99 protein-coding genes and 1 pseudogene (2 of these 100 cut by a window edge) are annotated in these 115,067 nt (G+C 65.3%); 58 read left to right on the top strand and 42 right to left on the bottom strand.

Features of this window, described 5'->3' with window-relative positions:
- The 3 genes from QX048_RS18880 to ugpB form a co-directional block, all read right to left on the bottom strand.
- Positions 1-1,269: the 5' portion of an ABC transporter substrate-binding protein gene (locus QX048_RS18880; protein WP_315827942.1), read on the bottom strand. The gene continues 354 nt to the left of window position 1, outside the view; the window shows 1,269 of its 1,623 coding nt (coding positions 1-1,269); the start codon lies at positions 1,267-1,269; its stop codon lies beyond the left edge, outside the window.
- Positions 1,270-1,492: 223 nt separating this feature from the next.
- The gene (locus QX048_RS18875) at positions 1,493-2,443 is read right to left on the bottom strand and encodes a phosphotransferase family protein (protein WP_315827941.1); all 951 of its coding nucleotides are present in this window, start codon (positions 2,441-2,443) and stop codon (positions 1,493-1,495) included.
- 2 nt (positions 2,444-2,445) lie between these two features.
- Positions 2,446-3,771: a sn-glycerol-3-phosphate ABC transporter substrate-binding protein UgpB gene (ugpB, locus tag QX048_RS18870; protein WP_315751181.1), complete on the bottom strand. Its 1,326-nt coding sequence runs from the start codon at positions 3,769-3,771 to the stop codon at positions 2,446-2,448.
- A 520-nt stretch (positions 3,772-4,291) separates the two neighbouring features.
- On the opposite strand from ugpB, the gene QX048_RS18865 reads away from it, so the two are divergent.
- From QX048_RS18865 to QX048_RS18820, 10 genes are all read left to right on the top strand, one after another.
- Positions 4,292-6,277, top strand: a complete 1,986-nt coding sequence (locus tag QX048_RS18865) for an ATP-binding protein (RefSeq protein ID WP_409977917.1) — start codon at positions 4,292-4,294, stop codon at positions 6,275-6,277.
- Complete coding sequence (locus QX048_RS18860; RefSeq protein WP_315751180.1) at positions 6,247-7,992, top strand: DUF3369 domain-containing protein; 1,746 nt, start codon at positions 6,247-6,249, stop codon at positions 7,990-7,992. Before QX048_RS18865 ends, QX048_RS18860 begins: the two co-directional genes overlap by 31 nt.
- A complete protein-coding gene (locus QX048_RS18855; protein WP_315717100.1) occupies positions 7,989-8,732 on the top strand; it encodes a response regulator in 744 nt (247 codons plus the stop codon). Before QX048_RS18860 ends, QX048_RS18855 begins: the two co-directional genes overlap by 4 nt.
- Before the next feature lie 231 nt (positions 8,733-8,963).
- Positions 8,964-9,575 carry a sigma-70 family RNA polymerase sigma factor gene (locus tag QX048_RS18850; protein ID WP_315751179.1) on the top strand — a complete coding sequence of 204 codons (612 nt, stop codon included), beginning with the start codon at positions 8,964-8,966 and terminating at the stop codon, positions 9,573-9,575.
- A 368-nt stretch (positions 9,576-9,943) separates the two neighbouring features.
- Positions 9,944-11,350 carry a cytochrome ubiquinol oxidase subunit I gene (locus tag QX048_RS18845; protein WP_315827940.1) on the top strand — a complete coding sequence of 469 codons (1,407 nt, stop codon included), beginning with the start codon at positions 9,944-9,946 and terminating at the stop codon, positions 11,348-11,350.
- On the top strand, positions 11,347-12,357 hold the full coding sequence (gene cydB, locus QX048_RS18840) for a cytochrome d ubiquinol oxidase subunit II (protein ID WP_315751177.1): 1,011 nt from the start codon (positions 11,347-11,349) through the stop codon (positions 12,355-12,357). Before QX048_RS18845 ends, cydB begins: the two co-directional genes overlap by 4 nt.
- The gene (locus tag QX048_RS18835; protein ID WP_315827939.1) at positions 12,357-12,482 is read left to right on the top strand and encodes a DUF2474 family protein; all 126 of its coding nucleotides are present in this window, start codon (positions 12,357-12,359) and stop codon (positions 12,480-12,482) included. The genes cydB and QX048_RS18835 overlap by 1 nt, the downstream gene beginning before the upstream one ends.
- Positions 12,483-12,593: 111 nt before the next feature.
- The gene (locus QX048_RS18830; RefSeq protein ID WP_315717095.1) at positions 12,594-13,187 is read left to right on the top strand and encodes a L,D-transpeptidase; all 594 of its coding nucleotides are present in this window, start codon (positions 12,594-12,596) and stop codon (positions 13,185-13,187) included.
- A 66-nt stretch (positions 13,188-13,253) separates the two neighbouring features.
- Positions 13,254-14,291 carry an amino acid ABC transporter substrate-binding protein gene (locus QX048_RS18825; protein WP_315827938.1) on the top strand — a complete coding sequence of 346 codons (1,038 nt, stop codon included), beginning with the start codon at positions 13,254-13,256 and terminating at the stop codon, positions 14,289-14,291.
- Positions 14,292-15,355: 1,064 nt separating this feature from the next.
- Positions 15,356-15,811 (top strand): fasciclin domain-containing protein, encoded by a 456-nt coding sequence (locus QX048_RS18820; RefSeq protein WP_315828017.1) that lies wholly within the window; start codon positions 15,356-15,358, stop codon positions 15,809-15,811.
- 217 nt (positions 15,812-16,028) lie between these two features.
- Here QX048_RS18820 and QX048_RS18815 read toward each other — a convergent pair whose 3' ends face one another.
- Both QX048_RS18815 and QX048_RS18810 read right to left on the bottom strand, forming a co-directional pair.
- A complete protein-coding gene (locus tag QX048_RS18815) occupies positions 16,029-17,168 on the bottom strand; it encodes an acyl-CoA dehydrogenase family protein (protein ID WP_315827937.1) in 1,140 nt (379 codons plus the stop codon).
- A 152-nt stretch (positions 17,169-17,320) separates the two neighbouring features.
- On the bottom strand, positions 17,321-18,505 hold the full coding sequence (locus QX048_RS18810; protein WP_315717091.1) for an acyl-CoA dehydrogenase family protein: 1,185 nt from the start codon (positions 18,503-18,505) through the stop codon (positions 17,321-17,323).
- A 153-nt stretch (positions 18,506-18,658) separates the two neighbouring features.
- Between QX048_RS18810 and QX048_RS18805 the strand changes: the two genes are divergently transcribed.
- Positions 18,659-19,204: a carboxymuconolactone decarboxylase family protein gene (locus tag QX048_RS18805; RefSeq protein WP_315827936.1), complete on the top strand. Its 546-nt coding sequence runs from the start codon at positions 18,659-18,661 to the stop codon at positions 19,202-19,204.
- 303 nt (positions 19,205-19,507) lie between these two features.
- Here the strand turns inward: QX048_RS18805 and QX048_RS18800 are convergent, their stop codons facing one another.
- On the bottom strand, positions 19,508-20,725 hold the full coding sequence (locus tag QX048_RS18800) for an MFS transporter (protein WP_315751172.1): 1,218 nt from the start codon (positions 20,723-20,725) through the stop codon (positions 19,508-19,510).
- 210 nt (positions 20,726-20,935) lie between these two features.
- On the opposite strand from QX048_RS18800, the gene QX048_RS18795 reads away from it, so the two are divergent.
- Positions 20,936-23,002 (top strand): prolyl oligopeptidase family serine peptidase, encoded by a 2,067-nt coding sequence (locus tag QX048_RS18795; RefSeq protein ID WP_316191830.1) that lies wholly within the window; start codon positions 20,936-20,938, stop codon positions 23,000-23,002.
- Between the two features lie 120 nt (positions 23,003-23,122).
- On the opposite strand, the gene QX048_RS18790 is transcribed toward QX048_RS18795, so the two are convergent.
- Positions 23,123-23,800 carry a DUF938 domain-containing protein gene (locus QX048_RS18790; protein ID WP_315827934.1) on the bottom strand — a complete coding sequence of 226 codons (678 nt, stop codon included), beginning with the start codon at positions 23,798-23,800 and terminating at the stop codon, positions 23,123-23,125.
- Between the two features lie 189 nt (positions 23,801-23,989).
- Between QX048_RS18790 and soxX the strand changes: the two genes are divergently transcribed.
- From soxX to QX048_RS18745, 9 genes are all read left to right on the top strand, one after another.
- Positions 23,990-24,283 carry a sulfur oxidation c-type cytochrome SoxX gene (soxX, locus tag QX048_RS18785; protein WP_315717170.1) on the top strand — a complete coding sequence of 98 codons (294 nt, stop codon included), beginning with the start codon at positions 23,990-23,992 and terminating at the stop codon, positions 24,281-24,283.
- Between the two features lie 18 nt (positions 24,284-24,301).
- A complete protein-coding gene (gene soxY, locus QX048_RS18780) occupies positions 24,302-24,796 on the top strand; it encodes a thiosulfate oxidation carrier protein SoxY (RefSeq protein WP_315717085.1) in 495 nt (164 codons plus the stop codon).
- Between the two features lie 15 nt (positions 24,797-24,811).
- Positions 24,812-25,123 carry a thiosulfate oxidation carrier complex protein SoxZ gene (gene soxZ, locus QX048_RS18775; protein ID WP_315827933.1) on the top strand — a complete coding sequence of 104 codons (312 nt, stop codon included), beginning with the start codon at positions 24,812-24,814 and terminating at the stop codon, positions 25,121-25,123.
- Positions 25,120-25,968 carry a sulfur oxidation c-type cytochrome SoxA gene (gene soxA, locus QX048_RS18770; protein ID WP_315827932.1) on the top strand — a complete coding sequence of 283 codons (849 nt, stop codon included), beginning with the start codon at positions 25,120-25,122 and terminating at the stop codon, positions 25,966-25,968. Before soxZ ends, soxA begins: the two co-directional genes overlap by 4 nt.
- 23 nt (positions 25,969-25,991) lie before the next feature.
- On the top strand, positions 25,992-26,294 hold the full coding sequence (locus tag QX048_RS18765; protein ID WP_409977916.1) for a hypothetical protein: 303 nt from the start codon (positions 25,992-25,994) through the stop codon (positions 26,292-26,294).
- A 137-nt stretch (positions 26,295-26,431) separates the two neighbouring features.
- Positions 26,432-28,180 (top strand): thiosulfohydrolase SoxB, encoded by a 1,749-nt coding sequence (soxB, locus tag QX048_RS18760; protein WP_315827931.1) that lies wholly within the window; start codon positions 26,432-26,434, stop codon positions 28,178-28,180.
- Positions 28,181-28,285: 105 nt separating this feature from the next.
- Positions 28,286-29,323: an MBL fold metallo-hydrolase gene (locus QX048_RS18755; protein ID WP_315827930.1), complete on the top strand. Its 1,038-nt coding sequence runs from the start codon at positions 28,286-28,288 to the stop codon at positions 29,321-29,323.
- A gap of 416 nt (positions 29,324-29,739) precedes the next feature.
- Positions 29,740-30,957, top strand: a complete 1,218-nt coding sequence (locus tag QX048_RS18750) for an MFS transporter (RefSeq protein ID WP_315827929.1) — start codon at positions 29,740-29,742, stop codon at positions 30,955-30,957.
- A gap of 176 nt (positions 30,958-31,133) precedes the next feature.
- The gene (locus QX048_RS18745; protein WP_315827928.1) at positions 31,134-32,849 is read left to right on the top strand and encodes an N-acyl-D-amino-acid deacylase family protein; all 1,716 of its coding nucleotides are present in this window, start codon (positions 31,134-31,136) and stop codon (positions 32,847-32,849) included.
- Positions 32,850-32,853: 4 nt separating this feature from the next.
- Here QX048_RS18745 and QX048_RS18740 read toward each other — a convergent pair whose 3' ends face one another.
- Both QX048_RS18740 and QX048_RS18735 read right to left on the bottom strand, forming a co-directional pair.
- Positions 32,854-33,729 carry a tetratricopeptide repeat protein gene (locus QX048_RS18740; protein ID WP_315827927.1) on the bottom strand — a complete coding sequence of 292 codons (876 nt, stop codon included), beginning with the start codon at positions 33,727-33,729 and terminating at the stop codon, positions 32,854-32,856.
- Positions 33,730-33,789: 60 nt separating this feature from the next.
- On the bottom strand, positions 33,790-35,094 hold the full coding sequence (locus tag QX048_RS18735; RefSeq protein WP_315717076.1) for an MFS transporter: 1,305 nt from the start codon (positions 35,092-35,094) through the stop codon (positions 33,790-33,792).
- Between the two features lie 256 nt (positions 35,095-35,350).
- Here QX048_RS18735 and QX048_RS18730 point away from each other — a divergent pair, with 256 nt between their 5' ends.
- Genes QX048_RS18730 through QX048_RS18715 form a run of 4 tightly spaced genes read left to right on the top strand, consistent with a single transcriptional unit; the run spans position 35,351 to position 39,961 of the window.
- Complete coding sequence (locus tag QX048_RS18730) at positions 35,351-36,010, top strand: ABC transporter ATP-binding protein (protein WP_315717075.1); 660 nt, start codon at positions 35,351-35,353, stop codon at positions 36,008-36,010.
- The gene (locus QX048_RS18725; RefSeq protein ID WP_315827926.1) at positions 36,007-38,469 is read left to right on the top strand and encodes an ABC transporter permease; all 2,463 of its coding nucleotides are present in this window, start codon (positions 36,007-36,009) and stop codon (positions 38,467-38,469) included. Before QX048_RS18730 ends, QX048_RS18725 begins: the two co-directional genes overlap by 4 nt.
- Positions 38,459-39,541: a lipocalin-like domain-containing protein gene (locus QX048_RS18720; protein ID WP_315827925.1), complete on the top strand. Its 1,083-nt coding sequence runs from the start codon at positions 38,459-38,461 to the stop codon at positions 39,539-39,541. Before QX048_RS18725 ends, QX048_RS18720 begins: the two co-directional genes overlap by 11 nt.
- 27 nt (positions 39,542-39,568) lie before the next feature.
- Positions 39,569-39,961, top strand: coding sequence for an MAPEG family protein (locus QX048_RS18715; protein ID WP_315827924.1), 393 nt, complete (start codon positions 39,569-39,571; stop codon positions 39,959-39,961).
- 59 nt (positions 39,962-40,020) lie between these two features.
- Here the strand turns inward: QX048_RS18715 and QX048_RS18710 are convergent, their stop codons facing one another.
- Positions 40,021-41,208 carry an ABC transporter substrate-binding protein gene (locus tag QX048_RS18710; RefSeq protein ID WP_315717071.1) on the bottom strand — a complete coding sequence of 396 codons (1,188 nt, stop codon included), beginning with the start codon at positions 41,206-41,208 and terminating at the stop codon, positions 40,021-40,023.
- A 323-nt stretch (positions 41,209-41,531) separates the two neighbouring features.
- On the opposite strand from QX048_RS18710, the gene QX048_RS18705 reads away from it, so the two are divergent.
- The 5 genes from QX048_RS18705 to QX048_RS18685 all read left to right on the top strand — a co-directional run bounded on the left by QX048_RS18705 (position 41,532) and on the right by QX048_RS18685 (position 46,313).
- Positions 41,532-43,094 carry an AMP-binding protein gene (locus QX048_RS18705; RefSeq protein ID WP_315827923.1) on the top strand — a complete coding sequence of 521 codons (1,563 nt, stop codon included), beginning with the start codon at positions 41,532-41,534 and terminating at the stop codon, positions 43,092-43,094.
- Between the two features lie 91 nt (positions 43,095-43,185).
- Positions 43,186-43,935, top strand: coding sequence for a CBS domain-containing protein (locus QX048_RS18700; protein ID WP_315751155.1), 750 nt, complete (start codon positions 43,186-43,188; stop codon positions 43,933-43,935).
- Between the two features lie 12 nt (positions 43,936-43,947).
- Positions 43,948-44,253, top strand: coding sequence for a cytochrome c (locus QX048_RS18695; protein WP_315827922.1), 306 nt, complete (start codon positions 43,948-43,950; stop codon positions 44,251-44,253).
- 328 nt (positions 44,254-44,581) lie between these two features.
- Positions 44,582-45,964 carry a PAS domain S-box protein gene (locus QX048_RS18690; RefSeq protein ID WP_315827921.1) on the top strand — a complete coding sequence of 461 codons (1,383 nt, stop codon included), beginning with the start codon at positions 44,582-44,584 and terminating at the stop codon, positions 45,962-45,964.
- On the top strand, positions 45,951-46,313 hold the full coding sequence (locus tag QX048_RS18685; protein ID WP_315717065.1) for a response regulator: 363 nt from the start codon (positions 45,951-45,953) through the stop codon (positions 46,311-46,313). The genes QX048_RS18690 and QX048_RS18685 overlap by 14 nt, the downstream gene beginning before the upstream one ends.
- Before the next feature lie 227 nt (positions 46,314-46,540).
- On the opposite strand, the gene QX048_RS18680 is transcribed toward QX048_RS18685, so the two are convergent.
- From QX048_RS18680 to QX048_RS18665, 4 genes are all read right to left on the bottom strand, one after another.
- Positions 46,541-48,496: an acetyl-CoA carboxylase biotin carboxylase subunit gene (locus QX048_RS18680; RefSeq protein WP_315828016.1), complete on the bottom strand. Its 1,956-nt coding sequence runs from the start codon at positions 48,494-48,496 to the stop codon at positions 46,541-46,543.
- 17 nt (positions 48,497-48,513) lie between these two features.
- Positions 48,514-50,130 (bottom strand): acyl-CoA carboxylase subunit beta, encoded by a 1,617-nt coding sequence (locus QX048_RS18675; RefSeq protein WP_315827920.1) that lies wholly within the window; start codon positions 50,128-50,130, stop codon positions 48,514-48,516.
- A gap of 140 nt (positions 50,131-50,270) precedes the next feature.
- Positions 50,271-51,866 (bottom strand): AMP-binding protein, encoded by a 1,596-nt coding sequence (locus tag QX048_RS18670; protein ID WP_315827919.1) that lies wholly within the window; start codon positions 51,864-51,866, stop codon positions 50,271-50,273.
- A 119-nt stretch (positions 51,867-51,985) separates the two neighbouring features.
- Positions 51,986-52,852, bottom strand: coding sequence for a 3-keto-5-aminohexanoate cleavage protein (locus QX048_RS18665; RefSeq protein ID WP_315767746.1), 867 nt, complete (start codon positions 52,850-52,852; stop codon positions 51,986-51,988).
- A gap of 186 nt (positions 52,853-53,038) precedes the next feature.
- Here QX048_RS18665 and QX048_RS18660 point away from each other — a divergent pair, with 186 nt between their 5' ends.
- Complete coding sequence (locus tag QX048_RS18660) at positions 53,039-55,621, top strand: cation-translocating P-type ATPase (RefSeq protein ID WP_316200610.1); 2,583 nt, start codon at positions 53,039-53,041, stop codon at positions 55,619-55,621.
- Here QX048_RS18660 and QX048_RS18655 read toward each other — a convergent pair.
- The 4 genes from QX048_RS18655 to QX048_RS18640 form a co-directional block, all read right to left on the bottom strand.
- Complete coding sequence (locus tag QX048_RS18655; RefSeq protein ID WP_315827916.1) at positions 55,591-56,382, bottom strand: helix-turn-helix domain-containing protein; 792 nt, start codon at positions 56,380-56,382, stop codon at positions 55,591-55,593. The two genes, QX048_RS18660 and QX048_RS18655, sit on opposite strands and share 31 nt — an antisense overlap.
- A 177-nt stretch (positions 56,383-56,559) precedes the next feature.
- Positions 56,560-57,216, bottom strand: a complete 657-nt coding sequence (locus QX048_RS18650) for a glutathione S-transferase family protein (protein ID WP_316200609.1) — start codon at positions 57,214-57,216, stop codon at positions 56,560-56,562.
- Positions 57,216-58,385 (bottom strand): acyl-CoA dehydrogenase family protein, encoded by a 1,170-nt coding sequence (locus tag QX048_RS18645; protein WP_315717058.1) that lies wholly within the window; start codon positions 58,383-58,385, stop codon positions 57,216-57,218. The genes QX048_RS18650 and QX048_RS18645 overlap by 1 nt, the downstream gene beginning before the upstream one ends.
- Positions 58,386-58,599: 214 nt before the next feature.
- Positions 58,600-59,739, bottom strand: a complete 1,140-nt coding sequence (locus QX048_RS18640) for an acyl-CoA dehydrogenase family protein (protein ID WP_316195112.1) — start codon at positions 59,737-59,739, stop codon at positions 58,600-58,602.
- 269 nt (positions 59,740-60,008) lie between these two features.
- Between QX048_RS18640 and QX048_RS18635 the strand changes: the two genes are divergently transcribed.
- The gene (locus tag QX048_RS18635; RefSeq protein ID WP_315717056.1) at positions 60,009-61,241 is read left to right on the top strand and encodes an ABC transporter substrate-binding protein; all 1,233 of its coding nucleotides are present in this window, start codon (positions 60,009-60,011) and stop codon (positions 61,239-61,241) included.
- 1,154 nt (positions 61,242-62,395) lie between these two features.
- Here the strand turns inward: QX048_RS18635 and QX048_RS18630 are convergent.
- A complete protein-coding gene (locus tag QX048_RS18630; RefSeq protein WP_315827914.1) occupies positions 62,396-63,169 on the bottom strand; it encodes a helix-turn-helix transcriptional regulator in 774 nt (257 codons plus the stop codon).
- A gap of 200 nt (positions 63,170-63,369) precedes the next feature.
- Here QX048_RS18630 and QX048_RS18625 point away from each other — a divergent pair, with 200 nt between their 5' ends.
- The 4 genes from QX048_RS18625 (at position 63,370) to QX048_RS18610 (ending at position 68,018) form a co-directional block, all read left to right on the top strand.
- Complete coding sequence (locus QX048_RS18625) at positions 63,370-65,637, top strand: marine proteobacterial sortase target protein (protein ID WP_315827913.1); 2,268 nt, start codon at positions 63,370-63,372, stop codon at positions 65,635-65,637.
- A gap of 100 nt (positions 65,638-65,737) precedes the next feature.
- A complete protein-coding gene (locus tag QX048_RS18620) occupies positions 65,738-66,307 on the top strand; it encodes a class GN sortase (protein ID WP_315827912.1) in 570 nt (189 codons plus the stop codon).
- A gap of 113 nt (positions 66,308-66,420) precedes the next feature.
- Positions 66,421-67,137, top strand: coding sequence for a DUF1614 domain-containing protein (locus QX048_RS18615; RefSeq protein WP_315717052.1), 717 nt, complete (start codon positions 66,421-66,423; stop codon positions 67,135-67,137).
- Between the two features lie 56 nt (positions 67,138-67,193).
- A complete protein-coding gene (locus QX048_RS18610) occupies positions 67,194-68,018 on the top strand; it encodes an MlaD family protein (protein WP_315827911.1) in 825 nt (274 codons plus the stop codon).
- A 29-nt stretch (positions 68,019-68,047) separates the two neighbouring features.
- Here QX048_RS18610 and QX048_RS18605 read toward each other — a convergent pair whose 3' ends face one another.
- From QX048_RS18605 to urtA, 7 genes are all read right to left on the bottom strand, one after another.
- Positions 68,048-68,389 carry a zinc ribbon domain-containing protein gene (locus tag QX048_RS18605; RefSeq protein ID WP_315751138.1) on the bottom strand — a complete coding sequence of 114 codons (342 nt, stop codon included), beginning with the start codon at positions 68,387-68,389 and terminating at the stop codon, positions 68,048-68,050.
- 96 nt (positions 68,390-68,485) lie between these two features.
- A complete protein-coding gene (gene fmdA, locus QX048_RS18600) occupies positions 68,486-69,715 on the bottom strand; it encodes a formamidase (protein WP_315827910.1) in 1,230 nt (409 codons plus the stop codon).
- A gap of 36 nt (positions 69,716-69,751) precedes the next feature.
- Positions 69,752-70,441: an urea ABC transporter ATP-binding subunit UrtE gene (gene urtE / locus QX048_RS18595; protein ID WP_315827909.1), complete on the bottom strand. Its 690-nt coding sequence runs from the start codon at positions 70,439-70,441 to the stop codon at positions 69,752-69,754.
- 203 nt (positions 70,442-70,644) lie between these two features.
- Positions 70,645-71,400, bottom strand: coding sequence for an urea ABC transporter ATP-binding protein UrtD (gene urtD / locus QX048_RS18590; protein WP_315751135.1), 756 nt, complete (start codon positions 71,398-71,400; stop codon positions 70,645-70,647).
- A gap of 10 nt (positions 71,401-71,410) precedes the next feature.
- Positions 71,411-72,550: an urea ABC transporter permease subunit UrtC gene (gene urtC / locus QX048_RS18585; RefSeq protein ID WP_315827908.1), complete on the bottom strand. Its 1,140-nt coding sequence runs from the start codon at positions 72,548-72,550 to the stop codon at positions 71,411-71,413.
- Positions 72,551-72,589: 39 nt separating this feature from the next.
- Positions 72,590-73,516 (bottom strand): urea ABC transporter permease subunit UrtB, encoded by a 927-nt coding sequence (gene urtB, locus QX048_RS18580; RefSeq protein WP_315751133.1) that lies wholly within the window; start codon positions 73,514-73,516, stop codon positions 72,590-72,592.
- Positions 73,517-73,731: 215 nt separating this feature from the next.
- Complete coding sequence (gene urtA / locus QX048_RS18575) at positions 73,732-74,994, bottom strand: urea ABC transporter substrate-binding protein (RefSeq protein ID WP_315750826.1); 1,263 nt, start codon at positions 74,992-74,994, stop codon at positions 73,732-73,734.
- 186 nt (positions 74,995-75,180) lie between these two features.
- Here urtA and QX048_RS18570 point away from each other — a divergent pair, with 186 nt between their 5' ends.
- Positions 75,181-78,555, top strand: a complete 3,375-nt coding sequence (locus QX048_RS18570; protein ID WP_315827907.1) for an ATP-binding protein — start codon at positions 75,181-75,183, stop codon at positions 78,553-78,555.
- Positions 78,545-79,462, top strand: coding sequence for a response regulator transcription factor (locus QX048_RS18565; protein WP_315750850.1), 918 nt, complete (start codon positions 78,545-78,547; stop codon positions 79,460-79,462). The genes QX048_RS18570 and QX048_RS18565 overlap by 11 nt, the downstream gene beginning before the upstream one ends.
- 225 nt (positions 79,463-79,687) lie before the next feature.
- Here the strand turns inward: QX048_RS18565 and QX048_RS18560 are convergent, their stop codons facing one another.
- Together QX048_RS18560 and QX048_RS18555 are read right to left on the bottom strand one after the other, a co-directional pair.
- On the bottom strand, positions 79,688-81,190 hold the full coding sequence (locus tag QX048_RS18560) for an NAD(P)/FAD-dependent oxidoreductase (protein WP_316191831.1): 1,503 nt from the start codon (positions 81,188-81,190) through the stop codon (positions 79,688-79,690).
- A gap of 110 nt (positions 81,191-81,300) precedes the next feature.
- Positions 81,301-82,071 carry a S1 family peptidase gene (locus QX048_RS18555; protein WP_410052173.1) on the bottom strand — a complete coding sequence of 257 codons (771 nt, stop codon included), beginning with the start codon at positions 82,069-82,071 and terminating at the stop codon, positions 81,301-81,303.
- 91 nt (positions 82,072-82,162) lie between these two features.
- On the opposite strand from QX048_RS18555, the gene QX048_RS18550 reads away from it, so the two are divergent.
- Complete coding sequence (locus tag QX048_RS18550; protein WP_315750818.1) at positions 82,163-82,798, top strand: HAD-IA family hydrolase; 636 nt, start codon at positions 82,163-82,165, stop codon at positions 82,796-82,798.
- A gap of 89 nt (positions 82,799-82,887) precedes the next feature.
- On the opposite strand, the gene mtnA is transcribed toward QX048_RS18550, so the two are convergent.
- The 3 genes from mtnA to QX048_RS18535 all read right to left on the bottom strand — a co-directional run bounded on the left by mtnA (position 82,888) and on the right by QX048_RS18535 (position 85,244).
- Positions 82,888-83,994, bottom strand: coding sequence for an S-methyl-5-thioribose-1-phosphate isomerase (gene mtnA / locus QX048_RS18545; protein WP_315717039.1), 1,107 nt, complete (start codon positions 83,992-83,994; stop codon positions 82,888-82,890).
- Positions 83,995-84,005: 11 nt separating this feature from the next.
- Entirely contained in the window at positions 84,006-84,881 is an 876-nt protein-coding gene (locus QX048_RS18540; protein WP_315827905.1) for an S-methyl-5'-thioadenosine phosphorylase, read from the bottom strand.
- Positions 84,882-84,971: 90 nt separating this feature from the next.
- Positions 84,972-85,244, bottom strand: coding sequence for a phosphopantetheine-binding protein (locus QX048_RS18535; RefSeq protein WP_315717167.1), 273 nt, complete (start codon positions 85,242-85,244; stop codon positions 84,972-84,974).
- 342 nt (positions 85,245-85,586) lie between these two features.
- Here QX048_RS18535 and QX048_RS18530 point away from each other — a divergent pair, with 342 nt between their 5' ends.
- The 3 genes from QX048_RS18530 to QX048_RS18520 are packed head-to-tail and all read left to right on the top strand — an operon-like array spanning position 85,587 to position 88,739.
- Positions 85,587-86,813: an acyl-CoA dehydrogenase family protein gene (locus QX048_RS18530; protein ID WP_316185581.1), complete on the top strand. Its 1,227-nt coding sequence runs from the start codon at positions 85,587-85,589 to the stop codon at positions 86,811-86,813.
- Between the two features lie 42 nt (positions 86,814-86,855).
- A complete protein-coding gene (locus QX048_RS18525; RefSeq protein ID WP_316200608.1) occupies positions 86,856-87,818 on the top strand; it encodes an amino acid--[acyl-carrier-protein] ligase in 963 nt (320 codons plus the stop codon).
- Positions 87,819-87,857: 39 nt separating this feature from the next.
- Positions 87,858-88,739: an acyl-CoA acyltransferase gene (locus QX048_RS18520; RefSeq protein ID WP_316191835.1), complete on the top strand. Its 882-nt coding sequence runs from the start codon at positions 87,858-87,860 to the stop codon at positions 88,737-88,739.
- A 1-nt stretch (position 88,740) separates the two neighbouring features.
- Here the strand turns inward: QX048_RS18520 and QX048_RS18515 are convergent, their stop codons facing one another.
- Positions 88,741-89,628, bottom strand: a complete 888-nt coding sequence (locus tag QX048_RS18515; protein ID WP_316191836.1) for a branched-chain amino acid aminotransferase — start codon at positions 89,626-89,628, stop codon at positions 88,741-88,743.
- A gap of 141 nt (positions 89,629-89,769) precedes the next feature.
- Between QX048_RS18515 and QX048_RS18510 the strand changes: the two genes are divergently transcribed.
- From QX048_RS18510 to QX048_RS18490, 5 genes are all read left to right on the top strand, one after another.
- The gene (locus QX048_RS18510) at positions 89,770-90,726 is read left to right on the top strand and encodes an alpha/beta hydrolase (RefSeq protein ID WP_315827903.1); all 957 of its coding nucleotides are present in this window, start codon (positions 89,770-89,772) and stop codon (positions 90,724-90,726) included.
- A gap of 150 nt (positions 90,727-90,876) precedes the next feature.
- Positions 90,877-92,181: an O-acetylhomoserine aminocarboxypropyltransferase/cysteine synthase family protein gene (locus tag QX048_RS18505; protein WP_315717032.1), complete on the top strand. Its 1,305-nt coding sequence runs from the start codon at positions 90,877-90,879 to the stop codon at positions 92,179-92,181.
- Positions 92,182-92,193: 12 nt separating this feature from the next.
- Positions 92,194-93,174, top strand: a complete 981-nt coding sequence (locus QX048_RS18500; RefSeq protein ID WP_316191837.1) for a homoserine O-succinyltransferase — start codon at positions 92,194-92,196, stop codon at positions 93,172-93,174.
- Positions 93,175-93,261: 87 nt separating this feature from the next.
- A complete protein-coding gene (locus tag QX048_RS18495; protein ID WP_316191838.1) occupies positions 93,262-94,503 on the top strand; it encodes a DUF763 domain-containing protein in 1,242 nt (413 codons plus the stop codon).
- A gap of 4 nt (positions 94,504-94,507) precedes the next feature.
- Entirely contained in the window at positions 94,508-94,969 is a 462-nt protein-coding gene (locus QX048_RS18490; protein ID WP_315717029.1) for an NUDIX domain-containing protein, read from the top strand.
- A gap of 23 nt (positions 94,970-94,992) precedes the next feature.
- Here QX048_RS18490 and QX048_RS18485 read toward each other — a convergent pair whose 3' ends face one another.
- The 3 genes from QX048_RS18485 to QX048_RS18475 form a co-directional block, all read right to left on the bottom strand.
- A complete protein-coding gene (locus QX048_RS18485; protein ID WP_316191839.1) occupies positions 94,993-96,690 on the bottom strand; it encodes a methyl-accepting chemotaxis protein in 1,698 nt (565 codons plus the stop codon).
- Positions 96,691-97,529: 839 nt separating this feature from the next.
- Positions 97,530-98,735 (bottom strand): MFS transporter, encoded by a 1,206-nt coding sequence (locus QX048_RS18480; protein ID WP_315717027.1) that lies wholly within the window; start codon positions 98,733-98,735, stop codon positions 97,530-97,532.
- 404 nt (positions 98,736-99,139) lie between these two features.
- Complete coding sequence (locus tag QX048_RS18475; protein WP_316191840.1) at positions 99,140-100,072, bottom strand: alpha/beta hydrolase; 933 nt, start codon at positions 100,070-100,072, stop codon at positions 99,140-99,142.
- Positions 100,073-100,256: 184 nt separating this feature from the next.
- On the opposite strand from QX048_RS18475, the gene QX048_RS18470 reads away from it, so the two are divergent.
- Positions 100,257-101,156, top strand: a complete 900-nt coding sequence (locus QX048_RS18470) for a helix-turn-helix domain-containing protein (protein WP_315717024.1) — start codon at positions 100,257-100,259, stop codon at positions 101,154-101,156.
- A gap of 599 nt (positions 101,157-101,755) precedes the next feature.
- On the opposite strand, the pseudogene QX048_RS18460 reads toward QX048_RS18470, so the two are convergent.
- Positions 101,756-101,902 (bottom strand): annotated as a pseudogene (locus QX048_RS18460) (alpha/beta hydrolase); the annotation flags it as partial.
- Between the two features lie 146 nt (positions 101,903-102,048).
- Positions 102,049-102,756 carry a hypothetical protein gene (locus QX048_RS18455; protein ID WP_316200607.1) on the bottom strand — a complete coding sequence of 236 codons (708 nt, stop codon included), beginning with the start codon at positions 102,754-102,756 and terminating at the stop codon, positions 102,049-102,051.
- Between the two features lie 264 nt (positions 102,757-103,020).
- Here QX048_RS18455 and QX048_RS18450 point away from each other — a divergent pair, with 264 nt between their 5' ends.
- Positions 103,021-104,292 carry a DegT/DnrJ/EryC1/StrS family aminotransferase gene (locus QX048_RS18450; protein ID WP_316200606.1) on the top strand — a complete coding sequence of 424 codons (1,272 nt, stop codon included), beginning with the start codon at positions 103,021-103,023 and terminating at the stop codon, positions 104,290-104,292.
- A 59-nt stretch (positions 104,293-104,351) separates the two neighbouring features.
- Here QX048_RS18450 and QX048_RS18445 read toward each other — a convergent pair whose 3' ends face one another.
- Together QX048_RS18445 and QX048_RS18440 are read right to left on the bottom strand one after the other, a co-directional pair.
- Positions 104,352-105,335 carry a hypothetical protein gene (locus tag QX048_RS18445; RefSeq protein ID WP_316200605.1) on the bottom strand — a complete coding sequence of 328 codons (984 nt, stop codon included), beginning with the start codon at positions 105,333-105,335 and terminating at the stop codon, positions 104,352-104,354.
- 225 nt (positions 105,336-105,560) lie between these two features.
- Positions 105,561-106,001 (bottom strand): NUDIX domain-containing protein, encoded by a 441-nt coding sequence (locus QX048_RS18440; protein WP_316200604.1) that lies wholly within the window; start codon positions 105,999-106,001, stop codon positions 105,561-105,563.
- A 40-nt stretch (positions 106,002-106,041) separates the two neighbouring features.
- On the opposite strand from QX048_RS18440, the gene QX048_RS18435 reads away from it, so the two are divergent.
- Positions 106,042-106,632: an AAA family ATPase gene (locus QX048_RS18435; RefSeq protein ID WP_316200603.1), complete on the top strand. Its 591-nt coding sequence runs from the start codon at positions 106,042-106,044 to the stop codon at positions 106,630-106,632.
- The gene (locus QX048_RS18430; RefSeq protein WP_316200602.1) at positions 106,622-107,836 is read left to right on the top strand and encodes an FAD-dependent oxidoreductase; all 1,215 of its coding nucleotides are present in this window, start codon (positions 106,622-106,624) and stop codon (positions 107,834-107,836) included. The genes QX048_RS18435 and QX048_RS18430 overlap by 11 nt, the downstream gene beginning before the upstream one ends.
- A 96-nt stretch (positions 107,837-107,932) precedes the next feature.
- On the opposite strand, the gene QX048_RS18425 is transcribed toward QX048_RS18430, so the two are convergent.
- The 3 genes from QX048_RS18425 to QX048_RS18415 all read right to left on the bottom strand — a co-directional run bounded on the left by QX048_RS18425 (position 107,933) and on the right by QX048_RS18415 (position 109,681).
- The gene (locus QX048_RS18425) at positions 107,933-108,151 is read right to left on the bottom strand and encodes a conjugal transfer protein TraD (RefSeq protein WP_316200601.1); all 219 of its coding nucleotides are present in this window, start codon (positions 108,149-108,151) and stop codon (positions 107,933-107,935) included.
- 75 nt (positions 108,152-108,226) lie between these two features.
- The gene (locus QX048_RS18420; protein ID WP_316200600.1) at positions 108,227-109,321 is read right to left on the bottom strand and encodes a HigA family addiction module antitoxin; all 1,095 of its coding nucleotides are present in this window, start codon (positions 109,319-109,321) and stop codon (positions 108,227-108,229) included.
- 27 nt (positions 109,322-109,348) lie between these two features.
- Positions 109,349-109,681, bottom strand: coding sequence for a hypothetical protein (locus tag QX048_RS18415; protein ID WP_316200599.1), 333 nt, complete (start codon positions 109,679-109,681; stop codon positions 109,349-109,351).
- A 156-nt stretch (positions 109,682-109,837) separates the two neighbouring features.
- Here QX048_RS18415 and QX048_RS18410 point away from each other — a divergent pair, with 156 nt between their 5' ends.
- From QX048_RS18410 to QX048_RS18380, 7 genes are all read left to right on the top strand, one after another.
- The gene (locus tag QX048_RS18410; RefSeq protein WP_316200598.1) at positions 109,838-110,356 is read left to right on the top strand and encodes a hypothetical protein; all 519 of its coding nucleotides are present in this window, start codon (positions 109,838-109,840) and stop codon (positions 110,354-110,356) included.
- Positions 110,356-110,754: an E2/UBC family protein gene (locus tag QX048_RS18405; RefSeq protein WP_316200597.1), complete on the top strand. Its 399-nt coding sequence runs from the start codon at positions 110,356-110,358 to the stop codon at positions 110,752-110,754. Before QX048_RS18410 ends, QX048_RS18405 begins: the two co-directional genes overlap by 1 nt.
- Positions 110,751-112,046, top strand: coding sequence for a ThiF family adenylyltransferase (locus tag QX048_RS18400; RefSeq protein ID WP_316200596.1), 1,296 nt, complete (start codon positions 110,751-110,753; stop codon positions 112,044-112,046). The genes QX048_RS18405 and QX048_RS18400 overlap by 4 nt, the downstream gene beginning before the upstream one ends.
- The gene (locus tag QX048_RS18395) at positions 112,039-112,593 is read left to right on the top strand and encodes a DUF6527 family protein (RefSeq protein ID WP_316200595.1); all 555 of its coding nucleotides are present in this window, start codon (positions 112,039-112,041) and stop codon (positions 112,591-112,593) included. The genes QX048_RS18400 and QX048_RS18395 overlap by 8 nt, the downstream gene beginning before the upstream one ends.
- Positions 112,593-112,838 (top strand): multiubiquitin domain-containing protein, encoded by a 246-nt coding sequence (locus tag QX048_RS18390; RefSeq protein WP_316200594.1) that lies wholly within the window; start codon positions 112,593-112,595, stop codon positions 112,836-112,838. The genes QX048_RS18395 and QX048_RS18390 overlap by 1 nt, the downstream gene beginning before the upstream one ends.
- Before the next feature lie 149 nt (positions 112,839-112,987).
- A complete protein-coding gene (locus QX048_RS18385; protein WP_316200593.1) occupies positions 112,988-114,334 on the top strand; it encodes a phosphotransferase in 1,347 nt (448 codons plus the stop codon).
- A gap of 159 nt (positions 114,335-114,493) precedes the next feature.
- A protein-coding gene (locus tag QX048_RS18380; protein ID WP_316200592.1) for a hypothetical protein crosses the window boundary here: on the top strand, positions 114,494-115,067 show its 5' portion. It continues 269 nt past the right edge of the window; the window shows 574 of its 843 coding nt (coding positions 1-574); it begins with the start codon at positions 114,494-114,496; its stop codon lies beyond the right edge, outside the window.

Raw genomic sequence — 115,067 nt, 5'->3', positions numbered from 1 at the left:
GGTGCGCCAGTTGGCGCCAGGCACCTTGTTGATGGTGGTCTTGATGCCGAGCTGGGCGAGGCTCTCCTGCACCAACACGCACAAGGGCTCGTTGACCTGTGCGAAATTGAGGTCGAAGGAGATCGTGGTTTCGAAGCCGTTGGGGTAGCCGGCTTCCGCCAGCAGCGCTTTTGCCTTCTCCATGTCGGTGAAGTACTTGGTCGGCTGCGGCCACGCCACCTCGGTCGCCTTATCCGCCGGCGCGCCGAACATCGGATTGGCAAGGCCGAACATCACGGCATCGATGATCTTCTGATAGGGCATTGCATAGGCGAGCGCCTGCCGGACCTTGGGACTGTCGAACGGCGGCTTGGTCACGTTCATGCCGATATACTGGATGCCGTTCGAGATCGGCAGCGAGATCACGGTATGCTTGCCGTTCGACTTCATCTCCTGGAAGTCCTTGTTCGGCAGCTCATAGGAGATGTCGGCATCCCCGCGCTCGAGCAGCGCGCGCCGGTTGCCGGCCTGCGGCACCATGCGCCAGATCACACGCTTGATCTTCGGCAGCGGACCGCACACCCAGTCGTCGTTGCGCTCCATGATCACTTCGGTACCGGCGGTCCACTTCGTCACCTTGTAGGCGCCGGAACCCGCGGTCTGCTGCTTGGTATATTCGAGCCCCCATGGGTCTTTGTCGGTCGCGTTCTTCTTCACGAGCTCCGAGTTGACCACGCAGGGTACAATGACGGCGAGATCGGGGATCGTCAGGCGGTCCTTCTTCAGAAAGTCGACGCGCACGGTGTGGTCATCGACGATGACGAACTGCTCGGTCTTGGTCAGCGAGCCGGCGCTCATCTGGAAGGTCGGGAAGCCACCGACGCTGACGGCGCGATCGAGCGACCACTTCACGTCCTTGGCCGTGACCGGCGTGCCGTCGTGGAATTTGGCGTTCTTGCGCAGCTTGAAGGTGGCGGACATGTCGCCGATGGTCATGTCCTCGGCGAGTTCGGGCTTGAACTTGTCGCGGTCGTAGTACGGCACCCCGCCCGGGCCGATCTTCATCTCGTGGCTGATCAGGCGGTCATAGCAGTTCCAGGACACCTCGTAGCCCGGCACGTTGGTGCCGACGCCGTGGATGTCGAGGTTGTTGGGACCGCCTTCGGACACGATCAGCAGCGTCTCGGACCGCGCGTCGGCCTTGGCGGAAGACATGATGGCCGGCGCCATTGGCAGCGCGGCCCCCGCAGCCAGACCGGACACGGATTTCAGAAAATCGCGACGCTTCATCAAATGCTCCCGAGGATAACGACTGTCGGGAACAGTGGTCGCAAGCTTTGTGCCAAGCCCGGCTGAAAACTAAGCTATTGAAATATCGAGGGGTCTTCACCGAGCGGCACAGCTTAGCGCTCTCGATTGCATACAAAGCTGCATATTTGCTGAGTTTATAATCACCTCAGCTAGCCTGCGACAGATTTACGCAACGCCTGTTGGACGGCCGCCCCGGTTAGGATCACACCGGCCAGATCAGCGCCTGCAGCTCGTCGAAGTCGCGGACCTTGGCCGGCCAATCCAGAATGCAGATGTGGCGGAGCGGATCGCTGTACTGGTGCAGCAACAGCAGGACCAGCAGCCGTCGCTTCAGCTGCCGGTCGATGTCCTCCAGCGCAAATCCGTAGCCGTCGAACAAGGCACGCACGCGCCCGGGATGACCCGCTGCCATGAAGACGCTCGGCCCGAGCAGATCATACTCGCCAAAACCGGTCATGACGTCGCCGAAGTCGAACAGCCCGCTCAGCTGCCAGCCATCACCGCTGCGCGTGACGAGTAAGTTCTCCGGAATGTATTCACCGGTCAGGATGACCGGCGGCGGATCCTGCGGCAGCAGTGCTGCGGCCTCGCGCAGGAGATCGTCCAGTCCGGCGAGAAGCGTCGGCGGCAAGCCGAGCCGCTGATGGCGTGCATGACATCCGGCCATCTGCATCCGCAAAAAATCCGACCAGCGCGGACCGAGCGCCAGCAGCTCGCCAGGCGGGACCCGCTGCACGGCGGCGATCAGACGACCGACCTGCCTGAGCAAGAGCTGCTTGTCCCGCTCCGGGAGTTGCCGCCACACATCCGAAGCAGGCATGCCGCCGAGCCTGGTCATGATCAGATAGCACCAGCCGTCGCGCTCCCCTTCGTGTTGAAGGTCGGGGGTACGGACGTCGCCGACGCCACCGGCGAGCACGCGCAAGGCCGCCCGCTCGGACTGAAACTTGCCGCGATGAAACGGCGGGAAGACCTTCAGGATCAGTCCGTCGTTCAGCGCGAGGACCAGATTGGTGCCCGCCGCGAACGGAACCAGCCGCGCGTCGTCGTAGCCATGGCCGCGCGCAATATCGCGTGCAGCCGGCAGCCAGCGCGTCACGTCGGCACGGAGGCGCCGGAGCTGCGCGCCATCGGCGACCGGTGGCAACGTCATTTTCAGCGATCCGGGCTCGCGCGCTCGAACTGGCGCAGCAGACGGTTGCCGCGGTCGACGGCGGCATCGAGCGCCGCCTGCGCCGGTTTGCGGCCGCTGAAGGCCTGCTCCATCTCGTCCTCGATGGCATCACGGATCAGCACGAACGAGCCGAGCCGCAGTCCGCGCGAATTCTCCGTGGGTGGGTTGAGCGTCACCTGCTCGATCGAGATCGCGGCTCCTGGATTGCGGTCGTAGAAGCCCTGCGCGCGCGTCAGATCGAAGGCCGCCTGGGTGATCGGCAAATAGCCCGTATTCTGGTGCCAAGCGGCCTGAACATCGGGCCGCGACAGATAGGCGAAGAACTTGGCCACGCCCTTGTACTCGGCCGCGGGACGGTCGCGGAGCACCCACAACGTCGCGCCGCCGATGATCGAATTCTGCGGCGCGGCCGCAACGTCAGGCCAGTACGGCATCATGCCGTAGCCGACCTCGAACTTCGAATTCGCCTTGATGTCGGCGCGCGTTGCCGAGGAGCCGATGAAGATGCCGCACTCGCCCTTCTGGAAACGCGGCTCGGCAGCCTGACCGCGGCCGCCATAGTCGAAGACCTTGCTCTTCTGCCATTCCGCGAGCTGGGCGATGTGCCGCGTGACCTGCGGATTGTTGAACGTCAGCACGGCGTCCAGTCCGGCAAAGCCGTTGGCCCGCGTGGCGATCGGCAGATTGTGGAAGGCCGAGAAATTCTCCACGTTGATCCAGGCCGGCCACGACGTCGTGAAGCCGCAGGCGACACCGTTGTCGCGCAGCCGCCGGGCAGCCTTGCCGAGCTCGGACCAGGTCTTCGGCGCCATGCCCGGATCGAGCCCGGCCGCGCGAAACTGATCCTTGTTGTAGTAGAGGATGGGCGTGGAGGCGTTGAACGGAAACGACAGCATGTTGCCGTCGGCGTCGGCATAGGTGCCGGCGATCGCGGGCAGATAGGCCGACGGCGAAAAGCTCTCCTGCTCGTCGCGCATCAATTCGTAAACGGGATAGATCGCGCCCTTGGCCGCCGTCATCGTCGCGGTCGCGATCTCATTGACCTGCACGATCGCCGGCTGGCTGCGCGAGCGGAACGCGAAGATGGCCGCCGTCACGGTCTCCGTATAGCTGCCCTTGTAGCTCGGCACGATGCGGTAGTCGGACTGCGACGCGTTGAAGTCGGCCGCCAGCCTGTCGACCTGCCTGCCGAGCTCGCCCGACATCGCATGCCACCACACGATCTCGGTCGCGGCCTTGGCCGTGCTTGCGCCAACAACCGTCCAGAGCAGGATTGCAAACGAAACAGAACGCAGAAGGACCGTCACCAGGAGGCAACTCCAATTCGATGAATGAATAGGCTCGGGCTGAGATCGCAATCGGACCGAAAAATCAGGTCCAGCAACCCAAGGCTGCAACAAACTATCAGCAAACCATTGACGTGTATCGCTTTGACGTCAGAATGGCCTTATAGCACCTGTTCGGGAGTGCATTGAACCTTTTCATGTCCGGGCCGACCTCATCATCAGGGGGAAAAGTGTTGCCTGTGTACCGCGCCCATCTTTCGTCGATCTCGAGAGTGGACGTCACGCCGGTGCTGATGCGCGCTGAGGCGGGCGCGCGGTACCGCTCGTCCCTTTCACGCCCATCATGCTCGGCGGCGCGACTGGCTGCGCCGCAGCATACAGGCCCGGCTGCGCGCGGCAGAGCGGACGCAGGCAGGCTCCGCACGCCCGGCCCGAGGTAGCGATCGTGGCGCGATCCGAGCAGCGGAAATCCGTCGCGCGGCCGCTCGGTCTGGCGGTCCTGGGGCGGGCACGGATCGTTCGCGCGCTGCGGGCGGTTCCGATCCGCTGGCGCATCCTCTCGATCGCCGCGCTCAACTCGGCTGTCGTGATCGTGCTGGCGGCGCTGATCTGGAACGGCGCGACGGTGCTGGGCACGGCCTGGGACGACGTTCGCCAGGTCCGGGAATCCGACAAGGTGCTGGCCCTGCTCGAAAGCGAGACGAGCCGGCTGCAGAACCTCATTCATCGCTACATCAATCAGCCGAGCCCGGAGCTGTTCGCCGAGATCCTGCTGCTGCGCGAGGCCGTGCTCGGGACGCTGACGACGCGCGCCTCGACCGACCCGATGCTGTCGGGGTCGGTCGAGGAGCTGGAGCGCGTCACCGTGCGTTTCCTGGACGGCTTCGGCGAGCTGCGAAGTCTGCAGGCGACGATCTCCAAGACCTATGAGGAAGAGGTTCTCGGCCCCGCCCGCGACATCGCCGGGCTCTATTCGGTGATCGAAGGCGCGACCGGCCATCGCGACGCGCAGATCTGGCCCTCGCTCGGCAAGTCGCGCGAGGCCTTCACCGCCATGCTGGTCGCGGCCAATTCCTACTACCTGTCGCTCGCGCCCGCCTCCGCCGAGGACGCGCGCCGCAACACGGAGACGATCGAGAAGACCATTCCGGTGATGTCGAGCCTTGCGGACAATGATCTGCAGCGGCTGGCGCTGCAGCGGCTGTCGGCCCGGACCGCGGCGCTGCGCGCGGGATTCTCCAAGCTCACCGATCAGCTCACCAACCGCACCGAACTGCTGCGCAACACCATCGATGCGAGCCAGGCCGAAACCATCGGCGCCATCGACGGCCTGTCGGTGAAGATGCGCCAGCACGAGCAGAAGGCGCAGGCGACGTTCGATCGGACGTTGAAGGACATCTCCCGCCGCGTCCTCTCGATCGCGGTGATCTTCCTGGGAGTCATCCTGTCCGCGGGCGTGCTGATCGCCTTGTCGATCCGGCTGCCGCTGCAGCAGATCATGGCCTCGATGCGCGCAATCATGCTGGGCGACTACGACCGCGAGGTCCAGGGCACCGAGGCGCGCGACGAGGTCGGCGCGATGGCCCGCGCCGTCGAGACCTTCCGCGAGAACGCGATCGCCAAGCGCAAGACCGAGGACGAGTTGCGCACCGCGAAGGAAAAGGCCGAGAGCGCGCTGCTCGAGCTCAATGCCGCGCAACGGAATCTCATCGATGCCGAGCGGCTGGCGGCGCTGGGCGGGCTGGTCGCCGGCGTCGCCCACGAGGTGAACAACCCGATCGGCATCAGCCTGACGGTGGCCTCCAGCTTCGCACGCCGCGTCGAGATGTTCGAGGCGGCGCTGCGGTCGCCCGAAGGCGGCCTGCGCCGGTCGCAACTGGAGGAGTTCGTGCGTTCGTCGCGCGATGCGTCCGAGCAACTGGTCGCCAACCTGCAGCGCGCCGGCGAGTTGATCCAGTCGTTCAAGCAGGTCGCGGTCGACCGCTCCCATGCGGAGCGACGGGCCTTTGTCCTGAGCGAGGCGACCGATCAGATCATCACCAGCCTCAAGCCGGTGCTCAAGCGCGCGCCGATCACGCTGGCGGTCGATGTCCCCGAGGGGCTTTTCATCGACGGCTATCCCGGGTTCTACGGTCAGATTCTCACCAACCTGTTCCTCAACGCCGTCAACCACGCCTTTGCCGACGGCCGCGCGGGCACCATCTCGATCACGGCGCGGCCGCGCGGCACGGATGACATCGAGATCATTTTCGCCGATAACGGGGCCGGCATGCCCCCCGACGTGCAGCGCCAGGCCTTCGATCCGTTCTTCACGACACGCCGCAACGAAGGGGGAACGGGGCTCGGGCTGCATATCGTCTACAATCTGGTGACGCAGCAGCTCGGTGGCCGCATGATGCTGGAATCCCGCGAGGGACAAGGCACCACCTTTCGGATTATCATGCCGCGGGTCGCCAAGGGCGGCGCCGAGACAGCAATGGGTGACGGAACGACGCAATGGCCGAACAGGACGATGTCCTCCAACTGATCGAGGATACCGGTTTCGACGAGGACGACGGTTCGGCCCGGAAATGGAAGATCGCCGTCATCGACGACGACCATGCCGTGCACGAGGGCACCCGCTTTGCGCTGTCGGATTACAGCCTGAACGGCCAGGGGCTCGAAATCCTGTCCGCCTATTCGGCGGCCGAAGGCCGCGCGCTGATGCGGGAGCACACCGACATCGCGGCCGTGCTGCTCGACGTCATCATGGAGACCGACGTCGCCGGGCTCGAGCTCGTCGAATACATCCGCAACGAGATCAAGAACGAGACCGTCCGCATCATCCTGCGGACCGGGCAGCCGGGCCAGGCGCCGGAGCGGCGCGTCATCGTCCAGTACGACATCAACGATTACAAGGCCAAGACCGAGCTCACCGCCGACAAGCTGTTCACCTCGCTGACGGCGGCGCTGCGCAGCTACCAGCAGCTCGAGCGCATGGTGCAGACCCGGCGCGGCCTCGAGATCATCATCGACGCCGCCTCGACGCTGTATGATTTCAAGTCGATGCAGCGGCTGGCCGAGGGCGTGCTGACCCAGATCGCGTCGCTGCTGAACGTGGATTGCGCGGGGATCCTGGTGCTGCGCGACGACGGCAGCCAGACCGACGATTTTTCGGTGCTGGCCGGCTCCGGCTGCTACAGCCGCTTCTCCGGCGCCGTCACCTCGCGCTCGCTCGATCCGGATCTGCGCGACATGGTTGAGGCCGCCTTCAGGCAGCGCAGCAACGAATTCGCAGACCACCGCACCGTGCTCTATGTCCGCACCGGCTCGGGGCGCGAAGTCGTGGTGCTGCTGCAGGCGGAGCGGCCGCTGTCCGAGACCGACCGTTCGCTGGTCGAGATCTTCTCCAGCCGGCTGTCGATCGCCTTCGACAACGTGATCCTGTATCAGCAGCTGCATGAGGCCAACACCCAGCTCGAGGACCGCGTCGCCCAGCGCACCCGCGCGCTGATGCAGGCCAACCGGCGGCTGTCGGCGCAATGGCTGCGGCTGCAGCGCGCCAACGGCTTCAAGAACGAGATTCTCGGCACCGTTGCCCATGACCTGAAGAATCCGCTGGGCGTCATCCTCGGCCGCACGGAAATGCTGACCGAGTTGATCGCGACCGGCGCCTCCGCAGAGGGGATCACCAGCCAGGTCGGACATATCCGCGATGCCGCCAAGCGGCTGACCTCGATGGTCGACCATCTGATCTCGGATGCGATGGCCGACGCCTTCGACATCACCATCCGCCGCGAGCCGGTCGACATCACGGCCCTGATCCATGAGGTGGTCGAGGCCAACCAGCCGCTCGCCCTCAACAAGCAGCAGGTCATCGAGGTCTCGGCGCCGACGCTGCTGTCGACCATGTGCGACATCGACCGGATCCGCGAGGCGATCGACAATCTCTTGAGCAACGCGATCAAGTACAGCCCGATCGGCGGCAGGATCACCGTGAACGCCGCCGATGACGGCGACAACACCATCATCGCCGTCACCGACCAGGGCGCCGGGCTGTCGCCGGAGGATCTCGGCCGCCTGTTCGGGCGGTTCCAGCGGCTGTCGGCCAAACCGACCGCGGGCGAGAGCTCGACCGGGCTCGGCCTGTCGATTGTCAAACGCATCGTCGACATGCATGGTGGCGAGGTGACGGCCAGGAGCGAAGGGCCGGGATCCGGATCGACCTTCACCATCACACTGCCGGCGGCCGAATTGTCATGAGTCAGAGCCAGCACATCATCATCGTCGACGACGAGGCCCCTGCCCGCGAAATGGTGGGTGATTACCTCAAGATGCACGGCTTCAGCGTGACGCTGTGCGACGGCGGCAAGAGCCTGCGCAGCGCCATCGAGACCGGCCCCGCAGATCTCGTCGTGCTCGACCTCAACATGCCCGAAGAAGACGGCCTGTCGATCATTCGCGATCTCAAGGGCCGCACCAACATCCCGGTGATCATGCTGACGGCCACCGCCAGCCCGATCGACCGCGTGGTCGGGCTTGAGCTTGGCGCCGACGATTACGTCGCCAAGCCGTGCGAATTGCGCGAATTGATGGCCCGGATCCGCTCCGTGCTGCGCCGCAGCGGACCGGCCAAGGCTGCGGCGGCCGTCACGGAGACCGCTCCGGCCCAGGCCAAGGACCCGCAATTGGTGCGGTTCGGCACCAAATGGCTGGATCTCGATGCCCAGGCGCTGCGCGATGACGAAGGCAACGAGCACCCGCTGACGGCGTCCGAGTTCGGCCTGCTCAAAGTGTTCGCCGCCAACCCGAAGCGGGTGCTGTCGCGCGAGCGGCTGCTGGAGCTCGCCAATGCCCGCGATGCGGAGGCGTTCGATCGCGCCGTGGATCTTAGAATCATGCGCATCCGTCGCAAAATCGAGCCCGATCCGACCAAACCGGCCGTGATCCGGACCATTCGCGGCGGCGGCTACCTGTTCTCCCCGGCCGGCGAGAAGGCCTGAGGACAGCCGGCCGGCGGCGGCGAAAGCAGCCTCTGTACCCCCATTCCGTTCCGCTTCTTGGAATTGGGCACAATTCCGCCACGACTGTTTCGCGATGTGCGGCGCGACGAAACATTTCCGCAGGCGCACGAAACCATTTTCCTGTTTTCGTGCAGACGTCCCGAAACGGGCACTCCTTAACAATCCATCCCGTCGAAACGCCGCAAGGGGGCGGCGGAACGGGAGAGTGCCATGCAGAACGTCGTTGCCATCAATTCCGCAGCCAGCCAGGGCATCATCGCCGCCCAGGCGACCACGGACGACATGCTCCTGGAGAGCATTGCCGATGGCGATCGCACCGCGATGCACACGCTTTATGCGCGTCACAATGTGCGGGTCTATCGCTTCATCCTGCGCATCGTCCGCGACACCACGATCGCCGAGGACCTCGTCAGCCAGGTGTTCCTGGACGTCTGGCGCACCGCCAAGCAGTTCGAGGGCCGCTCGCAGGTCTCGACCTGGCTGCTGTCGATCGCCCGCTTCAAAGCGCTGACCGCGCTGCGCCAGCGCCGCTTCGAGGACATCGACCAGGACGAGGTGCGCGAGATCGCCGACGACTCCGACACGCCGGAGACCTCGCTCGAGCGCTCCACCACCAGCGCCATCCTGCGCGCCTGCGTCGCCAAGCTGTCGCCGGCGCATCGCGAGATCATCACCCTGATCTACTACCATGAGAAGTCGGTGGAGGAGGTCGGGCAGATCATCGGCATTCCGCAGAGCACGGTGAAGACGCGCATGTTCTATGCCCGCAAGCACCTGGCCGAGCTCCTGCGCTGTGCCGGCGTCCACAGCCTCGCCGCCTGACCAAGCTTCATTCTCGCCGGGGCTGCGGTCCCGGCGGGTTCCAAAGACGACGACGCATCAAAATCGCCGAACGAAACAATTGAAACAATCGGCGAAATCACCTGGAAAATTTCCGCCGCTAGAACGTTATCCATCAGCCGAGCCTCAGTCCCCCAGCTGATCTCGGTTTGGAGCGAGCAAATTCAAGGATACCTCCACCTTCCAAGGTTGCTCCGAAGACCCGGCGGATGCCCCCGCCGGGTCTTCGTCGTTTGGGACCGCTCACCCCGCCAATAGGGCGATTTGACCATTTGATATCGCGCGTTGCCGGTGCAATCTTCCGTCATGGGGCGGTGCTACAAGCCCCACGGCAATGACGGACGGTGCTGATGTTCGGTTTGGATGCGGTTGAGCTGGCGCGCGCGCAGTTCGCCTTCACGGTCACCTTCCACATCATCTTCCCCGCCTTCTCGATCGGGCTCGCGTCCTACCTCGCCGTGCTCGAGGCGCTGTGGCTGTGGACCGGCCGCGACGTCTATCTCAACGTCTTCAATTACTGGCTCAAGATCTTCGCCATTACCTTCGCCATGGGCGTCGTCTCCGGCATCGTGATGTCCTACCAGTTCGGCACCAACTGGTCGGTCTATTCCGACAAGGTCGGACCGGTGATCGGCCCGCTGATGGCCTATGAAGTGCTGACGGCGTTCTTCCTCGAGGCCGGCTTTCTCGGCGTCATGCTGTTCGGCCTGAAGCGCGTCGGCCCGAAGCTGCATTTCCTGGCCACCCTGATGGTCGCCGTGGGCACGCTGATCTCGGCATTCTGGATTCTCTCGGCCAATTCCTGGATGCAGACGCCGGCGGGCTATGCCGTCAACGCCGACGGCCAGTTCGTCTCGGTCGACTGGCTCGCAGTCATCTTCAATCCGTCCTTCCCCTACCGCCTCGTGCACATGGTGCTGGCGGCCTATCTCACCACCTCGCTCGTGGTCGGCGCGGTCGGCGCCTGGCATCTGCTGCGCAATCCGCATCTGCCGGGCCCGCGCGTGATGTTCTCGATGGCGATGTGGATGGCGGCGCTGGTGGCGCCGCTGCAGATCCTGGTCGGCGATCAGCACGGCCTCAACACGCTCGAACACCAGCCGGTGAAGATCATGGCCATGGAAGGCCATTTCGAGAGCCACAAGGACGGCGCGCCGCTATACCTGTTCGGCTGGCCCGACCAGGCCAAGGGCGAACTGAAATGGGCGCTCGGGATCCCCAAGTTCGGCTCGCTGATCCTCAAGCACCAGATCGACGCGCCGATGGCCGGGCTCGACACCGTGCCGCGGCAGGACTGGCCGCCGGTGCCGATCACCTTCTGGTCGTTCCGCATCATGGTCGGCCTGGGCCTGCTGATGCTGGCGCTCGGCCTGTTCAGCCTGTGGGAGCGCTGGCGCGGGCGGCTGTACATCAATCGCGGCCTGCACCGCTTCGCGATTGCGATGGGACCTGCGGGATTCATGGCCGTCATGGCCGGCTGGATCACCACCGAGACCGGCCGGCAGCCGTTCACCGTATACGGGCTGCTGCGCACCACCGATTCCGTTTCGCCGCTCGCGGCCCCGGCCGTGGGTGCCTCGCTGCTCGCCTTCATCATCGTGTATTTCATCATCTTCGCTGCCGGCGTGCTGTACATCCTGCGCCTGATGGCCGAGCCGCCGCATCCCGGCGAGCCGGGCCCGAGCAGCGAGCAGCCGGTCCGCACTGCCGGCATCACGCCGGCCGCCGGCGTCGTGCAGGGAGTGGTCGGATCATGAGCGTCGCCATCGATCTCGCCACCCTCTGGGCCTTCATCATCGCGCTCGCCGTGTTCATCTACGTCGTGATGGACGGCTTCGATCTCGGCCTCGGCATCCTCTTCCCGCTGTTTCCAGGCAAGCAGGACCGCGACGTCATCACCAACACCGTCGCGCCGGTGTGGGACGGCAACGAGACCTGGCTGGTGCTCGGCGGCGGTGGCCTGATGGCCGCGTTCCCGCTCGCTTATTCCATCCTGATGCCGGCGCTGTATGCGCCGCTGATCGCGATGCTGGTCGGCCTGATCTTCCGCGGCGTCGCCTTCGAATTCCGCTGGCGCACCCGCGCCACACGCAATCTGTGGGACATCGCCTTTGCCGGCGGGTCATGGGTCGCGGCGCTCGCGCAGGGCATCGCGCTCGGCGCCATCCTGCAGGGCGTGCATGTCGAGGGCCGGCACTATGCCGGCGGCTGGTGGGACTGGCTGACGCCGTTCAGCCTCCTCACCGGCGTCTCGCTCGTGGTCGGCTACGCGCTGCTCGGCGCAACCTGGCTGATCCTGAAGACAGAGGGCGACCTGCGCGACAAGGCCTATCGCATCAGCTGGGTCCTGCTGTTCGCGATGCTGCTCGCCATTGCCGCCGTCAGTCTGTGGACGCCGCTGCTCACGATCCAATATTCGGACCGCTGGTTCAGGTGGCCGGCGATCATTCTCACCGCGCCGGTGCCGCTCGCCGTCGTCGGCGTCACCGTGCTGATGATGAAGAACCTCGCCCAGAGGCACGATAGCTGGCCGTTCTTTCTCGCACTCGCGCTGTTCTTCCTCTCCTACGCGGGCCTCGGCATCAGCATGTATCCCTACGTCGTGCCGCAGAGCATCACGATCTGGCAGGCGGCAGCACCCGAACGCAGCCAACTGATCATGCTGCCCGGCGTGCTGGTGCTGGTGCCGCTGATCCTCGGCTACACCGGCTGGGCCTATTGGGTGTTTCGCGGCAAGGTCGGGCACGACAGCGGCTATCATTGATGCCCGCTCCCGAGCCCGCGTCCCTCGCGAAGCGCCTCGCCTGGTTCGTTGCGCTCTGGCTCGCCGGCGTGGCGACCGTCGGCGCGGTGGCCTTCCTGCTGCGGCTCTGGATGAAGCTCGGATGACAACGGGTGCGCCCTGCGCTCACCTTGACTTTGCTGCGAATATGCTCCTGAAATTTGACGGGTGGATTTGATCGGGCAAGCTTCGCAGGGGTCCGTTGAGGAGAGCTTTGAATGCCGAGTTTCCGTCGCCTGCTTTGTGCGGCCAGCGCCATCATCGCGCTGGCGCTGTCCACATCGCATAGTTTTGCCCAGTCCGAGGACCCCGGCGATCAGCCCGGTCTCGTCGCCGATGACGGCTACGAGCTCGATCCCGAATGGCGCAAGCAGGTGGTCTATTTCCGCACCACCGAGCCGCCGGGCACCATCATCGTGTCCACCGCCGAACGCCACCTCTATCTGGTGCAGCCGGGCGGACGTGCCATCCGCTACGGCATCGGCGTCGGCCGTGACGGCTTCCAGTGGCAGGGGCTGCTGTCGATCACCAAGAAGGCCGAGTGGCCGGATTGGACGCCGCCGCCGGAGATGATCCAGCGCCAGCCCTATCTGCCGCGCTTCATGGCCGGCGGCCCCGGCAATCCCTTGGGCGCGCGCGCGATGTATCTGGGCACCACCGTGTACCGCATCCACGGCACCAACCAGCCCTGGACGATCGGCAGCAAGATTTCCTCCGGCTGCTTCCGGCTGGTGAATGCCGATGTCGCCGACCTGTTCGACCGCGTCCCGGTCGGCACCAAGGTGGTCGTGCGGCAGAAGCCGGAACTGTGACGCCGGCGCCCGCCGCCGGACATTCAGCCATCGCTTTGTCCTGAGATTTTTCGAAAGAGATTGACCATGCGCACTTTCCGAGGCGGCCTGCTGATCGGGCTCGCCGTCGCCGTCCTCGTCGCGGCGCTCGCCGTCACCTATGAGATGTACGACACCCGCACCTTGAAGCGGACCATCCGCCGCGGCGAGGTGTTGTGCGGCGTCAATGCCGGCCTGCCCGGCTTCTCGATTCCCGATGACAAGGGCAATTGGAGCGGCTTCGACGTCGACTTCTGCCGCGCCGTGGCGGCCGCGATCTTCGATGATCCGAAGAAGGCGAAGTTCGTGCCGCTCGACGCCAATGAGCGCTTCAAGGAGCTGCAGAGCCGCAAGGTCGATATCCTGTCGCGCAACACCACCTGGTCGATGGCGCGCGAGCAGAACTACGACCTGTATTTCCCGGCGGTCGCCTATTACGACGGCCAGGGCTTCATGGTGCCGCGGTCGCGCAAGCTGGAGACGGCGCTCGACCTCAACGGCAGCAGGGTCTGCGTGCAGGATTCCACCACCAACGCGCTTAACCTCGGCGACTATTTCCGCACCAACAACATGAAGTACGAGGAGGTGAAGTTTCCCAAGCTCGACGACGTCATCAAGGCGTATGACAGTGGCAAGTGCGACACCTTCACCGCCGACGTCTCGCAGCTCTACGCGCTGCGCCTGACGCTGTCGAAGCCCGGCGATCACGACATCCTGCCCGACCTGATCTCCAAGGAGCCGCTCGCGCCCGTGGTGCGCCAGCGCGACGACGACTGGATGATGATCGTGAAGTGGACGCTGTACGCGATGATCAATGCCGAGGAACTCGGCGTCACCTCCAAGAACATCGACGAGGCGCTGAAGTCGAAGAAGCCGGACGTGATGCGGCTGGTCGGCAACGAGGGCAGCTACGGCGAGGATCTCGGGCTGACGAAGGACTGGGCGGCGCGAATCATCCGCCACGTCGGCAATTACGGCGAGGTCTATGAGCGCAACGTCGGCAGCGAGTCGAAGCTGAAGATCCCGCGCGGCATGAACCAGCTGTGGAACGCCGGCGGCGTCCAGTACGCGCCGCCGATCAGGTAGGACGCCGGTCGGAATTGTCGGCTTCGCTTCGACGGGTCTCACACCTCTCGCGACACGAACGGTGCACCCTCTCTCCTTGTGGGAGAGGGTGGTTTCGATGCGCAGCATCGAAACCGGGTGAGGGGTTGCCACGAACTCAGACCTGCATTTGCCGCACCAGGCCCTTACCCAAGCAAGCTTGGAGTTGGCTTCTGTGTAGCCCTCTCCCACAAGGGGAGAGGCGCATTCATATGCACCGCGAGGGCTGATTTTCCGGTGCTTAGAGCAGAACAAACATCATCATCCCCGCGACGTCTTCCGCGCCCGAGCTTTGCCAAATTCTCCACCCTCCGAAAATCGAGGGCGCAGGGAAGGCCAGGTGCCGACTGGCACCTGCGGTCCGCCTGCTTAAAAAAATGCAGGCGGCAGAACCACAGGCTCAGCCGGGACAACCCGGCCTTCCCTGCGCGATGGTGTTAACGCTTATGGCGCGCTCTCCTCGGTGTCCGGCTTGTTAGCCACCGTCGCCGCCCGGGATCATCCCCCGTCGACTTGACGCCAGCATCGGGGCGCCAGGACCACGCGCTTTCACGTCCGCATCGCTATCGTTCGTCGGCGCGATCACTCGCGCTGCGATCCGATGCGTCCATCGCGTCACTGGCCCACGTTTCGTAACGATCGCGAAGCGTCCCTCTTGCGGGCCGTGACGGCGGGGAATGTGCGGCTGATTTGCCCGACGAGACAACGCCCGTCGGGTTGCGACAAAATGGCCCGACGGGCACTGCGGATGCTCCCGCAAAGCAATTAGTCCCGGGATTCATGGCTCTCGCGCGATCTGCCCGGGAGGCTCGGGGAGCCGCTCACGAGTTCGTGAACTCATTCTCAAATCCAGCCAATCGCAGCGATCGTAACGAGCCTGACCAATCCGGTCGGGTGATGCGCCCCTGCACAACAGGGAGAACAAGGGGGACCGAAATCCCTTTGCGCATCAGCCAACTCATCAGTTCAGTTCACAGGGAAAAACTCGAATGACGCTGGGATTCCGTTCGTTCGTGGCCGGCGCGTTGATGCTGGGCGCGCTCTCCATGTCAGCAGTCGCGGCACGTGCCGCCGATATCGTCGACACCGCCGTCGGCGCCGGTCAGTTCAAGACGCTCGTCGCCGCCGCCAAGGCCGCAGGTGTCGTGCCGGTGCTGAAGAGCAAGGGTCCCTTCACCGTATTCGCACCGACCGACGCGGCGTTCGCCGCGCTGCCGCCGGGCACCGTCGAGGATCTGCTCAAGCCGAAGAACAAGGGCAAGCTCGCCGCGATCCTGAAGTATCACGTGATCCCCGGCGCGGTGAAGGCCGGCGAGGTCGCCGGCAAGAAGCTGAGCGTGAAGACGGCGCAAGGCCAGCCGGTGGCCGTCGACGGCACCTTCTTCGGCGTGCAGGTCAACGACGCGCATGTGGTGCAGGCCGACGTCATGGCCTCGAACGGCGTCATCCACGTCATCGACAAGGTGCTGCTGCCACCGGCCAAGACCGCGATGCATCATTGATCGAATGAGAGCGCGCCATCGGTGATGGCGCGCTCTTTTTTTTGCAAACTCTGCTGTCGCCGTCGATAGTCACTGTCGTACGCCGCGAAGGCGGGGTACCCAGTACCCTGCGGGCTTGTCGGTCAATCACACCTCTCTCGGCGTACTGGATCGTCCGCCTTCGCGGACGATGACAGCTGAGCGTGTGGAGTCGACGGGTGCCGACAAACGGCCTTGCTTAGTACCCCCTGAGCTGAGCCAGCTGCGCTGCGTGATAGTTCGCATCGCCGAGCAGCTCCTCACAGACGCGGGCGCGCTTCATGAAGAAGCCGATGTCGAACTGGTCGGTCATGCCCATGCCGCCATGCATCTGCACGCCCTCCTGCACCGCGCGGGTCGCGGTCGCGCCCGCGCGGGCCTTGGCGACGGCCACGGCGGCCGTCGCGCCGGCGGAATCGGCGTCGAGCGTCTGCAGCGCCTTCAGCACCGCGGCGCGGGTGATCTCGATCTCGATATAGAGCTGCGCGGCACGGTGCTGCAGCGCCTGGAATTCGCCGATGGCCTTGCCGAACTGCTTGCGCTCCTTGAGATAGGCAACGGTGCGGCCGAACACCTCCTCGCTCAGTCCCACCATCTCGGAGGCCACCGCGCCCCGGCCGAGATCGAGTACGGCGCTGAGCGTGGCAGCGCCACCATCGACATCGCCGAGCACGTGATCCGCGGTGACCTCGACGTTGTCGAGCGTCACCCGCGCGGCGTTGTGCGCGTCGACCATGATGGTGCGTTCGATCGCCACGCCCTTGGCCTTGGGATCGACCAGGAACAGCGTGAGGCCATCGCGATCGCCAGGCGCGCCCGCACTGCGCGCGACGACGAGCAGGAGATCAGCGACGTGGCCGTCGACCACCATCGCCTTGGCGCCGTTCAGTTTGAAGCCGTTGCCGGAGCGCACGGCCTGCAGGGCGGTGTGCAAAGGACGATGCTTGGCGCCTTCGTCGAGCGCCAGCGCGGCGAGCAGCGCGCCGCTGGCGATCTTCGGCAGATACTCGGATTTCTGCGCCGCCGAGCCGGCGCGGGCGAGCGCCGAGGCTGACAGCACCGACGTCGCCAGAAACGGCGACGGCATCAAGGTGCGGCCGATTTCCTCCATCACGACGCCGGCTTCGACCGCGCCGAGGCCGGAGCCGCCGTGCTCCTCCGGCACGAGCAGTCCGGCAAAACCCATCTCGGCGAAGGTGGCCCAGAGCTGGCGCGAGAAGCCGGTCGCGTCGCGATCATCGCGCAGCTTGCGCAGGTGCGCGATCGGTGCGTGATCGCTGATGAGGCCGCGCGCGCTGTCGCGCAGCATGGATTGTTCTTCGGTGAGGAGGAGAGGCATGGGAGATCCCGTTGCAACGATGGCAATCAATTTTGGTCTTGTCATTCCGGGATGGCCCGAAGGGCCAGGCCCGGAATCCATACTCACGATCGTGGTTATGGATTCCGGGCTCGCCGCGTCGCGGCGCCCCGGAATGACGGCGTGGGTGCGAACTACGCCCCCGGCAGATCGAGGATGCGCTTGGCGACGATGCCGAGCATGACCTCGGAGGTGCCGCCTTCGATCGAGTTGGCCTTGGTGCGCAGCCAGGCGCGGGGACGCGCGCCTTCGTGGGAGCGCTCGCTCTCCCATTCGAGCGCGTCGATGCCGCCGGCCGCCATCAGCAGCTCGTGGCGACGCTTGTTGAGCTCGGTGCCGTAGTACTTCATCGCCGACGAGAACGCCGGATGCCCCTGTCCCGCCTTGGCGAGATCGACCATGCGCTCGGCGGCGGCGGCAAGCGCGGCCTCGTCGACGTCGAAGGTCGCGATGTCCGCACGTAAGAGCGCGTCGTCGAGCCGCCCCTGCGCATCGCTGCCGACGGAATCCGCCGCGACCTGGCCGAGCGGCCGGCTGCCGCCGCGCTCGCCCATGCCGGAAATCATCGCGCGCTCGTGCTGCAGCAGGTACTTCGCAACGTCCCAACCACGGTTGACGGTACCCAGCACGTTCGCCTTGGGCACGCGGACATTGTCGAAGAAGGTCTCGCAGAATGGCGAGCGGCCGGAGATCAGGAGGATCGGCTTGGTCGACACGCCCTTCGACGTCATGTCGAACAGGATGAAGCTGATGCCGTCATGCTTCTTCGCCGCCGGATCGGTGCGCACCAGGCAGAAGATCCAGTCGGCGTAGTTGGCATAGGAGGTCCAGATCTTCTGGCCGTTGATGATGTAGTCGTCGCCGTCGCTCTCGGCCCGCGTCTGCAAGGAGGCGAGATCGGAGCCGGCGTTCGGCTCGGAATAGCCCTGGCACCAGCGGATGAGACCGGCGGTGATCTTCGGCAGGTGCTCGCGCTTCTGGTCGTCCGTGCCGTATTTCAGCAGCGCCGGCCCGAGCATCGAGATGCCGAACGAGGTGATCGGCGCGCGCGCCCCGATCGCCGCCATCTCCTGGCGCACGATCTTGGCCTCCTCGCCGTCGAGACCGCCGCCGCCATATTCCCTGGGCCAGTGCGGCACGGTCCAGCCCTTGTCGCGCATGCGCTCGAACCAGACGCGCTGCGGCTCAGAGGAGAATTTTGCATTGCGGCCGCCCCAGAACGTGTCCTCCTCGGAGGTCATCGGCCGGCGCATCTCCGGCGGGCAATTGGCCTCCAGCCAGGCCCTGGTTTCGCGGCGGAATGTGTCGAGATCGGCCATGCCAAGTCCTCACGCGTTTCCATGATTGCTGTCTTTGAAACGACCTAACCTCAGCCCGTCAGGGAATTCAACATCGATGTCGCCGCGGGCGCCCTCGCCTTGCCAAGCGTTCTATGGTCATGATGCCGCCGCGTGAAATACGAGGAAACGAACATGCGCCTGAAACTTCTTTCGCCTGGCGAAATGAGCGCCGACCAGCGCCAGACCTATGACGAGTCGATCGCCAGCAAGCGCGGCTCGCCGCCGCCGCCGATGATCGCCTGGCTGAACAGCCCGGAGATGGCGCGGCACGCGACGCGGCTCGGCGCCTTCCTGCGCTACGACACGGTGTTTCCGGCAGCACTCTCGGAGATCGCGATCCTGGTGACGGCGCGGCATTGGACCGCGCATTACGAATGGTACGCGCATAAGCGTCTGGCGCTGGCCGGCGGGCTCGACATCAAGATCATCGAGGACATCCGCGACCGTCGCACGCCGGAATTCTCCGAGCCCAAGGCACAGATGATCTACGACGTCGCCAAGTCGCTGCATGAGGGCCATGGACTGACGGATGCGCTCTACAAGGAGGCGATCGCGCTGCTCGGCGAACGCGGCCTGGTCGAGATCATCGGCCTGTGCGGCTACTACACGATGGTGTCGATGACGCTGAACGCGTTCGAGTTCGACCTGCCGGAGGGCGAGGTGTCGGAGTTGAAGTGAGAAGCGCGTGAGCTGCGATGCGCCGCTGTCGCCACGATGCCGGTGCACTCCCCTCCCCCTTGCGGGGAGGGGTCGGGGGTGGGGGTCTCCGGGCGCTGCGCGAAGTGAGGTGCGACCTTATCAATCTGCACTGCTATCGGCTCTCAAGGCTGGGCATCCACCGCTCGGCCGAGCGAGAGACTTTGATCCTTGTAATCTGAGAGAGCACGGTTCGTGGACCCCCACCCCCGCCCCCTCCCCGCAAGGGGGAGGGGAGCGCACCGTGGGTGCGGCGCGACCTCGTTACTACTACGCCCGTTTTAGTCAGCCCGCCGCTGCCTCGCGCCGCTTCGACGACCACACCAGTGCAAGCACGCACAATCCCAGCAGCACCGGCGGGAACACCACGAGGTTCACCGCCGACCAGCCGAAATTGGCGAGCAGTTGGCCCGAGGAGAACGAGCCCAGCGCCATCAGGCCGAAGATCAGGAAATCGTTGAACGCCTGCACCTTGTTGCGCTCGGCGGATGTATGTGTCTCCAGCACCAGCGCGGAGGCGCCGACGAAGCCGAAATTCCAGCCGACGCCGAGCATGACCAGGGTGGCCCAGAAGTGCATCGCGGTCAGGCCCGACAAGCCGATGACGGCCGCGACCGCTTCAAGCCCCAGGCCCACCGCGACGATGGCAGGCGCACCAAATCGCGCGATCAGCGATCCCGTGAAGAAGCTCGGGCCGTACATCGCGACGATGTGCCATTGCAGGCCGAAATTGGAATCCGACACGGTGAGCCCGCACATCTGCATCGCCAAAGGTGCCGAGGTCATCACCAGGTTCATCACCGGATAGGCGATGGTGCCACACAGGGCAGCTGCGATGAAGCGCGGCTGGCGCACGATCTCGGACAGCGGCCGGCCGCCATGGAGATCGGCAGCTTCAGGCTTCGGCAGATCGACGCCGGCGACGATCCCCATCGCGACCAGCGCGACCGCCGCCTGGACCAGATAGCTGAACGCGAACAGATAGGGTTGCCAGACGTCCATGGTCCATTGCACGAGCTGTGGACCGAGCAGACCGGCGAAGATGCCGCCCGCCATCACCCACGACACCGCCTTGGGCCGGAACGTCGCGCTGGCGCCATCGGCCGCCGCGAAGCGATAGGATTGCGCGACGGCGCCATAGACGCCGCCGAGGAACGTCGCCAGGCAGAACAGTGCGAACGAGCCGCGCAGAATCGCGAGGCAGCCGAGCACGCCGGTGACGGCGCCGCAGCCGGTACCGATCAGGAAGGCCGCCCGGCGGCCATAGCGGCGCGAGATCGCGCCGGTCGGCAAGGTGCCGGCGGCGAGGCCAACGACGTACATCGAGATCGGCACCGTCGCGAGCCCGATGTTCGGGGCAATGGTGACACCGACGATCGCGCCGGTGGCGAAGATCACGGCCGAGTTGGCGCCGGTCAGCGCCTGGGCGGCCGCGAGCCGCGCCACGTTACGGCGAGCGCGGGCATCATCGGAGGTGTCTTCGCTCACGGTCAGATCGATCATCTCAGGTATCCGGAGGCGTGGCACGCACGCTCCCGCCTTGCTGGTTCAGCCGCACTATTGCGGGAAGCGCGCGCCCGAGGCAACGGGCGCGAACGGAGACAAGCCATGCGGCAGCGAACGCGCCACGGAGCGTGATTCGACACTCCCGACCTGCCCGGCTAATCAAGCCGGCTGTATTCTCGCGTCAACGGCGCCCGCGGAGCTTGAGCCATGTCAATCGACGATCGTCCGACCATCGCGGCGCCCGATGACGATCCGTATCTGTGGCTCGAGGAGATCGACGGCGAGCGCGCGCTCGCCTTCGTCGCGGCGCAGAACCAGCGCACGCTCGCCGCGTTCGGCGATGCGGCCTTCGAACGCGACCGCGACACGCTGGCCGCCATCTTGGATCGGCCGGACAACGTCCCGTTCGTCAGCCGCCGCGGCGGGCTGCTGTACAATCAATGGAAGGACGCGGCGCATCCGCGCGGCTTGTGGCGGCGCACGACGATGGCGGAGTTCCGCAAGGCGCAACCGCAATGGGAGGACCTGCTCGACATCGACCGACTCGCTGCCGACGAAGGCGAGGACTGGGCGCTGAACGGGGTCTCGAGCCTGCCGCCGGCGCATGAGCGCGCCGTCCTGAGCCTGTCGCGGGGCGGCAGCGACGCCGTGGTGCTGCGCGAGTTCGACATCGCGACGAAGCGCTTCCTGACGGGCGGCTTCACGCTCTCGGAGGCCAAGGGCGGCGCCGCCTGGCTCGATGCCGACACCCTGCTGCTGGCGAGCGCGTTCGGCGTGGGCATGGCGACGCCGTCGGGCTACGCGCGGGCGGTGCGGCGCTGGCGGCGCGGCCAGCCGGTCGAGCAGGCGGAGGTGATCTTCGCCGCCGAAGGCAGCCAGTCGACATGGGTGCATGTCGGTGTCGATCGCAGCGTCGCGCCGGCGCGGGTGTGGTTTGCCGAGGGCATCGACTTCTTCAACCAATATCTATGGCTCGGTGACGGCGGCGGGGCGCGGACCAGGCTCGACCTGCCGACCGACTGCTGGATGTCAGCGCATGGCGACTGGATGGCCATCAAGCTGCGCCAGCCCTGGACCGTCGGCGAGGTCACCCATCCCGCAGATGTGGTGCTCGGTCTCCAGCTCTCGGCATTCCTTGCCGGGCGCCGCGATTTCACCCGCGTGTTCGAGCCCGCGCCGCGACGCGCGCTGCAGGGCCTGTCCTGGGCCGGCGACCGGCTGGTGCTGTCGATCCTCGACGAGCTCAGGGCAAGGTTCGAGGTGTGGACGCCGTCACCGGGGGAGTGGAGCTGCGAGCGGCTTCCCGGCCTGCCGGAGATCGCGACGGTGGACGTCTGGCGTCTCGACACCGACGAGGCCGAAAGCAACGGCGACCTGCTCGCCAACATCCAGGATCCGCTGACGCCGCCGTCGCTGCTACTGATCGAGGGCTTGGCCGCGCCGATCGTGCTGAAGCAGGCGCCTCGCACCTTCAGCGCCGAGGGGCACGTCGTCACGCGACACGAGGCGATCTCGGTGGATGGCGAGCGTATTCCCTACACCCAGACCGGGCCGGCCGAGCTGACAGGCGACGCGCCGGTGCACATGAGCGCCTATGGCGGCTTCGGTCACACGCTCCGTCCGGCCTACAATGCGGCGCTGGGCAAGCTGTGGCTCGAGCGTGGCGGCACGCTCGTGGAGGCCAACATCCGCGGCGGCGGCGAGTTCGGCACCGCCTGGCACGATGCCGGCCGCTATGCGGGCAAGCGGCTCGCGCATGATGATTTCGCCGCGGTCGCCGCCGACCTCGTCCGCCGCGGCGTCACGGTGCCGAAGCGCATCGCGGCGCAAGGCGGCTCCAATGGCGGCATCCTGATCACCAACATGCTGGTGCGCTACCCCGAGCGCTTCGGCGCCTTGTTCTGCACCATCCCGCTGATCGACATGCGCCGCTACACCAAGCTGCTCGCCGGCGCGAGCTGGATCGCCGAATATGGCGATCCCGACAGCGACCAGGATTGGAGCTGGATGTCGACCTACTCGGCCTATCACACCGCAACGCCCGGCCAGCCCTATCCGCCGATCCTGATCGCGACCACGCGGCGCGACGATCGCGTCCATCCCGGCCACGCGCGCAAGATGACCGCCAAGCTGCAGGCCATGGGCTACGACGCCTGGTTCTACGAACCCGCCGCCGGCGGCCATGGCTACGGCACCGACAACCGTGAGCGCGCCAGCTTCATCACGCTGGGCACGCGGTTTCTGGCGCGGCATGTCGGGCTGGAGGCGAAGTGAGCGGCCCATCTTCCGTCATTGCGAGGAGCGAAGCGACGAAGCAATCCAGAGTCCCAACGCGACCCTGGATTGCTTCGCTTCGCTCGCAATGACGGAGATCGGCGAGGCGCCGTCGCAAACCTACGAAGTCCGACCGAACACCAGGATCATGTTGTTGGCGGGCATTTCCATCGTCTCGCGCAAGGCGAGCCCGTGGCGCGCGGCGAGCGCCTCGAGGTCGGCGATGTCGCGCACGCCCCAGTCCGGATCGCGCTCGCGCAGCGACGTGTCGAACACGGCGTTGCTGACCGCCGTGTGCTTGCCGTCGCGCTTGAACGGGCCGTAGAGCACCAGTGCGCCGTCCGCCGACAGCGCCTGCCCGGCGCCGGCGAACAATCCCTCCGCCACCGACCACGGCGCGATGTGAATCACGTTGGCGCAGAAGATCGCGGCGAGCTGCGACGGCCCGCCCGCGGCGCGGAACGCCGCCGGCCAGCCGGGATCTGACAGGTCGATGCGCTGGGCATCACGGATGTTGGACAACCCGGCATGGCTGCGCCAAGCCGCAATGCTGGCGAGGTGGTTGGCGTTGAGATCGCTCGGCCACCACGTCAGGTCCGGGCGCTGCGAGGCGAAATGCACGACGTGCTGGCCGGTGCCGCTGCCGGCCTCCAGCACGTCGCCGGTCTTGCCCGCCAGCAGCCGTTCCAGCACCGCCCAGATCGGCTGGTGGTTGCGGTGGAACGCGGCCGCGTCCAGCCGTCCGTCCGGTTCCACCGGCCGACCGTCCCGGCCGAACTCCACGACATATTCCGCCATGACCATTCTCCCGGCCGCCCCATGGACGGCCCTCGTTAACCGCGTTGCGGCGGCCACCATAGCTGCATTGTCAGCCGATGGTCTTTATGCTTTGCAGCGCCTATATTGCCGAGATCACCGAGACGTCGGAACTCCACCTTGATCACACCTGTCCTGCGTACCGCCCTGGCGATGGGGCTCTCGCTCGCCATGTCCATGGCCGCTCACGCCCAGTCCGGTGCCGTCGACGGCCAGAAGCTCGCCTTCGACCGCGGCAAGGGCAACTGCCTGACCTGCCACGAGATCAAGGGCGGCGACCTGCCGGGCTCGATCGGCCCGAAGCTGGAGAACCTCAAGGCGAGATACGACCGCGCCGAGCTGATCGCGATTCTCAACGACGAGACCAGGCGCAATCCGCTGACGGTGATGCCGCCGTTCGGCCGCAACCGCATCCTGACCGAGCAGGAAATCAGCGCCATCGTCGACTTCCTGCAGACCCTCTGATTCCGTTTGGAGACCGCCATGACTGCCTCGTTCGGCCCGTTGGCCCACCGCCGCCTGTTCCTGAAGGGCGCCGGCCTCGTCGCGCTGATCGGCCTCGGCAACGCCGTGCTGCACGCGACCCCCGTGTTTGCCGCGACCAATGACAACAAATATCCGGAAGACGCCTTCAAGCAGAAGAATGCGGGCGATGCGGTCAAGGCGCTGTACGGCCGTGACCACGAAGCGTCCGACAAGATCAAGCTCGACGCGCCGGAGATCGCCGAGAACGGCGGCGTGGTGCCGATCGCGGTGACGACGTCGCTGCCGAACGTCACCTCGATCGCCTTCATCGTCAGCGAGAATCCGTTCGCGCTGGCGGCGTCGTACCACATCCCCGAGGGCACCGTGCCCGCGGTGGCGAACCGGCTCAAGATGGCCAAGACCTCCAACGTGATCGCGCTCGTCGAATCCGGCGGCAAGCTCTACAGCGCGACCAAGGAGGTCAAGGTCACCGTCGGCGGCTGCGGCGGCTAAGGTCAGGAGATCATCATGGCATCGAGCATCCGCGTCCGCGCCGTCCTGAATGGCGACGTCGCCGAGGTCCAGACACTGATTCAGCACCCGATGGATACGGGCCTGGTCAAGGACGCCAAGGGCGAAGTGATCCCGGCGCACTACATCCAGCAGGTCACCTTCGTGCACAAGGACAAGACGGTGTTCCTGGCCGATTGGGGCACCGCGGTGTCGAAGGACCCCTATGTCAAGTTCGCCTTCAAGGGCGCGGCCAAGGGCGACGAGCTCAAGGTGAGCTGGGTCGACAGCAAGGGCGCGACCGACAGCCTGACGGCGACGATCCAATGAGGGTGCCGCGCCTCGCGCTGACCGTGGCGGCCGCGCTCGCTCTCGGCGCCTCCGGCGCTGCGGCCGCGGACAAGCCGAACCCGGCCGCCGACGCCAAGGCGTTCCAGGATTACTTCGTCAAGAAGTTTCCGAAGGTGGCGTTCGACGATTTCGTCAACGGGCCGTATTCGATGAACGCCGACATGCGCAAGCAATGGGAGGAGAAGGAGCAGTTTCCGCCCTACGAGTTCGCGCTCGATGCCGGCAAGGAGATGTTCGCCAAGCCGTTCAAGAACGGCAAGACCTATGCCGACTGCTTCCCGAACGGCGGCATCGGCATCCGCCAGAACTATCCCACTTTCGACGACAAGGAAGGCAAGGTCATCACCCTCGAGCTGGCGCTGAACCGCTGCCGCGAGGCCAATGGCGAGCAGCCCTACTCCTACGTCAAGGACGAGATGGCATCGCTGACCGCCTACATGGCGTACACGTCGCGCGGCAAGCGCTTCGACATCAAGATCCCCGACGACCCGCGTGCGCTCGAGGCCTTCGAAAAGGGCAAGGAGTATTTCTACACCCGCCGCGGCCAGTTGAACTTCTCCTGCGCGAGCTGCCACGTGCAGAGCCCGGGGGAGCGGATCCGCGCCGAGATCCTGGCGCCGGCGCTCGGCATCCTCAACGCGATGCCGATCTACCGCTCGGAATGGAGCGGCATGGGCACGATCAGCCGGCGCTTCGTCACCTGCAACAGCCAGACACGCGCCGTGCCGCTGGAGCCGCAATCGGACGAATACCGCAACCTCGAATATTACCTGTCCTACGTGTCGAACGGCCTGCCGGTTTCAGGACCTGGAGCACGGCCATGAAAAACGTCACGACAGCAAGCGTCATGAAAAAGATCGTGTTCGCCATGATGGTATCAGCGGTCGGCGCCGGCTCCGCGCGGGCCGCGTCGGAGGCCGACTATCTCGCGGCTGTCGCGGCGGCCGAGAGCGCCAACAAGGAAGCCGGACGTCTGCGCAACCAATGGACCGTGACCCAGGCCGCACTCACCGCTGCGAAGAAGGCAGCGGATTCCGGCAATTTCGATTCTGCGCTGAAGTCGGCGCAGGAGGCCGAGGCGCTCGCCAAGGCCTCGGTCGTCCAGGCCACCAGCGAGAAGCAGCGCTGGAAGGACATGGAGATCCGCTAGAGCATGATCCGGAGAAGTGGCAACCGGTTTTCCCTCGCGACGAACGCCGAAGGCGTTTGTGCGGAGATCATGCTCAAACAAAGGGATGGATCATGATGCGATTCCGTGGAATCGCATCATGATCTAGGACGCGAGCCATGATTCGGCGCCGGGACTTTCTGAAGGCATCAGTTGTCGCCACGCTCGCCGCGCCGGCGTTGCTGCGCAGCGCCCGCGCCGCTGACACCGTCAGCCTTTACGACATCGAGAAGTTCGGCAACGCGCGCATCCTGCACATCACGGACACGCACGCGCAGTTGCGGCCGCTGTTGTTCCGCGAGCCCAGCGTCAATCTCGGCATCGGCGAAATGTGGGGACGGCCGCCGCATCTGGTCGAGCGCGCCTTCCTCGACCGCTACGGCATCCGGCCCGACAGCGCCGAGGCCTATGCGTTCACCTCGTTCGAGTTCGAGAAGTACGCCGTCCGCTTCGGCCGGATGGGTGGATTCGCGCATCTGAAGACCCTGGTCGACAAGCTGCGCGCCGATGCCGGCGACCATCGCTCGGTGCTGCTCGATGGCGGCGACCTCTGGCAGGGCACCGGGCTCGCCAATGCGATGCGCGGCGCCGACATGGTGAGCGCCGCCAACCTGCTCGGCATCGACGCCATGACCGGGCATTGGGAGTTCACCTATGGCGAGGAGGCGCTGCGCACCAACCTCGCCCGCTTCAAGGGCGAATTCCTGGCGCAGAACGTGTTCCTGACGGAGGAGGCGGCGTTCAACGACGCCAAGGCGTTCGATCCCGGCTCCGGCCGCGTGTTCAAGCCGGCCACCATCAAGGAGATCGGCGGCGCCCGCATTGCCGTGATCGGCCAGGCCTTTCCCTACGTGCCGATCGCGCATCCGCGCCGCTTCACGCCGGACTGGACGTTCGGCATCCGCGAGGAGGAGCTGCAGAAGCTGGTCGATGGCCTCCGCGGCGCCGACAAGGTCGATGCCGTGATCCTGCTGTCGCATAACGGCATGGATGTCGACCTCAAGCTGGCGAGCCGCGTCACCGGCATCGACGTCATCCTCGGCGGCCATACCCATGACGCGGTTCCGCAGCCGGTCGCGGTCAGCAATTCCAAGGGCGCAACGCTCGTCACCAATGCCGGCTCCAACGGCAAATTCCTCGCCGTGCTCGATCTCGACGTCGGCAAGGGCCGCGTCGCCGATGCGCGCTACCGGCTGCTGCCCGTCTACTCGGAGCTGCTGAAGCCGGACCCGGCGATGCAGGCGCTGATCGATCAGACGCAGCAGCCGCAGGTCGCGGCCTGGAGCGAGAAGCTCGCGACGTCCGACCGGCTGCTTTACCGGCGCGGCAATTTCGAAGGCGCGACCGACGACCTGATCTGCGCGGCGCTGCGCCGCGAGCTCGATGCCGAGATCGCGCTGTCGCCCGGATTCCGCTGGGGCCCGACCTTGCTCGCGAACCAGTCCATCCTGCTCGAGGACGTGCTGGCGCAGACCGCCATCACCTATCCCGAGACCTATGTGCAGCGGATGTCCGGCGCAGAGATCAAGGACGTGCTCGAGGACGTCTGCGACAACCTGTTCAACGCCGACCCCTATCTGCAGCAGGGCGGCGACATGGTGCGAACCGGAGGGCTATCCTACCGCTGCGCGCCCGCCGAGCCGATCGGCCGCCGCATCTCCGATCTCACGCTCGACGATGGCCGGCCGCTGGACGCCCGCAAGAGCTACAAGGTCGCCGGCTGGGCCTCGATGAACGCGCAGGACGGCAAGCCGGTGTGGGACGTGGTGGCCAACCACCTGCGCAACGGCCAACTGGTGCTGGTCGGAACGAACAAGGTCACGCTCTCGGGTGTCGACGGCAATCCCGGATTTGCATCGCAATCGTGACCGCGGATTGCGCGATGCAATCCGACCTGCCGAGCGTTCGCCGCATTGGTGACATCGGGCCGGTCGTGCTAATGCCACGATGATCCAGATCGGAAGGAGGCGCTGATGATCTTCCGCCAATTGTTCGACAGCGTCTCCGGCACCTACAGCTACATCCTCGCCAGCCGCAGCGGCGGCGAGGCCGTCATCATCGATCCGGTGCTGGAGAAGGTCGAGCGCTACTGCCAGCTTTTGCGCGAGCTCGATTTGCGCCTGGTGAAGGCCGTCGACACCCACCTGCATGCGGATCACGTCACCGGCCTCGGCGCTTTGCGCGACCGCACCCATTGCGTCACCATCATGGGCGAGCAGACCAAGGCCGACGTGGTGGCGATGCGCGTCAGCGAGGGCGACCGGATTGCCATCGAGGGCATCAGCCTGGACGTGATGTACACGCCCGGGCACACCGACGATTCCTATAGTTTCTCGCTGGGCGACCGCGTCTTCACCGGCGACACGCTGCTGATCCGAGGGACCGGCCGCACCGATTTCCAGAACGGCGATGCGCGACAGCAGTACGACTCCATCTTCAACAAGCTGCTGCGGCTGCCCGACGACACGCTGGTCTATCCCGCACACGACTACAAGGGCGACACCGTCTCCACGATCGGCGAGGAGCGCCGCTACAATCCGCGCCTGCAGGTCAAGTCGGTCGACGACTACGTTGCGCTGATGGCAAATCTGAAGTTGCCGAACCCGAAGATGATGGATGTCGCGGTGCCCGCCAACATGCGCGTCGGGCTGCATCAGGAGGAGTTGGCGAAGCGGGGCCTGTCGCTGTCGGCACGCGAGGCGATCGAGTGCCTGGGACGCCCCGACGTGCTGCTGGTCGATTTGCGCGAGGCCGCGGAGCGCGCCAAGCATGGCACGCTGTCCGGCGCACTGCACGCGCCCTATCCTGCGATCGAGGACAATCTCAAGCCGGGCGGCATGTTGCGCGAGGTCGCCGCCGCCACCGGCCGCCGCATTGTGTTCTTCTGCGCCTATGGCGAGCGCTCGGCAATGGCCGTGCAGACGGCACAGGCGGCGGGGCTGGCGAATACGGCGCATATTGAAGGCGGGTTGGACGCGTGGAAAAAGGCCGGCGGGCCGGTGGTGCCGTAGGAGGTCACGCTCTCTCGCTGTCGTCCTGGGCAAGCCCGTTGACGCGAAGCGTCAGCGGGCGCCGACCCGGCCATACCGCGTGATCTCACTTGAGGCAGGCTGCCCGTTGCACGAGTCGCGCAACAAACGTCCGCCGGTGGTTATGGGTCCCTGCGTTCGCAGGGACGACACCGGTGTTGGAGCTGCCACCCTACATCTCCGCCCCACGTCATCTGGAACGTCATCCGCGGAGGGAAGCCGCCCCTCGGCCGCCGGCCATCCCGCGCAGGTGCCATGCGCGGGCGTTCATGGACAATGAACCGCATTACGATAGTGTGGCGTTGTGTCGCGCGCGCCCCTGATTTCGGGAGCATCGGCGGTTTGCCGGCAACGCGCCCTCCTTTCCATCGCTGACGCCGGGGGCCAACGGATCGACCATGGCTGACGTTCTCGCCGCACCGCAACATGCTCCGGTCCGGGCCGCCTCGCCGCTGCGCACATTGGCGCTGATCTCGCTGGCGCACTGGGTCAGCCATCTGCACATGCTGGTGCTGCCGATGCTGTTTCCCTACCTGAAGGAGAAGCTCGGCGTCGGCTACATCGAGCTCGGCTTTCCGCTCACCGTGTTCGCGGTCGTCTCGGCCCTGACCCAGGCGCCCGTCGGCTATCTGGTCGACCGCGCCGGTGCCCGCCGCATCCTGCTGATCGGCCTGACGCTCGGTGGCCTGTCGCTGGCGATGCTCGGCGTCTACCTGAGCTATGCCAGCCTTGTCGTCTCGGCGGTGCTGCTCGGCCTCGCCAACGCGGTCTACCATCCTTCCGACTACGCGCTGCTGGCCGCACACATGGAAGAGAAGCGCATGGGCCGCGCGTTCGGTGTGCATACCTTCGCCGGCTATCTCGGCGGCGCCGTCGCGCCCGCCGTGATGGCGGCGCTGGTCACCACCGTCGGCGGCTCCGGCGCGCTGATCGCGGCCGGCCTGGTCGGACCGCTCGCCGCGCTGCTGCTGCTCGTCGGCAACGTGCCCGAGGTGCCGCCGCATCCGCATCACGCCAGCGCCGACGGCAGCAAGGTCAAACAGCCCAGCCTGCTGACGCCGATGCTGATGCTGCTGACCGTGTTCTTCATGCTGCTCAGCCTGTCCAACGCCGGCATCGCCAGCTTCGGCGTTGTCGCGCTCATGAACGGCTACGGCATCTCGTTCTCGACCGCCAACATCGCACTGACCGCGTTCCTCGGCGCCAGCGCCGTCGGCGTGCTCGCCGGCGGCCAGCTCGCCGACCGCATCCGCCATCACAACCTGGTCGCGGCCGTCGCCTATGCGATCAACGCCGTGCTGGTGCTGATGATCACTTTCATCAACCTGCCGACCGTGCTGCTCACGGCGATCATGCTGGTCGCGGGCTTCATGAGCGGCGTGATCGCGCCGTCGCGCGACATGCTGGTGCGCAACGCCGCCCCTCCGGGTGCCGCCGGCCGCGCCTTCGGCATCGTGTCGACCGGCTTCAACTTCGCCGGCGTGGTCAGCCCGCTGCTGTTCGGCTGGATCATGGACATGAACGCACCGCGCTGGGTGTTCGGCGCCTCCGTCGTGTTCATGCTGCTGACGATCGTGCTCGCGTTCTTCACCGAGCCGAAGAAGGCCAAGGCGTAGCTGTTAGTCGCAACTATCAAGCTTATCGTCAAAGCGCCCGGACACAGGAGATGAGCGCAGTCCCCATGACTGCGGCGGTGGCTTCTCTCGCAACGCTGCCCCCACTTCCGGCGTGTTGACATCACCGTTCCCTGGCCGATGATGCGGCCAACAACAACACCCGGGGAAGACACGCCATGACGCAGCCAGATCTCGTGATCCGCGGCGGAACCATTGCCGATGGCTCGGGCGGCGAACTCTACGAAGCTGATGTGGCGATTGCGGACGGCCGCATCGTCGAGGTCGGCAAGGTCAACGCATCCGGCCGCGAGGAGATCGACGCACGCGGCAAACTCGTGACACCAGGCTTCGTCGACGTCCACACCCATTACGACGGCCAGGTGACCTGGAGCCATGACATCTCGCCGTCGTCGCAGAACGGCGTCACCACCGCGATCATGGGCAATTGCGGCGTCGGCTTCGCGCCGTGCCGGCCGGCCGATCATCAGCGGCTGATCCAGTTGATGGAGGGCGTCGAGGACATCCCCGAACCGGTGCTCGAAGCCGGCATTCCCTGGGAATGGGAGAGCTTTCCGGATTACATGGAGTGGCTCGGCAAGCGTGAATTCGATCTCGACATCGGCGCGCAGCTGCCGCATGCAGCGCTGCGCGTCTATGTCATGGGCGAGCGCGGCGCGCGCCGCGATCCGGCCACCGCCGACGACAACCGCGCCATGGCGGCGCTGGCACGCGATGCGGTCAAGGCCGGCGCGCTCGGCTTCTCGACCTCGCGCACGCTCAACCATCGGACATCGACCGGTGACTACACGCCGACGCTCAAGGCGGGCGAGGACGAGTTGACGACGATCGCGCAGGCCATGCACGGCGCCGGCCGCAGCGTGCTGCAATTCGTGCTCGACATCTCCACCATCCACGAAGACCTGCCGATGATGCTGCGCATCGCCGACACGACGAAATGCCCGATCTCGTTCTCGGTGACGCAGAACGACCGCGCGCCGCAACGCTGGCGGCAGACGCTGGCCGAAATCAACGCCGCCGCCGCGCGCGGCCTGTCGGTGACGGCGCAGATCGCGGCGCGCCCGGTTGGGCTGCTGCTTGGGCTGGAGTTGTCGCGCAACCCGCTGCAGACGCATCCGAGCTACCAGGCGATCGCGCATCTGCCGCTGGATGAGCGCGTCGCGCGGATGCGCGATCCGGCGCTGCGCGCGGCCATCCTAGGCGAGCAGGCCAGCGCGACCGACGACCCGCTGTTCTTCAAGCCGAACTACGACAAGATGTATCTGCTCGGCGATCCGCCGGACTATGAGCAGCCGCCGGCGCGGTCACTCGGCGCCCAGGCCCGCGCGCGCGGCTGTCGTCCCGAGGAACTGGCCTATGACGCGATGCTCACGAATGGCGGGCGCGGCATGCTCTACGTGCCGTTCCTCAACTATTCCGACGGCAATCTCGATGCCACCTACGAGATGCTGCGCGACCCGCGCAGCGTGCCCGGCCTCAGCGACGGCGGCGCGCATTGCGGCATCATCTGCGACGCCAGCTTCCCGACCTATCTGCTGACGCACTGGACCCGCGACCGCAGGCGCGGTGACAAGCTCTCCATTCCGTTCGTCGTCGCCGCGCAGTCGCGCAAGACCGCGCTCTCCGTCGGCCTCGACGATCGCGGCCTGCTCGCGCCAGGCTACAAGGCCGACGTGAACGTCATCGACTACGACCGGCTGCATCTGCATCCGCCGAAGGTGCACTACGACCTGCCGGTCGGCGGCCGCCGCCTGATGCAGGAGGTCGACGGCTATGAGGCGACGATCGTATCGGGCGTGGTGACACGCCGGCATGGCGAAGCCACCGGCGCACGGCCCGGGCGGCTGGTGAGGGGTGCGCGCCAGCTGAGCTGAGACGTCAACTGGCCGCGGCGACTGTCTCGGCAAGCCTTGCAAGCTCGGCTTGCGCGGCGGGATGCTCGTTGAACCAGGGTGGCAACGAGCGCAGCGCGATCTCGAGTGCCCTGCCGGCCTCGTCTTTGCGGCCGTGCAGGAGATGCCACTCACCGATGTAGAAATAGGCTTCAGCCTGTTCTGGAGCCGTTGCCGCCGCGTTCAACAGCTGCTGCGCCGTCGAACGCTCCATGAGAAGATCGAACACGGGCCAGGGCCACTGCCCCGCCGCCCAGTACGCCGCGAAAGAAGCGAGATCTGGCTTGGCGCGCCCCGGCAACCGAGCCAGCGACAGGTAACGAAACAGGGCCGCATAGGGCTCGAACTGGAGCGCGAGCGATCGTTCCATGTCAGCTGCCGCGGCTTCGAACCTGCCGCAGCAGAACTGAATATAGCCACGTCCCCGATGCATGACCGGGTCTTTGGGCGCGAGGCCGACTGCTGTCGTGCTCTGGGCGATCGCGCGATCCAGATCGCCCTTCACATGATGAAGGTACGCGAGCTCGCCATGAGCCGCCGCGAGCCTGGGCTCGAGCGCGAGAGCACGCGTCTGATCGTCAATGGCGCCGTCGAAGTCGCCGAGGAATTTGCGTGACACGCCGCGGGCGCCGTAGGTCTGCGCGTTGGGCTTGAGCTTGAGCGCGAGACCAAAATCCTCGATCGAGCTGGCGTAGCTGCCCATGCCCTGGAGCGCCACGCCGCGATTGTGGTAAGCGTAATGGTTGCGCGGGTTGAGCTGGACCACCTTGCTGAAGTGGAAGATGGCGCCCGAGAAGTCCTCGATCGTCAGGCATCGCACGCCGCGCCAGTACTGCAGCATATGAGAGAACAGGCGCATCATGCGGGACCTCACGCGGGTGAATGCGAGGCCGCCTCCTGATGACCCCGGGCGGGGGTTGTATCACGCAAATTCCGGCGCCACACCCTGCTGCGCCTGCAGGCGGGCACGCTCGCTGTTGGGCCAGAGCAGCGCCAGACCCAGCAGGCCGGAGATCACCATGATGACAGCATTGATGGTGAAGCCGGACATGTAGCCTTCAAGCAGGCTGCCAGAGGCCTGGATCATCTTGCCCATCACGAGGGGCGCAACGATGCCGGCGAGCGTATAGAGCGCGCCGTAGATCGCCATGGCGGCGCCGCGCTGCGTGACCGGGGTGAACTCGCCGATCATCGGCGGGCAGACGACGTAGATCGAGCCGCACAATCCCGATCCGACCACGAGCAGTGCGATCTTTGCCGAAGCGGCGTCGACATGCGGCATCATCGCCATCAGCCCGCCGCCGATCACGAGCGGCGTCGCGCCGACCACGCCACGGGCCATGCGCGTGGAGACGCCACGCGCCATCAGCGTCTGCGACACAAAGCCCGTGGTCAGCACCACGCACGCGCCGAAGATCCAGGGCAGGATCGAGATGAAGCCGGCCTGCTGCTGCGAGAAGCCGAGGCCTTTCACCAGGAACGGCGTGAACCAGGTCAGCCCGAGCGACAGCGCCCAATAGGCGCCGAAGGTCGCGGCGACGCAGCCGACGAAGGTCCGCGACGTCAGCAGTTGCAGATAGGGAACGCGCCGCTCGCGCAAGCCGGCGAGCTCGACCTCCGCCAGCGGCCCTTCCTTGCCCAGCCACAGCCACGCCACGCTCCACATCAGCCCGACCACGCCGAGTGCGCCGAAGGCATAGTGCCAGCCGTGATTCACGATGATCCAGTTCAGCGCGGGCACGGCGAGGATGACGCCGAAGGCGGATCCCTGTGACAGGATCGCGGTCGGCATCGCCCGCTTCTCATCGGGGAACCATTTGTAGACCGCGTGAACGGCGACGGACGCCGCGGGACCTTCGCCGGCGCCGAGAATGATGCGGCAGATCAGCAGCGTGGTGAAGCCGACGGTGCCCACCATCGGGAATTGCGCGAGCGCCCAGATCAGCGCCAGCACCAGCAGCACCCAGCGCGTCGGCACCTTGTTGACGACGAAGCCGACGACGATCGCCGAGATCGAGAACAGGAAGAAGAAGGATGATCCAAGCAGGCCGAACTGCTCGGCGTTCAGATTGAGCTCGGTCATGATCGGCACGCCGGCGAGCCCGACCACGATCTTGTCGGCGAAGTTCACCAGCATGAACAGGAACAGCAGGAAGGTGATCTTCCAGGCGCCTTTCGGCGTCGCGCTTGCGCGGGATGTGCCCTTCAGCGTCGTTGGCGCGGCCATGGTCCTTCCCCATTCTGTCATGATCCGCCCCTGTCGTCCGGGCGTTTTGACGATGCTACCCACGAAGCGGCTTCGCAGGCAACCGGCTGGCGCGCTAAGTTATTGCTGCAACGCGGGAATCCGCCCTCTTGGGCTGCATCGCGATACCCTCGCAACCTGATTGCGCGCGGCCGGCATCACATCAGGGGCGTCATGAAGAACGAGCGCGTGATGTTCGCGCTGGCCCTTGTTATGTTGTGACGCAACAACCCCGATCATGCTCGTGCTCAGCGTCCGTCATCTCACCAAGTCCTATCGATCCGGCGGCGAGCCGATCCACGTCCTGCGTGGCGTCGACCTCGACGTCTCCTCCGGCGAGCGCGTCGCGCTGACCGGTGAATCCGGCTCCGGCAAGAGCACGCTGCTGCATCTCATCGCCGGGCTCGATGCCGCCGACGGCGGCGACATCCTGCTCGACGGCGTTTCGGTCGGGGCGCTCGACGATTCGGCACGCGCGGCGGTCCGGCGCGAGCGGCTCGGCCTCGTGTTCCAGCAGTTCAATCTGGTGCCGAGCCTGTCGGTTCAGGACAATCTCAGTTTCCAGGCGCGGCTGGCCGGTCGGCATGATCCGGCGTGGCACACCGAGCTCGTCGAGCGGCTCGGGCTGAAGTCGCTGCTCAAGCGCTATCCGGAGCAACTGTCGGGCGGACAGCAGCAGCGCGTCGCGATCGGCCGCGCGCTGGCGGTCAAGCCGGCCCTGCTGCTCGCGGACGAGCCGACCGGCAATCTCGACGAGGACACCGCCGACGAGGTGATGGCGCTGACGCGCGACCTCGTCGCGCGCACCGGCTGCGGCTTCCTGATGGTGACGCACAGCGCGCGGCTCGCGGCGATGCTCGACCGCCGCGTCCACCTGCATGGCGGGCGCATCGCATGAGGCGCGCGCTGTGGATTCTCGCCGTGCTGCTCAGCCACTGGCGCCGGCATCCGATGCAGCTCGCGACCTTGCTGATCGGGCTGATCTCGGCGACCGCGCTGTGGAGCGGCGTGCAGGCGCTGAACCAGCAGGCGCGCAGCTCCTATGATCGCGCCGCGGCGATCTTCGGCGGCGCGCGCACGCCGATGCTGGTCGCGACCGACGGCAAGATGCTGCCGCAGAGCGTGTTCGCGGAATTGCGCCGCGCCGGCTGGCCGGTGTCGCCGGTGCTCGAAGGCCGCGTGCAGATCGACGGCCACTCGGTGCGGCTGCTCGGCATCGAGCCGTTCAGCATCCCCCGGGAGGTCGGCAATGCGCCGATGGTCGGGCGCAGCGAGCTCGAGGCCTTTCTCACACCGCCACATCGCACGCTGATCTCGCCGGAGACGCTGGCCGATCTCGGACTGAAAGACGGCACGGCGCCGCGGCTCAGCAACGACGCCCTGCTGCCACCCTTGATGGCGCAGCAGCAGCTCGCGCCCGGCGTGCTCGTGGTCGATATCAGCGACGCGCAGCGGCTGCTCGACAGGCCCGGCCAGATTTCGCGGCTGCTGGTCGGCAAGACGTCGGTCCAACGACCGCCGTTGCAGTCGTTCGCGGGTGGCCGGCTACAGCTCGTGCAGCCGGAGGCCGAGACCGACCTGGAGCGACTGACCGACAGCTTCCACCTCAACCTCACCGCCTTCGGCCTGCTGTCCTTCGTCGTCGGCCTGTTCATCGTCAATTCCGCCATCGGCCTCGCCTTCGAGCAGCGCCTGCCGGTGCTGCGCACCTTGCGCGCCTGCGGCGTGTCGGCGCGCCAGCTCAACGGCGTGCTGATCGGCGAGCTCATCGCCTTTGCCTTGGTGGCAGGGCTCGTCGGGCTGGTGTGCGGCTACGTCATCGCCGCCGCGCTGCTGCCGAACGTGGCGGCATCGCTGCGCGGCCTGTATGGAGCGCAGGTGCCGGGCGAGCTCAGCCTGCAGCCGGAATGGTGGTTTGCGGGCCTCCTCATCAGCATCGCCGGCGCGCTCGCAGCCGCGACGACCAGCCTGGTCAAATCGATGCGGCTGCCGATCCTCTCCACCGCGCAGCCCTATGCGTGGCAGGAGGCACAGCGGCGCTGGCTGCGCTTGCAGAGCGCGGTCGCGCTCGCCTTCTTCGTCGCCGCCGGCCTGCTGCTGTGGCTCGGGCAGTCGCTGCTGGCCGGCTTCGGCGTGCTCGCGGCGATGATGCTCGGCGCGGCGCTGCTGCTGCCCGCGATCCTGGAGCTGGTGCTGCGGCTCGGCGAGCGCGGCGCGCGCGCGGCGCTGGCGCAATGGTTCTGGGCCGACAGCCGCCAGCAGATCTCGGGCCTGTCGCTGGCGCTGATGGCGCTGCTGCTCGCGCTCGCCGTCAATGTCGGCGTCGCCACGATGGTCGAGACCTTCAGCCGCACCTTCCTGGTCTGGCTCGATGGCCGGCTCGCCGCCGACGTCTACGTCAGCGCCGCGGATGAAGCGCAGGCGCGCGACATCCAGACCTGGCTGCGCGCGCGGCCCGATGTCCAGGCCGTGCTGCCGGGCGGACGCGCCGAAACGCAGTTGGCGGGCGCGCCGATCGACATTCTCGGCCTGCCCGATCACGACACCTATCGCGACCATTGGCCGCTGCTGCAGGCCGGCGACAGCGCCTGGAAGCAGCTGGTGCGCGGCGACGCCGGCTTCGTCAGCGAGCAGTTGGCGCGCCGGCTCCATCTGTCTGTCGGTGACAGCATCGACCTCCCGGCATCCGGCGGCGACTGGCGCATCACGATCGCCGGCATCTATGCCGACTACGGCAATCCCAAGGGCCAGGTCACGGTCAACGTCGCCGCGCTGACGCGCCGCTTCCCGGCGACGCCCATCACGCGCATGGCCGTGCGCGCAGCGCCGGCCGACGTGCCGGGACTGATCAGCGCGCTGACCGACAAATTCGGCTTGGACGGCCGCAACGTCATCGACCAGGCCACCGTGAAGCAGGAGTCGAAGCAGATCTTCAACCGCACTTTCGCCGTCACCGGCGCGCTCAACACCTTCACGCTGGGCGTCGCCGCGATCGCGCTGCTGACCAGCCTGCTGACCTTGGCGAACTCGCGGCTGCCGCAGCTCGCACCCTTATGGGCCATCGGGCTGACGCGACGGCGGCTCGCCGAAGTCGAGTTGTTGAAGACGCTGTCGCTCGCCAGCCTGACCGCGCTGCTCGCGCTGCCGCTCGGGCTCGTCGTGGCGTGGTGCCTGATCGCGATCGTCAATGTCAAAGCGTTCGGCTGGCGGCTGCCGTTCGACGTGTTCCCGCTGCAGCTCATCCGGCTGCTGGTCGTCACGCTGGTCGCGGCGGCGATCGCCTCGTTGCTGCCGGTGCTGCGGCTGGCCCGGATGCAGCCGGCCGATCTGGTCAGGACCTTCACCATTGAGCGCTAGAACGACGATCACGCGGCGCGGCCTGATCGGCGGGCTCGGCCTGCTGGCCCTGCCGCGCCTCGCACATCCACAGGGCTTTGCGGGCCTGAGCGACAGCGCCGACGGCTTTGCACCGGTGACGCCCGGACGAGCGTTCAGCTTCCCTGCGGATCACGGGCCGCACGACGATTTCCGCATCGAGTGGTGGTACGTCACCGCAAACCTCAGCGATAGCAGCGGCAAGGCCTATGGCCTGCAATGGACGCTGTTCCGCTCGGCGGCGCGGCCCGGACCGCAAGCCGAGGGGTTCGACAATCAGCAGCTCTGGATGGCGCATGCCGCGGTGACGCGCGCGGACAGCCATCGCTCCGCCGAGAAATTCGCGCGCGGCGGCGTCGGCCAGGCCGGCGTCGAGGCCAAGCCGTTCCAGGCCTGGATCGATGACTGGCTGCTGAGCGGCACCGCCGCGACCGACGATCGATCGCTGGCGCCGCTCGACATGACCGCCGCCGGGCCGGACTTCTCCTACGCGCTGCATCTGGAGGCGGACCGTCCGGTGGTGCTGCAGGGCATCGGCGGCTACAGCCGCAAATCCGAGCGCGGCCAGGCGTCTTACTATTACAGCCAGCCGTTCTACCGCGCCCGCGGCCAGATCAATTTCGACGACACGCCGGTCGAGGTGACAGGCGTGGCCTGGCTCGACCGCGAATGGAGCAGCCAGCCGCTAGCCGCCGACCAGAGCGGCTGGGACTGGTTCGCGCTGCATTTTTCCGGCGGCGAGAAGCTGATGCTGTACCGGATGCGGCAGGGCAATGGCGACTACACGTCCGGCACCTGGATCACGGCCGACGGCGTCTCGCGCGCGCTCGGCCCCGCGGGCATCGTGATGACGCCAAAGGATATCGTTGCGATCGGTGAGCGCAGGCTGCCGGTCGGCTGGCGCGTCGAGATATCAGCGCTCGGCATCGCCATCGATACCGCGCCGCTCAACTCCAAGGCCTGGATGGGCACCCGCGTGCCCTATTGGGAGGGACCGATCAGCTTCAAGGGCAGCCACACCGGGGTGGGCTATCTCGAGCTGACGGGATATTGAAAAGCCGTCATCAGGGGGGAACCGCGCATGTATCACTTCACCGCACTCGTCACCGTGCTCGCGCTCATGCTGTATTTCTACATGGGGGTCCGCGTCGCGCAAGCGCGCGCCAGGTTCGGCGTCAAGGCGCCGGCCGTCACCGGCAATCTCGATTTCGAGCGCACCTATCGCGTGCAAGTGAACACGCTTGAATGGATGCCGATCTTCCTGCCGGCGCTGTGGCTGTTCGCGATCTATATCAGCGACCCGATCGCGGCCCTGATCGGCCTCGTCTGGATCGCGGGTCGCGCGATGTACATGGTGTCCTATGCGAAGGCCGCGGAGAAGCGCGGCCCCGGTTTCGGCGTGCAGGCGCTCGCCGCATCCGTACTCCTCGCCGGCGCGCTGATCGCCATCCTGTGGCGGATGCTGCACGGCTGATTGCTGCACCCATCGCCGTCGCCCCGGCTTTCGCCGCGACGACGGCGATAGTGTGACGATCACTTCGTCAGCGGACAGCCGCTCTCCTTGGCGGTGAAGAACGCCTTGTCGCCGGGCACCGTGGCGAGCTGCTTGTAGTAGTCCCACGGCTTCTTCGATTCCGACGGCTTCTTGACCTCGAACAGGTACATGTCGTGGACCATGCGACCGTTGGCGAGCACCTTGCCCTGCGCGAAGGCGTCGTCGACCGGCAGCTCCTTCAGCTTCGCAGCCACCGCATCGGAGTCCTTGGTTCCGGCGGCCTTCACCGCCTTCAGATAGGACAATGTCGCGGAATAGGTGCCGGCGTGGATCATGCTCGGCATCCGGCCGGTGCGCTTCATGAAGCGCTCGCTGAAGGCGCGGGACTTGTCGTCGCGATCCCAGTAGAAGCCTTCGGTGAGGATCAGGCCCTGCGCCGCCTCCAGCCCCAGGCCATGCACCTCGGACAGGGTCATCAGCAGGCCGGCGAGTTTCTGCCCGCCCTTGACGATGCCGAACTCGGCCGCCTGCTTGATCGAGTTGGTGGTGTCGAGGCCGGCATTGGCAAGCCCGATGATCTTGGCCTTCGAGCTCTGCGCCTGCAGCAGGAAGGAGGAGAAGTCCGACGAGTTGAGCGGGATGCGCACCGAGCCCAGCACCTTGCCGCCCTTCGACGTCACGATATCGCTTGTGTCCTTCTCCAGCGCATAGCCGAAGGCGTAGTCGGCGGTCATGAAGAACCAGGTATCGCCGCCGGACTCGACCAGCGCGCCGCCGGTGCCGACCGCGAGCGCGCGGGTGTCATAGGCCCAGTGGAAGCCGTAGGGCGTGCAGGCATCGCCTGATATGCGCGAGGTCGCGGCACCGACGACGATGTCGATCTTCTTCTTCTCCTTCGACAGATCCTGGATCGCCAGCGCGACCGAGGAGGTCGTCAGCTCGGTGATCATGTCGACACCCTCGGTGTCGTACCAGCGCCGCGCGATCGACGAGGCGAGATCGGGCTTGTTCTGATGGTCGGCGGTGACCAGCTCGACCTTCTGCCCCAGCACCTCGCCGCCGAAATCCTCGATCGCCATCTTGGCCGCTTCGACGGAATATTTGCCGCCGTAGTCGGCATAGACGCCGGACTGGTCGTTGAGGATGCCGATCTTGACCTGGGCCGACGCCGGCGCCGCCGCCAGCAGCGCACCGACGGCCGCAAAAGCCAGCAAACCCGATTTCATATGGTCTCTCCCCGCATTTCTTGGTCTTGAGATGTCATTCGTTGGAATGCGCGCTCATGCTATGCCAGAACCCCGGCCACGCCCATCCCTTCCCGCCTCAGCCAATCGGCTGACAGCCATGTTGAGAGACGCAGGCTCCTCCGCTACATTCGCGTCCAAACAACGAGCCGTCCCGCCGGGATGGTGCGCAGGGAAGGGAACCGCCTGGACGCGTGAGGCAGCACCGTCTGCATCGCGTCGCCATGCCGAGGTGCCGCGGCAGGCGCCTTCCTCCCGCCTGCGCGCCGCGCCGCGGCGAGCTGCGCGCATCGGCAGGAGGACACATGTACACCGGCAAGCACGCCCGGCTGCGCCCATTGCAGCCTGCCTTCATCATGGCCTCGACCGGCGAGGCGGTGACCTATCGCGAGTTGGAGGCGCGCAGCAACCGGCTGGCGCATCTGTTCCGCCAACGCGGCCTGAAGCGGCTCGACCACTATTCGATCTTCATGGAGAACAACAGCCGCTATCTGGAGGCGTGCGGCGCCGGCGAGCGCTCCGGGCTGTATTTCACCTGCGTGAACTCCTACCTCACGCCCGGCGAGCTGGCCTACATCCTCAATAACAGCCGGTCGCGGCTTCTGATCACCTCCCTCGCCAAGCTCGACGTCGCGCGCGAGGCGCTGAAGCAGGCGCCCGACATCGAGCTCTGCATCGTCGCCGATGGCCGACGGGACGAACTTGGCGAGAGCGAGCGGATCGTCGGCCTCGCCGAGGCCACAGCCGGCCTGCCAGCAACGCCGATCGCCGACGAATGCGTCGGCACCGCGATGCTGTACTCCTCCGGCACCACGGGCCGGCCGAAGGGCATCCTGCGGCCGCTGCCCGAGCAGCCGCCGGTTCGGCAGCTTCCGATCTTCGACTTCCTGGAAAGGCTGTGGCGCTACCGCGAAGGCATGATCTACCTGTCGCCGGCGCCGCTCTATCACTCCGCGCCGCAGGCCGCGGTCAACCTCACCATCCGCGTCGGCGGCACCGCCATCATCATGGAGACGTTCGACCCCGAGCGCTACCTGCAACTGGTCGAGCAATGGGGCATCACGCATACGCAATTGGTGCCGACGATGTTCTCGCGCATGTTGAAACTGCCGGAAGAGATCCGCACGCGCTATGATCTCTCCTCGCTCGAGGTCGCGATCCATGCCGCCGCGCCCTGCCCGGCACAGGTCAAGGAGGACATGATCAGATGGTGGGGGCCGATCATCCACGAATATTACGGCGCCACCGAAGGCCTTGGCTTCACCGCCTGCGACAGCGCGGAATGGCTCGCGCATCGCGGCACCGTCGGCAAGGTGCTGTTCGGCGACCTGCACATTCTCGATGAGACCATGCAGCCGTGCCCGACAGGAACGGCCGGCACGGTGTGGTTCAAGACGGGATCGCCGTTCGAGTACTTCAACGACCCCGAGCGCACCAAGGAGGCCCGTTCGGCCGACGGCAGCATGAGCACCGTGGGCGACGTCGGCTATGTCGATGCCGACGGCTATCTCTATCTCACCGACCGCGCCACCTTCATGATCATCTCCGGCGGCGTGAACATCTACCCGCAGGAATGCGAGAACCTGCTGATCACGCATCCGAAGGTCGCCGATGCCGCCGTGTTCGGCGTGCCCAACCCCGATCTCGGCGAGGAGGTGAAGGCGGTGGTCCAGCCGATGTCAGGCATCGTGCCTGGGCCCGAGCTGGAAGAGGAGCTGATCGCGTTCTGCCGGCAGTCGCTGTCGCGGCAGAAGGTGCCGCGCTCGATCGATTTCGAGAAGGAGCTGCCGCGGCTGCCGACCGGCAAGCTCTACAAGCGCCTGCTGCGCGACCGCTATTGGGGCAACAAGACGTCAAGGATCGTGTAGGGCGGCACGACCTCGGATTGATCCTGGTCAAGCGCGCGCGGTGCCGCGCAGCTATTCTCCGCCAATTGCGATCGCAGCACGAGACGACGACATGCGCGCTCATCAAATCATGACCAGATCCGTGATCGCGGTGACGCCCGGAACCCCGGTGGCCGAGGCAGCGCGGATCATGCTGCGCAACCACATCGGCGGGCTGCCTGTGGTCGACGCGTCCGGCACGCTCGTCGGCATGGTCACGGACGGTGATTTCCTGCGCCGTGCCGAGCTCGGCACCGAACGCAGGCAAGGCCGCTGGCTCGACCTCCTGGTCGGCCGCGGCCGCATCGGCGCCGACTTCGTCCATTCCCACGGCCGTACGGTTGGCGACATCATGAGCCAGCCTCCTGTCACGGTCAGCGTCGATGCCAGCCTGGCGGAGATCGCCGAGATCATGGAGAAGCGCAACATCAAGCGTCTCCCTGTGATGAGTGGCGACCGGCTGGCCGGCGTGGTGACCCATACGGATTTCCTGCAAACCGTGGCCGACCTCGCCACTGCCGTTCCAGGCCCCACCCCTGACGATGACGGGATCCGCAGCGCCATCCTCGATTCACTCGACCAGGCCGCCTGCAAGCATTGCCGCTTCAACGTCGTCGTCCGCAACGGCATCGCGCATCTCACGGGCGCGGTGCGCAGCGAGAAGGAGCGAGCCACGGCGATCGTGGCGGCCAAGAGCGTCCAGGGCGTCAGGAACGTGCGCGACCACATGTGGGTCTATCCGCCGCCAGAGGACGAGTTCGGCGGCGGTGACATCGCCTCGCTGCAGGACCAGCCGTCGACCGACGACGACCAGCCGCTGTGAGGAGAGCCGGGCGTGCGACGTGCCTCCGTACCATCGCTGCTACTGCTGGTCCTGCTGTCCGCCCCGGCGGCAGCCGAGGATCTCGATCACGGCCGCCAGCTCGCCGAGCGCTGGTGCGCCGCCTGCCACGCCGTGGCCACAGAGCCGACCAAGTTCCGGCGCGCCCGGCCGTTCGTCGCCATCGCGGCCAGGGACGACGTGACGAAGGAGATGCTGGCCAAGTTCCTCCTGCTTCCCCACGCGACGATGGCCAACAATCCGCTCCGTGCGAATGATGCGGCCGATCTGGCAGGCTACATTCTCAGCCTGAGGAAGTAGTTGAAACGACATTCGCCAATGGGTTGAGCCCCCCCCGGTCGGCGGCGTCCGGATGCAAGCGGACCCTGGCGCCGAACGTTCGGCGGCAATTTAGAAGGATCTCCTGGAACAAAACGCCCATGCCTGCGTTCTCTGTGTTCGCCGTCGTGAGCTGGAGCACGTCGCACGGCCCCAAGGGGGTCTGCCGACGGCAAATCGTCCTGTCCTCGTTGCCGGAAAAACCAACAACAAGCAGCGATCGAGATAGCCCTTGCATTTGTACACAAACAAGTTGGTAATCCGGTGCACGGCGTCTTCTCTGCCGACCTGTTAGCAAGGAGCCTGCGACGTGCACGGAATGCCCGGCGCCTCCCCCGTCCCACGCGTAACCGACGACGATACGGCCTATCTGGCGGCGATCGTGGAGTCCTCGGCCGACGCCATTGTCGGCACCACCGCCGACGGCGTCATCCGCAGTTGGAACGCGGCCAGCGAACGGATGCTGGGGTTCACCGCGGCTGAAATGATCGGCAGATCCGTCTCCGAGATCATCCCCCCCGAGCTGGCGGAAGAAGCGAGCGCCTTGCGCGCCAGGGTCAACGCGGGCGAAGCGATCGAGAGCTTCGAGACCGTCCGGCTGACCAAGCAGGGACGCCCGATCGAGGTCTCCATCACGTTTTCACCGATCCGCAGCAGCACCGGCGTGATTGTCGGCATCTCCAAAGTCATCCGCGATGTCACGCTGTCGAAGAAGACCGAGCGTGCGGCGGCGATGCTCGCGGCCATCGTCGCCTCGTCCTCGGACGGCGTCGTCAGCAAGACGCTGGACGGCACGATCACCAGCTGGAACAAGAGCGCCGAACGCATCTTCGGCTTCTCGGAAGGCGAGATGATCAACCGCTCGATCCGCACGATCATCCCGCAGGAGCGCCAGGCCGAGGAGGACCGGATCCTCGCCACCGTCCTATCCGGCGCGATCATCGACAATTTCGAGACCATCCGCCTGCGCAAGGATGGGGCGCTCATCGACGTTTCGGTCACGGTCTCGCCGGTCAGGGATTCCGGCGGCCGCATCATCGGCGCCTCCAAGATCGTGCGCGACATCACCGACAAGCGCCAGACAAGGGAGCAGTTGCGCACCTTGCTGGCCGAGGTGAACCACCGCAGCAAGAACCTGCTGTCGCTGGTGCAGGCGATCGCCCGGCAGATGACCCGTCACGGCCGCCAGCTCGACCTCAACCGCTTTCTGGAGCGCCTGCAGGCGATCGCGAGCAATCAGGATCTCCTGATCCAGAACGATTGGCGTTTCATTCCACTCGGCGGCCTGGTCCGCTCGCAGCTCGGGGCGTTCAGCGACTTGATCGGCGACCGCATCGCGATCGACGGGCCGCCGATCGAGCTGACGCCGGAGGCCGCGCAGTCGATCGGCATGGCAGTCCACGAGCTCGCCACCAACGCCGCCAAATATGGTGCACTGTCGAACGACGACGGACGGATCGCGGTCCGCTGGACGCGCATCGACGACAGCTTCGACATGACCTGGGTCGAAAGCGGCGGACCTGAGGTCGCGCCGCCGGAGCACACTGGCTTCGGCAGCCGGGTGATTTCCGATCTGGTACGCGCCGGCCTGGATGGAACGGTCGAGGTCGAGTTCCTGCCGACCGGACTACGCTGGCACCTGAGGTGCCCCCTGCAACGCCTCTGCCGCGACCGTCATCATGCGCGACAGTGAGAAGACTCATCTCCTGATCGTCGAGGACGATCCCATGATCGGCTTCGACCTCGCGGTCGAGCTCGAAGCCGCCGGATTCACGGTCGTCGGCGTGGCGGCGACCGTGCACAAAGCCCTCCATCTGCTGGAGCGGAATCACTGCGATCTCGCCGTGCTCGACGTCAATCTCGGGCAGGAAACATCGGCGCCGATCGCGCGCGCTTTGGTCGCGGCCGGCGTGCCCTTCGTCGCCGTCACCGGCTATTCCGTCGATCAATGCCCGGAAGAATTCGCCACGGCACCGCTGCTGTCGAAGCCGTTCCAGACGTCACGGCTGGTAGCCGCACTGAAGCGGCAATTGCATCAGTGAAGTCTGTTGCAGCGGGAGACGAGCTTCCGCGTAACGTGGCTGCAGCGGTTGCATCTTCGAGACAAGCCGACCTCTCCCCGCAACTGCCAGCGCAATCGCTTGTGGCGGTCTCCGTCTTTCGACCGTCTGTTTCCACGTCGTCATGGCTGGGCTTGTCCCGGCCATCCACATCGACGTTGTGTCCTGAAAGGACGCACGCAGGCAACTCACGCCCACCTGTCCGACGGTCAGGCCGCAATCTCCGCCACGATCCGCCCCGTCGTCACCTGGTCGCCCTCGGCGACCTCGATCGCGGTCACCGTTCCGGCGATGCCGGCGGTGTGGACGTGCTCCATCTTCATCGCCTCGAGCGTCACCACCGGCTGTCCCACGGCCACGCTGTCGCCCGGCTTCACCAGCACCGCGACCACACGACCATTCAACGCCGCGCGAACCCTGCCATCACCGCCGCCAGCGGCTGAGGATTGCGGCCTCGCCAACGTCACGTCGCGCAGCGCCAGCGTCTGGTCGCGATGCTGGACGAACAGCCGATCGTTGTCGCGGACGAAGCGCGCGCTCTCGACGATCTCGGCGTGACGAACGCGGATCGCATCATCCGTGAGCGACACGATCTCGAAGCGATGCTCTGCATCGCCACGCGTCACGCGATAGATTCCGTCACGCTCGCGCAGCAGCTCGCACTCGGCCACCTCACCGGCGATCTCGAACCGGAGCGGCGTTGCGAAGGCTGCCGCGAGCGAGCGGCCGCGGCGGACGGGATGCGCGAGCGGATGGCTGACGGAGAGCAGCAACGCACCCAGCGCGAGGTCTGCCGCTTCGACGGCCGGCGCACGCAGCTCGTCACGATGCGCCGCGATGAATGCGGTGGTCGCCTTGCCCGCGGAGAAGGCCGGATGCCGCAGGCAGGACATGAGGAAGGCCCGGTTGGTCGGGACGCCCAAGGCAACGGCCTGCTCCAATCCGGCGATCAGTCTTGCGCGCGCCTCCTCACGAGTCGCAGCATGGCTGATCAGCTTGGCGATCATCGAATCGTAGTGGGGCGGGATCTCCGCACCGGACTCCAGCGCATGCTCGACCCGGATCGTCCCGGGCATCCGCCACAGCGTCATCCGCCCGGACTGCGGCATGAAGTCGTGCGCCGCATCCTCGGAGCACAGTCGCACCTCGATCGCGTGACCCGAGAAGCTGATCTGCTCCTGGCGCAACGGCAGGGGCTCGCCGGCGGCGATGCGCAATTGCCATTCGACGAGATCGAGTCCCGTCAGTGCCTCTGTCACGGGATGCTCGACCTGCAACCGCGTGTTCATCTCCATGAAGTAGAATTGCCCGTCGCCGTCGAGCAGGAATTCCAGGGTGCCCGCGCCCTCATAGCCGAGCGCCTTCACCGCCTGCACCGCCACGGCGCCCATGCGCGCGCGCAGCTCCGGTCCGACCGCGGGCGACGGCGCCTCCTCGATCAGCTTCTGGTGCCGGCGCTGCACCGAACAGTCGCGCTCGCCGAGATGGATGGCATTGCCGTGCCGATCGCCGAACACCTGGATCTCGATGTGGCGCGGATTGGCGATCGCCTTCTCCAGGATGACGGTGCCGTCACCAAACGCGGCGGCCGCTTCGGAGCGCGCGCTGCGCAGCAAATCGGGGAACGCGCCGGCGTCTGTCACGAGCCGCATGCCGCGGCCGCCGCCACCGGCGACGGCCTTGATCATTACCGGGAAACCAATGCGGCGCGCCTCGCGCAGCATCGCGTCGTCGCCCTGGTCCTCCCCCTGATAGCCGGGTACGCAGGGCACACCGGCGCAACTCATGATCACCTTGGCGCCGGCCTTGTTGCCCATCGCCTTGATCGCCTCGGGCGATGGCCCGATGAACACCAGACCGGCCTCCTTGCACGCTTGCGCAAAATCCTCGTTCTCGGCGAGGAAGCCATAACCGGGATGCACGGCATCCGCGCCCGTCGCCTTTGCGGCGGCAATGATCGCTGCGATGTTGAGATAGGACTGTGCCGACGGCGGCGCGCCGATGCGGACCGCCTGATCGGCGAGCCGGACATGCGGCGCATCAAAATCTGCATCGGAATAGACTGCGACCACACCGTAGCCGAGCCGGCGCGCGGTGCGCATGACCCGCAAGCCGATCTCACCGCGGTTGGCGATCAGCACCTTGTGGAACGGCCTGCGTTGCATTCCCGTCATCTCTCCGCTCATGGCCTGGACACCGAGAACTGCATGCGCTGCGGCTGCCGCGCCTCCGCCTCGCGGCAGATCGCCAGCACCTCCGACAGCACCGCGCGGGTGTCGCGCGGATCGATCACGCCGTCGTCGAGCACGCGCGCCGAAGTCGCAAACACGTCCATCTGGCTGTCGAACACGCCGATGATCTGCGCCTTCATGGCGTCGAGCTTCTCGCGTTCCACCGGCTTGCCGCGGCGCGCCGCGGCCGCTTCGGTCACGATCGCCATCGTCTCCGCCGCCTGCTCACCACCCATCACGGCGGTCTTGGCGTTGGGCCAGGAGAAGCAGAAGCGCGGGTGGAATCCACGGCCGCACATGCCGTAATTGCCCGCCCCGAACGAGGCCCCGCAATAGATCGTGATCTGCGGCACGGTCGCCGACGTCACCGCCTGGATCATCTTGGAGCCGTGTTTGATCATGCCGGCCTCCTCATAGGCGCGGCCGACCATGTAGCCGGTGGTGTTGTTGAGATACAGGATCGGTGTGCGCGTCTGGCAGCAGGCCTGGATGAAGTGCGTCGCCTTGTTGGCGCCCGCCGGATCGAGCGGGCCATTGTTGGTGACGATGCCGATCGCCTGGCCCTCGATGCGGGCATGGCCGCACACCGTCGCAGGCCCGTAGTTCGGCGCCATCTCGACGAAGTCACTGTCGTCGACGATGCGCGCAATGACCTGGCGCATGTCGACGGGGCGCTTGTGGTCGAGCGGCATGATGCCGAGCAGCTCCTCCTGATCGTAGCGCGGCGGCTGTACCGGCGACGACTCCTGCGATGGCCGGTCCCAGTTGAGCTTGCCCATGATCTCGCGCGCGATGCGCAGCGCGTCGCGATCGTCCTCGGCGAGATAGTCGCCGAGCCCGGAGATCGAGGTGTGCATCTCGGCGCCGCCGAGCTCCTCCTCGGTGGCGATCTCGCCGGTCGCGGCCTTCAACAGCGGCGGCCCGGCGAGGAAGGCACGGGTGCGTCCGCGCACCATCACGATGTAGTCGGACAATCCGGTCTGATAGGCGCCGCCCGCGGTCGACGAACCATGCGTCACGGTGACGACCGGAAGGCCCACCGCCGATAGCCGCGCCAAGTTGCGAAAGATGTTGCCGCCGCGGACGAAATCCTCGACGCGGTAGCGCAGCAGGTTGGCACCGGCACTCTCGACCAGTTGCACGTAGGGCAGCTTGTTCTCCAGCGCCAGCTCCTGCACGCGCAGGGTCTTGTCGAGGCCGTAAGGCTGCAGCGCGCCGGCATCGATGCCGGCGTCGTTCGCCGAGACCATGCAGCGCACGCCGGACACGAAGCCGATGCCGGCGACGACGCCGCCGCCCGGCACACTCTTGGCCGGGTCCGGCGTATCGAACATGTAGCCGGCAAGCGTCGATAGCTCCAGGAACGGCGCGCCGGGATCGAGCACCAGGGCGACGCGCTCGCGCGGCAACAACTGGCCGCGCTGATGGAAGCGCTCCTTTGCCGCCGCCGAGGCATTGCGCGTGCGCGCCTCGAGATCGCGCATCCGCGCGATCAGGTCGAGCATGCCGTCACGGTTGGCCTGGAAGGCCGCGCCGGCGGGAGAGATGGTGTTGTCGATCACTGCCACGAACGAGGTTCTCTCTTTTGGCCGTCATTCCGGGGCGCGCGGAGCGCGAGCCCGGAATCCATACTCCCGATGGTGGTTATGGATTCCGGGCCTGGCCCTCCGGGCCATCCCGGAATGGCGGCGGAAGTCGTTGATACGGCTCACGCGCTCTTCGCGAAATGCTCGCCATAGGCCTGGCGCAGCTCGACCTTGCGCAGCTTGCCGGTGGCCGTCATCGGCATCTCCTCGAGCACCCGAACCAGCTTCGGCACCTGAAAGCCGCCAAGCGACTTGCGGCAGTGCTCGAGCAGCTCGGTCTCACTGGCCTGCGCGCCCGGCTTGAGCTTGACGAAGGCCGAGACGGCCTCGCCCCATTGCGGATGCGGCAGGCCGACGACGGCGGCATTCTGCACCGCCGGATGCGCCAGCAGGGTCTCCTCGATCTTGACCGAGGCGACGTTCTCACCGCCGGACTTGATCATGTCCTTCTTGCGATCGAGGAACAGCACCTCGCCCTTGTCGATGACCGCGAGGTCGCCCGTGTGGTGCCAGCCGAACTTGCGGGCGTCCTCGGTCGATTTCGGATCCTTGTAGTAGCCCAACATCACGTTGGGCCCGCGATGCACCAGCTCGCCGATCTCGCCGGGCGGCAGCAGATTTCCGGCATCGTCCATGATGGCGGTCTCGTTGACGAACAGCGACTCGCCCCAGTAGTTGCCGAAGCGGTCGAGCTGGACCTCGGGCCGCGACATCGTCGTCGCCGGATACATCTCGGTCTGACCGCTGGTCAGCGCGAAGTTCGGACACAGCTCCTTGATCGCGCGCTCCAGCAGCGGCCGGCCCATCGGCGCCATGGTGTAGAGGCAGGTGCGCAGATGCGAAAGATCGAACTCCTTCCGCCGCGGATGATCGAGGATGGCTTGGTACATCAGCGGCAGACCGACGAACACGGTCAGCCGATCGCGTACGATCGCCTCCATGCAGGCGACCGGGTCGAAGCCGCGCATCAGCGCCATGCGGCCGCCGACCGAGAGATAGCTGAGCAGCAGCACGTGACCGGCACAGTGGAACAGCGGGAACTGCCCGGTGATCCCGTCGTCGCGCGAGAGCTGCATCTCGATGCAGTTGCTCATGACGGCCATCACCACGGCGAGGTGACAGTGCATCGCGCCCTTCGGCCGCGACGTCGTGCCCGACGTGTAGATGATCATCGCGAGATCGCGATCGTTGATCTCGATCTCGGGCTCGACGTCCGAATGCCCCTGGATGAGGTCGGTGAAGCTGGCAAGCCCCGCGGTCCTCGCCGTGCCGGTGAGATCGACGGCGACCAGCTCGACACCGCGCTGTTCCAGCGCCGCCCGCCGCTCCGGCTGCGCAAACAGATTGTCATCGACGAGCGCGAAGCGCACCTCGGCATGGCCGAGGATGTAATCCATGTCGGCGGGCCCGAGCATCGTGTTGATCGGCACCCAGACGAGACCGGCGCGATGGATGCCGAACAGCGCTTTGACGAACTCGATCGAGTTGTTGCAGACGGTCGAGATCTTCTCGCCCGGCTTCAGCCCCTTGGCGACGAGATGGTTCGCAAACCGGTTGGCATCGCGCTCGAGCTCGGTGAACGTCACCTGACGGGCGCCATCGGTGATCGCCACCCGCTCGGGAAAGCGGCGCGCCGCGCGCTTCAGGAGGTCGCCGATCGCAACCCGGCCGATGCGGCCGGGACCGGACACGCCGCCGGTGGCGTCGAGATTGGTCATTGGTCTGTTCCCTCCCCATTCACGTCATTGCGAGGAGCAGAAGGCGACGAAGCAATCCAGGGCGTCATGCAGAACTCTGGATTGCGTCGCTGCGCTCGCAATGACGGCGTCTGCCTGCGTCAGTTCACCGTGCCGAACATCTGCCGCGCCTCGGCCGGGCTTGCGATCTCGCGGCCGGCGCGCCGCGCGCACGCCGCGATGGCCTCGATCAGCTGGCCGTTCGAGGTCACCTTGGTGCCGTCGGCGAGATAGAACGTGTCCTCCAGCCCGGTGCGGAGATGGCCGCCGAGCTCGGCGCAGCGCTGGTGCAGCGGCCAGATCTCCGCCCGGCCAATTGCCGTGACTTGCCAGTGCGCTTCCGGCAGCTTCAGCTTGAGCAGGATCGGCAGCAGCTCGGGATCGGCCGGCATGCCGGAGGCGACGCCCATCACGAAGTTGTATTCGAGCGGGCCGTCATACATGCCGGCTTGGCGATACATGCCGACGCAGCGGACGATGCCGACATCGAAGCATTCGAATTCCGGGATCGTGTGCGCGTCCTTCATCGCGGCGAGATAGTCCTGGATCTTCTCGACCGAGTTGTCGAACATCATCGGCGGCCAGGCCCAATTGTTGTCGGCCTTGACCTTCAGATAGTTCAGCGAGCCGGCATTGCAGGCCGCAATCTCCGGCCGGGTCTGCCGGATGCAGTCGAGCGCGCCTTGATAGTTCGGTCCGGACACGCCCGAGGTGTGATTGATGATCACGCCGGGACAGGCCTCCCGGATCGCCTGCTGGATCTCGCGGGAGACGTCGACGTCCCAGGACGGCAGATGCCCCTTGCCCGGCGCCTGCTGGCGCAGATGGATGTGCATGATCGCAGCACCCGCGTCATAGGCGCGCCGCGCCTCGCGCGCCATCTCCTCGGGCGTGACCGGCACATGGTGCTGCCTGGGATCGGTGAGCACGCCGTTCAGCGCGCAGGTGATGACGGCTTTGTCGCTCATGGCACTCGTTCGATGGGCTGCGCGCAGGCGGCGCTGTGCTGACAGGGTCCGTATATGACGGCCGCACGCCGGGATCTGCTTGCGTTGACTCGCTGGTGACATGCGGCGCAAACGGATATTGCTTTGCATCAAGTCCGCGGCCGGAAACGGCGCTAAGCGGTTCCTGCTTCTCCTCACGGGCGTGCAATGTCGATCGACCCACAACCTGCGCCGATGTTTCCCAATGGCTTGAGCGCGGCGGAGGCAGCGCGCCGGCTGCGGACGGAAGGCTTCAACGAGCTGCCGCAACCGGGCTCGCGCTCGATCCTGCGCCTCGTCGCCGACGTGCTGAAGGAACCGATGCTTCTCCTGCTGCTGGGCGGCGCCGGCATCTATCTCGCGCTGGGCGACGCGGCGGAAGCGATGCTGCTCGGCGTGTTCGCCTCGGCCTCCGTCTTCATCACCATCGTGCAGGAGGCGCGGACCGAGCGCGTGCTGGAATCGCTGCGCGACCTCTCCAGCCCGCGCGCCCTGGTGATCCGCGACGGCGAGCGCATCCGCATCGCCGGCCGCGAGGTGGTGCGCGGCGATCTCATCGTGCTGGCGGAAGGTGATCGCGTCGCAGCCGATGCGGTGCTGCGGCAATGCGACGATCTGCTGACAGATGAATCGTTGCTGACAGGCGAATCCGTGCCGGTGCGCAAGCGGCCGGCCGCCGGCGAAGCGATGGACGCGGCAACCGTGGCCGGCGGCGACGACCAGCCCTTCGTGTTCTCCGGCAGCCTGGTGGTGCGCGGCGGCGGCATTGCCGAGGTGATGGCGACCGGGCCGCACACGGCGATCGGCAGGATCGGCCAGTCGGTGACCGCCCTGGAGACCGAGACGCCGCGGTTGCGGCAGCAGACCCGGCGCCTGGTGCTGGCGTTCGCGATCGCCGGCGCCATCGTGGTTGCGGTCACGGTCGTGCTCTATGCGGTGTACCGCGGCGGCTGGCTGGAGGGAATCCTCGCCGGCATCGCGCTGGGCATGTCGATGCTCCCGGAGGAATTCCCGGTGGTGCTGACGGTGTTTCTGGCGATGGGCGCCTGGCGCATCTCGCAGGCGCGGGTGCTGACGCGGCGTGCTTCGGCGATCGAATCGCTCGGCGCCGCCACCGTGCTGTGCACCGACAAGACCGGCACGCTGACGCAGAACCGCATGATGGTGGCCCGGCTGGTGCTGCCGGACGGCGGCGCGCTGCAGCCTGCGACGGCGACGCCGGACGCCATCACACCGCCCTTCCGCGATCTCGTCGCCACCGCCGTGCTCGCCTGCGACCCGCAGTCGCATGATCCGATGGAGCAGGCGCTGCACGCGCTCGGCGCCGACGCCACCGCGGGCGCCACGTTGCAGCGGCGCTACGGTCTGCGCCCCGACCTGCTGGCGATGACCAACGTCTGGTCGCGCGACGGCGCCGGCGTCGTGGCGGCCAAGGGCGCGCCGGAAGCGATCGCATCGCTCTGCGGCGTCGACGGCGACGAGCTGGCGGCGCTGCAGGCGCGCGTCGAGACGCTCGCCGCCGAGGGCCTGCGCGTGCTCGGCGTCGCCCAGGCGAGCTGGAGCGGCGAGGCGCTCCCCGACACGCAGCAGGACTTCGCGTTCTCGTTCCGCGGTCTCGTCGGCTTCGCCGACCCGCTGCGTCCGGAGGTGAAGGATGCCGTCGCCGAGTGCCGCTCCGCCGGCGTCCGCGTCATCATGATCACCGGCGACTATCCCGCGACGGCCACCGCCATTGCGCGGCAGGCCGGGATCGATCCCGAGCGCGTCATCGCGGGCCCCGAGCTTGCCGATCTCGACGACGACGCCCTGGCGCTTGCGGCGCGCGCGCCGACGGCGTTCGCGCGCATCATGCCGGAGCAGAAGCTGCGCATCGTCACCGCGCTCAAGGCCTGTGGCGAGATCGTCGCGATGACCGGCGACGGCGTCAACGACGCGCCGTCGCTCAAGGCCGCGCATATCGGCATCGCGATGGGCGGCCGCGGCACCGACGTCGCGCGCGAGGCCTCGGCGATCGTGCTGCTCGACGATGATTTCGGCTCGATCGTCAAGGCGATCCGGCTCGGCCGGCGCATCTACGACAATCTGCGCAAGGCGATGAGCTTCATCCTCGCCGTGCACTTTCCCATCGCCGGGCTGGCGCTGCTGCCGCTCGTCACGGGCCTGCCGCTGCTGCTCGGACCCGTACACATCGCCTTTCTCGAAATGATCATCGATCCCGTCTGTTCGCTGGTGTTCGAGGCCGAGACCGAGGAAAGCGACATCATGCGGCGGCCGCCGCGCGATCCGCAGGAGCCATTGCTGCCGCGGCCGCTGGTGCTGTGGGGGGCGCTGCAGGGCATCCTGGCGATGCTCACCACGGGCGGCGTCCTGCTGCTGGCACACCGCAACGGCATGCCGGACGACGAGCTCCGCGCGCTGGTGTTCTTCACCCTGGTGTCGGTGATCGTCAGCCTGATCTTCGTCAACCGCTCGTTCTCGAGCTCGCTGCGCGAGGCGCTGCTGCGGCCGAACCGCATGCTGCTGCTGGTGATCGGCTTCGTCGTCGCCGTGCTCGCGACCAGCCTGACGCTACCCGCCGCCGCGGCGCTGTTCCGGTTCGGACCGCTGCACGCCGACGATCTCGCCCTGACCGCGACAGCCGCGCTGACCACGCTGATCCTGCTCGAACTGTCGAAGTTCCCACTGCGCGCCGCGCTCGCGCGGCACGCAGCCAGGAAAGGTCAGGTCAAGGCGACCTCGCCGGCGCGGTAGATCGCGAGATCGCGCGAGCCGGAGAAGATCGCGCGCGGCTTCAGCCCGTAGAAGCGGCGGATCGAGTGGCTGAAATGCGTGGAATCCGGATAACCGATGTCCTGCGCGAGATGCGCCAGGTTGAGGTCCTGGTTGGCGTAGTTGAGCAGATGCCGCGCGCGCTTCCAGGCGCGGAACGAGCGGAAGGAGATGTCGGTCTCCTCCTTGAACAGATGCAGGAAGCGCGACGTCGAGAGCCCGACGGCGGCGGCGCAGCTCTCGGCCGTGGCCGGCTCGCCGGAGAAGCGGCTGATCAGGCCGATCGCCTTGACCACGCGGGGATCGAGCGTCCGCTGCGGCAGCACCTCGCCGAAGCACAGCCGGTCGAACACGGCGCTGGTGACGTCGCCGCTCAGCGGCCGCTGCACCAGCTCCTCATAGGCGGCGCGGATGCGGCCAGCATAGGCCTCCGCCTCGCGGGTGACCTTGCTCGCGAAGCGATCCAAGGTGCCGATCGGCACGCTCTCCGGCTCGATCGTTACGACGATGACGGTCCGATAATCACTCTCGATCGTGTGCGGCCTGTTGGGCGGCACGACCAGCAGCTCGCCGCGACGCTCCTCGCCGCCGTCGGGAATCAGCCGCAGGCTGCCGGTGAGCGCGACGTAGATATGGCACGCGCCCGAGCAGCGCTGGCGCGGACGGCCGAGCAGCCCGGCGTAGAAGACTCGCTCGGGCGTGATCAGCATGAGATGGCCGGAGTCCCGGCGGGTCACATCCATGGTCTTCCTCCTGAGGCGCGGCTCTGTCGGCCGCTTCTTTGGAGAAGAACCATAGCGCAATTCGCGCCCCTGTCATCGGCGACGATTGCCGATTTTTGTCGCGGTTAACTCACCGATCCGAGATGATCGTCATTCCGGGGCGCGCGTGAGCATCGCCCCGGAATGACGTGCCCAAAGCTACGGCCTTACCCGCGGCTCGATGCCCTGCTCCACGCCCGCACGCTGCTCGGCGGCGCGTGCCCGCTGATAGCCCTCGCGCTGCTGCAATCGCACCCAATAGGCAGCCACATTCGGCCCAAAATCCTTGGCGAGCCCAAGCGTGTCTGCGAGACGCAATGCATAGCCGATCACGATGTCGGCCGCGGTGAAACGACCCGCGCACAAGAACTCGGCATTCGCGGTCGCTGCCTCCACGGCGCGCAGCCGTCCCAGGAACCACTTGGCATAATCCGTGGCGACCTGCGGCGAGCGACGCTCTTCCGGCTCGAGCTGAGTGTATCGCAATACCAGCGTCTGCGGGAACGTCAGCGTGGCGTCGGAGAAATACATCCAGTTCAGGAACGCGCCGTAGTCCTTTTCCTCAGGCCCGACCATCAGCAGCGTCGGGCCGTGCTTGATGCCGAGATAATGGCAGATGCCCGAGGACTCCGTCATCTTCGTCTCGCCGTCGATCATGAACGGGATCGTGCCGAGCGGATTGATCGCCAGATACTCCTTCGCCAGCACCCGCGGCGGGAACGGCAGCATCTTCAACTCGTAGTTAAGTCGAAGCTCTTCCAGCATCCACAACGGGCGAAACGAGCGGGCGCCGTCGCAATGATACAGCGTGATCATCAGGCGCTCCCGGCTTTGCCGGTGCCGGGCAAAGTCCCCATCATCTTGCACAGGATGGTCAACATGACCTCGTCGGCGCCGCCGCCGATCGAGCTCAGGCGCGAATCGCGATAGGCGCGGCTGACCGGGGTCTCGTTCATGAAGCCCATGCCGCCCCAATATTGCAGGCAGGCGTCGGTAAGCTCGCGGCCGAGCCGGCCGGTCTTGAGCTTCACCATGGTCGCGAGCCGCGTCACGTCCTCGCCGGCGATCAGCGCCTCCGCGGCCTGGTAGGTCAGCGCGCGCAGCAGCTCGACCTCGGTCTGCATTTCCGCGAGCTTGAAATGGACGACCTGGTTGTCGAGGATCGAGCGACCGAAGGCCTTGCGGTTGCGCGTGTACTCGATGGTCGCGTTGATGATGGACTCATGCGCCTTCAGGCAGGCGGCGCCCGCCCACAGTCGCTCCTCCTGGAACTGCATCATCTGATAGGTAAAACCCTGCCCCTCCTCGCCGATGCGGTTGCGCTTGGGCACCCGGACGTTGTCGAAGAAGATCTGCGCGGTATCCGACGAGCGCATGCCCATCTTGTCGAGCTTGCGCGCGACCTGCACGCCCTTGCTCTTCATCGGCACGCAGATCAGCGACTTGTTGCGATGGACAGGTCCGTCGCTGGTGTTGGCGAGCAGGCAGATGAAATCGGCCTGGGTGCCGTTGGTGATCCACATCTTGCCGCCATTGATGACGTAGTCGTCGCCATCGCCGCGCGCCTGGGTCTTGATCGAGGCGACATCGGAGCCCGCGCCGGGCTCGGAGACGCCGATGCAGGCGACGTAGTCGCCTGAGATCGCGGGCGCCAGGAACTCCTTGCGCACCTCGTCGGAGCCGAACCGCGCCAGCGCCGGCGTCGCCATGTCGGTCTGCACGCCGATTGCCATCGGGATCGCGCCGCAATTGATGGCGCCGAGCTCTTCCGCCATCATCAGCGCGTAGGAATAGTCCAGCCCCTGGCCGCCGAACTCGACCGGCTTGTTGAGGCCGAGAAAGCCGAGGTCACCGAGCTTCTTGAACAGCTCATGCGCGGGGAAGATGCCGGCTTCCTCCCATTCGTCGACGTGAGGATTGATCTCGGCGGCGATGAACTTCTGCAGGATGCGGCGCGGTTCGTCGTGGTCGGCGGAGAAGAGCATGTTTCATTCCCTGTCATTCCGGAGCGATCGCGAGCGACCGAACCGGGAATCTCGATATGGTCTCATTTGACTGAGTCACGCTCGTCATTCCGGGGCAAGGCCGCAGGCCTTGAACCCGGAATCCAGAGATTGCTTTGCGTTCGTTGCAACAACCTCGAGATTCCGGGTTCAGCCCTGCGGGCTGCCCCGGAATGACGCGCGCGGGAGGCACGCGTCACAATCCCATCTGCCGGCTCGCCAGGTCCTTCATGATCTCCTCGGTGCCGCCGCCGATGGCGTTGACCTTGACCTCGCGATAGATCCGTTCCACGCGGACACCCCGCATGAAACCGGCGCCGCCGAAGATCTGCACGGCTTCGGAGGCGCAGTAGGCCATCGTCTGCGTCGCCTGGTTCTTCATCATGCAGATCTCGGCGACCGGATTGTCACCCTGTTCGAGCCGCCACGCCAGCATTTCCAGCATCGCCTGCGATGCCGCCACGCGCTGCGCCATGTCGACCAGCTTGTGGCGGATGACCTGGTGCTGCGCGAGCGGCTTGCCGAAGGTTTGGCGCTCCTTGGCGTAGGCAATCGCATCGTCGAGGCAGACACGGGCGTAGGCCGTGCAGCTCGCCGCCATGCCCATCCGCTCGCTGTTGAAATTGTGCATGATCAGCTTGAAGCCCTGCCCCTCCTCTCCGATCAGGTTCTCGACGGGCACGCGGCAGCCGTCGAAATGCAGGGTCGCGGTGTCCGACGCCCACCAGCCCATCTTGTCGAGCCTGGTGCGCGTCAGCCCCGGCGTGTCGCCCGGCACGAGCAGCAGACTGACGCCCGCCGGCCCCGGTCCGCCGGTGCGCACCGCGACCGTGATGTAGTCGGCCCGCATCCCGGAGGTGATGAATGTCTTCTCGCCGCTGACGACATAGCGATCGCCGTTGCGGACGGCCCGGGTCCTGAGATTGGCAACGTCTGAGCCACCGCTCGGCTCCGTGATCGCCAGCGCCGAGATCTTGCGCCCAGCCAGAATCTCCGGCAGCACGCGCGCCCTCACCTGCGGCTGCGCGGCGCGCGCGATCGGCGGCGCGCCGATCGTATGGCTCATCAGGCTGGCGCTGATGCCGCCGGCACCCGCACGCGCCAGTTCCTGCGACGACACGATCTTCATGAACTGGTCGGCCGGCACGCCGCCGAATTCCTCCGGGAAGCCGAGCCCAAGCAGGCCGATCTCCGCCGCCTTCAGATATAGCGCGCGCGGAAATTCTCCGGCCTCGTCCCACGCGCTCGCGAACGGCGCGATCTCCTTGTCGACGAAGCGCTTGATGACGTCGCGGAAGGCCTCGTGCTCGGCCGTGTAGAACGGGCTTTTCGTCATGGCGGTGCCGGGAGCATCCTGCTTCGTGCGCTTCCGAAGATGCGCCGGAAACGCCCGTATCAACTTGCGTGGAGTGGCTGACCGGCAAAATCACCTGCGGCGCGCCCGGTCGGCCCGGCCGGCCTCCCACGGCCAGCGCCTGGACGCAAGACAGTGCATTGCACACATCTGCCCACTCGTTGCCGTGAGCGGCCTTCCATGGTCGCCATCGCCGCAAGCCAAGAACAAGAACGACAATCACAAAAATTCAACCAGAGGAAGCCCAGGGAATGTTGCCGATGACGACCAGGACACTGCTCTCATTCGCGGCCGCGGCCGCCTTTTCCGTACTGGCGAGCCAGAGCGCGCTTGCGCAAAAGAAATACGACACCGGCGCCACCGACACCGAGATCAGGATCGGCAACGTCGAGGCCTATAGCGGCCCGGCCTCGGCCTACGGCATCATCGGCAAGACCGAGGAGGCCTATTTCAAGATGATCAACGATCAGGGCGGCATCAACGGCCGCCGGATCAACTTCATTTCCTATGACGACGGCTACAGCCCGCCGAAGACGGTCGAGCAGGTGCGCAAGCTGATCGAGAGCGACGAGGTGTTCCTGGTGTTCAACGCGCTGGGCACGCCGACCCAGACCGCCGTGCAGAAATATCACAACGCCAAGAAGGTGCCGCAGCTGTTCCTGGCCACCGGCGCCAGCAAATGGAACGACCCGAAGGAATTCCCCTGGACCATGGGCTTCCAGCCGAGCTACCGCGTCGAGGCGCGGATCTTCGCCAAGTACATCCTAAAGGAGAAGCCGAACGCGAAGATCGCGATCTTCTATGCCAATGACGATTTCGGCAAGGACTACGTCCTCGGCATCAAGGAGGTGCTCGGCGACAAGGCCAAGACCATGATCGTCGCCGAGGAGAGCTACGAGACCACCGAGCCATCGATCGACTCCCACATCGTCAAGCTCAAGGGCACCGGCGCCGACGTGTTCGTCAACATCTCGACGCCGAAATTCGCGGCGCAGGCGATCAAGAAGATCGCCGAGCTGGAATGGAAGCCGATGCATCTGATGACCGACGTCTCGATCTCGATCGGCGCGGTGATGAAGCCGGCCGGCCTCGAGGCGTCCGAGGGCGTGCTGTCCGCCGGCTATCTCAAGGATCCGTCGGACCCCCAGTGGAAGGACGACGAGGGCATGAAGAAGTTCATGGCCTTCATCGACAAGTACATGCCGGGCGCCAACATCTCCGACGCCAACCTCGCCTATGGCTATGCCGCGGCCCAGACCATGGTGCAGACCCTGAAACAGTGCGGCGACACTCTCACCCGCGACAACGTCATGAAGCAGGCCGCCAGCCTCAAGGACTTCGCGCCGGATACCCTGATCCCGGGCATCAAGGTCAACACCGGCCCCAACGACTTCGCCCCGATCGAGCAGCTCAAGATGATGCAGTTCAAGGGCGGCAAATGGGACCTGTTCGGCGACATCATCAGCGCGGACGTCGGGGGATAGCAGCGTCGCTGCGGCGCCTCACTCGGAATCGTCCAACGACGCGCCGCATCGCTTGAGCCCCCCTCTCTCTACGCCGACGATCGGCTCCCCTCCCCCTTGCGGGGAGGGGTTGGGGGTGGGGGTCTCCGCACTCCAAAGGCCGTGAAGGGCACAGCGCATTTCGGCGCCGCAACCACCCCCCAGAACAATTCCTTCTCATCACCCCAATACTTCGAGCGGTCTTCGTGGACCCCCACCCCCGACCCCTCCCCGCAAGGGGGAGGGGAGCAGACTGCCCGTGACGCAACATTCTGCCATCCAAAAACTTCTTGCTATTTTTCCGAATCCATGATCATCTCTCGACATCCCGCCTCACCGCAGAGGGGCGTTGCGCGCGATCGTCACGACACGCGAGGCGGGGATGCGGTGGCCGCGAGAGATCGCAGCGTCTTCTCACGAGGGCGCGGACGAACGATCGCTCGCGGACGTGAAGTCGCAGCGTCCTGACACCCCGAAGCTGGTGTCCAGCGCAATGCGCGCAAGCGCATTGTCGCCATGGTGGCCAACAAGCCGGCGCACCAGGGAGACTGCGTATAAGCGTTCAACCCATCGCGCAGGGAATGCCGGAATGTCGGCTGCACCTGTGGTACCTGCCGCCTGCATTCTTTTCGCAGGCGGGCCATGGGTGAGGCCTTCACCCGGCATTCCCTGCGCCCTCTGCACTTTCAGGAGGGACGAACCGGTCGCATAGCTCGGGCGTCACCCGCCGCGAGACTGTATCTTTATGCCCCTCTTTCACAATTTCCGAGCGTTGCTGAGACCCGAATTGCTCGCAACGTTCGCGCTGTTTGAGATGTGAATCCGATCTCCCCTCCCGTCGTCCCGGACAAGCCGTGACGTGCGCCAGCACGCTGCGGCGCCGATCCGGGACCTATACGCCGCAGCAGACATGAGGGGCGAGATGCTCATGACTATCCTGCCTCAACCCACGCCCTATGGTTATGGATCACGGCGTTCGCCGGGATGACGGGGGTGCGTTGAGGCGATGCCGCCCCCCCCCCAACATGCTCCGTCATTGCGAGTGAAGCGAAGCAATCCAGGCTGAGTGCGAGACTCTGGATTGCTTCGTCGCTTCGCTCCTCGCAATGACGGTGGTGAGTTTTGCGCCCAACACGTCACGGCACGCCCTGCACGAACAGCGCGAACGGCTCCTCGACCGTCTTGCGCAGGTGCTCGCGATACAGCGGGTAGTGCCGGTCATCCGCGCCGAGCCGGCCGAAGCTCGGCTCATCGACATTGCGCAGCGGCAGCAGCGCGATCGGCGCGGCGATCGGTGTCAGCAGCGAGCCGCGGCCGGCGAGCAAGGTCGTGATGATGCCGTACATCTCGCCGGTAATGGTGGGACGCGACACCGTGATCAGCCGGTGCTGGCCGTGGCGGTTGGTGACGAGGTAGACGAAGCCGGACTGGTTGGGCACGGCGACCTCGCCGAACTGCGTGAACGCCGCATCGAGCCGCGCGCCCTCGCTAAACACCAGCGACGACGCCGCATCGTCCCAGACGATGTCGGTGCGGTACGCATAGACGGCGTCCTTGTCGCCGAATGACGGCCGCAAGGTGACGTAGGTGCCCTCGATCCACTCCACAGCCCGCCGCGAATAGGAGCCGAGGCTGTCGGGCGCAATGCCGCCGCTTGCGGCAGGTGCGGCGAGAGGTGCACTCGGCGGCTTGCGCAGGGACATGCCGAGCGCCTGCTCGAGCCGGACGATGGTGGCGAGCGTGAACGGGCGGCGGCCGCCGAGGGCCTTCTCCAGGGTCGAGAGGCTCAGCTTGGCCTGCTCCGCCAGCGCCTGCCGCGACATCCGGCGCCGCGCAATCTCCTCGCGGATGGTCTCCGCGACCTGCCGGCTCTGTTCGTCGGAAAGCTCGCTGTTGTCCGGTATCGACATCCTGTCCCCTGCCGCGTGGTGCGCACCTCTTCTAGCAGACGGACAAATCAGCACAAACCCGGACAGATCAGCCGCGCTCTCGACCACCACCGGACATGCGCGGGCGGGCGGCGGCCGAACAAGACCGACCATTCCGCTCGCGGCGCTGGCGGGCTGCGCTCAGTGTCGGCATGCCGAAATTGTTCGTTGCGGAGCCAATGATGAGCGAGACGATGGACCACGATATCAGAAGCAGCACCCATCCGGTCCGGTCGTGGATCGTGACCATGCTGCTATTCCTGCTGCTGCAGGCCGCCGCCGTGCTGCTGGTCGGCTTCACGGCGCTGTTTCTCAGCGTCACCCCTGGCTGGTCCGCCGAAGGGCCGCTGGCGCCGCTGACCAGGCCGGGCGATGCCCGCTCCGGGGCGCTGCTGTTCAAGAGCGACGCCGGTTACGCCGAGGCGCCGCGGCTCGGCATCGACGTCGATATCGTCGTGTCGGGGCCGACGGCGCGGGCGCGCGTGACGCAACTGTTCAAGAACACGAGTTCGCAATGGATGGAGGCGGTCTATGTCTATCCGCTGCCGCCGGACAGCGCGGTGGACTCGCTGAAGATGATCGTCGGCGACCGCGTCGTGGTCGGCGACATCAAGCCGCGCGAACAGGCCAAGGTGATCTACGAGCAGGCCAAGCGCGACGGCAAGACCGCGGCGCTGACCGAGCAGGAGCGGCCGAACATCTTCACCAACTCGCTCGCCAATATCGGCCCCGGCGAAACCGTGCTGGTGCAGATCGAATATCAGCAGCCGGTGGCGCAGGCGGCCGGCGAATTCTCGCTGCGGGTGCCGCTGGTCGTCGCGCCGCGCTACAATCCGGCGCCGATCGTGCAGAGCGTCGATTTGCGCCCTGATAGCAACGGCTGGGGCGCCGCTGCGAACGATCCGGTACCGGACCGCAAACGCATCTCCCCGGAGGTGCTCGATCCGGCCAAGAATGATCCGGTCAATCCAACCAGGATCGCGGTGCGGCTGCAGGCCGGCTTTGCGCTCGGCGAGGTCAAGAGCCACCATCACCAGGTGACGATCGACAGCCCCGATGCGAAGACGCGAGTCGTCACCCTGGCCGAGGGCGTGGTGCCGGCCGACCGCGACTTCGAGCTGACCTGGAAGCCGGCCGCTGCGACGATGCCGTCGGTCGGGCTGTTTCACGAGCAGGTTGGCGACGCCGACTATCTGCTCGCCTTCGTCACGCCGCCGGCGGTGGCTGCAACGGCGCAGCGCCCGCAGCCGCGCGACGTCATCTTCGTGATCGACAATTCCGGCTCGATGGGCGGCACCTCGATCCGCCAGGCCAAGGCCAGCCTGCTCTATGCGCTGGGACGGCTGCAGCCGAACGATCGCTTCAACGTGATCCGCTTCGACGACACCATGACGGTGCTCTTCCCCGCCTCGGTGCCGGCCGATGCCGAGCATGTCGGCAGCGCCACCAGCTTCGTGAGTTCGCTGGACGCGCGCGGCGGCACCGAGATGGTGCCGGCGATGCGCGCGGCGCTGACCGATGATGGCAGCGACGGCGACCGCGTGCGACAGGTGGTATTCCTCACCGATGGCGCCATCGGCAACGAGCAGCAGCTATTCGAGACCATTACCGCAATGCGCGGCCGCTCGCGCATCTTCATGGTCGGCATCGGCTCGGCGCCGAACACCTATCTGATGACCCGCGCCTCAGAGCTTGGCCGCGGCGCCTTCACCCATATCGGCTCGGTCGAGCAGGTCGAGGGGCGCATGCGCGATCTCTTCGCCAAGCTCGAGAACCCGATCGTGACCGGGCTCAGCGCGAGCTTCTCGGAGGCCTCCGCCGATCTCACGCCAGCCGTGCTGCCGGACGTCTATCGCAACGAGCCGCTCGTGCTCGCCGCCAAGATCGACCGTCTCGCCGGATCGCTGCAGCTCAAGGGCCGCATCGGCGACCAGCCATGGACCATCACGTTGCCGCTGTCCGGCGCCGCCGAGGGCAAGGGCCTCTCAAAGCTGTGGGCGCGGCGCAAGATCGGCGACGCCGAGGTGGCCAGGACCATGCGGCAGATAACGCCGGAGGAAGCCGACGGCGCCATTCTCAAGCTGGCGCTGGAGCATCAGTTGGTGACGCGCCTGACCAGCCTCGTCGCCGTCGACAAGACGCCGCGCCGTCCCGACGGCGAGCCGCTGAGGCTCGCCGAGTTGCCGATCAACCTGCCGGCCGGCTGGGACTTCGAGAAGGTGTTCGGCGAGCACGGCCGGGTGCCGGCAATGCAGAACGAGCGCCGCGCTGAGGCCGACGGCGACGTCCAGCCCGCCGCGGTGAAGCGACCGGTGGTGCCAGCGTCGCCCGCGACGATCACCCTGCCGAAGACGGCGACCGATGCCGAGCTGAGCATGCTGCTCGGGTTGGGCGTGCTGATGCTCGAACTGATCTGGCTGGTCGCGATCAGGCGACGAGTTGCCAACTAAGGAGCACGTCATTGCGAGCGAAGCGAAGCAATCCAGGGCTCAGGACCCGACTCTGGATTGCTCCGTCGCTTCGCTCCTCGCAATGACGGGAGGAGAGAGAATGCCCCGCTTCGTCACCCCGCTCGCCGTCGCGCTCGTCGGTCTCATCCTGTTCGGCCACGGCGCCTTCATCCACGCCAAGGCCGTTCTCGCGCAAGTGCTGCTCGACCGCGCGTTCAGCCAGACCGTTGCGACCGGCCATGCCGCCAAGCCCTGGTCCTGGGCCGACACGGTCCCGGTGGCGCGCATCGAGGTGAAGCGCCTCGGCGTCTCCACCATCGCGCTGGCCGGCTCCAGCGGCCAGGCGCTCGCCTTCGGTGCCGGCCATGTCGAAGGCAGCGCCGAGCCGGGCGAGCCGGGCGTCGCGGTGTACTCCGCGCACCGCGACACGCATTTCCGCTTCCTGCGCGACATCAAAATCGGCGACGAGATCGACATCGTCAGGCGTGACGGCAAGACGTTCCGCTATCGCGCCGACGCCGCCCGTGTGGTGCGCTTCGATGCCTCGGGGATCGATCCAGGGACCGAGAGCGCCGAACTGGTGCTGTCGACCTGCTGGCCATTCGACGCCCTGACACAGGGGCCGGAGCGTTATGTGCTGCACGCCACAATGATCGCTGCGGGCAAATGAACACGAGCATGGCCGTTCTTGGGAACCAGGCGACGAATGCCCATTTGTCACCCTGCCGCTCCCGTGGGATGATCCCACGGGCTCAGCAAGGCTCACATCCAAGCGCTTCCGACATGCATTCCCAGGTCCAGTATCTGCCAATCACGCCGGTCTTCTTCGCCATCCTGGTGCTGGCGTTCGGCGTCCTGATCGTCCTGATCCAGCTCGGCATCCTGCGCTACGCCTACATGAAGCTCGGCGTCAGCTCGGGCACCGCGATGCTGCTGCTGTTCGGCTCGCTGGTCGGCAGCTATTTCAACATTCCGATCACCATGCTGCCCGGGCAGGTCGCGCGCTCCGGCGAGATCATCGACTTTTTCGGCATGCAATATGTCGTGCCGCTGGTGCATCAATGGCCCGGCACGCTGCTCGCTGTGAATGTCGGCGGCGCCGTGATCCCGACGATCATGTCGACCTATCTCATGCTGCGCTACCAGCTCTGGCTGCGCGCCGCGATCGCGGTGCTGGTGATCGCCGTGATCATCCACGCGATGGCGACGCCGGTGCAGGGCGTCGGCATCGCCGTGCCGGTGTTCGCGCCGGTTGTCGTGACCGCGATCCTGGCGTTCCTGCTGTCGCGCGAATATGCCGCGCCGCTGGCCTATATCGGCGGCTCGATGGGCACGCTGGTCGGCGCCGACCTGATGAACCTCGACAAGATCGGCAGCCTCGGCGCGCCCGTGGCCTCGATCGGCGGTGCCGGGACGTTCGATGGCATTTTTCTCACCGGTATCCTGGCGGTGCTGCTGGCCGGCCTCGCCGCGCCCTCCCGGCCGGGCCTTGCGCGCTGAGCTTTCAACCGGGAGACATAGCGGCTAAAATCGAGCGAGACAGCAGTGGGCACGGAATGCGCGCGATCAATCTCATCGTGGGAACCCTGACGATCGCGGCCGTCGCGGCCGGGATCAGCGGCGTCCTGATCAAGCAGAAGCATCGCATTGCCGAGCAGCGCAGCATGATGCGCGTCGTGTTCGACGGCGGCTCGGCGGCGGGCCTGCGCAAGGGCGGCCCGGTCAATTTCGACGGCGTGCAGGCCGGGCAGATCCTGTCGATCAATCTGGAAAGCCCGCGCAAGATCGTTGCCATGATCACGCTCGACAAGTCCGCGCCGATCCGCAAGGACACCACCGCCGGCATCGAGTTCCAGGGCCTGACCGGCATCGCCGCGATCTCGCTGGTCGGCGGCGCGCCGACGGCGCCGCCGGTGCCGCTCGATCGCGACGGCGTGCCGGTGCTGACGGCCGATCTCAAGGACCAGGAGACGATGGTCGAGACGGTGCACAACATCGACAAATACGTCGTCAGCAATGCGCCGGCCATCAAGGAGGCGCTACAGAGCTTCGAGAGCGAGACCGCCTCGCTGCAGGCCAAGACCGCGGCGTTCGATTCCGCGATCGACAAGGCCGAGGACATCTTCAAGGGCTTCGACACGCTCGTGACCAAGATCGACGGCGCCATTCCCGGATTTGCCGACGGCAATCCCGGCCAGCTGTTCGACCAGATCAAGTCGATGCGCGAGCTGGTCGACGGCTTCAAGCGCAAATCTGCCAAGGTGATCGACGACAGCCGCAAGACGCTGGTCGACATCAGCGACGGCGCCAATGCGATGACCGTCAAGTTCGGCGGCCAGCCGGCGGGTCCGGGTCCGCGCCGCGTGCCGGCGTCACGCTGAGGGGCGGACGCGCCGCCCCTCGCGTTCGTTCAGTGGCTGATCATCCAGGGCCGCGCCGTCGGAAAGCCCTTGGCGCCGCTCCTGGTCTTGGTCATCAGCCGCGGCGATTTCTTAGGCCCGCAGCAGCCGCAGCCTGCACCGTGTTTGGCCTTGTACTCGGCCACCGTCTGCGGCGCGTGACGGCTGCGCTCGTTGGTGGCATGCGCCGTGCGCCGCTCCGCCGGCATGCAGGCGAAGGCGGGTGCGGTGAGGATCACGCGCGGCGCCATGTCCTGGCATTGCGGACAGACCTGCGGCTCATCACATTCCGCCATCGGACGCATGTCCGTGAACGGACCGCATGCATCACAGAGATATTCATAGACCGGCATCGTCTCTTCTCCTGCGCAACAATCATCTCCATCTCACGCGGCGGATGCGGGGCGGCCGATACGCTGCCGTCCCGCACCCATCGCGCAGGGAGACCGCTATTTGTCCGGCGAGATCGGCATCTGGATGTCGCCCTTGATGTGCTTGATCGGACCCGCCGACGACGGCATCACGTCGAAGTCGAAGATCTCGGTCGGCAGCCACAAGGTGGCGCAGGCGTTGGGCACGTCGACCACGCCGGAGATGTGGCCCTGCACCGGCGCGGTGCCGAGGATCGAATAGGCCTGGGCGCCGGAGTAGCCGAACTTCTTCAGGTACTCGATGGCGTTGAGACACGCCTGGCGATAGGCGATGTGGACGTCCAGATAGTGCTGCTTGCCGGTCTCATCGACCGAGATGCCCTCGAAGATCAGGTAGTCGCGATAATTGGGCGTGATCGGCGACGGCTTGAAGATCGGGTTCTTGATGCCGTACTTCGCCACACCATCCTTGATGACGTCGACCTTGATGTGCAGCCAGCCCGCCATCTCGATGGCGCCGCAGAAGGTGATCTCACCGTCGCCCTGGCTGAAGTGCAGGTCGCCCATCGAGAGGCCGCCGCCGGGCACGTAGACCGGGAAGTAGATCTTCGAGCCGCGCGACAGGTCCTTGATGTCGCAATTGCCGCCATGCTCGCGCGGCGGCACGGTGCGGGCGCCCTCGGCGCCGATCTTGGCCTTGACGTCGCCCTTGGCCTGGCCGGCATGCGCGGTCGGCGCGAACGGCGGGTTGGCGAGACCGGGCACACGGGTCGGGTTGGTGGCGATCAGCGCATTCTCACGCTCGTTCCAGGTCGCGAGCAGCTTCGGATCGGGCAGACAGCCGATCAGGCCGGGATGGATGAGGCCAGCGAAGTTCACGCCGGGCACGTGGCGCGACGAGGTGTAGAGGCCCTTGATGTCCCAGATCGACTTCTGCGCCAGCGGGAAATGGTCGGTCAGGAAGCCGCCGCCGTTTTGCTTGGAGAAGAAGCCGTTGAAGCCCCACAGGCTCTCCTTCAGCGGACCGACATCGAGCAGGTCGACGACCAGGAGGTCGCCCGGCTCGGCGCCCTTGACACCGATCGGGCCGGACAGGAAGTGCACGATCGACAAATCGATGTCGCGCACGTCGTCGGCGGAGTCGTTGTTCTTGATGAAGCCGCCGGTCCAGTCATAGGTCTCGATGATGAAGTCGTCACCCGGATTGACCCACTCCACCATCGGAATGTCCGGGTGCCAGCGGTTGTGGACCTTGTCGTTCTCGTAGGCCGATTTGGTCAGATCGACCTTGATCAGTGTGTCAGGCATCAGAAGCTCCCCTTGTTACTTGCTTGCACGGAGTGGTTAGACGGACAGATATTTCGAGACCTGCACAGCATCGACCTGGTCGCGCGGATCGTCGCGGACGATCTCGCCGTTCTCGATCACCAGCACGCGGTCGGCGATGTCGAGCGCAAAGCTCAGCACCTGCTCGGAGACGACGATCGACAACCCCTTCTCGTCGCGGATGCGCTTCAGGGTGCGCGCCATCTCCTTGATGATCGACGGCTGGATGCCCTCGGTCGGCTCGTCGAGCAGCAGCACCTTCGGCTTGGTGGCGAGCGCGCGCGCGATCGCGAGCTGCTGCTGCTGGCCGCCGGAGAGATTGCCGCCACGGCGTCCCTTCATCTCGAGCAGCACCGGGAACAGCTCGTAGATGTCGCCGGGCACCTCGGACCCGCCGGACACGACGAGCCCGGTCTCGATGTTCTCCTTCACCGTCATGGTCGAGAAGATCATGCGGCCCTGCGGCACGTAAGCGAGGCCCTTGGCGACACGCTCATAGCTCTTCAGGCTTGCGAGCTCGGCGCCGTCCATCGCGATCGAACCGCTCTTGGCCGGCAGGATGCCCATCAGCGACTTCATCAGCGTGGTCTTGCCCATGCCGTTGCGCCCCATGATCGCAACGATCTCGTTGGGCGCGACCTTGACGTTCAGGCCATGCAGCACCTCGCTCTGGCCATAGGCGACATGGAGATCGGAGATTGCGAGCATCGGATATCTTCCTATGCAAGAGGGAGTGAGACGGCCGATCGAGCGGCATTGGCACTAAGCTCCCTCCCCCCTTGTGGGGGAGGGTTGGGGAGGGGGGGCTCCGGGCGAGACTGCCCGTGTGGACCCCCACCCCCGACCCCTCCCCGCAAGGGGGAGGGGGGGCGCAGCGAGGGTGTGGATCGAGCGATTTCCCGAGCATCGGCTCAGTGCCCCAGATAGACTTCGACGACCTTGGGGTCGTTCTTGACCCGCTCCATCGTGCCCTCGGACAGGATCTGGCCCTGGTGCAGCACGGTGACCTTGTGAGCAATGTCCTCGACGAACTTCATGTCGTGCTCGATGACGAGCACCGAGCGGTCCTTGATGATGCGATTCAGCAGCTCGGCGGTCTTGGCGCGCTCGCTGACGCTCATGCCGGCGACGGGCTCGTCGAGCATCAGAAGGTCCGGGTTCTGGATCAGCAGCATGCCGATCTCGAGCCACTGCTTCTGACCGTGGCTGAGCACGGCCGCCGAGGTCTTGAGACGATCCTTGAGGAAGATCATCTCGGCGACCTCCTCGACGCGATCCTTGACTGCGGCGTCACGCTGGAAAGTCAGCGAGCCGAAAACGGTGCGACCGCGCGGAAACGAGATCTCGAGATTCTCGAACACGGTGAGATCCTCGAACACCGACGGCGTCTGGAACTTGCGGCCGACGCCGGCCTTGACGATCTCGTTCTCGCGCAGCTTCGTCAGCTCCTTGCCGCGGAACTGGATCGAGCCCGAGGTCGCCTTGGTCTTTCCGCAGATCAGGTCGAGCACAGTGGTCTTGCCTGCGCCGTTCGGGCCGATGATCACGCGGATCTCGTTCTCCTCGACATAGAAGGAGAGATCGTTGACCGCCTTGAAGCCGTCGAACGACACGGTGAGCGCTTCGACCGCGAGCAGGAATTCCTTGGGCTGATGACCGATGAGCATCGCTGTGTCCTCACTCTGCGGGGGCGCCGTTGGCGACGAGGCCGCCATTGCCGGATTTCTTGGTGCGGAAGGCCAGTAGCTTGTCGATGCGCGGCTGCACGTAGTCGCCCCAGATGCCGGCGAGGCCGTTTGGGAAAGCGAGGACGACGGCGATGAACAGCGCTCCCAGGCCAAACAGCCAGAGCTGCGGGAACGTCTCCGAGAGGCTGGTCTTGGCAAAGTTGACGAGGAGCGAGCCGTAGACCGCGCCGAAGATCGAGAGCCGGCCGCCGACCGCGGTGTAGATCACCATCTCGATCGACGGCACGATGCCGACAAAGGACGGCGACATGAAGCCGACTTCCAAGGTGAACAGCGCGCCGCCGACTGCGGCGAACACGGCGGCCGCGCAGAAAGCAAAGATCTTGAAATTGGCGACGCTGTAGCCTGAGAAGCGGACCCGGTCCTCCTGCTCACGCATCGCCACCAGGATGCGGCCGAGCTTGGTCAGCCGGATGAACTGGGCGACGAGGATCGCTGCGAACAGGAAGAACACCTCGACGAAGTAGAGGATGTACTTGGCGTGGTCGGTGCGGATGTCCCAGCCGTGCAGCGTGCGCAGGTCGGTGATGCCGTTGATGCCGCCGGTGTAACCCTGCTGTCCCACGATCAGGATCGTCATGATCGCCGCGATCGCCTGGGTGATGATTGCGAAGTACACGCCGCCGACCCGCCGCTTGAACATCGCAGCGCCGATGATGAAGGCGAAGATCGCCGGCACCAGGATGATCGCGGCGAGCGCGAACGGGAAACTCTGGAACGGCTTCCAGAAGAACGGCAGCTGCGTCAGCTGATTCCAATCCATGAAGTCCGGAATGCCCGGCGTCGACTGGATCTTGGTGTTGGCGACGCTGGAGGCTTCCAGCTTGAGGAACATCGCCATGCAGTAGCCGCCAAGGCCGAAGAACACGCCCTGCCCGAGGCTGAGAATGCCGCCATAGCCCCAGCACAGCACCAGGCCGATCGCGACGAAGGAATACGTCAGATACTTCGCGACGAGGTTGAGGCGGAAGATGTCGAGTGCCAGCGGCAGGATGACGACGAGCAGCAGCAGCAGCGAAGCGAAGCCGATGAGCTCGGAGCGGTTGAAGAAGCGCGTGTTGATGATCATGACCGTGCCTTCTGATTCCCTATTCCCTGCGCGTTTCGGCTACTTGCGGACCTTCAGGGCAAACAGCCCCTGGGGGCGCAGCATCAGGATCGCGACGATCGCCAACAGCGTGAGCACCTTGGCCATCGAGCCGGACATGAAGAACTCCATGGTCGACTGCGCCTGGGAGATGGTGAAGGCCGATGCGATGGTACCGAGCAGGCTGGCGGCGCCGCCGAACACGACGACCAGGAACGTATCGACGATGTAGAGCTGTCCGGCGGTCGGACCGGTCGAGCCGATCATGGTGAAGGCGGAGCCGGCGACCCCGGCGATGCCGCAGCCGAGGCCGAAGGTGTAGCGGTCGACTTTCTCGGTGTTGATGCCGACGGCGCCCGCCATGACGCGGTTCTGCACCACAGCGCGCACCTGCTTGCCCCAGCGCGACAGGAACAGCACGTAGGCCACGACGATCGTGATCAGGATGGTCAAGCACATCACGAACATGCCGTTGATTGGGATCTGGATGGCGTCGGTCGCCTGCCAAGAGCCCATCATCCAATCCGGCAACTCGACGCCGACCTCGCGCGCGCCGAACACGGAACGATAGGCCTGCTGCAGGATCAGGCTGAGACCCCAGGTGGCGAGCAGCGTGTCGAGTGGCCGCCTGTAGAGACGGCGGATCATCGCCCACTCGACCAGCATGCCGAGGGATCCGGAGGCGATGAAGGCGAAGATCATCGCGACGAAGAAGGAGCCAGGAAACAACGAGGGCAGGAAATGCTGGAAGGCGTTCGACGTCATCCAGGTGACGTAGGCGCCGAGGATCATGAACTCGCCATGCGCCATGTTGATGACGCCCATCTGGCCGAAGATGATGGCAAGCCCCAGCGCCATCAGCACATAGACCGAAAACAGGATGAGGCCCGCGAAGCCCTGCATCGCGAAGATGGCCCCGAGGTCGCCGATGGAATAGTCACCGAACATGATCCGTCCTCTCGTGATGCCCTGCTGCAAAATGGATCGGCGCCGGCACAGTGTGTCCGCAGCCAAGATCGCTCCCTCCCCCCTTGTGGGGGAGGGCTGCGGGTGGGGTACCCCCCCTCCCCAGCCCTCCCCCACAAGGGGGGAGGGAGCGCACTTCCCGCGCAGCAGCATCAGCGATCTCATTCGCCTGTTGCTATGAGACGCGACAGATCAGCTCACTGGTAGCCCTTCGGAAACGGATCGGGCTCGACCAAGTCGGCGGTCTCGTAGATCAGCTCATACTGACCATCCGCCTTGGCGCGGCCGACGCGGGTCTTGGACCAGAGATGGTGGTTCTCGTGGATCCGAACGTAGCCTTCCGGCGCGCCCTTGAACTCGATGCCAGGCGAGGCGGCGGCGACCTTGTCGATGTCGAAGCTGCCGGCCTTTTCCACCGTCAGCTTCCACAGCCACGGACCGAGGTAAGCGGCTTGCGTCACGTCGCCGATGACGGTCTTCTCGCCCCACATCTTCTTGAATTCGGCGACGAAGGCCTTGTTGTTCGGATTGTCGAGCGACTGGAAGTACTTCATGCAGGCGTAGGCGCCCGCGATGTTCTCGCCGCCGATGCCGTCGATTTCGTCCTCGGTCACGGAGATGGTGAGCAGCGTCTGCTTCGACATGTCGATGCCGGCCGCCTTGAGCTGCTTGTAGAACGCGACGTTGGAGCCGCCGACGATGATCGCGTAGATCACGTCCGGCTTGGTCAGCTTGATCTTGTTGATGACCGAATTGAACTGGGTGTGGCCGAGCGGGAAGTATTCCTCGCCGACGACCTTGCAGCCCTGCAGATGGCCCTCGATGTGCTTGCGCGCGATCTTGTTCGAGGTGCGCGGCCAGATGTAGTCGGAGCCGAGCAGATAGAAGGTCTTCGCGCCCTTGGTCTTGTTGACCCAGTCGAGGCCGGCGATGATCTGCTGGGTGGCTTCCTGGCCGGTGTAGATGACGTTCTTGGACTGCTCGAGGCCTTCGTAGAAGGTCGGGTAGTACAGCATGCCGTTGTACTGCTCGAACACCGGCAGCACCGCCTTGCGCGAGGCAGAGGTCCAGCAGCCCATCACGGCGGCGCATTTGTCGTTGACCAGCAGCTTCTTCGCCTTCTCGGCGAAGGTCGGCCAGTCGGACGCGCCGTCTTCCTGGATGTACTTGATCTTGCGGCCGAGCACACCGCCCGCGGCATTGATCTGCTCGATCGCGAGCTTCTCGGCCTGCACTGACCCGGTCTCGGAGATCGCCATGGTGCCTGTGACCGAATGCAGAATACCGACGGTGACTTCGCTATCCGTGACTGCAAGGCCGGTGGTGTTGACAGCGGAGGTTGCGGGGCCGGCGCCGAAGGACGGCCGCGGCATCATGGCCAGCGCCGGGATCGCGGCCATTCCCATCAGCAACTGCCGCCGAAGCGGCGACTTCAGGCCCTTTTTCGTTTCGTCTGACATGAGCACCCCATTCATTTGGTTCGAGGACACGCGTTGGGTCAGACGAAGGATGGCGCGCTTTGTGCAACGCACGGATACGCAAGATTGCGTATACTGCACCGCAAAAGCGCGACGTAGGCTCTGCGTAAGTCTTGCGAGGGGCAGGACGAGCGTGCGGACAAGCGCTCGCGGGTGAGGAGTTCGAGAGTGGCAGGGCGGCAGCGGATCGACCGCGTCAGGCGCCAATACAACCAGTGGGTCGCCAACCAGACGTTGGAGGACTATGCGCTCCGTTTCACGGCCAAGAGCGCACGGCGCTGGTCGGCCGCCCGCGTCGCCAACACCGCGCTGGGCGCGATCTCGTTCCTCGCACTCGAGGCCATCGGCGGCACCATTACGCTGAACTATGGCGTCACCAACGCGACCGCCGCGATCCTGGTCGCCAGCGTCATCATCTTCTGTTGCGGCCTGCCGATCGCCTATCATGCGGCCAAATGCGGCATCGACATCGACCTGCTGACCCGCGGCGCCGGCTTCGGCTATATCGGCTCGACCGTCACCTCGCTGATCTACGCGTCGTTCACCTTCATCTTCTTCGCCATCGAGGCGGTCATCCTGGCTTCGGCGCTGGAGATGTGCTTCGGCATTCCCCGGCCGATCGGCTATCTCATCAGCGCCGTCGTCATCATCCCGCTCGTCACCTACGGCATCACCCTGATCAGTCGCTTCCAGCTATGGACGCAACCGCTATGGGTCGTGCTGCACATCCTGCCCTTTGCCGCAATCGCCTATGCCAGCCCGCACTCCTTTGTCGAATGGCAGCAGTTTCCCGGCGAGCACGGCGATCCCATGGGCCATCTCGATCTGGCGCTGTTCGGGACCGCGGCGGCGGTCGTGTTCTCGCTGGTCGCCCAGATCGGCGAGCAGGTCGACTTCCTGCGCTTCCTGCCGCGCGACAGCCGCACATCGAAGCGTTCGTGGTGGATCGCGCTGCTGTCGGCCGGACCTGGCTGGATCGTGCTCGGGGCACTGAAGCTACTGGCAGGCTCGTTCCTCGCCTTCTTCGCGCTGAGCCACGGAGTCTCCGCCGACCACGCCGCCGAACCCGCGCACATGTATCTGGAGGCGTTCCGCTATGTCTTGGCCCGGCCGGACCTGGCGCTTGCGTTGACCGGCACCTTCGTGATCGTCTCCCAGATCAAGATCAACGTCACCAATGCCTATGCCGGCTCGATCGCCTGGTCGAACTTCTTCTCCCGCCTGACCCACAGCCACCCCGGCCGCGTGGTCTGGCTGGTGTTCAACGTCGTCGTCGCGCTGCTGCTGATGGAGATCGGCGTCTACAAGGCGCTGGAGCAAACGCTGGCGCTGTACTCCAACATCGCGATCTCCTGGGTCGGCGCGCTGGTCGCCGACCTCGTGATCAACAAGCCGCTGGGCCTGCGCCCGCCGCAGATGGAGTTCAAGCGAGCCCATCTCTACGACATCAACCCGGTCGGTGTCGGCGCGATGACGATCGCGACGATCGTCTCGATCAGCGCCTTCTATGGCCTGTTCGGGCCGACCGGAAAGGCGCTGTCGACCTTCGTCGCGCTCGGCGTCGCGCTCGTCACCGCGCCTGCGATCGCCTATCTGACCGACGGCAAATACTATCTGGCACGCAAGCCAAAGCGGAGCTGGCAGAACATCGAGCGGATCCAATGCTGCATCTGTGAGCATCAGTTCGAGCCGGAGGACACCGCCTCTTGCCCGGCCTATGCGGGTCCGATCTGCTCGCTGTGCTGCTCGCTCGACGCCCGCTGCCACGACCTGTGCAAGCCGCACGCGCGGGCACAGGCGCAGGTCGCAGCGGCGCTCAGCGGCATGCTGCCAGAGCCGTTGCTGGCCAAGATCAACTCGCAGCTCGGTCACTATGTCGGTGTATTTCTGACATCGGCCGGGCTCGTCGCACTGACGCTCGGCATGATCTATCTGGAGACCTCGGCGGCGCTCCCGGGCTTCAAGGGCATCATCTCCGACGTGCTGTGGAAGGTGTTCTTCGCCCTGTCCATCATCATCGGCGTGGTGACCTGGCTGTTCGTGCTGGCGCAGCAGAGCCGTCGCGCCGCCGAGGCCGAGACACGCCGGCAGACGCAGCTGTTGATTCAGGAGATCGAGGCGCACAAGCGCACTGACGCCGAGCTGCAACGCGCCAAGGAGGTGGCGGAGTCGGCCAATCTCGCCAAGAGCCGCTATGTCGTCGGCCTCAGCCATGAGCTGCGCTCGCCGCTGAACGCGATCTCCGGCTATGCGCAACTGCTCGAGCAGGACACGAGCCTCGCACCGAAGCCGCGGGACCAGGTCCGCGTCGTCCGCCGCAGCGCCGATCATCTGTCCGGCCTGATCGACGGCATTCTCGATATTTCCAAGATCGAGGCCGGGCGACTTTATCTGTCGCGCGACGAGGTCCGCCTGAGCGAATTCCTCGATCAGCTCGTGGGCATGTTCCGATTGCAGGCTGCGGCGAAGGGCGTCGACTTCGTGTTCAAGCGGCCTGCCGTACTGCCGCTGGTCGTCTATGCCGACGAGAAGCGGCTGCGCCAGATCCTGATCAACCTGCTGTCGAATGCCATCAAATTCACTGGGGAAGGCAGCGTCCAGTTCGTCGTGCATTATCGGAGCCCGGTGGCCGAATTCGAGGTGATCGACACCGGTCCGGGGATCCAGCCTGACGATCTGGAGCGCATCTTCGCGCCCTTCGAGCGCGGCGCGCTCGGGGTTGCGCAGCCGCAGACAGGTACGGGGCTCGGCCTGACGATCAGCCGTCTGCTCGCCGGCGTCATGGGCGGCGACATCAAGGTCGTGAGCAAAGTCGGCGCGGGCAGCACGTTCAAGGTCAAGATCCTGCTGTCGGAGGTCACCAACCCGACACGGCATCCACCGGTGAAGGCGCCGGTGGCCGGCTATCTCGGGCCGCGCAGGACGATTCTGATCACCGACGATGATCCTGTGCATCGCGACCTCCTGCGCGAGGTGCTGACGCCGCTCGGCTTCATCCTGCTGAGCGCGCCCGACGGTCCCGCCTGCCTCGCGCTTGCACAACATTGCCAGCCGGATCTGTTCGTTCTGGACATCTCGATGCCCGGCATGGACGGCTGGACAGTGGCCGAGACCTTGCGCAACAGCGGTCATCATCAGGCCCGGATCCTGATGACATCTGCGAGCGCGCTCGAAGCGCACGGCCGGCCGTTGGCGCAACCATTTCACGACAGCTACCTGATGAAGCCGATCGACATCCCAAGGCTGCTGGAGGCGATACGTCAATTGCTGAAGCTCGAATGGAGCTACCAGACCGATATCCCCGTGGTTTCGCCACGCTGGCGGCCGGACACCGGATCCAGGCCCCCGCTCAACTATGTCGAGGAGTTGATGAGCCTCGGCCAGATCGGCTACATCAGGGCCATTCAGCTCAAGCTCGACGATATCCGCAATGCGCATCCGGAGCATGCCGACTTCGTCGCACATATGCGCACGCTCGTTGACCGCTTCGATCTCGATCAGTACATGGCAACTCTGAAGACCTTGCATGCCTATGAGCACTGACAGCAGGAAGCGTGACGTCGCGCTGGTAGTCGACGACTCGCCAGAAACGCTTCGGCTGCTCACCGACGCGCTGGATAGCGCCGGCATGACCGTGATGGTGGCGCTCGACGGCGCGGCCGCGATGCGCATCGTCGACCAGATCACGCCGGACATCATCCTGCTCGACGCGGTCATGCCGGGCATGGACGGCTTCGAAACGTGCCGCAAGCTGAAGCGCGAGGCCGGCCTCTCCAACGTCCCCGTGATCTTCATGACCGGGCTCGCCGATACCGAGCATATCGTGAAAGGACTGGAGGCCGGCGGCGTCGATTACGTCACCAAGCCCATCGCGGTCTCGGAAATGCTGGCGCGCATCCGCGTACATCTCGCCAACGCCCGGATGACGCAGAGCGCGCGCGCCGCGCTCGACGTCTCCGGTCGCTTCCTGCTCGCCGTCAACCGCGAGGGACGGCTGATGTGGGCAACGCCGCAGGCGCAGAAGCTGCTGTCGGACAGTCTTGGCACCGCCGACGACCTCGTGCTGCCGGAGGCGCTGCGGCTGTGGCTGGATCAGGCGCAGAACGGCAAGGGCGGTGCGAAGGCCGCCGCTTCGATCCCGGATCATCCCGAACTGCGCCTCTACTACATGGGCGGAGCCGGGCCCAACGAGTTCCTGCTGCGGCTCGCCAAGGAGTCCTCCGGTGAGCTGCCCAAGGAGTTCTCCAGCGAGTTCGGTCTCACCACGCGCGAGGGCGAAGTGCTGTCATGGCTCTCCAAGGGCAAGACCAACCGCGACATCGCGCAGATCCTGGGACTGAGTCCGCGCACGGTCGACAAGCACCTCGAGCAGATCTACGCCAAGCTCGGCGTCGAGAACCGCACCGCCGCCGCGGCGGTCGCGACGGGGGTGACGCGGCGGGAGGGATGAGGCGGGAGGATGAGGCGGGCCGACCAGCGCGCCCCAACCATCACTGCCGTCCCGCGCAAGCCCTGCGGCGCGAAGCGCCGGCGGGCGCCGACCCGGGACCGATACCGCGTGATGCCGCTTGAGGCAGGACGAAGTTGACGTTGTGCCCAACACACCTGTCGGTGGCTATGAATCCCCGCTTTCGCGGGGACGACGTCTTTGGAGCGGCACACCGGCCGCTAAAGCTCACCCATACACGAACGCCGGATCATCCAGATCGATCGCCGGGATCTGGTCCTTCTCGCTCCAATAGTCCTGGCTGTGCTGCCACTCCGGCTTGTCGCCGCGCTTGGGCAGCAGGTGCATGTTGCGCATCATGTAGCCGGGGTTGAAGTTCTCCGGGTCGATCCATGGCAGCAGCGGCATGTTGTGATCCTCCGGGCGCAGCGCCGGCACGACCTTGCTCACGCCTTTTTCCTTCATGTGCGCGAGCAGGCGGCACACGAAATCCGCGACGAGGTCCGTGCGCAACGTCCAACTGGCGCGGAAATAGCCGAACACCCAAGCCAGGTTCGGCACGCCGGTGAACATCATGCCGCGATAGGTCACGGTGTCGGCGAAGTCGAGCGGCTTGCCGTCGATCGAGAATGCGATGTCGCCGAGCACGCAAAGATCGAAGCCGGTCGCGGTGACGATGATGTCGGCCTTGAGCTCGTCGCCGGACTTCAGCTTGATGCCGTCTTCCGTGAACCGCTCGATCTCGTCGGTCACGACCGAAGCCTTTCCGCTCTTGATGCCCTCGAACAGGTCGGCGTCCGGTACGAAGGCGATGCGCTGCCGCCACGGACGGTAGCTCGGCGTGAAGTGCTTGGCGGTGTAGTCGGGTCCGAGGATGGCGCTGATCTGGCCGATCAGCTCCTTCTTCACCTGGTCGGGCTCGGTCAGGCAGCGCTTGGTGAACCAATCCTGTTCGAACAGGATCTTGCGCCTGACGATCTCATGGATCCATTCCTCCTTCACCTGCAGTCTCCGCAGCTCCTCGGCCAGCTCGATCGCATTGCGGCCGATGCGGAAGTAGGTCGGCGAGCGCTGCAGCATGGTCACGTGTGCGCATTGGCCCGCGATCGATGGCAGGATGGTCGCGGCGGTCGCACCGGAGCCGATGACCACGACCTGCTTGCCCGTGAGATCGAGATCCTCGGGCCAGACCTGCGGATGCACGATGCGGCCCTTGAACTCCGCCATGTCCGGCCACTCTGGCGTGTAGCCTTTGGAGTGGCGGTAGTAGCCCTGGCACATCCAGAGGAAATTCGTTGTAAAGGTGGCGGGCTGCTGATCCCTGCCCTTCACCGCCTGCACCGTCCAGAGACCGGTCGCGCTCGACCAGCTCGCCGACACGATGCGGTGGCCATAGCGAATGTGCCGGCCGAGATCGTTCTCCTCGATCACGTCGCCCATGTATTTGAGGATCTCTTCCGCGGTCGCGATCGGCGGGCCGACCCATGGCTTGAAGCTGTATCCGAACGTATGCAGGTCGCTGTCGGAGCGGATGCCGGGATAGCGGTGCGTCCGCCAGGTGCCGCCGAAGCTGTCCTGGCTCTCCAGGATCACGAAACGCTTGTCGGGCATCTGCCTGCTCAGCTGATAGGCGCTGCCGATGCCGGAGATGCCGGCGCCGACGATCAGCACGTCGAAATGTTCGGTCGCGTGCGAGGACGCGGCCTCCCGGATGGGCGCGATGACGTTCATGTGGGTCCCTGGGCTTTGGTCTTGATGTTGTTTCCTCGCGTGACAGGCTGAACCCGATCACGACGATGGTCAACCCGCGACGGTGAGCCGCAACCCAGCCCTGAACGATCTCAATTTCCGCTGAGCGGCATGCCCCATTGCCGCGCGGTCTGTGCGACCCAATCGCGATATAGCGTAAGCGGCGTGACGCCGGTCATGCCGCCGCAGCCGGCGCCGAGATTCGGTCCGGTCGACCATGAGATGACGCCGATCACCACCTGCCCCCGCGGCTGCGTCTCGAACGCAGGGCCGCCGGAGTCGCCGGTGCATCCGCCCAGTCCGGACCGCGCGCCTTGCGTCGCCGGATCGACCAGCCGGATCTGCAACGTGCCTGGCTTCCCCGTCGCAACCAACGCAGCCCCACGCACCACGCCGCCGCTCTTGCCGTCGCCGGGAATCGCGACGCCGATCCCTGCGACCGTGAACGCGTTGCCGGCGGCAAGCGGCGGCTGCGGCGCGCCGAGCGCCACCGGCACGCGCGCCTCCGCGGGCGCCTCCAATTCCAGCAGCGCGACATCGGCGGTGGCGCGATGTGCCAGGATGGCCTGCACGCTGAAGCTCGGATGCACCGCCACCCGCCGGACCGTCTTGAGAACCGGCTTGCGGTCACGATCGTATTCCACGATGCGGTAATCGAGCCCCGGCGGCACGCAATGCCCGGCGGTCAGCACCAGCTTCGGAGCAATCAGCGCGCCGCTGCAAAAATTGCCGCGCGAGCCGACGATCGTGACCACGGACCGGCCGATGCCGTCATTCAGCGCCGGCGCGTTGCCGACGATGGCGAGGATTGGCGATGGCGCCAGCAGGACGGCGGCTGCAATGATTGCGTGAGACGGCTTCATCGCGGCAGCAATAGCGGCTGCCGCCGAGGTCGCCAAGTGCGGCGTCCCGTGCTAGCGATCATCCAGGGATCGAGGGAGGACGGGGACTGACATGGTCGAGGCGGTGATCTTTGATTTCGGTGGCGTGATGACGACATCGCCGTTCGAGGCATTCGCGCGGTTCGAGAAGGAGCGCGGCTATCCCGTCGACATCATCCGCAACACCAATGCTGCCAACCATCTCGAGAACGCCTGGGCGAAATTCGAGCGCGCCGAAATCGACCTTGAGACGTTTGATAGGTTGTTCGCCGAGGAGTCGCTGGCACTCGGTGGCGCAGCGGTCAGCGGGCGCGAGGTGCTGCCGCTGCTCGCCGGCGATCTCCGGCCCGACATGGTCGAGGCGCTCCGACGCATCAAGGCGGAATGCAAGACCGGCTGCATCACCAACAATCTCCCGGCGAACGCAACCGGTAGCCAGGGCGGCCGCTCGTTGTACGTCGCGGAGGTGATGGTGCTGTTCGATCACGTGATCGAATCGGCCAAGATCGGGCTGCGCAAGCCCGATCCCCGGATCTACCAGATGATGACCGAGACGCTCGGAGTCAGCCCCGCGGACTGCGTCTACCTCGACGATCTCGGCATCAACCTGAAGCCGGCGCGCGAGATGGGCATGACCACGATCAAGGTCGTCAGCGCATCGCAGGCGATCGCGGAGCTGGAAGCGGCGACGGGATTGAGCCTGCGCTGATCGTCATTGCGCGGCGAACTTGCGCCGAAGCAATCCAGAGGCTTCGTGGGATTCTTGATTGCGTCGCTGCGCTCGCAACGACGCTGATCTCAATAGTTCGTCTGTTTGGCCCGCTCCGGAAAAGCCGCCGCCAGTGCTGCGCCGTCGGCCCGCAGCACGCCACGCTCGGTGATCAGCCCGCTCACCAGCCGGGCCGGGGTGACGTCGAAGCCGTAGTTCGCGACTGGCGATCCCGGCGGCACGATGCGCACGGTCTCGATGCGGCCGTCGGCGGTGCGGCCGGTCATCTCGGTCACCTCCTGCGCACTGCGCTGTTCGATCGGGATCTGCCGTCCCTCGGCAACGGCAAAGTCGATCGTGGGCGACGGCAGCGCGACATAGAACGGCACACCATTGTCATGCGCGGCCAGCGCCTTCAGATAGGTGCCGATCTTGTTGCAGACGTCGCCATTGGCGGCGACGCGGTCGGTGCCGACGATGGCGAGATCGACCATCCCATGCTGCATGAGATGGCCGCCGGTGTTGTCCGGGATGACGGTATGCGCCACGCCGTGATGCCCGAGTTCCCAGGCAGTCAGCGAGGCGCCCTGATTGCGCGGCCGGGTCTCGTCGACCCAGACATGGATCGGAATGTCGCGATCGTGCGCGAGATAGATCGGCGCGGTCGCCGTGCCCCAATCAACGGTCGCAAGCCAGCCGGCATTGCAGTGGGTCAGCACGTTCACGACTTCGCCCGGCTTCTTGCGCGCCGCGGCCGCCTCGATCAGCGCGAAGCCGTGCGCGGCGATGCCCTGGTTGATCGTGACGTCCTCGCCGGCAATGTCGACGGCGCGGGAATAGGCCGCATCGCGACGCTCCGACGGCGCCAGCCGGCGCAGCATGGTGCTCATCGTGTCGAGCGCCCATTTCAGGTTGATCGCCGTCGGCCGCGTCGCGATCAGCATCTCGTAGGCGCGGTCGATGCCGGGATCGGAGCGGTCGTCGCGCATCGCCAGCGCCATGCCGAACGCGGCGGTAGCGCCGATGAGCGGCGCACCGCGGACCAGCATGCCGCGGATCGCGTCAGCGGCCTCCTCGCATGTCGTGATCTTCGCCACCACGAACTCGTGCGGCAATCGGCGCTGATCGATCGCGCAGACCGACCAGCCGTCGGAGTCGAGCCAGATGCTGCGATAGTGCCGTCCGTCCACCTTCATGTTCGCCCCCCTCAGCCGCGCAAGATACGGCCTGCGACCGCATCGAGCTTCTTCAGAAGCTCGGGATCGCGCGCCTCCGGCGCAGTGATCAAGGCTGTGTCGAGCGCACGGTCGGAGCCGATCGGGCACGGTTCGTGCTCGCGAGGAAACTCGCGGGCGAGCCGCGAGACCAGTGATTTGGCCTTGTCGGCGTTGGTGGTGAGCACGCGAATGATGTCCTGCACGGTAACGGCGTCATGATCCGGATGCCAGCAGTCGAAGTCGGTCACCATTGCGACCGTCGCGTAGCAGATCTCGGCCTCGCGGGCGAGCTTCGCCTCCGGCATGTTGGTCATGCCGATCACCGAATAGCCTGACGCCTTGTAGGTCATGCTCTCGGCATAGGTCGAGAATTGCGGCCCCTCCATGCAGACATAGGTGCCGCCGCGCACGACCGCGATGCCTTCCGCCTCGGCCGCCGCCGCCAGATGAATGCGCAACCGCGGCGAAACCGGATGCGCCATCGACACGTGGGCGACGCACCCCTTGCCGAAAAACGAGCTCTCGCGCTTGTAGGTGCGATCGACGAACTGATCGACCAGCACGAAGGTGCCCGGCGGGAGCTCTTCCTTGAACGAGCCGCAGGCCGACAGCGACACCAGGTCGGTGACGCCAGCGCGCTTCAGCACGTCGATGTTGGCGCGATAATTGATGTCGGAGGGGGACAGCCGGTGTCCCTTGTCATGGCGCGGCAGGAACACGATCGGCAGGCCCGCGATCGTCCCCCGGCGTACCGGCGCCGACGGCTCACCCCAGGGGCTCGCGATCACCTCTTCGCGGGCATCTTCCAGCCCCGGCAGATCATAGATGCCTGAGCCGCCGATAATGCCAAGCACAGCCTTCGTCATGACGTCCCCATCTCCAACCGAGACGAGAATGCCAGCTTTGCGACGAATTGAAAACAGCGACGCGGTGATCCGTGGGGCGTGGCAACTGGATCAGGCAGCCTTGGCTGCCGCCAGCTGACCGCTCACCAGACGCTCCAGCGTGGCGACAGACTGGAAGTTCTCCGGCGTGATCAGCTCCTGCGGAATGGTGAAATCGAACTCCGCCTCAAGCGCCAGCATCAGGTTGACCATGTCCATGGACGTCAGCCCGATGTCGACGAGCTTTGCATCCGCCGTCACGTCGGCGGCCGTGGCGTTCTGCGCGAGGATATCGCGCACGAGCGCCACGATCCTGTGACTGACATCGACATCGAAACTCGGCATGGGGACCTCTTCACTCGCGGCTTGTTCGGGCACGTCGGATCTGATCGACGCTCGCGCAGGGAGATAATGCAATTCGGCGTCGAAAGAGTTACGCCGCAGCCCGTTCCAAGTCTGAACTCGCCTTAACGCTAACGGCTTGGTCCAGAATTCTCGGACCAAAACAACCAGGAATTAACCCCCACCCGTCGATGGCGCGGCGTTTACCCTGAATTTCGTCGACGTATTTGAATCAAATCCATACCCTGCGTGCAGCCCAAAGAAGGCGCAGTGCATCTGTCCTGATCTTGCGAGGACGCACGTGCCGATCTCTCAACGAGACAAAATCCGGAGTATCGATCGGTCATGACTCTCCAGGGAACCGCGCTTCGAAACCCGATCCCCGACGACGGCGAGAGCCTCCTGCTCGATCGCAGCGACCTGTTCCTGCAGCGGACCGCCGCTGTTGCCGCGCGGGCCGCCGCGGAAGCCGACGAGGTCGACCGTGACGGCCGCTTCCCCAAGGCCGCAATCGATGCGTCACGCGAGCACAAGCTGCTCGGGATGCAGATTCCGGTCGAGTTCGGTGGCTTCGGTGCCTCGATTCACGACATTGCCGATGCCTGCTATGCGCTCGGCCGCGCCTGCGCCTCCAGCGCCATGATCTTCGCCATGCACCAGACCAAGGTCGCCTGCCTCGTGCGTCACGGCCGCGGCAGCGCCTACATGGAATCCCTGATGCGCCGTATCGCATCCGAGCAGCTGCTGATGGCCTCGTCCACCACCGAGGGACAGAACGGCGGCAACATCCGCGCAAGCGCTGCGGCCGTCGGCCACGAGAATGGCCGCATCTCGCTGAAGCGCGACGCCACGGTCATCTCCTATGGCGCGGAAGCCGATGGCCTCGTCACGATTGCACGGCGCGCCGACGGCGCCGCCGCCTCCGATCAGGTGCTGCTGGCGCTGACCAGGGACGACTACACGATCTCGCGCACCCTTGGCTGGGAAACGCTGGGCATGCGCGGCACCTGCTCAACAGGATTCGCGCTCGAGGTGAGTTGTCCCTCCGACCGCATGTTCACCGAGCCCTATGAGCGCATCCACGGCCAGACGATGACGCCGTTCGCACATCTGTGCTGGTCGTCGGCCTGGGCCGGCATCGCTGCGGCTGCCGTGGAGCGCGCTCAGCGCTTCCTGCGCAAGGCCGCACGCGGCGCCGGCGGACAGATGCCGCCGGCAGCTGCGCATTACACCGCGGCGAAGATGGCGCTGGCCCGGCTGCGCGCGATGATCGTCACCAACATGGATGCCTTCGTCGCCCATGAGTATGACGAGCGGGCGCTGGGTTCGCTCGACTTCCAATCCTCCATCACGCTGTTGAAGGTGCAGGCCTCTGAACTTGCCGTCGAGACCGTGATGCATGCCATGCGCGCCTGCGGTCTCTCGGGCTATCGCAACGACGGCGAGTTCTCGATCGGCCGCCACCTGCGCGACGTTCTGTCGGCGCCGATCATGATCAACAACGACCGTATTCTCGCAAACATTGCCACGGCCAACTTGATGAGCACGGTACCGACTTCGCTCCATGAATGATCGCGCCGATTGCAGCCATTGCCTCCACCCAGGATTTGCACAATGACGATTCCCGTTCTCCCGCGGTCGCCCGAGATTGCACCCCAGCCGGCCGACGCGCTCGATCATCTGACCGGCGCGCTGTTCCATCGCATGGGCGCGGATGGCGTCTATGCGCGGACCGCGCTGTATGAAGGCGTGGTGGAGCGGCTCGCGACGCTCATCACGCGGCATCGCGAGCCCGGCACGGAGGTCATGCGCTTTCCGCCGGTCATGAGCCGCGCCCAGCTCGAAAAGTCGGGCTATCTCAAGAGTTTCCCCAACCTGCTCGGCTGCGTCTGCGGCCTGCACGGCACCGAGCGGGACATCCATGAAGCCGTGGCACGGTTCGACAAGGGCGGCGACTGGACCACCTCATTGTCACCAGCCGACCTCGTGCTGTCGCCCGCGGCCTGCTATCCGGTCTATCCGATCGCGGCGAGCCGCGGCGCGCTGCCGGTCGGCGGCCTGCGCTTCGACGTCGCGGCCGATTGCTTCCGCCGCGAGCCGTCGCGTCATCTCGACCGCCTGCAGTCGTTCCGGATGCGCGAATATGTCTGTATCGGCACGCCCGACGACGTCTCGGCATTCCGCGACCGCTGGATGGTAAAGGCACAGGCGATTGCGCGCGATCTCGACCTGTCGTTCCGCGTCGATCACGCCAGCGACCCGTTCTTCGGTCGCGTCGGCCAGATGAAGGCGGTCAGCCAGAAGCAGCAGGCGCTGAAATTCGAGCTGCTGGTGCCGTTGCGCTCGGAGGAGCAGCCCACCGCCTGCATGAGCTTCAACTATCATCGCGAGCATTTCGGCACCACCTGGGGCATCGACGATGCCGACGGTGCGCCGGCGCACACCGGTTGCGTGGCCTTCGGCATGGACCGCCTGGCAGTCGCGCTGTTCCACACCCACGGCATCGATCCGACGCGCTGGCCGTCGCGCGTGCGCGAAGCGCTGCAGTTCGAGCGCCAGGCAAGCACCGTCGGCTGACGCCACCAAGCCGCCGGCGAGGGATCGGCAGACCATCTCATGAGCGCGCTCCAGCCACCGATCCGGTGCCGCGAGATCGGAGCCTCCGATCTGGACGCGGTCGCCGATCTCTTGGCGCGCGGCTTTCCCCGGCGCCCCCGCCGCTATTGGTCGAGCGGCCTGCAGCGGCAGGCCGCGCGCCCGACGCCCGAGGGCTATCCACGCTACGGCTACCTGCTCGAGCAGGGCGGCAATGCGGTCGGGGTCCTGCTGCTGATCTACAGCAATCGAGGCACACCAGCGCAGCCCCGGATCTGGTGCAATCTATCGAGCTGGTATGTCGAGCCGGCGTTCCGCAACTACGCGACGATGCTCACCGCGATCGCCCAGCGGCGGCCCGATGTCACCTACGTCAACATCAGCGCCGCGCGCCGGACCTGGCCGATCATCGAGGCTCAGGGTTTTCGTGCCTATTGTCGCGGCCTGTTGTTTTCCATTCCGGTACTCTCGGCTGCGGGCCAGGGCGCTCGAGTCCAACAGGTCGCGGCAGATGCGCACGCTGTAGACGGCATTCCATCCGACGAAGCGGATCTGCTGATCCGCCACGCCGGCCATGGCTGTCTCAGCATCGTGGTCAGGTCGAAGCAGAGCAGCATTCCCCTGGTGCTGCAGCAGGCGCGCATCCGGCAAGGACGGTTCGCACTGCCCGCCATGCAGCTGATCTATTGCCGCGACATCTTAGACTATGTCGCCTGCGCCGGCGCCGTCGGCCGTTTCCTGCTGCTGCGGGGCCGCGTGTCCGTCATCGTCGACGCCAACGGACCGGTCGCCGGGCTGTACGGCGTCTACACCGAACGCCGCGGCCGCAAGTACATCAAGGGGCCGCAGCCGGCGCGGCTCGGCGATCTCAGCGACACCGAGCTTCCGATCTACGGACCCTGACCTATGCCGCCGCCCTGACCTGGTGCGCATAATCCCAGTACAGCCTGCGCGCACGGTTGAACACCGGACCGATCGGCAGCGCCCGCTCGTCGATGCGGATCACCGGCGCGACCTTGGCGAAGTTGCCCGATGAGAAGATCTCGTCGGCGTTCAGAAAATCGTCATACCGGAGCGTCGTCTCGACCACACTGACGCCGTCGCCTCGCAGCAATTCGATCACGCGCTGTCGCGTGATCCCGTTGAGGAAGGTTCCGTTCGGCACCGGCGTGAAGACAACGCCATCCTTGACCATGAACACGTTGGCATTGCCGAACTCGGCGACGTTGCCAAGCAGATCCAGCATCAGGCAATTGTTGAATCCGCGCGAGGCCGCCTCGATCAGCGCGCGCGAATTGTTCGGATAGAGGCAGGCCGCCTTGGCATCGACCGGCGCGCATTCGGCCGTCGGCCGCCGGAACGGCGACAGCGTGATGGCGTTGCCCGTCGGCTGCGGCATCGGCGCCTCATAGATGCACAGGCACCAATTGGTGGTCTCGGGATCGAACAGGACACCACCGCCGGCGCCGTGCTGCGCCCAGTACATCGGACGGATGTAGAGCTCGGCTCTTGCTGCGAAGCGCGCGACGCCCTCCCGCGCCAGCCCCATCCAGGTCTCGACGTCCACCACGGGTTTGAGCCGGAAATTGATCGCGGACTGATTCACCCGCGCGCAGTGCCGATCGAGATCGGGCATCACGCCTTCGAATGCGCGTGCCCCGTCGAACACGGTCGATGCGAGCCACGTCGCGTGGGTCCGGACGCCCATGATCGGCGCATTGCCCTCGCGCCATTCGCCGTCGAAGAAGGTCCAGGTCTGCGAGTAACTGACAGGCTTGACGATGTGGGTCATGGCGGCGCTCCCGTTCGGCATCGATCGTATCTGCACTTCTGGCGTGAATATTTTAAGGATTTCCCGGTCGCGACCTGCCGCTCATGATCGATTCACTGCTGATGGGCACAATGCCCGATGCCTTGGTTAACTGGAGCTGTCATGCCGCTCGACCCTCGCGCCCAGCGCCTGCTTTCGATGGTGGCGGCCGTTGTGACGGAAAGCCGGGAGCCTCCGAGTCCCCGGCAACGCCGGCAGTCGCTGGCGAAACTGATGCAGTTCGCGCGCAACGACTGCGGCGCCGCCATCACGCGGGACGGCGATTTCTCCGGTCCCTCCGGGCTGCTTCGTTATCGCCTGTATACGCCTGCAGCAGGCCTGGACGATACCGGGATGCCGCCCGGCTTCGTATACTTTCACGGCGGCGGTCTCGTGGCAGGCAGCATCGACACGCACGACAAGGTCGCCGCCGCGCTTGCCGCCGCCGCCGGCTGCCGGCTGCTCTCGATCGACTACCGTCTCGCTCCCGAGCACACGTTCCCCGCAGCAATCGAGGATGCGATCGCTGCGGTTCACTTCGCCATCGATCACGCGGCCGCGCTCGGCATCGACGGCAATCGCATTGTGATCGGCGGCGATTCCGCGGGCGCCACGCTCGCCGCCGCGGTTTGTCAGCAGGCTGCCGGCAGCACCGGTCTCAGGATCGCGCTGCAATGCCTGATCTGCCCGGTGCTTGATTTTTCCAACCCCTGGCCGTCGCGCGAGTTGTTCGGGACCGGCTATCTGATCGACAGGGCGACTTGGCAGGCCGACCTCGCCGACTATCTGGCCGGCGAGGTCGATGTCGCCAATCCACTGATATCGCCCTTGTGCCACGAGACGCTGGCTGGGCTTCCCCCCGCCGTGATCCACACCGCGGAGTTCGATCCGATGCGCGACGAGGGCAATGCCTATGCCGCACGACTCGCGGAGGCCGGCGTCACGGTCGCGCATGTCTGTCACGACGGCATGGTTCACAATTTCCACGCCCTCGGTGCGATCCTGCCGCAGGCGAAGGTCGCACTGGATCTGGTCGGGCAGCAGATCCGGTCGCTCCTGCGTGTCCCTGTTGCGCGCTAATTCGAAGCTCTTCGGCCACATATCGTTAGGGTTATTTCGTCGTTCTTGTCGCGAATTATTGCCCGCTTTACGCCTGCGCTCCTACAACGACACCACTCGCGGAATACGAGCAGCTCGCCGCATTGATCGAAGCGAGCGGGGAGATCGCCGATGCGCAACGAGACGATTGCAATCCACGCCGGCTATGAGCCGGAGGCGACCACCAAGGCCGTCGCGGTTCCGATCTATCAGACCGCCGCCTACGCCTTCGACAGCGCCGATCACGGCGCCGCGCTGTTCAATCTCGAAGCCGAGGGCTATCGCTACAGCCGGATCTCGAACCCGACCACGGCGGTGCTCGAGAAGCGCGTCACCGAGCTCGAGGGCGGCGTTGGCGCGCTCGCCGTCGGCACCGGGCAGGCGGCGCTTCACTTCGCATTCGTCAATCTTGCCGATGGCGGCGGCAACATCGTCTCGGTGCCACAGCTCTACGGCACCACGCACACGCTGCTCGGTCACATCCTGCCGCGCCAGGGCATCACCGGACGCTTTGCCGAAAGCGATGCGTCCGACGCCATCGAGCGTCTCATCGACGAAAACACCAAGGCCGTGTTCGCCGAGACGATCGGCAATCCCGCCGGCAATGTCTGCGACATCGAGGCGCTGGCGAAGGTCGCGCATCGCAACGGCGTGCCGCTGATCGTCGACAACACCGTCGCAACACCGATCCTGCTGCGGCCGTTCGATTACGGCGCCGACATCGCGGTGCATTCGCTGACCAAGTTTCTCGGCGGTCACGGCACGACGCTGGGCGGCATGCTGGTCGACAGCGGCAACTTCCCCTGGAAGGATCACGCCGACCGCTTTCCCGCCTTCACCCAGCCCGACGCGTCCTATCACGGGATGGTCTACACCGATCATTTCGGCCGCAGCGCCTATATCCAGCGCGCGCGCAGCGTCTATCAGCGGACCATGGGCGCGGTGCTGTCGCCGTTCAATGCCTTCCTGCTGCTGCAGGGCATCGAGACGGTCGCGCTGCGCATGGAGCGTCACGTCGAGAATGCACGCAAGGTCGCCGAATTCCTCCGCAACGATCCGCGCGTGGCGTGGGTCAACTACGCCGGTTTCGCCGACAGCCGCTATTATCCCCTGGTCCAGAAATATCTCGACGGCCGGGCGTCGTCGCTGTTCACATTCGGGATCAAGGGCGGCATGGAGGCGGGCAAGGCGTTCTACGACGCCCTGAAGCTGGTCACACGGCTGGTCAATATCGGCGATGCGAAGTCGCTGGCCTGCCATCCCGCATCGACCACGCATCGGCAAATGCCGCCGGACGACCAGCGCAAGGCGGGCGTCCTCCCGGAGACGATCCGGCTGTCGATCGGCATCGAGCATGTCAGCGACATCATCGAGGATCTCGACCAGGCGCTCGCCCAGGCCTGCCCTCGCACGCGTCAGCTGGATGCGGCGGAGTAGAGCGATCAGCCGATGACCCTGCTGTTCGACCGACATCGCAGGATCGCGAGCCCTGCCCTCGCGCCCGCCGAATTCGACGACCGCGGCCGACGCCCGATCGAGCTTTCGATCGGCCTCGTCAACAACATGCCGGACAGCGCCCTGAAGGCGACTGATCTCCAGATCGGCCGCCTGCTGCGGCAGTGCGCGCCGCGGCACGTCCGCATCCGCCTGCACTGCTTCTCGCTGCCCTCCATCTCTCGCTCGCAGGCGGCCAGGAGCCACGTCGCCCAGTCCTACGCCGACATCGGGTCGCTCGATCGGCTCGGCATCGACGGCCTGATCGTGACCGGCGCCGAGCCTGTCGCCGCGGCCTTGCGCGACGAGCCCTATTGGTCGGACCTCGCCTCCGTGATCGACTGGGCCAGAACCAACACGCGCTCGACCATCTGGTCGTGTCTCGCGGCCCACGCGGCCGTGCTGCATCTCGACGACATCGAGCGGCAGCGGCTGGCGAGCAAATGCTCCGGCATCTTCGACTGCGTGAAGGTCCAGGACGACTGGCTCACGCACGGCATCCATTTGCCGCTTCAGGTGCCGCACTCCCGCCTCAACGCCGTCAACGAGCCGCTGCTGGCGGAGCGCGGCTACGACATCCTGACCCGCTCGGACGAAGTCGGCGTCGACATTTTCGCGCGCTCGATGCCGAGCCGGTTCGTGTTCTTCCAGGGCCATCCCGAGTATGACGCGCTCTCCCTGCAGCGCGAATACATGCGTGACATCGCGCGCTTTCTCGCCGGGCAGCGCGACGACTACCCGCGGCTGCCGAAATCCTATTTCAGCGCCGAGAGCGAGGCGGTGCTCAACGCGTTCGAGTGGCGGGCCAAGGAAAGGCGCGACCCGACGCTGGCGGCCGAGCTCCCGGGATTGACGCTGCGGCCCGATCTCGCCGCAGAAAGCGCCGCCCAGACGCTGTTCAGCAACTGGATCGGTCATCTCGGGCAAACCGGATAGCGCCAAGGCCCGCCTTTCATCGGGGCGATCGCGCAATGGCGCGCTATCTGTTAGATTGGCACGGCACACTTCGCTTGCAAGGTTCCGATGGCCCGACGCACCGGCAGCGCCGATCTTCCGCTCCATTCCGGACGCGTCCCGGCCTGGCTCGGCACGCGCATGGCATCGCTCGGCGCCATCATCACCCAGGCGATCGTGCATCATTACGGCCGCGACGAATTCCTGGCGCGGATGTCGCATCCGTTCTGGTTCCAGTCGTTCGGCGCCGTCATGGGCATGGACTGGCATTCCTCCGGGATCACCACGAGCGTGATCGGCGCGCTGAAGCGCGGGCTGCAGCCGCTGTCCGGCGAGCTCGGCATCTACGTCTGCGGCGGCCGCGGCGAGCATTCGCGCAAGACGCCCGACGAGCTGCGCCTGCTCGGCGACCGGCTCGGCCTCGACGGCGAGGAGCTGGTGCGGACCAGCAAGCTCGTCGCCAAGGTCGACAGCGCCGCGGTGCAGGACGGCTTCGACCTCTATCTGCACGGCTTCTTCGTCACCGCCGACGGCAAATGGACCGTGGTGCAGCAGGGCATGAATGGCGACGCCCGCCAGGCCCGGCGCTACCATTGGCATTCGCAACAGCTCGCGAGCTTCGTCGACGCGCCGCACAGCGCCATCGACGGTCCCGTCCAGGGCGAGATCGTCAACCTCACCGACAAGCGCGCCGCGCCGTCGCGCGACGCCCAGCTCGAGCTGCTCACCGAGCTCGGCCCCGACCGCGTCGTCTCCGAGTTCGAACGGCTGAGCACGCCGGAGCCGGCGCAGGGCCTGCTGCCGCATCTCGTCATGCCGGCGCATCACGACGTCAGGCCGAAGGACGTATTCGCCCGCCGCCTCCACGGCACGCTGGCGGCCGCGGCCGAGCGCGGCCCGGTCGACTTCCCCGACCTGCTGCTGACGCCGGGCGTCGGCGCCCGCACCGTGCGCTCGCTCGCCATGGTCGCCGAGGTCGTGCACGGCGCGCCGTATCGCTTCGGCGACCCGGCGCGGTTCTCGCTGGCGCATGGCGGCAAGGACCGGCATCCCTATCCGGTGCCGATCAAGGTCTATGACGAGACCATCCGCGTGCTCAAATCGGCCGTCGGCAACGCCAAGCTCGGCCGCGACGAGGCGCTGTCGGCGCTGAAGCGGCTCGACGACCAGGCCCGCCGGCTGGAGCGCAGCGCGACCGGCCCCTCGCTCGATGCCTACATCGCGACGGAGCGCGCCGCCTCGCCAGAGCTCGACGGCCGTTCGGTGTTCGGCTGGGAGCGCGACCTCATCCAGCGCACCGGCGAGGCGTAGCGGCATGCCGGCGCGCAGCGCGGGCGTGCTCGCCTTTCGCCGCACCGCCGATGGACTCGAGGTGCTGCTGGTGCATCCCGGCGGCCCGTTCTGGCGCAACAAGGATCTCGGCGCCTGGTCGATCCCGAAGGGCGAGTTCGGCGCCGGCGAGGCGGCCGAGGCGGTGGCGCGGCGCGAATTCGCCGAGGAGCTCGGCACGACCCTGACGGCGCCGCTCGTTCCGCTCGGCGAGATCAAGCAGCGCGGCGGCAAGGTGGTCGAGGCATTCGCCGCCGAAATCGATCTCGATGCCGACAGCATCACCAGCAACGCGTTCGAGCTCGAATGGCCGCCGCGTAGCGGCCACGTCAGGCGTTTTCCCGAGGTGGACCGCGCCGCCTGGTTCGACCTCGCCGAGGCGAGGGTCCGGATCAATCCAGCCCAGGCCGCACTGCTCGACCGTCTCGTGGCGATCGGCGGAGGGTGAGCTGTCACCATCCGCCGCCGACGTCACGCCGCGCGGACGTTGCCGAGGAATCGCCCGGTCTGGGTCTTGAGCTGATCCGACTGGCTGCCGAGCTGGGAGGCCGCGCTCAGCACCTGCGCCGCCGCGGCGCCGACCTGGCCGGACGCCTCGCGCACGCCGACGATGTGCTGCATGACGCCCTGGGTGCCCTGCGCCGCCTGCTGGACGCTGCGGGCAATTTCCTTGGTCGCAGCACCCTGCTCCTCGACCGCGGCTGCGATCGCGTCGGTGATCTCGTTCATCTGGCCGATGGTCGCGCCGATCTCGCGGATGGCGTTGACCGTCGAGCCGGTGGCGTCGCGGATGGCTTCGATCTGGCTGGTGATCTCCTCGGTCGCCTTGGCGGTCTGCGCCGACAGCGCCTTGACCTCGTTGGCGACCACCGCGAAGCCCTTGCCGGCCTCGCCGGCACGCGCCGATTCAATGGTGGCGTTCAGCGCCAGCAGGTTGGTCTGGCCGGCGATGGTCTGGATCAGCGCCATGACCTCGCCGATCTTCTGCGACGCGTGGACCAGCCGGTCGACCATCGCCTCCGTCCGCGTCGCCTGCCCGACCGCGTTCTGAGCGATCGAGGACGACTGCGTGACCTGCTTGGCGATCTCCTGGATCGATGACGACAGCTGCTCGGCGGAGGCCGACACCGTCTGCACGTTCTTGGCGGTCTGCTCGGCGGCCGCGGCCACCTTCGCGCTCTGGTCGGTCGTGCCGGAGACGATGCTCGACATCGATTGCGCCGAGGTCTGCAGCTCGCCGGCGGCGGTCGCGGTGGTCTGGATCACGCCGCCGATCGAGCGCTCGAACTCGTCGGCGATCCGCACCAGCACCGTGCGGCGCTCCTCGGCGGCCTGCTGCTTGGACTGCTCCTGCTCGGCCCGGAGACGCTCGCTCTCGGCGAGATGGTCCTTGAAGATCTGCAGGCTGCGCGCCATGCGGCCGATCTCGTTCCGGCGATCCGTGAACGGCACCTCGAGGCCCAGATTGCCCTTGGTCAGCTCGTCCATCACGACGCAGGTACGGTCGAGCGGAACGACGACGCTGCGTCCGAGCCAGAAGGCGACGACCGCGGCCACCAGCAGACCTGCGAGCGCGCCGAAGCCGGCCCACAGCGCGCGCTGATAGACGACCGCATCGATGTCGTCGACATACACGCCGGCCTGGATCGCCAGCATCTTGTCGCCGCTGCCATAGGCGCCGACGTAGGACATCTTCGGCAGCTCGGTCGTCCCCCCCGCGCGCGGCACCTTGTACTCGACGAAGCCGCCGCCGGCGCGCGCCATGCGCACGATGTCCTGGATCAGGAGCTTGCCGGTGGAATCCTTGAAGTCCCAGCGATTGACGTTGATGTATTTCGGGTTGGCGTGGACATAGGTCACGCCGGCATCCGACGATCCGGTTCCGTAGACGCCGAGATAGTCGTTGTACTGGCCCCAGCGCATTGCGCCGATCGCGGCGTAGGCCTGCTGCCGCGCCTGCTCCGGCGCCATCTTGCCGGCGGTCGCCGCGGCGTCATAATAGCTCAGCACCTTGACGGCGGACTCGACGAGGTTGCGGACCATGGTCTGCCGCTCCTCGAGAACGGTTCCGCGCAGCATCAGGATCTGCATGGCGGAGACGGCGAACAGTGCGATCGACATCACGGCGATGATCGCCGCGAGACGCTGATAGACAGTCAGGTGTCGCATTTTCTGGTTCTCGTTGCGTGGACTGTATGCACGATACCAACCGTACATTAATGGTTTGCTATCCGTGCCGCCCGAACACTGTCGAACTAATTAGTTTTTGGACGGATCATGTCCACTCACGCGAACTCAAGCCAGAGAACAACCAACCCGACCTGGGGTGGCGATCGTTCGAACTAACATGCGATAATCCGAGGTATCATCCAAGGGGACGGCCGGTTCCCTGCGAAGTTCCAGTGGGTTAGGTGTCGAGTTCCCACGGAGTTTCGTCGTCGCGACGCGTCAGGCGCCCGAGCTTTGTGCAGCTCAGCCCTCACCTCATCGAGGGCGCAGGGAAGACCAGGCATCGGCTGATTCCTGCGGCCCCCGTGCGGAAAGGAATGCACGGGGCAGGAACCACAGGTTCAGCCGGGTTTGCCCGGCCTTCCCTGCGCAATGGTGTTACGGCTGCTTCGCACTCTCCTCGGGGACCGGCGTTCTTGCCCCCGTTTGCGGCAACGCGCCAATGGCACGCCGCGCAGGCATCAGCGTCGGGATGCCAGGACCATGCGACTTGACCGTCCGTGCCGGCGCCGCTCGTCAGTCGGCGCCTGCCCGTCCATCACATCCCACCCCAACGCTCCTGACGATGCGCAGCGCCCCTCGTCGATGAGGCGGGACAATCAGAGAGAAGCACGAATTCCGATAAAACGAAAGAACAAAATTTGCGCAAGCGGGCGCGATTGCGCCGATGTCGTTGAGACGGCGAATGAACTTCGTGTTTCGGCGCAGGGGGAATGCGGCATGTCGCGGCGCTCCCGGCGAGCCCATGTCCGGCCCGACGGGCGACTCGGTCGAACGCCTCAGGGAGAGACCGCCGCGCGCGCCGGCCGGCGCTGCCGCAGCAGCAACAGGATGACCACCGCCGCGCACGAGCAGGCCAGGCTCAGCGCCAGCGGCGCTTTGCTGCCGTAGCGGGTCAAGAGCTCGACGAGGATGGGCGCCGACACAGCCGACAGCAGGTTGAGCGGCAGTCCGATCTGGGCGGACGCCTTGGCGAACGCCGCCTTGTCGTAGAACACCAGCGGCATCGTGGCTCGCGCCACGGCGAGCGCGCCACTGCCAAGGCCGTAGATCAGGATGAAGCCGCCGATCGCGGCGTGCGAGCCGTCGCTCAGCATCAGCAGCAGCATCGCCACCGGCAGCGCCAGTCCGGCGACGATCGCGGTGGTGATGCCGTCCCAGCGGCCGCCGCCGAGAAAATCGATGGCGCGGGCGCTGATCTGGATCACCCCCAGCATCGAGCCGAAACCGACCGCCTCGGCCGCCGACAGGCCCTTGGCCTTCAGGAGCTCGATCAGCACGGCCCCCATCCCGAACGCGACGAAGGCGTTGAGGCCGGAGGCGCCGACCAGCAGATAGAACGTGCCGCGCGACGGCGTCGATGCGGGAGCCGACGCCGGCGCATCCGATGACGGCGGCAGATGATCATGGACGCGCCGCGGCAGCAGGAACACGAACAGCGGCAGCGAGACCAGCAGCAGCAGGCCGGCATAGACGAGACAGGTGCTGCGCCAGCCGATATGCGCGGAGAGGGCCGAGGTGACCGGCCAGAAGATGCTGCTCGACAGGCCCGTGACCAGCATCAGCGCGCCGATGGCGCTGCGCGCGCGCAGGCCCGCGATCTCGTTGAGCACGATGTAGGAGGCGGTCGAGAGGGTGGCGCTGCCGGCCACGCCGAGCAGCAGCCAGGCGGCATAATAAGAGAGCGGCCCCTGCGCCGCAGACAGCAGCGCGTAGCCCGGCGCCGCCAGCAGAGTGCCCGCGATCATCACCCGCCGCCCGCCATGCTTGACGAACGGTCGCGCCAGCAGCGGCGAGCACAGCCCCATCGACATGTACAGCACCGTCGTGCTGGCAAAGATCGCCGTCAGCTCCATCTCCAGATCCGCCGCCATGGCCCGGCCGATCACCGCCGGCAGGCTGAGCGTGCCCCAGGCGATCAGCTGGGTGATGGCGAGCACGATCAGGACGCGCAGGAGGGAGGGGTCGGCGATGACGGAAGGCATTTCGGACGGGGGCACTGCACGGAGGTGACGCGCGGCGCGCGTTGCAATCCTAATCCTAGAGCATTCGCGCCGAATCAGCCCCGCTGTTTCGGAATTGCGGCCCCGCCACCGGCGGGGTGCTCGTGCCAGGTGCCGGCAACTGCACGCACGGCCGCCGGCCCGAGCAGGAACAGCATGAGCAGCGCCGCACGGGAGCAGCCGATCGTCAGCCCCCATGGGTCTCAAGGCGAAGCAAGAGCATCGCCTAACGCGCCGCAGAGCGGCGCTCCTCACCATGAGGGCCGCGAAAAAGACCCTCATCCCGAGAGGCCGCCTTAGGCGGCCATCGCGAAGGATGGCCGCGAAACGAGCGCTCGCCACAGCTTGTCGCCTCATATGCGATCGCCCCACCCTATCGGCGGAGCTCAAGCTTCGCGCGTCTGAAGGAGGTGTGATCGGAACCAGTCACGCGCAGCCGAGGATGATCGTTCGAAGTGCTCGACATAGGGCGCGAAATGCCCGCAAGGCAAACTAACAAACTGTTTTGGCTCGCCGGCGCGCGCGAACGCCTCCCGGGACGCCTCGATCGGCATCAGCATGTCGCCCTCGGCCGCGATCAACATCAGGGGCCGCGGCGCGATGCGATGTAAGAAGGCGACCGGCTCGAAGCTGAAGGTGAGCTCCAGGCTGCGCACGGTAACCTCGTTGCGCCACAGCGGCGAGATCTTCGCCGCCTCCATGCACCAGTCGTAGGCGTCCGATGTCCCCAGGATGCACGGCGTCGTCGCCGGATCCTGCGCCACAACCTGCATGGTCATCGGCGGCTCGCCCGCGGCACGGGCCAATCGCTCGCCGACGAACAGCTGCGACAGCTGCGCCTTCGTCTCCGCCGGAATGTGGCTCCAGATCGCGCCGCCGCTGAGGAACGAGACCTGCACTGCCACGCAGCGGATGCGCTGATCGATCGCCGCCGCCTGGATGGCGACACCGCCGCCATAGCTGGAGCCCCAAGCGCCGATCCTTCTGGGATCGACGCGCGGCAGGGTCATTGCGAAGGTGATGGCATCGCGGTAGTCGGCCAGTTGCTGCATCGGGTCGATCTCCTGCCGGACGCGCCCTTCGCTCTCGCCAAAATTGCGGGGATCATAGACCAGCGCGCCGAGACCGGCTGCGCTGAACGCGGCGGCATATTTGTCGAGATAGCTTTCCTTGAGCCCGCTGAAGCCGTGATGAAGCACGACGATGGGCGCTGTCGGCGCGTCCCCCTGCGGCGGCACGTGCCAGCCGCGCAGCACCGTACCATCGTCGGCCTTGAAGGCCACCTTCTCGAACCCAGCCCGCAGCTCCGAACCGACCATTGCAACCTCCCTTTGCTCTCGTCTCTCCGCCTTGTCTGCACGGCGGTCACAGCCTAGGCTCTAGTCCAAGCGCGGCACCGACGTCCCGGACGGCAGCGAAAGCGAACCCGGACGACGGCGAAACGCGGGCGGACGCAGCCGCCGCAAGCGAGGGCCTCCGGGCGGCCGAGGGAAAGCGTTGCAGATGCCGAACGTGCAAGGGTTTGCCTCGCTGACCGCGCCCACGACGTCCCTCGACCCAATGCTCGGCTGGACCATTCACGAGGCCATCTCGCTCCGTCAGCAGTTGAGGCAGCTAGGCGATGCTCTCGTGATCGAAGCGCAGGTCGCACAGGGCTGCGCCGGGATGCGCCGCGCTTCCGATGCCGGTCTGGTGGTCGTGATGACCGTGATCGAAGGCCGGGAGCGCGGCGAGGACTCAACGGGCACGGTGCTGTTCGAAGCGGGCGACGTGATCGTCTGGAACACGCGCGAGACGCTCGCCTTCGCCACGCTCAGTCCGCTGCGCAAGATGATGATCGCCTGCCCTGAAGCCGTGATCCGGAATTTTCACCCCGACCTGATCGGACGCGGCCCCCTGCATCTGCCCGGCCGGCACGGCTTCGGCGCCGCCGTGTCCGGTTACTTCGAGGGCTTCGCCGGCACGCTGGCCGAGATGGACGACCGCGAGGCCCATGCCGCCGTCGATACCGGGCTCGAGATCGTCGCCAGGGCTGCGCGCCTCGTGCGCCGCGACGCTGCACCGCGCCGCTCATCCGCGCGGCTCGCGCGCATCATGAGCTACATCGACGCACAGCTGCACGACCCCGATCTCGACAGCGCCGAGATCGCCGCCCACTTCGGACTATCCGTCCGCTCCTTACAATTGTTGTTCGCCGAGCACGGCACCACGCCCTCAGAATGCATCCGCCAGCGCCGCCTCAACCGCTGCCGCCGCGACCTCCAAGCCGCGCGCCGAACCGAGAGCATCACCGACATCGCCCTGCGCTGGGGCTTCAACGACCCCTCGCATTTTAGCCGCCTCTTCCGCCGTCGATATGGCGTGCCCCCGCGCACGCTCGTGCGGAAGAGGCCGGAGGGCTGACGGCCCGCAGCGATTTCATCTTCTCGCAAATGAACGGAATGGCTGGGATGGACGACTGGCGGAGAGAGTGTCCGCGCGCCTTGCCTGCAGATTTGTTTTCATTTCAAATGCTTAGCTATATCCAAGTGCCGATTTCCCATTGCTCCACCCGCATCCGAGCGGCGGATTGCGGCGGAATAAGGCGAACAATCACGGCCAGCCTGCCGGTCGGATCGCAGAGGCAAGTTGGGGATGTGGTCCGCCCCTCAAGGGCTAACGTCACATCGGCAACGCCGCTCGGAATTGCTTCACGCAACGGCGAGATCGGTCAAGCCGCCCGATTGGACAGCCTCCCAAATGAACGGCCCCCAAGCCGATCGGCCGCGACCGGTTCATCCGCAATGTGCTGATCGCGATCGGCAATTCCGGCGATAGTAGGCCTGCGGCGAGACCGAGCGGCTTCTGGACGACGCCAGCCCACTGGTGAGGGGGGCTGCGGAGTGGCGCTGGCGCAACTGATCGAGCGCGAGGTTTTCTCTCGGCTAGCGGCCAAGGCGCTCCCGGGCGAAGCCGACGCTGGCCTGCGCAAGAAATGGGACCTTTCCGCGCGAGGGGACGCCTCAGCCCATCTCGTCGACCGGCGCCAGGATGCGCGCGATATCCTGCGGCCGCGAGAGCCGGTGGGCCAATGCGAAGGCTTGCCGCGACCGCACATCCGAATCCTGGGCGCCTTGCAGGATCCGCACCGGGCAGTCGACATTGATGGCGCCTGCTCGACGCGTTCGGAGGAAGGACGCGGCCAAGATGAGGGAGGCCGAACGCGGCTTCACGTGCGGACTCCGCCCCCCAACCAAAGAGCAAAATCACGAAGGCGGTGCGATCGAAACGGTTCCGAACCGCCCGCTCAGGACGATCACTTCGCCGCTACGAATTCCGGCGCTCGCTGAGGATGCTTATCGAAGTACGATCCGAGCAGGAAAACGCAGACTTGAGGAGCAGACAGCTTGTATTCGTTTGCGAACACAAGGATGCGCGCCCTAAGTTCACGCGGCACTCTGATGACCCAGGAATGCTTCTCCGACCCGCTTGCCGCCTTGACGCCCATAATCATCTTCCGGACGTCCGCCGACGACATATCGAACGATCGCTTGTTGAGAAGAGGAAACTCGCGCTCCAGCAATTCGACGCAGAACTTATTCAGGCTAAGCGACGCCTGCTCAGCAGCGCTCGCCACGTGCGTATGCAACGAATTCGACGTGCTTAACGCGATCTGCGGGGTCGGCTCACGCTTCTCCTCGACTTCGACCGGCTCGGATGCCGCAGCGACATTATCGAAGGTGCCGGAGAGCGACTTCACCTTGGCCGGAGTAAGGACCTTGACGGCCTCGGCGGCATGCCGCTGAAAGTCGGCGTAAGCTCCATCCGGATACTCTCCGACTCCACGCGGCACGACGCCGGGTGCAAGCGAGCAGAAGAATATGTGAGTTCTAGACTTCGAGTCGAAAGAGTGTTTGGCGGCCCTGAACACCTGCATCAGAAGCGCCTCGTGGGCCTTCGACGGCAGTGTCGGCTGCACCTGAACCTCGTGACTTTTCGCTTCGTTCTTCAACCGCGTTTTCATGGCAATGCATCCGACATAAGACGGCCCCTTGACAGCTATCAAATCCTAGCAGCGAATCGCACCGCTATCAAGGATTGCGGACTCTAGAACGGGGTATATTTATTTCCGTTCCACAGATTGGGATGGCCAGAGGCGAAACGTTACAACACCTTGAAACTACTACAATATTCCCGTCGACCCGGCCGACAGCCTGAGCCCCCCCCTTGACGGAGACCCTGTTAATCATATATCAACTTCTATCAAGACATATCGTCGGAGTCGAAAATGCTTGCATTGCATGGTGGCTCTCCGATCATCGCCCCGTCGGCGTCACACTACGTCTGGCCGGTCATCACCGACCTGACCCGCCAAGCGATCAACGATCAGCTCGGCCGAACGGTCTCGATCTACGATCGAAGCGGAATATTCAAGGAATTCGAAGAAAAATTCGTCCGATATCACGGCACGAAGTTCGCTCTCGTCACGAACTCGGGCACCTCTGCGCTGTTCGGCATCTACGAAGGGCTCGGCCTGGGCCCTGAGGACGAGGTCATCTGCGCCGATTACTCTTTCTTCGCGACTTCCGGCCCTCTGGCTTATTTGGGCGTTCGCCCTCTCTTCTGCGACGTCGATCAGAATGGCAATCTCGATCCAATCGAACTAGAGCGTTTGATTTCGTCCAGGACGAAGGCCGTCGTGGTCACGCACATGTGGGGCGTGCCGTGCCAGATGGACAGGATCACCGAGCTTTGCTCGAAGAACGGCGTGGCTCTGGTCGAAGACTGCTCTCATGCTCACGGCGCCAAGTTCGGCCAGCGTTTGGTTGGCACCTTCGGGGCGGCGGCCGCCTGGAGCCTTCAGGCTCAGAAGCTCGTGACCGGCGGCGAAGGTGGCATCCTGACAACCAGCGACAGGACAATCTACAACCGCGCTCAGCTGCAGGGGCAATACAACAAGCGCTGCCGGGAGGAGATCGACCGAAACGATCCTCTCTACCAGTTCGCGCTTACTGGTTTCGGGCTGAAGCTGCGCGCGCATCCATTGGCGATCGCCATGGCACTCGAACAGTTCGGTCATCTCGATCACTGGATTGCGCAAAAATCAAAGTTCGCCGCGAAGTTCGATGAGGCGCTACACGAATATCCGTTCGTGTCGGCGCCTAAGATCTCCGGGACGACACCGAGCTGGTACGCATATACGTTCCGCTTCGATGGAACCGAAACGAACGCAGATCGCGACCTGTTCGTCGAGGCGCTCCATGCAGAAGGCTTGAGGGAGGTCGACGTTCCGAATTCGATACGGCCCGTTTCGGATCTCGCCTTGTACACTGTACCCGAACAGGGAATGGCGCGCCTCGATCATTTTCCCCAGCCATTGCGCAGAACGGACGGAAAAAATCCGGCTTCTCGGCAGTATTGGGCTTCAGCCGTGAAACTGCCGGTATGGGCATTTCCGGAGGACGAAGGGATCGTCGATAAGTACGTGGAAGGACTCAGGAAAGTGTGTGACGCGGTCCGCAGCGGAGAACTTCGAAGCTCCGACCGGCGTCGGGCTTGAGCGGGACGAACGTGCGCCCACAGCGGTGGTCCGGAAGACAACGAAGGACCGCCGCTGGTTTACGGCGAAAGGAGGAAGGGACGGTCAGGATCTTCGACGTAAGCGGGCGTGTCGGCGCGGTTTGCGTACGTGCGCATGAGCCACCGGCTCTTTCCGCCGATCTCGCCCCCGACCTCGGCTCTGCCGTGAAGCGCGCTTCTGTTGTTGATCAAGAAAACGCTGCCCGGATTGACGACAATCGCTTCGAAGGATGCCGAGGCGGCTTCTTTGAGAGCCTCGAGCGCCTTGACCGCGGCTGGAATGTCGGGATCCGCGGTGCACTTTTTATGACTGAACCTGATCGACCACCCGCCGCGCGCCGAATCGAAGCTCATGATCGGTGCATCGACGAGAATGTGATCCGTCTTAAACGTATTCTGCGAGCCGATACTGAAGTGGGGCTTCCCGAGCTCGGCGATTTCCGCGGGCGTCAGCTTGTCCGCAATGCTCGCGAGCGGTGCCAGATGAGTGGGAATGCCATCCGGATTTCTGTATCCGATCAGGATCACCACGTCGGGAGACGGAGATATCGTATCGCCGTCCTTGAACTCGCTCGGAAACGGAAAGCTGCACGCATCAGTGTGCCCGCGCATCTTAGCGCGAGATTTTTCCGCGAGCCGGCCTTCGCCCGGCAGCCCCGTCAGGTGCACGAACAGGTGACCGCTGTTCTCGCACCGATAGGATACCGGCCTATGCCTGATGGCATCGATGGCAGCCAGGGCCGCATAGGCGCCGGACCACCAGGATTCGTCATTCTCCGCCGGCTCGATCGTCGTCGGGGTTTCGGGCAACTCTCCAGGATCGAAGAAATTCTCGATCAGCAGCCAAGGATAGGCACCTTGATCGAACTTCTTGCAGGCGTCGCGAAATTGGTCGTTGATCACGCGGCGGAGCCGCGTAGAAGCCGCGTGTGTGGCCAGATCAGGGCGGTGCGCCGGGTCCGACTTCAAGCCTCCGTTGCGGAGTTCGGCGGACTCCGAAACGCGTGGCAAAACGATCTTCAAGAAATTGAATCTCCGCCAAATAAAAACGAAATATTGTCACAACCTGGCGGAGATGGAAAGACCCCGTACATCTATTCGTTAGGAAGGAGCAATTGAGCCCTTCCGACCAAGGCAATGATACCGCACGTCAGCATACGCCTGACACACGTCTATCCGGATCGCGGTTGGTCTGGGTGGCGGAGTTCACCTCGTCCGGAATTCAAGCCCTTCGTCGCTGGTTCGGACCTATTTCGGCTGCAGGACGTCGAGAGCCTCCAAGACGGATTCATAGATCAGGCGATCGTTGGGAGCGCGATTTTCCATGAGCCTTTCAACGTTGGTGCGGTCCGCCCACATCCATTCCGAGACCTTGCCGTCCTCGAGCATCGGGCGGTGAAGATCGCCGTCGATCTCCACGATGAATTGCCTCTCCAAATACTCCTTCGGACCGTCCGACCAAGGCTTCACGCGGAGTTCGCGGACAACTTTCCTGAGCACCCAGCCGGTCTCTTCCTCGATCTCTCGCGCCAAGGCGGCGATCACTTCCTCGTCGTCCTCCACGTGGCCGCCTACGAGATCCCAACACCCCGGAAACATCCGGCGCGTCATGCTTCGCTTCTGAACAAATACCCGCCCTTGCTGATCGGGAATCATGGCGCTCGCCACCAACTGCTTTTTGGATTGCATGACTTAGTGTAACCTCGAGTTGAAATAGAATCTAGAACCCATGCTTCACAACGACGTTTTGGACGTCTTCAGACCTGGCACTCCGGGTCGTTTGAGGATCGGTATCACCGGCGCTCCCGGCGTCGGGAAGTCGACGCTTACCCGCCGCCTATCCGCCTTTCTCGGAGTGCCGCCGGTCTTCGAGATTGCAAGAGACTTTCACGACCGCGGGCATACGTTGGGAGCCGGGAGCAGCCTTGAAACGCAACTGCTAATGACGATGGCACAGGTAGCGATGGAATCTGACCTTGTTCAGTTCGTGGCCGACCGCACTATTTTCGATCCGCTGATACATGTCGACGCGGTGGCGTCATACAAAAGTGTACCCTGCCCTCCGCTGGTGGTAAACTGCATGGCAAATTACCTGCGCAAAGCGCACAGGTATAACTACTCACACGTCTTCGTGCTCCACCATCAGAGCGTCCGACACGCCGACGGCGTACGTGAAACAGACCATCGTTACGGCGAACTCGTCTACCAACGAACTTTGTTCTGGCTGAACGCTCTCGGCGTCAGGCATTCGTTGATCGAAGGAGCTTCCGAGGATCAATGGCTGCAGGTCTGCAAGCTGCTGGGCTGCGATGCCGGATAGATACGACGCGGTCGTGGTCGGCGGTCGCTGCGCCGGTGCGCCACTGGCGATGCTCCTCGCCCGACAGGGGCTCAAGGTGTGCGTATTCGAGCGCCACGCGGCGGATTTCGAGAATAGGTCGACGCATACTCTGCAGCTCGCCGGCGTCCGCCTCCTGGACCGATGGGGGGTCCTGCCCGAACTCGAAAAGCTGGGCGCACCGTTTCTGACGAAGATCAGCCTGATACTCCACGGCACAGTCGTTTCGGGTTTGCCCTGGGGATCGAATTCGCGGCTCTCCAGCATCTGCGTGAAGAGGACCGCCCTCGATCCCATGCTCGGAGCGCTAGCGATCGGGGCGGGAGCCGATCTGAGGTATCATCACGACGTCCGCGACATGAGCTTCGCCCGCGGCGTCTGGGCCGTTTCGGCGACCGGTCCGGACGGGATTCGGAGCGTCCAGGCGCCGCTCTTGGTCGGGGCCGATGGAATGATGTCGAGCGTCGCCTCGAACCTGGATGCCGGGTTCGAATTGTTCATGAGCTCGATCACCTTCACTCTGTACAAGTACGTCCCGAACACGGTGGGCAGCGAATGCTTCATCGTCGTCGATGACTGGGGGGCTCAGGCCTGCGTGCCCACCACCGACGGCGACATGATCTACGTCGTGCAGAGACCTTCCAAGACCTTCAAGGACTTCAGGCGGGATCCGCATCGACTTCTGAAGGACGGTGCTGCACGCTTGTCCCGCTACGTCGAGCTACCCCGCGAAGCCGAAGTTCTCGAGGACTATCGCAGAGCCGTCAACCAGCCCACATTCATCCGTCGCATGCCGGGGAACCAGGCTTGCCTGATAGGCGACGCATGGTCCCACAAGGACTCGGTGACCGCTCAGGGGATAACGGACGCCCTCCTCGATGCCGACCTACTCAGCGGGATCGTTGCGGCGCAACCCACACTGGACGACACGTTCGAAACCGCCTTGAGGTTGGCTTGGGATCGTCGGACCGCGGACTATCGGGAAGAGGTGCAAAGGGCTTACGAGCTCGCGAGCTTCACGTCCCCTAAGCCGCAATTCACCGAGATGATCGAGACCGTTTCGGCGGATAGCACGTTGAGCTCGAAGTTTCTCGGGCTCGATGCTAAGACCTATTCGTGGAGCGATCTAAGCGGCGAGCTGGCATCCCTTTCTGGCGGCAAAGGCTTGGTGCCGAGCGTCGAGTGACATGCGATGGCGATCCGCTTCAAAAAAAGCGCACCTCGACACACCATCTGTGGGTACCTGCGCTGCTGAGTCCACTTCAAACGCCTGTATTCCCTTTCAGACCCGGAGTGCGCGGGCCTGTTTGCTCTGTTCACCTTTGAGTTTTTCGGCGATCCAGATCAGCGCGCCAAGGGTCGTGGCGCGGTCGGTGCCAGTCAAGTCCACGATACCGGCTTTGACGACCAGACCGCCCAGTTCGATGAGATGTCGCGTGCGCAATGACCAGTTCACCGAGTTGCCGTCGACCTGTTCTTGATCGAACGGTATCTCTCCCATCTTGCGCGTCCGCTTTCTGCGCAGAGGAGGGTGACCGAGTAGGTCCCGCTTCTAGACCGCAGCATGCACAGAGGATTATGTTCGCGTCCACTCGAAACGTTCAATCAAGCCGCTGAGTTGCCCGTAACGCAAATAGTTGCGCTTCTGCAACTGACCGACAACGATCCCCGGGGCGATACCCAATTCGTTAGCAAACGACCGTACGGCTCTTTCAGACAGATCTCCGGCAGCCACAAATTTGGAGAGCTCAGCCTGCGGAACCAGGAATTCGGCGGACCAGGCGTTTGCTTCTTCCTCTTCCTCCGATGACGCCCCTTCCAATCCAGTTCCGTCCACGAACACTGTCTTTCGGCTGCCGTGGAGAACATGGCGCGCTTCGTGGAAGAACGTGAACCAAAAATGATCGTTCGCCTTGTGGCGCAAAGTCTGTTGGATCATCGCCTTGCGTGGTGAAAGCCAACGGGACACTCCGCTGAGCGCAATCTTGCCTACGGGCTTCGTAACAACGAATGCTACCCCGGCCTTTGCGCACAAGCGCTCTATCTTAGGCAGGAACACTTCGATGCTCTCCAATGTGAGAGAGCGTATCTGCGTGAGCGACTTGAGAAACGTCGCCCTGTCGTACTCTGCGCACTCGATGGAATCCGCCTCCATCTCCCCAAGTCTTAGCCACACGAAAAGAGAGTTTCGATCCGTCACGTAAGTCGGAGAATGCCGGTAAGAGAGAGAAAGAGAGTCGAACCTCGCCTCGCAGGCATCGATGCTGCCGACGCCGAAGTACCTGAGAAGCTGCCTGACGGCATCGGCATTGTCCTTCGGCGGATCGATAAGCCCTCTTTCCTTCATCTCCTTGAGCGGGAAGTCCTTCGCCCAGTCATAGCGACCGGCAAGTTGCTGGTCCTCCTCCTTCCGGGCCAGGTCAAGCCTGTATTGGGTCTCCATGCCGAGCCAGACAGCCGCGCTCACGTCGGTGACCCGCTCGAACTGCAATGCCGTCTCAGGTTCGAGAGGCGCCTTTCCGGCGAGTATCTCGACTATTAGCTTCGCGGACCGCCCGCACCTGCGGGCGAGCTCGCGAGCTGAAATTCCCATGGCCTCGAGGCTTTCTTCCAAAGCCGCCCCTGGGCTGATCGAATAGTCCGGCTCGAATGTATATTGCTCACTTGTCATGATTCCCCTTTGAACTGCTGCGGCCGATCATTCGACGCCGAGAAGCCTGACCGTCTTGATTGCAGTGGTAGGATCGCCACGCCGGTGTTGAGTCGCGAAGCGAAGGACCTTCGGAGGAGACAGATTCAGCGTGAAATCGCCACGAGACGTCTTCTTGAGGCAGAAAGGTTGGCAAGTCGGAACCAATGCCAGGGTCGGTGCGGCCCTGAGCATATGCAATCGCACCTTGATCTTCTTCGACAGAAGGGGGCCGAAACGCCGTTCGAGCAGTTCTGCCGAACAGAAAAGGCGCTGGTCGGCAGCGCTTTCGAACAAGACAAGCAAGGCGGACCCGTTGATTCGTTTAGCAATGGGAAACACTTTTCCTCGGCCCGCGCAACTTAATCCGCTGTAATATGCACAGAAAAATAAAACTGTTACCCGTTACGAAACAGAAAATTTGACCTTTGGGACCGAATCTGCGATCTGATTCCGGGCGGGCGGCCCTTCGGCGCGCGGCCGCTGGAGGACATGAATATGAGCGAGGCCGGCAAGATCGACGTAAAGGTCCGTTATCCCGAGGACGACGACAAACTGCATGACCACAAGGTTCACCGCGACGAATCCGTCGGATCCTTCAAATCGCGGGTTCTGGTCGCTTTCGGCCTGACGGAAGGGACCGACGAGAAGGGCGAGCTAATTACCTTCGGCCTGTTCCACGAGCACAAGGCCTTGAGAGACCCGGAGACGCTGGGGTCGGTGGCCGGCGACGCGAACGAGCTCCATCTGAAGCTCGAGCGACAGCGGCACTATTTCTTCTACAAAAAGCACGAGATTCGGTCGGCCACGGCGACGGCGACCGGTGCTCAGATCAAGGCGATGATTAAGGCGGTCGATCCGGAGTTCGATCTGAGTCACACTCTGATCGAGGAAGGCCATGGAGACTGGGAGGACAAGGTGATCGAGGACGGCCAGACAGTCTCCCTCAAGGTCGACTCCGCGCATCCGGTCAAGCATTTTTTCTCCAAGCCGCCGACCAACTTCGGGGCGCGCTGATGCAGCTGTCGCGTATCACCGAACGGCAATTCGAACGGGTGAAGGAACGCTACCCTGCAGCTACTCTGCAGGGTCTGCCTTCCGGCAGCGCGCTGGTCTCGATTCCGGGCATCTTGTTGCCGCCGGGCTGGTCCGCCGCATCGACCAATGTCCACTTTCTGGTGCCCGTCGGCTACCCGGGGCCGCCGCCCGACTGCTTCTGGGCGGACCAGATGTTGACGCTCGCTGGCGGTGGCCAGCCTCAGGCCAGCAACGTCCAGCAGATCCCGGAAACCGACATTATCGGTCGGTGGTTCTCGTGGCACATTGTCGGCGGACAATCGAACTGGAATCCCAATAGGGACGACCTGATGACCTTCGTTTCCATCGTGATCGACCGGCTGCGACGCCCACTATGATCGAACTGATTTTTCCGGACGGAATGCTGCGCCGGTTGCGCGACGGCATCTGGCACGACGACCTCGAGACTGCGGCAATCTTGCTCTGCCAGCCGGGGCTCTCGGAAGGCGATTGGCGCCTGACCGTCCGGGAGATGCATGTCGTGCCGCCCGAGGCGTCGTTGGTTCGGACCGCGACGGCGGTCGTGGTGGATCCAGCTTTCGGACTGCCCTTCGAAAAGAAGGCGCGCATCCAGGGCTTGTCGCTGGTATACTGCCACACGCATCCGCACCAAACTAAGAATGTGGCCTTCTCATCCATTGACGACAACGCCGAGATTGAGCTGGCCAAATATGCGGAAGGCCGGATACCCGGTGTTCCGCACTGCGCGCTCGTTTTCGGCAGCGAAACGGCAGCCGCTCGGAGACTGGGCACCAAGGAGACCGTTAAATTGACGGAAAGCCAGTACGATGCCGCGGCGACCTACGACCGTCAGATCCGCGCATTCGGTGAAGAGGGCCAGGCCGCGCTGGCACGGCTGCGCCTCGCCGTCGTCGGGCTGGGCGGGACGGGATCCGTCGTGGTCCAGCAGCTTGCCCATCTGGGCGTCTCGGACTTTCTGCTCGTCGACCCGGATGCGGTCGAGACGACCAACCTCAACCGGACCGTGGGATCGACGCCGAAATCGGTTGGAGAACCCAAGGTCTCCGTGGCGGCCCGAATGATCCGTTCCATAAGGCCCGATGCGCGCGTTGAGGAGATTGTTGGAGACGTGGTCGACGCGGCTCCCGCCAAGCGCCTCACCGAACGCGACTTCATCTTCTGCTGCACGGACTCGCACGCCAGTCGGCACGTCATCAACCAACTCGCATACCAATACGGCATCCCCGCGATCGACATGGGAGTCGTCGTCGACGCGTCCGGATCCGTGGTAAGTTTCGCCGGCCATGTGAAGGCGCTCAAGGATGGCGAGGCCTGCCTTTGGTGCCTCAATCATCTGAACCCCAACCAAATCCGCGAGGAGATGATGACGCCGGATCAGCGAAAGGCCGATCCCTACGTGGTCGGCGCTCGCCTGGTGCAGCCCGCGATCATCAGCATCAACTCCACGGTCGCGTCGGCCGCGGTCACCATGTTCCTTTCGATGGTGACCGGCCTGGACGCGCCGCCGCGTTTCTTAGTTTACGACGGCAACCGACAGCGCCTTTCAGGCGTCGCCGCCGAACGGAATCCGACCTGCAATTTCTGCGGGCCGGACTCGCCGGCGGGCAGACGGGACCTCGAACCGCTCCCGGTGCGCCGCCATGGCTAGAGCGAAGTCGATCAATCTGCGCGGCACCGCCGAAAGGCATTCCGACGCCGTCGATCTCGTGCCGCAGGCCGGCGACGTGGCGCTGGTCCGGCGGGGCGCACTGAGATCGTTGGCGATACGATGCCCCGACGGCTGTGGGGAGGTCATCAGCGTGAACCTCGATCCGAGAACAGGCCCCGCCTGGAAAATCTACGACCGGGAAGATAGCCTGACACTCTTTCCGTCGGTGTGGAGAGAAAGCGGCTGCAAGGCCCATTTCATCCTCTGGCGAAACAGGCTGATTTGGTGCGACGCATCGGATCCGCATTCTTGGCGGAGCGAAGAGCTCAAGCGGCGCATCCACAAGCTGCTTCCCGCTCCGGGACAACAGCACGCGCATTACGCCGATCTCGCCACACGATTGGACCTTATCCCTTGGGAGGCGCTTTGGACTTGCCAAGCGCTCGTGGCCGACCGTGTGGCGGTTTCCTCCGAGAAAGGTTCCCGCTTCGGGCTGGCGAAGGCACCGGATGCTCCGCGCTCATCGAACGTCGACAGGAGGGCGTGATGAACGAGGAGCGGCGATATTCGATCCTGCTTAACGGCCGACGTCTCGAAGCGCCCGGTCCAACGATAACCGTCATCCAGTTACGCCTCCTCGCCCGGATTCCGGCCGGCCACGGAATCATCGTCGAAGGCGCTGGCGACCAGCCCGATCGCCTTGTGAGCGACACCGACACGATTGACCTTTCGCAATCCAGCCCGAGCGTTTTCTCGAAACCTCCGACGGCCTTCGGAGGCGCCGCCCAATGAACGCGCGTAGGCGGAAAATCATCTGGAGCGGGGGAGACCCGGGACAGGGGTGCCTAGACGCGTGTAGATTCGCGAAACTCGAGATCGAGAATCTCACTGGGCATCCGTCGGAGCCGCATCTGCGGGACGGCCGTGCAGTAATCGTAGCATTGGACGACGGCTCGGCAGCCGCGGCACTACAAAACGGCACCGAAGCGGTGCTGCAAGCAGCTCTCGCGCATGGACTTGCGGCGTTCGTGTCGTGTTCGTTCAACGACGCCACGGCCGTCGCGGTCGCCCTCAAAAAATGGCGGCTCGAGGGAATCGTTGGCATCTCGCCACGCGGCGAGGAGAGCGAACTGGTCGAAGACATCGTCCGCTTGCGGGAACAGCCCGCGATCAACGGGTCGCTGCAGGTGGTCGGCGGCCAGTCGCTATCGTCGGAAGAGGAGACCCTCCTAAAGCGCGCTTTCGGTGACTGCTCTGCGGTCAAGCTGGTGAAGCAATCCACGGGGAGCGCCAAGGTCTTCTGCGCATTCGCGAGCCTGCTGAATTCTCGGGTCGGACCGATTCCGCTGCCCTTCTTCGTGAAGTTCGACGACCGCAAGTCAATCGAGCGCGAGCTCGACAACTATCGGCAGTGCACGACGCTGCATGTTCCGTTCAACCAGAGGCCAAACCTCGACGACGAGCGTTGTCTGCTTTCGCACTCTAGCGGCGTGATCGTCGGCAATTTCGTCGAACAGTCCGAGTCGCTGATAGAGGCGATCGACCGCGGCGCGGGGCGCGACGCGCTTCACTCCCTATTCGAAGGCGCGTTGCGCGGTTGGCGGCGTCAGTCGTTCTACGACAACCAATACGTCGCCGACGGGAACGTTCTACATCGCCTTCGCCGGTCACGGCCCACCACGTACAATATTAGGCGGAAGAGGAGGCTGGAAAAGCGCCAGCTCTCGGCAGGAGCATCCGTCCGCTCATTCGAAGAGCTCGATGCCATGCTCATGGCGCTGCCAGCGATCAAGTATCGCTACGGAACTACGCATGGCGACCTTCACGGCAACAACGTTCGCATTGCCGGCGCGGACGCGATCCTGATCGATTTCGCATCCGTGGACTACGGACCTTTGACCGTCGATCCTGCAGCTCTAGACGTCTCATTGATGATGGACACCTGCCTCGTCGCCGGTAAAGATTGGATGCGATTGGCCGACGAGGTCTACGAACTGAAAGCGCTGCGCGCGCCCGCAGTCCCGCCGCGGCCCGAACGAGATGCAGCCAACCTTCTCGACGCACTTCATTACATTCGCCAGACAGCATTTGCCGTCCAGTTCTCGGACATAGAATACCCGATCGTCGTCGCACTGCAGTTGCTTCGGAAGGCGTCCTATGGTGGAGACGATGCCGAGGACCAACAACGTCGGGTGCACGCCTACAGCCTAGCGGACCGGATCATTGGTCAACTGGCCGACGAACATCGCCGGATAGCGGACCACCTGGCCGCCCCGGATGCTGCGTAAAGCGCGATTCCCACAAGAGCCGGGTCTACGGCGCGTCGACAGCGTCTCCGATAAATGATTCGCATTGGCCCGCACGCGGCGAACGTTGGTTGGTCACAACACTGACCAACTATTGCGACGATAGATCCCCGTCGCGCAAGCTGATCAGGAGCATGTCCCATGGGCAAGTTTAATGAGCGTGAGCTTAGAATGCGCAAAGAGCGCATCGACGCTTTCGGTGATGGTTCTGTCCAAGTTGTCATCTCGCGGCCGGAACGGCGGGCTCTATCCTATCGAGAGCAGCTACCGTCGCTCGTCCAACAACTCGCAACGGTTGAGCCGTCACGCCTATGTGGGAACAAAGACTGCGGCAACGAGGTCCGTTCAATCGATAATTGCGTAGTGATCTTCTTTGGCACGCCGCCGGCGATGGTAACCTCTATACTGTGCCCATCGTGCTCCGAGAAACGCAACGAAGAGATTTTGCCCATCGTCCGCGAAGACGTGCGCCAGACGTTCGGCCTCGGAAAAGCGTCAGCGGACCAAGGCTCAGTGGAGCTCGATGATGGCCGCCATCGCTCCGTTGCACAACGCACCGTCCATGGCGTGACGATACATGTCGTGGAGGCGGACAAGTACGACTGCGGCCCAGCGAAAGCATTTTGTGAGTTGCTGCAGCGAGGAATGTTAAAGCGCTTCCTCTTCGCTTATCAAGGCAAACATAATTGTTTCGCGATCGTTAAGCAAATTCAGT

This window comes from Bradyrhizobium sp. SZCCHNS30572 (assembly GCF_032484415.1).
Classification (GTDB): domain Bacteria; phylum Pseudomonadota; class Alphaproteobacteria; order Rhizobiales; family Xanthobacteraceae; genus Bradyrhizobium.
Note: the sequence above shows the minus strand (reverse complement) of the source record. Positions and strands in the feature narration are given on the sequence as shown.

What these genes read in the sequence shown, in the direction of transcription:
- soxZ (WP_315827933.1), top strand. Translation starts at nt 24,812, where the DNA reads ATGGCATCGAGCATCCGCGTCCGCGCCGTCCTGAATGGCGACGTCGCC.
- QX048_RS18405 (WP_316200597.1), top strand. Translation starts at nt 110,356, where the DNA reads ATGCAGCTGTCGCGTATCACCGAACGGCAATTCGAACGGGTGAAGGAA.
- QX048_RS18815 (WP_315827937.1), bottom strand. Translation starts at nt 17,168, where the DNA reads ATGCCTCTCCTCCTCACCGAAGAACAATCCATGCTGCGCGACAGCGCG.
- urtC (WP_315827908.1), bottom strand. Translation starts at nt 72,550, where the DNA reads ATGATCATCAACACGCGCTTCTTCAACCGCTCCGAGCTCATCGGCTTC.
- QX048_RS18610 (WP_315827911.1), top strand. Translation starts at nt 67,194, where the DNA reads ATGCGCGCGATCAATCTCATCGTGGGAACCCTGACGATCGCGGCCGTC.
- QX048_RS18420 (WP_316200600.1), bottom strand. Translation starts at nt 109,321, where the DNA reads ATGACAAGTGAGCAATATACATTCGAGCCGGACTATTCGATCAGCCCA.
- QX048_RS18430 (WP_316200602.1), top strand. Translation starts at nt 106,622, where the DNA reads ATGCCGGATAGATACGACGCGGTCGTGGTCGGCGGTCGCTGCGCCGGT.
- QX048_RS18655 (WP_315827916.1), bottom strand. Translation starts at nt 56,382, where the DNA reads ATGGATGTGACCCGCCGGGACTCCGGCCATCTCATGCTGATCACGCCC.
- soxB (WP_315827931.1), top strand. Translation starts at nt 26,432, where the DNA reads ATGATTCGGCGCCGGGACTTTCTGAAGGCATCAGTTGTCGCCACGCTC.
- QX048_RS18740 (WP_315827927.1), bottom strand. Translation starts at nt 33,729, where the DNA reads ATGATGCGCCTGTTCTCTCATATGCTGCAGTACTGGCGCGGCGTGCGA.
- QX048_RS18500 (WP_316191837.1), top strand. Translation starts at nt 92,194, where the DNA reads ATGACCCTGCTGTTCGACCGACATCGCAGGATCGCGAGCCCTGCCCTC.
- QX048_RS18605 (WP_315751138.1), bottom strand. Translation starts at nt 68,389, where the DNA reads ATGCCGGTCTATGAATATCTCTGTGATGCATGCGGTCCGTTCACGGAC.
- QX048_RS18645 (WP_315717058.1), bottom strand. Translation starts at nt 58,385, where the DNA reads ATGCTCTTCTCCGCCGACCACGACGAACCGCGCCGCATCCTGCAGAAG.
- QX048_RS18390 (WP_316200594.1), top strand. Translation starts at nt 112,593, where the DNA reads ATGAACGAGGAGCGGCGATATTCGATCCTGCTTAACGGCCGACGTCTC.
- QX048_RS18805 (WP_315827936.1), top strand. Translation starts at nt 18,659, where the DNA reads ATGCGCCTGAAACTTCTTTCGCCTGGCGAAATGAGCGCCGACCAGCGC.
- QX048_RS18730 (WP_315717075.1), top strand. Translation starts at nt 35,351, where the DNA reads ATGCTCGTGCTCAGCGTCCGTCATCTCACCAAGTCCTATCGATCCGGC.
- QX048_RS18875 (WP_315827941.1), bottom strand. Translation starts at nt 2,443, where the DNA reads ATGACGTTGCCACCGGTCGCCGATGGCGCGCAGCTCCGGCGCCTCCGT.
- QX048_RS18705 (WP_315827923.1), top strand. Translation starts at nt 41,532, where the DNA reads ATGTACACCGGCAAGCACGCCCGGCTGCGCCCATTGCAGCCTGCCTTC.
- QX048_RS18425 (WP_316200601.1), bottom strand. Translation starts at nt 108,151, where the DNA reads ATGGGAGAGATACCGTTCGATCAAGAACAGGTCGACGGCAACTCGGTG.
- mtnA (WP_315717039.1), bottom strand. Translation starts at nt 83,994, where the DNA reads ATGAAGGTGGACGGACGGCACTATCGCAGCATCTGGCTCGACTCCGAC.
- QX048_RS18680 (WP_315828016.1), bottom strand. Translation starts at nt 48,496, where the DNA reads ATGCAACGCAGGCCGTTCCACAAGGTGCTGATCGCCAACCGCGGTGAG.
- QX048_RS18630 (WP_315827914.1), bottom strand. Translation starts at nt 63,169, where the DNA reads ATGTCGATACCGGACAACAGCGAGCTTTCCGACGAACAGAGCCGGCAG.
- QX048_RS18475 (WP_316191840.1), bottom strand. Translation starts at nt 100,072, where the DNA reads ATGGTCGGTTCGGAGCTGCGGGCTGGGTTCGAGAAGGTGGCCTTCAAG.
- soxX (WP_315717170.1), top strand. Translation starts at nt 23,990, where the DNA reads ATGTCCATGGCCGCTCACGCCCAGTCCGGTGCCGTCGACGGCCAGAAG.
- QX048_RS18820 (WP_315828017.1), top strand. Translation starts at nt 15,356, where the DNA reads ATGTCAGCAGTCGCGGCACGTGCCGCCGATATCGTCGACACCGCCGTC.
- QX048_RS18660 (WP_316200610.1), top strand. Translation starts at nt 53,039, where the DNA reads ATGTCGATCGACCCACAACCTGCGCCGATGTTTCCCAATGGCTTGAGC.
- QX048_RS18825 (WP_315827938.1), top strand. Translation starts at nt 13,254, where the DNA reads ATGCGCACTTTCCGAGGCGGCCTGCTGATCGGGCTCGCCGTCGCCGTC.
- QX048_RS18650 (WP_316200609.1), bottom strand. Translation starts at nt 57,216, where the DNA reads ATGATCACGCTGTATCATTGCGACGGCGCCCGCTCGTTTCGCCCGTTG.
- QX048_RS18765 (WP_409977916.1), top strand. Translation starts at nt 25,992, where the DNA reads ATGAAAAAGATCGTGTTCGCCATGATGGTATCAGCGGTCGGCGCCGGC.
- QX048_RS18395 (WP_316200595.1), top strand. Translation starts at nt 112,039, where the DNA reads ATGGCTAGAGCGAAGTCGATCAATCTGCGCGGCACCGCCGAAAGGCAT.
- QX048_RS18560 (WP_316191831.1), bottom strand. Translation starts at nt 81,190, where the DNA reads ATGAACGTCATCGCGCCCATCCGGGAGGCCGCGTCCTCGCACGCGACC.
- QX048_RS18745 (WP_315827928.1), top strand. Translation starts at nt 31,134, where the DNA reads ATGACGCAGCCAGATCTCGTGATCCGCGGCGGAACCATTGCCGATGGC.
- QX048_RS18830 (WP_315717095.1), top strand. Translation starts at nt 12,594, where the DNA reads ATGCCGAGTTTCCGTCGCCTGCTTTGTGCGGCCAGCGCCATCATCGCG.
- QX048_RS18440 (WP_316200604.1), bottom strand. Translation starts at nt 106,001, where the DNA reads ATGCAATCCAAAAAGCAGTTGGTGGCGAGCGCCATGATTCCCGATCAG.
- QX048_RS18525 (WP_316200608.1), top strand. Translation starts at nt 86,856, where the DNA reads ATGACGATTCCCGTTCTCCCGCGGTCGCCCGAGATTGCACCCCAGCCG.
- QX048_RS18410 (WP_316200598.1), top strand. Translation starts at nt 109,838, where the DNA reads ATGAGCGAGGCCGGCAAGATCGACGTAAAGGTCCGTTATCCCGAGGAC.
- QX048_RS18620 (WP_315827912.1), top strand. Translation starts at nt 65,738, where the DNA reads ATGCCCCGCTTCGTCACCCCGCTCGCCGTCGCGCTCGTCGGTCTCATC.
- urtD (WP_315751135.1), bottom strand. Translation starts at nt 71,400, where the DNA reads ATGCTCATCGGTCATCAGCCCAAGGAATTCCTGCTCGCGGTCGAAGCG.
- QX048_RS18725 (WP_315827926.1), top strand. Translation starts at nt 36,007, where the DNA reads ATGAGGCGCGCGCTGTGGATTCTCGCCGTGCTGCTCAGCCACTGGCGC.
- QX048_RS18530 (WP_316185581.1), top strand. Translation starts at nt 85,587, where the DNA reads ATGACTCTCCAGGGAACCGCGCTTCGAAACCCGATCCCCGACGACGGC.
- QX048_RS18435 (WP_316200603.1), top strand. Translation starts at nt 106,042, where the DNA reads ATGCTTCACAACGACGTTTTGGACGTCTTCAGACCTGGCACTCCGGGT.
- QX048_RS18735 (WP_315717076.1), bottom strand. Translation starts at nt 35,094, where the DNA reads ATGGCCGCGCCAACGACGCTGAAGGGCACATCCCGCGCAAGCGCGACG.
- QX048_RS18755 (WP_315827930.1), top strand. Translation starts at nt 28,286, where the DNA reads ATGATCTTCCGCCAATTGTTCGACAGCGTCTCCGGCACCTACAGCTAC.
- QX048_RS18450 (WP_316200606.1), top strand. Translation starts at nt 103,021, where the DNA reads ATGCTTGCATTGCATGGTGGCTCTCCGATCATCGCCCCGTCGGCGTCA.
- QX048_RS18565 (WP_315750850.1), top strand. Translation starts at nt 78,545, where the DNA reads ATGAGCACTGACAGCAGGAAGCGTGACGTCGCGCTGGTAGTCGACGAC.
- QX048_RS18855 (WP_315717100.1), top strand. Translation starts at nt 7,989, where the DNA reads ATGAGTCAGAGCCAGCACATCATCATCGTCGACGACGAGGCCCCTGCC.
- QX048_RS18495 (WP_316191838.1), top strand. Translation starts at nt 93,262, where the DNA reads ATGGCCCGACGCACCGGCAGCGCCGATCTTCCGCTCCATTCCGGACGC.
- QX048_RS18795 (WP_316191830.1), top strand. Translation starts at nt 20,936, where the DNA reads ATGTCAATCGACGATCGTCCGACCATCGCGGCGCCCGATGACGATCCG.
- QX048_RS18665 (WP_315767746.1), bottom strand. Translation starts at nt 52,852, where the DNA reads ATGAGCGACAAAGCCGTCATCACCTGCGCGCTGAACGGCGTGCTCACC.
- QX048_RS18715 (WP_315827924.1), top strand. Translation starts at nt 39,569, where the DNA reads ATGTATCACTTCACCGCACTCGTCACCGTGCTCGCGCTCATGCTGTAT.
- QX048_RS18790 (WP_315827934.1), bottom strand. Translation starts at nt 23,800, where the DNA reads ATGGCGGAATATGTCGTGGAGTTCGGCCGGGACGGTCGGCCGGTGGAA.
- QX048_RS18670 (WP_315827919.1), bottom strand. Translation starts at nt 51,866, where the DNA reads ATGACCAATCTCGACGCCACCGGCGGCGTGTCCGGTCCCGGCCGCATC.
- QX048_RS18480 (WP_315717027.1), bottom strand. Translation starts at nt 98,735, where the DNA reads ATGCCTTCCGTCATCGCCGACCCCTCCCTCCTGCGCGTCCTGATCGTG.
- QX048_RS18845 (WP_315827940.1), top strand. Translation starts at nt 9,944, where the DNA reads ATGTTCGGTTTGGATGCGGTTGAGCTGGCGCGCGCGCAGTTCGCCTTC.
- QX048_RS18615 (WP_315717052.1), top strand. Translation starts at nt 66,421, where the DNA reads ATGCATTCCCAGGTCCAGTATCTGCCAATCACGCCGGTCTTCTTCGCC.
- soxA (WP_315827932.1), top strand. Translation starts at nt 25,120, where the DNA reads ATGAGGGTGCCGCGCCTCGCGCTGACCGTGGCGGCCGCGCTCGCTCTC.
- QX048_RS18490 (WP_315717029.1), top strand. Translation starts at nt 94,508, where the DNA reads ATGCCGGCGCGCAGCGCGGGCGTGCTCGCCTTTCGCCGCACCGCCGAT.
- QX048_RS18700 (WP_315751155.1), top strand. Translation starts at nt 43,186, where the DNA reads ATGCGCGCTCATCAAATCATGACCAGATCCGTGATCGCGGTGACGCCC.
- QX048_RS18505 (WP_315717032.1), top strand. Translation starts at nt 90,877, where the DNA reads ATGCGCAACGAGACGATTGCAATCCACGCCGGCTATGAGCCGGAGGCG.
- cydB (WP_315751177.1), top strand. Translation starts at nt 11,347, where the DNA reads ATGAGCGTCGCCATCGATCTCGCCACCCTCTGGGCCTTCATCATCGCG.
- QX048_RS18640 (WP_316195112.1), bottom strand. Translation starts at nt 59,739, where the DNA reads ATGACGAAAAGCCCGTTCTACACGGCCGAGCACGAGGCCTTCCGCGAC.
- QX048_RS18710 (WP_315717071.1), bottom strand. Translation starts at nt 41,208, where the DNA reads ATGAAATCGGGTTTGCTGGCTTTTGCGGCCGTCGGTGCGCTGCTGGCG.
- QX048_RS18520 (WP_316191835.1), top strand. Translation starts at nt 87,858, where the DNA reads ATGAGCGCGCTCCAGCCACCGATCCGGTGCCGCGAGATCGGAGCCTCC.
- QX048_RS18470 (WP_315717024.1), top strand. Translation starts at nt 100,257, where the DNA reads ATGCCGAACGTGCAAGGGTTTGCCTCGCTGACCGCGCCCACGACGTCC.
- soxY (WP_315717085.1), top strand. Translation starts at nt 24,302, where the DNA reads ATGACTGCCTCGTTCGGCCCGTTGGCCCACCGCCGCCTGTTCCTGAAG.
- fmdA (WP_315827910.1), bottom strand. Translation starts at nt 69,715, where the DNA reads ATGCCTGACACACTGATCAAGGTCGATCTGACCAAATCGGCCTACGAG.
- QX048_RS18685 (WP_315717065.1), top strand. Translation starts at nt 45,951, where the DNA reads ATGCGCGACAGTGAGAAGACTCATCTCCTGATCGTCGAGGACGATCCC.
- QX048_RS18510 (WP_315827903.1), top strand. Translation starts at nt 89,770, where the DNA reads ATGCCGCTCGACCCTCGCGCCCAGCGCCTGCTTTCGATGGTGGCGGCC.
- QX048_RS18485 (WP_316191839.1), bottom strand. Translation starts at nt 96,690, where the DNA reads ATGCGACACCTGACTGTCTATCAGCGTCTCGCGGCGATCATCGCCGTG.
- QX048_RS18400 (WP_316200596.1), top strand. Translation starts at nt 110,751, where the DNA reads ATGATCGAACTGATTTTTCCGGACGGAATGCTGCGCCGGTTGCGCGAC.
- QX048_RS18835 (WP_315827939.1), top strand. Translation starts at nt 12,357, where the DNA reads ATGCCCGCTCCCGAGCCCGCGTCCCTCGCGAAGCGCCTCGCCTGGTTC.
- QX048_RS18860 (WP_315751180.1), top strand. Translation starts at nt 6,247, where the DNA reads ATGGCCGAACAGGACGATGTCCTCCAACTGATCGAGGATACCGGTTTC.
- QX048_RS18455 (WP_316200607.1), bottom strand. Translation starts at nt 102,756, where the DNA reads ATGAAAACGCGGTTGAAGAACGAAGCGAAAAGTCACGAGGTTCAGGTG.
- QX048_RS18555 (WP_410052173.1), bottom strand. Translation starts at nt 82,071, where the DNA reads ATGAAGCCGTCTCACGCAATCATTGCAGCCGCCGTCCTGCTGGCGCCA.
- urtA (WP_315750826.1), bottom strand. Translation starts at nt 74,994, where the DNA reads ATGTCAGACGAAACGAAAAAGGGCCTGAAGTCGCCGCTTCGGCGGCAG.
- QX048_RS18850 (WP_315751179.1), top strand. Translation starts at nt 8,964, where the DNA reads ATGCAGAACGTCGTTGCCATCAATTCCGCAGCCAGCCAGGGCATCATC.
- QX048_RS18625 (WP_315827913.1), top strand. Translation starts at nt 63,370, where the DNA reads ATGAGCGAGACGATGGACCACGATATCAGAAGCAGCACCCATCCGGTC.
- QX048_RS18550 (WP_315750818.1), top strand. Translation starts at nt 82,163, where the DNA reads ATGGTCGAGGCGGTGATCTTTGATTTCGGTGGCGTGATGACGACATCG.
- QX048_RS18750 (WP_315827929.1), top strand. Translation starts at nt 29,740, where the DNA reads ATGGCTGACGTTCTCGCCGCACCGCAACATGCTCCGGTCCGGGCCGCC.
- urtE (WP_315827909.1), bottom strand. Translation starts at nt 70,441, where the DNA reads ATGCTCGCAATCTCCGATCTCCATGTCGCCTATGGCCAGAGCGAGGTG.
- QX048_RS18515 (WP_316191836.1), bottom strand. Translation starts at nt 89,628, where the DNA reads ATGACCCACATCGTCAAGCCTGTCAGTTACTCGCAGACCTGGACCTTC.
- QX048_RS18540 (WP_315827905.1), bottom strand. Translation starts at nt 84,881, where the DNA reads ATGACGAAGGCTGTGCTTGGCATTATCGGCGGCTCAGGCATCTATGAT.
- QX048_RS18635 (WP_315717056.1), top strand. Translation starts at nt 60,009, where the DNA reads ATGTTGCCGATGACGACCAGGACACTGCTCTCATTCGCGGCCGCGGCC.
- urtB (WP_315751133.1), bottom strand. Translation starts at nt 73,516, where the DNA reads ATGTTCGGTGACTATTCCATCGGCGACCTCGGGGCCATCTTCGCGATG.
- QX048_RS18535 (WP_315717167.1), bottom strand. Translation starts at nt 85,244, where the DNA reads ATGCCGAGTTTCGATGTCGATGTCAGTCACAGGATCGTGGCGCTCGTG.
- QX048_RS18800 (WP_315751172.1), bottom strand. Translation starts at nt 20,725, where the DNA reads ATGATCGATCTGACCGTGAGCGAAGACACCTCCGATGATGCCCGCGCT.
- QX048_RS18810 (WP_315717091.1), bottom strand. Translation starts at nt 18,505, where the DNA reads ATGGCCGATCTCGACACATTCCGCCGCGAAACCAGGGCCTGGCTGGAG.